This window comes from Cellulomonas xiejunii, from assembly GCF_024508315.1.
GTDB classification, from domain to species: domain Bacteria; phylum Actinomycetota; class Actinomycetes; order Actinomycetales; family Cellulomonadaceae; genus Cellulomonas; species Cellulomonas xiejunii.
This window is the reverse complement of the sequence record NZ_CP101987.1, coordinates 737,585-851,515: the sequence shown is the minus strand read 5'-3', so window position 1 is coordinate 851,515 and position 113,931 is coordinate 737,585. Positions and strand designations below refer to the sequence as shown.

At 74.2% G+C, this 113,931-nt stretch carries 110 protein-coding genes, 1 tRNA gene and 1 riboswitch (1 of these 112 running past the window's edge); of the genes, 55 read left to right on the top strand and 56 right to left on the bottom strand.

Features of this window, described 5'->3' with window-relative positions; translation table 11 throughout:
• The first annotated feature begins 278 nt into the window (after window positions 1-278).
• The 6 genes from NP048_RS04095 to NP048_RS04070 all read left to right on the top strand — a co-directional run bounded on the left by NP048_RS04095 (window position 279) and on the right by NP048_RS04070 (window position 5,500).
• A complete protein-coding gene (locus tag NP048_RS04095) occupies window positions 279-518 on the top strand; it encodes a hypothetical protein (RefSeq protein ID WP_227578208.1) in 240 nt (79 codons plus the stop codon).
• A gap of 22 nt (window positions 519-540) precedes the next feature.
• A complete protein-coding gene (locus tag NP048_RS04090; RefSeq protein WP_227578207.1) occupies window positions 541-1,371 on the top strand; it encodes a hypothetical protein in 831 nt (276 codons plus the stop codon).
• Between the two features lie 216 nt (window positions 1,372-1,587).
• Window positions 1,588-2,199: an SMI1/KNR4 family protein gene (locus NP048_RS04085; RefSeq protein WP_227578206.1), complete on the top strand. Its 612-nt coding sequence runs from the start codon at window positions 1,588-1,590 to the stop codon at window positions 2,197-2,199.
• A gap of 54 nt (window positions 2,200-2,253) precedes the next feature.
• Entirely contained in the window at window positions 2,254-2,880 is a 627-nt protein-coding gene (locus NP048_RS04080; protein WP_227578205.1) for a nucleotidyltransferase domain-containing protein, read from the top strand.
• Window positions 2,881-3,267: 387 nt separating this feature from the next.
• Window positions 3,268-3,918, top strand: a complete 651-nt coding sequence (locus NP048_RS04075) for a hypothetical protein (protein ID WP_227578204.1) — start codon at window positions 3,268-3,270, stop codon at window positions 3,916-3,918.
• A gap of 664 nt (window positions 3,919-4,582) precedes the next feature.
• Window positions 4,583-5,500: a ribonuclease Z gene (locus tag NP048_RS04070; protein WP_227578203.1), complete on the top strand. Its 918-nt coding sequence runs from the start codon at window positions 4,583-4,585 to the stop codon at window positions 5,498-5,500.
• A gap of 40 nt (window positions 5,501-5,540) precedes the next feature.
• Here the strand turns inward: NP048_RS04070 and NP048_RS04065 are convergent, their stop codons facing one another.
• From NP048_RS04065 to NP048_RS04040, 6 genes are all read right to left on the bottom strand, one after another.
• Window positions 5,541-5,756: a hypothetical protein gene (locus NP048_RS04065; RefSeq protein WP_227578202.1), complete on the bottom strand. Its 216-nt coding sequence runs from the start codon at window positions 5,754-5,756 to the stop codon at window positions 5,541-5,543.
• 81 nt (window positions 5,757-5,837) lie between these two features.
• Window positions 5,838-7,298, bottom strand: a complete 1,461-nt coding sequence (locus NP048_RS04060; RefSeq protein WP_256769443.1) for a glycosyltransferase 87 family protein — start codon at window positions 7,296-7,298, stop codon at window positions 5,838-5,840.
• Window positions 7,299-7,489: 191 nt separating this feature from the next.
• Window positions 7,490-7,912, bottom strand: coding sequence for an NINE protein (locus NP048_RS04055; protein ID WP_227578200.1), 423 nt, complete (start codon window positions 7,910-7,912; stop codon window positions 7,490-7,492).
• Between the two features lie 82 nt (window positions 7,913-7,994).
• On the bottom strand, window positions 7,995-8,228 hold the full coding sequence (locus NP048_RS04050; RefSeq protein ID WP_227578199.1) for a DUF8129 domain-containing protein: 234 nt from the start codon (window positions 8,226-8,228) through the stop codon (window positions 7,995-7,997).
• A gap of 124 nt (window positions 8,229-8,352) precedes the next feature.
• A complete protein-coding gene (locus NP048_RS04045) occupies window positions 8,353-9,024 on the bottom strand; it encodes an AIM24 family protein (protein WP_227578198.1) in 672 nt (223 codons plus the stop codon).
• Window positions 9,025-9,102: 78 nt separating this feature from the next.
• Window positions 9,103-9,513, bottom strand: coding sequence for a transferase (locus NP048_RS04040; RefSeq protein WP_227578197.1), 411 nt, complete (start codon window positions 9,511-9,513; stop codon window positions 9,103-9,105).
• A gap of 136 nt (window positions 9,514-9,649) precedes the next feature.
• Between NP048_RS04040 and NP048_RS04035 the strand changes: the two genes are divergently transcribed.
• The 4 genes from NP048_RS04035 to NP048_RS04020 are packed head-to-tail and all read left to right on the top strand — an operon-like array spanning window position 9,650 to window position 12,934.
• Window positions 9,650-10,183 (top strand): gluconokinase, encoded by a 534-nt coding sequence (locus NP048_RS04035; protein ID WP_227578196.1) that lies wholly within the window; start codon window positions 9,650-9,652, stop codon window positions 10,181-10,183.
• 40 nt (window positions 10,184-10,223) lie between these two features.
• Entirely contained in the window at window positions 10,224-11,603 is a 1,380-nt protein-coding gene (locus NP048_RS04030) for a GntP family permease (RefSeq protein WP_227578195.1), read from the top strand.
• A 49-nt stretch (window positions 11,604-11,652) separates the two neighbouring features.
• Window positions 11,653-12,183 carry an OsmC family protein gene (locus NP048_RS04025; protein ID WP_227578194.1) on the top strand — a complete coding sequence of 177 codons (531 nt, stop codon included), beginning with the start codon at window positions 11,653-11,655 and terminating at the stop codon, window positions 12,181-12,183.
• Between the two features lies 1 nt (window position 12,184).
• Entirely contained in the window at window positions 12,185-12,934 is a 750-nt protein-coding gene (locus tag NP048_RS04020; protein WP_227578193.1) for a hypothetical protein, read from the top strand.
• A 9-nt stretch (window positions 12,935-12,943) separates the two neighbouring features.
• Here NP048_RS04020 and NP048_RS04015 read toward each other — a convergent pair whose 3' ends face one another.
• A complete protein-coding gene (locus NP048_RS04015; protein WP_227578192.1) occupies window positions 12,944-13,936 on the bottom strand; it encodes an aldo/keto reductase in 993 nt (330 codons plus the stop codon).
• 33 nt (window positions 13,937-13,969) lie between these two features.
• On the opposite strand from NP048_RS04015, the gene NP048_RS04010 reads away from it, so the two are divergent.
• The 3 genes from NP048_RS04010 (at window position 13,970) to rocD (ending at window position 16,702) form a co-directional block, all read left to right on the top strand.
• Window positions 13,970-14,446 (top strand): SRPBCC family protein, encoded by a 477-nt coding sequence (locus NP048_RS04010; protein WP_227578191.1) that lies wholly within the window; start codon window positions 13,970-13,972, stop codon window positions 14,444-14,446.
• A gap of 202 nt (window positions 14,447-14,648) precedes the next feature.
• Entirely contained in the window at window positions 14,649-15,476 is an 828-nt protein-coding gene (ddaH, locus tag NP048_RS04005) for a dimethylargininase (RefSeq protein ID WP_227578190.1), read from the top strand.
• A 2-nt stretch (window positions 15,477-15,478) separates the two neighbouring features.
• Window positions 15,479-16,702, top strand: a complete 1,224-nt coding sequence (rocD, locus tag NP048_RS04000) for an ornithine--oxo-acid transaminase (RefSeq protein ID WP_227578189.1) — start codon at window positions 15,479-15,481, stop codon at window positions 16,700-16,702.
• A 353-nt stretch (window positions 16,703-17,055) separates the two neighbouring features.
• On the opposite strand, the gene NP048_RS03995 is transcribed toward rocD, so the two are convergent.
• Entirely contained in the window at window positions 17,056-18,306 is a 1,251-nt protein-coding gene (locus tag NP048_RS03995) for a hypothetical protein (RefSeq protein ID WP_227578188.1), read from the bottom strand.
• 152 nt (window positions 18,307-18,458) lie between these two features.
• Between NP048_RS03995 and NP048_RS03990 the strand changes: the two genes are divergently transcribed.
• Window positions 18,459-18,941: an Lrp/AsnC family transcriptional regulator gene (locus NP048_RS03990; protein ID WP_227578187.1), complete on the top strand. Its 483-nt coding sequence runs from the start codon at window positions 18,459-18,461 to the stop codon at window positions 18,939-18,941.
• A gap of 36 nt (window positions 18,942-18,977) precedes the next feature.
• On the opposite strand, the gene NP048_RS03985 is transcribed toward NP048_RS03990, so the two are convergent.
• From NP048_RS03985 to NP048_RS03970, 4 genes are all read right to left on the bottom strand, one after another.
• Complete coding sequence (locus NP048_RS03985) at window positions 18,978-19,910, bottom strand: universal stress protein (RefSeq protein WP_256769441.1); 933 nt, start codon at window positions 19,908-19,910, stop codon at window positions 18,978-18,980.
• Between the two features lie 160 nt (window positions 19,911-20,070).
• Window positions 20,071-20,619, bottom strand: a complete 549-nt coding sequence (locus tag NP048_RS03980; protein WP_227578185.1) for an HNH endonuclease — start codon at window positions 20,617-20,619, stop codon at window positions 20,071-20,073.
• Between the two features lie 244 nt (window positions 20,620-20,863).
• On the bottom strand, window positions 20,864-21,520 hold the full coding sequence (locus tag NP048_RS03975) for a C40 family peptidase (protein WP_372456839.1): 657 nt from the start codon (window positions 21,518-21,520) through the stop codon (window positions 20,864-20,866).
• A 123-nt stretch (window positions 21,521-21,643) separates the two neighbouring features.
• Window positions 21,644-21,871, bottom strand: a riboswitch (cyclic di-AMP (ydaO/yuaA leader).
• A gap of 224 nt (window positions 21,872-22,095) precedes the next feature.
• Entirely contained in the window at window positions 22,096-22,785 is a 690-nt protein-coding gene (locus NP048_RS03970) for an iron-dependent transcriptional repressor DtxR (RefSeq protein WP_227578183.1), read from the bottom strand.
• Window positions 22,786-22,912: 127 nt separating this feature from the next.
• On the opposite strand from NP048_RS03970, the gene serC reads away from it, so the two are divergent.
• On the top strand, window positions 22,913-24,055 hold the full coding sequence (gene serC, locus NP048_RS03965; RefSeq protein WP_227578182.1) for a phosphoserine transaminase: 1,143 nt from the start codon (window positions 22,913-22,915) through the stop codon (window positions 24,053-24,055).
• 79 nt (window positions 24,056-24,134) lie between these two features.
• Here serC and NP048_RS03960 read toward each other — a convergent pair whose 3' ends face one another.
• From NP048_RS03960 to NP048_RS03945, 4 genes are all read right to left on the bottom strand, one after another.
• Window positions 24,135-24,836, bottom strand: coding sequence for an LPXTG cell wall anchor domain-containing protein (locus tag NP048_RS03960; protein ID WP_227578181.1), 702 nt, complete (start codon window positions 24,834-24,836; stop codon window positions 24,135-24,137).
• Between the two features lie 122 nt (window positions 24,837-24,958).
• The gene (locus tag NP048_RS03955; RefSeq protein WP_227578180.1) at window positions 24,959-26,764 is read right to left on the bottom strand and encodes a DUF4012 domain-containing protein; all 1,806 of its coding nucleotides are present in this window, start codon (window positions 26,762-26,764) and stop codon (window positions 24,959-24,961) included.
• 136 nt (window positions 26,765-26,900) lie between these two features.
• Window positions 26,901-28,310 carry an MFS transporter gene (locus tag NP048_RS03950; protein ID WP_227578179.1) on the bottom strand — a complete coding sequence of 470 codons (1,410 nt, stop codon included), beginning with the start codon at window positions 28,308-28,310 and terminating at the stop codon, window positions 26,901-26,903.
• Window positions 28,307-28,777 (bottom strand): MarR family winged helix-turn-helix transcriptional regulator, encoded by a 471-nt coding sequence (locus tag NP048_RS03945; protein ID WP_227578178.1) that lies wholly within the window; start codon window positions 28,775-28,777, stop codon window positions 28,307-28,309. The genes NP048_RS03950 and NP048_RS03945 overlap by 4 nt, the downstream gene beginning before the upstream one ends.
• 131 nt (window positions 28,778-28,908) lie before the next feature.
• On the opposite strand from NP048_RS03945, the gene NP048_RS03940 reads away from it, so the two are divergent.
• On the top strand, window positions 28,909-30,207 hold the full coding sequence (locus NP048_RS03940; protein ID WP_227578177.1) for an EAL domain-containing protein: 1,299 nt from the start codon (window positions 28,909-28,911) through the stop codon (window positions 30,205-30,207).
• A 39-nt stretch (window positions 30,208-30,246) separates the two neighbouring features.
• On the opposite strand, the gene NP048_RS03935 is transcribed toward NP048_RS03940, so the two are convergent.
• Complete coding sequence (locus tag NP048_RS03935) at window positions 30,247-31,572, bottom strand: UDP-glucose dehydrogenase family protein (RefSeq protein ID WP_227578176.1); 1,326 nt, start codon at window positions 31,570-31,572, stop codon at window positions 30,247-30,249.
• 102 nt (window positions 31,573-31,674) lie between these two features.
• On the opposite strand from NP048_RS03935, the gene NP048_RS03930 reads away from it, so the two are divergent.
• Window positions 31,675-32,157 carry a VanZ family protein gene (locus NP048_RS03930; RefSeq protein WP_227578175.1) on the top strand — a complete coding sequence of 161 codons (483 nt, stop codon included), beginning with the start codon at window positions 31,675-31,677 and terminating at the stop codon, window positions 32,155-32,157.
• Here NP048_RS03930 and NP048_RS03925 read toward each other — a convergent pair.
• Window positions 32,084-33,568: an NCS2 family permease gene (locus NP048_RS03925; RefSeq protein WP_227578174.1), complete on the bottom strand. Its 1,485-nt coding sequence runs from the start codon at window positions 33,566-33,568 to the stop codon at window positions 32,084-32,086. The genes NP048_RS03930 and NP048_RS03925 overlap by 74 nt on opposite strands.
• A 73-nt stretch (window positions 33,569-33,641) precedes the next feature.
• The gene (locus NP048_RS03920) at window positions 33,642-33,809 is read right to left on the bottom strand and encodes a spore germination YkwD domain-containing protein (protein WP_227578173.1); all 168 of its coding nucleotides are present in this window, start codon (window positions 33,807-33,809) and stop codon (window positions 33,642-33,644) included.
• Window positions 33,810-33,903: 94 nt separating this feature from the next.
• Between NP048_RS03920 and NP048_RS03915 the strand changes: the two genes are divergently transcribed.
• Window positions 33,904-34,473: an arsenate reductase/protein-tyrosine-phosphatase family protein gene (locus NP048_RS03915; RefSeq protein ID WP_284439723.1), complete on the top strand. Its 570-nt coding sequence runs from the start codon at window positions 33,904-33,906 to the stop codon at window positions 34,471-34,473.
• Window positions 34,474-34,598: 125 nt separating this feature from the next.
• Window positions 34,599-34,892, top strand: a complete 294-nt coding sequence (locus NP048_RS03910) for a DUF2530 domain-containing protein (protein ID WP_227578172.1) — start codon at window positions 34,599-34,601, stop codon at window positions 34,890-34,892.
• Window positions 34,893-34,898: 6 nt separating this feature from the next.
• Here the strand turns inward: NP048_RS03910 and NP048_RS03905 are convergent, their stop codons facing one another.
• From NP048_RS03905 to NP048_RS03890, 4 genes are read right to left on the bottom strand one after another with little or no spacing between them, the layout of a single operon-like run.
• Complete coding sequence (locus NP048_RS03905) at window positions 34,899-35,681, bottom strand: CAP domain-containing protein (protein WP_227578171.1); 783 nt, start codon at window positions 35,679-35,681, stop codon at window positions 34,899-34,901.
• Window positions 35,682-35,737: 56 nt separating this feature from the next.
• A complete protein-coding gene (locus NP048_RS03900; protein WP_227578170.1) occupies window positions 35,738-38,779 on the bottom strand; it encodes a sacsin N-terminal ATP-binding-like domain-containing protein in 3,042 nt (1,013 codons plus the stop codon).
• Complete coding sequence (locus NP048_RS03895; RefSeq protein WP_227578169.1) at window positions 38,776-39,753, bottom strand: DUF3027 domain-containing protein; 978 nt, start codon at window positions 39,751-39,753, stop codon at window positions 38,776-38,778. Before NP048_RS03895 ends, NP048_RS03900 begins: the two co-directional genes overlap by 4 nt.
• Before the next feature lie 2 nt (window positions 39,754-39,755).
• Window positions 39,756-40,139, bottom strand: a complete 384-nt coding sequence (locus tag NP048_RS03890; protein WP_227578168.1) for a cold-shock protein — start codon at window positions 40,137-40,139, stop codon at window positions 39,756-39,758.
• Between the two features lie 239 nt (window positions 40,140-40,378).
• Here NP048_RS03890 and NP048_RS03885 point away from each other — a divergent pair, with 239 nt between their 5' ends.
• A complete protein-coding gene (locus NP048_RS03885) occupies window positions 40,379-40,720 on the top strand; it encodes a TraR/DksA family transcriptional regulator (protein WP_372456838.1) in 342 nt (113 codons plus the stop codon).
• 74 nt (window positions 40,721-40,794) lie between these two features.
• Here NP048_RS03885 and NP048_RS03880 read toward each other — a convergent pair whose 3' ends face one another.
• Window positions 40,795-42,111, bottom strand: coding sequence for a M20 metallopeptidase family protein (locus NP048_RS03880; RefSeq protein ID WP_227578166.1), 1,317 nt, complete (start codon window positions 42,109-42,111; stop codon window positions 40,795-40,797).
• A 71-nt stretch (window positions 42,112-42,182) separates the two neighbouring features.
• Here NP048_RS03880 and NP048_RS03875 point away from each other — a divergent pair, with 71 nt between their 5' ends.
• The 7 genes from NP048_RS03875 (at window position 42,183) to NP048_RS03840 (ending at window position 52,271) form a co-directional block, all read left to right on the top strand.
• Entirely contained in the window at window positions 42,183-43,112 is a 930-nt protein-coding gene (locus NP048_RS03875; RefSeq protein ID WP_227578262.1) for a hypothetical protein, read from the top strand.
• A gap of 81 nt (window positions 43,113-43,193) precedes the next feature.
• Window positions 43,194-45,614 carry a helicase-associated domain-containing protein gene (locus NP048_RS03870; RefSeq protein WP_227578165.1) on the top strand — a complete coding sequence of 807 codons (2,421 nt, stop codon included), beginning with the start codon at window positions 43,194-43,196 and terminating at the stop codon, window positions 45,612-45,614.
• Between the two features lie 73 nt (window positions 45,615-45,687).
• On the top strand, window positions 45,688-47,334 hold the full coding sequence (locus NP048_RS03865) for a DNA repair helicase XPB (RefSeq protein ID WP_227578259.1): 1,647 nt from the start codon (window positions 45,688-45,690) through the stop codon (window positions 47,332-47,334).
• Between the two features lie 171 nt (window positions 47,335-47,505).
• Window positions 47,506-48,546 (top strand): GNAT family N-acetyltransferase, encoded by a 1,041-nt coding sequence (locus NP048_RS03860; protein WP_227578164.1) that lies wholly within the window; start codon window positions 47,506-47,508, stop codon window positions 48,544-48,546.
• 102 nt (window positions 48,547-48,648) lie between these two features.
• Window positions 48,649-49,209, top strand: coding sequence for a DinB family protein (locus NP048_RS03855; RefSeq protein ID WP_227578163.1), 561 nt, complete (start codon window positions 48,649-48,651; stop codon window positions 49,207-49,209).
• A gap of 91 nt (window positions 49,210-49,300) precedes the next feature.
• A complete protein-coding gene (locus NP048_RS19305) occupies window positions 49,301-51,403 on the top strand; it encodes a TPM domain-containing protein (RefSeq protein WP_284439722.1) in 2,103 nt (700 codons plus the stop codon).
• Between the two features lie 88 nt (window positions 51,404-51,491).
• Window positions 51,492-52,271, top strand: coding sequence for a PspA/IM30 family protein (locus NP048_RS03840; RefSeq protein WP_227578162.1), 780 nt, complete (start codon window positions 51,492-51,494; stop codon window positions 52,269-52,271).
• 90 nt (window positions 52,272-52,361) lie between these two features.
• Here the strand turns inward: NP048_RS03840 and NP048_RS03835 are convergent, their stop codons facing one another.
• Window positions 52,362-53,138, bottom strand: coding sequence for a type 1 glutamine amidotransferase (locus NP048_RS03835; RefSeq protein ID WP_227578161.1), 777 nt, complete (start codon window positions 53,136-53,138; stop codon window positions 52,362-52,364).
• Between the two features lie 192 nt (window positions 53,139-53,330).
• Here NP048_RS03835 and NP048_RS03830 point away from each other — a divergent pair, with 192 nt between their 5' ends.
• From NP048_RS03830 to NP048_RS03820, 3 genes are read left to right on the top strand one after another with little or no spacing between them, the layout of a single operon-like run.
• Window positions 53,331-54,059, top strand: a complete 729-nt coding sequence (locus NP048_RS03830; protein ID WP_227578160.1) for a response regulator transcription factor — start codon at window positions 53,331-53,333, stop codon at window positions 54,057-54,059.
• A complete protein-coding gene (locus tag NP048_RS03825) occupies window positions 54,056-55,606 on the top strand; it encodes a sensor histidine kinase (protein ID WP_308054116.1) in 1,551 nt (516 codons plus the stop codon). The genes NP048_RS03830 and NP048_RS03825 overlap by 4 nt, the downstream gene beginning before the upstream one ends.
• Before the next feature lie 9 nt (window positions 55,607-55,615).
• A complete protein-coding gene (locus NP048_RS03820) occupies window positions 55,616-56,467 on the top strand; it encodes an HD domain-containing protein (RefSeq protein ID WP_308054115.1) in 852 nt (283 codons plus the stop codon).
• A gap of 92 nt (window positions 56,468-56,559) precedes the next feature.
• Here the strand turns inward: NP048_RS03820 and NP048_RS03815 are convergent, their stop codons facing one another.
• On the bottom strand, window positions 56,560-56,850 hold the full coding sequence (locus NP048_RS03815) for a WXG100 family type VII secretion target (RefSeq protein ID WP_227578159.1): 291 nt from the start codon (window positions 56,848-56,850) through the stop codon (window positions 56,560-56,562).
• Between the two features lie 276 nt (window positions 56,851-57,126).
• On the opposite strand from NP048_RS03815, the gene NP048_RS03810 reads away from it, so the two are divergent.
• Window positions 57,127-57,498 (top strand): DUF4031 domain-containing protein, encoded by a 372-nt coding sequence (locus NP048_RS03810; protein ID WP_308054114.1) that lies wholly within the window; start codon window positions 57,127-57,129, stop codon window positions 57,496-57,498.
• 54 nt (window positions 57,499-57,552) lie between these two features.
• Here NP048_RS03810 and NP048_RS03805 read toward each other — a convergent pair whose 3' ends face one another.
• The 3 genes from NP048_RS03805 to uca all read right to left on the bottom strand — a co-directional run bounded on the left by NP048_RS03805 (window position 57,553) and on the right by uca (window position 64,113).
• Complete coding sequence (locus NP048_RS03805) at window positions 57,553-58,527, bottom strand: energy-coupling factor ABC transporter permease (RefSeq protein ID WP_227578158.1); 975 nt, start codon at window positions 58,525-58,527, stop codon at window positions 57,553-57,555.
• A gap of 82 nt (window positions 58,528-58,609) precedes the next feature.
• Window positions 58,610-60,469: an allophanate hydrolase gene (locus NP048_RS03800; protein WP_227578157.1), complete on the bottom strand. Its 1,860-nt coding sequence runs from the start codon at window positions 60,467-60,469 to the stop codon at window positions 58,610-58,612.
• Window positions 60,466-64,113 (bottom strand): urea carboxylase, encoded by a 3,648-nt coding sequence (gene uca, locus NP048_RS03795; protein ID WP_227578156.1) that lies wholly within the window; start codon window positions 64,111-64,113, stop codon window positions 60,466-60,468. The genes NP048_RS03800 and uca overlap by 4 nt, the downstream gene beginning before the upstream one ends.
• A gap of 169 nt (window positions 64,114-64,282) precedes the next feature.
• Here uca and NP048_RS03790 point away from each other — a divergent pair, with 169 nt between their 5' ends.
• The 3 genes from NP048_RS03790 to NP048_RS03780 all read left to right on the top strand — a co-directional run bounded on the left by NP048_RS03790 (window position 64,283) and on the right by NP048_RS03780 (window position 66,616).
• The gene (locus tag NP048_RS03790; protein ID WP_227578155.1) at window positions 64,283-65,905 is read left to right on the top strand and encodes a sodium-dependent transporter; all 1,623 of its coding nucleotides are present in this window, start codon (window positions 64,283-64,285) and stop codon (window positions 65,903-65,905) included.
• Window positions 65,905-66,039 (top strand): methionine/alanine import family NSS transporter small subunit, encoded by a 135-nt coding sequence (locus tag NP048_RS03785; RefSeq protein WP_227578154.1) that lies wholly within the window; start codon window positions 65,905-65,907, stop codon window positions 66,037-66,039. The genes NP048_RS03790 and NP048_RS03785 overlap by 1 nt, the downstream gene beginning before the upstream one ends.
• A 118-nt stretch (window positions 66,040-66,157) precedes the next feature.
• Window positions 66,158-66,616, top strand: coding sequence for a hypothetical protein (locus NP048_RS03780; RefSeq protein WP_227578153.1), 459 nt, complete (start codon window positions 66,158-66,160; stop codon window positions 66,614-66,616).
• A 7-nt stretch (window positions 66,617-66,623) separates the two neighbouring features.
• Here NP048_RS03780 and NP048_RS03775 read toward each other — a convergent pair whose 3' ends face one another.
• The 6 genes from NP048_RS03775 to urtA form a co-directional block, all read right to left on the bottom strand.
• Window positions 66,624-67,304, bottom strand: coding sequence for a GntR family transcriptional regulator (locus NP048_RS03775; RefSeq protein WP_227578152.1), 681 nt, complete (start codon window positions 67,302-67,304; stop codon window positions 66,624-66,626).
• 66 nt (window positions 67,305-67,370) lie between these two features.
• Entirely contained in the window at window positions 67,371-68,063 is a 693-nt protein-coding gene (gene urtE / locus NP048_RS03770) for an urea ABC transporter ATP-binding subunit UrtE (RefSeq protein WP_227578151.1), read from the bottom strand.
• Entirely contained in the window at window positions 68,063-69,007 is a 945-nt protein-coding gene (urtD, locus tag NP048_RS03765) for an urea ABC transporter ATP-binding protein UrtD (RefSeq protein ID WP_227578150.1), read from the bottom strand. The genes urtE and urtD overlap by 1 nt, the downstream gene beginning before the upstream one ends.
• The gene (gene urtC, locus NP048_RS03760; RefSeq protein ID WP_227578149.1) at window positions 69,004-70,221 is read right to left on the bottom strand and encodes an urea ABC transporter permease subunit UrtC; all 1,218 of its coding nucleotides are present in this window, start codon (window positions 70,219-70,221) and stop codon (window positions 69,004-69,006) included. Before urtC ends, urtD begins: the two co-directional genes overlap by 4 nt.
• Entirely contained in the window at window positions 70,218-71,102 is an 885-nt protein-coding gene (urtB, locus tag NP048_RS03755) for an urea ABC transporter permease subunit UrtB (protein ID WP_227578148.1), read from the bottom strand. The genes urtC and urtB overlap by 4 nt, the downstream gene beginning before the upstream one ends.
• A gap of 107 nt (window positions 71,103-71,209) precedes the next feature.
• Window positions 71,210-72,499: an urea ABC transporter substrate-binding protein gene (urtA, locus tag NP048_RS03750; protein ID WP_227580184.1), complete on the bottom strand. Its 1,290-nt coding sequence runs from the start codon at window positions 72,497-72,499 to the stop codon at window positions 71,210-71,212.
• 267 nt (window positions 72,500-72,766) lie between these two features.
• On the opposite strand from urtA, the gene NP048_RS03745 reads away from it, so the two are divergent.
• The 8 genes from NP048_RS03745 (at window position 72,767) to NP048_RS03710 (ending at window position 79,746) form a co-directional block, all read left to right on the top strand.
• Window positions 72,767-73,069, top strand: a complete 303-nt coding sequence (locus NP048_RS03745) for an urease subunit gamma (protein WP_207340531.1) — start codon at window positions 72,767-72,769, stop codon at window positions 73,067-73,069.
• Between the two features lie 34 nt (window positions 73,070-73,103).
• Complete coding sequence (ureB, locus tag NP048_RS03740; protein ID WP_227578146.1) at window positions 73,104-73,442, top strand: urease subunit beta; 339 nt, start codon at window positions 73,104-73,106, stop codon at window positions 73,440-73,442.
• Window positions 73,443-75,146, top strand: coding sequence for an urease subunit alpha (locus tag NP048_RS03735; protein WP_227578145.1), 1,704 nt, complete (start codon window positions 73,443-73,445; stop codon window positions 75,144-75,146).
• 412 nt (window positions 75,147-75,558) lie between these two features.
• Window positions 75,559-76,104, top strand: a complete 546-nt coding sequence (locus tag NP048_RS03730; protein ID WP_227578144.1) for an urease accessory protein UreF — start codon at window positions 75,559-75,561, stop codon at window positions 76,102-76,104.
• Window positions 76,097-76,858 (top strand): urease accessory protein UreG, encoded by a 762-nt coding sequence (gene ureG, locus NP048_RS03725; RefSeq protein ID WP_227578143.1) that lies wholly within the window; start codon window positions 76,097-76,099, stop codon window positions 76,856-76,858. The genes NP048_RS03730 and ureG overlap by 8 nt, the downstream gene beginning before the upstream one ends.
• 11 nt (window positions 76,859-76,869) lie before the next feature.
• Window positions 76,870-77,769 carry an urease accessory protein UreD gene (locus NP048_RS03720; RefSeq protein ID WP_227578142.1) on the top strand — a complete coding sequence of 300 codons (900 nt, stop codon included), beginning with the start codon at window positions 76,870-76,872 and terminating at the stop codon, window positions 77,767-77,769.
• Between the two features lie 151 nt (window positions 77,770-77,920).
• Window positions 77,921-79,153, top strand: coding sequence for a pyridoxal phosphate-dependent aminotransferase (locus NP048_RS03715; RefSeq protein ID WP_284439721.1), 1,233 nt, complete (start codon window positions 77,921-77,923; stop codon window positions 79,151-79,153).
• A gap of 62 nt (window positions 79,154-79,215) precedes the next feature.
• Window positions 79,216-79,746, top strand: a complete 531-nt coding sequence (locus tag NP048_RS03710; protein ID WP_227578141.1) for a hypothetical protein — start codon at window positions 79,216-79,218, stop codon at window positions 79,744-79,746.
• 72 nt (window positions 79,747-79,818) lie between these two features.
• Here NP048_RS03710 and groL read toward each other — a convergent pair whose 3' ends face one another.
• Window positions 79,819-81,444, bottom strand: a complete 1,626-nt coding sequence (gene groL, locus NP048_RS03705) for a chaperonin GroEL (RefSeq protein WP_227578140.1) — start codon at window positions 81,442-81,444, stop codon at window positions 79,819-79,821.
• A gap of 229 nt (window positions 81,445-81,673) precedes the next feature.
• Here groL and NP048_RS03700 point away from each other — a divergent pair, with 229 nt between their 5' ends.
• Window positions 81,674-83,137, top strand: coding sequence for a glycoside hydrolase family 15 protein (locus NP048_RS03700; protein ID WP_227578139.1), 1,464 nt, complete (start codon window positions 81,674-81,676; stop codon window positions 83,135-83,137).
• A gap of 52 nt (window positions 83,138-83,189) precedes the next feature.
• Here the strand turns inward: NP048_RS03700 and NP048_RS03695 are convergent, their stop codons facing one another.
• Window positions 83,190-83,801, bottom strand: a complete 612-nt coding sequence (locus NP048_RS03695) for a LytR C-terminal domain-containing protein (protein WP_227578138.1) — start codon at window positions 83,799-83,801, stop codon at window positions 83,190-83,192.
• Window positions 83,802-83,900: 99 nt separating this feature from the next.
• Window positions 83,901-84,221: a nucleoid-associated protein NapA gene (napA, locus tag NP048_RS03690; protein WP_227578137.1), complete on the bottom strand. Its 321-nt coding sequence runs from the start codon at window positions 84,219-84,221 to the stop codon at window positions 83,901-83,903.
• A gap of 145 nt (window positions 84,222-84,366) precedes the next feature.
• On the opposite strand from napA, the gene NP048_RS03685 reads away from it, so the two are divergent.
• Both NP048_RS03685 and NP048_RS03680 read left to right on the top strand, forming a co-directional pair.
• Window positions 84,367-85,041, top strand: a complete 675-nt coding sequence (locus NP048_RS03685; protein WP_227578136.1) for a uracil-DNA glycosylase — start codon at window positions 84,367-84,369, stop codon at window positions 85,039-85,041.
• 52 nt (window positions 85,042-85,093) lie between these two features.
• A complete protein-coding gene (locus tag NP048_RS03680) occupies window positions 85,094-85,936 on the top strand; it encodes an SGNH/GDSL hydrolase family protein (RefSeq protein ID WP_227578135.1) in 843 nt (280 codons plus the stop codon).
• A 31-nt stretch (window positions 85,937-85,967) separates the two neighbouring features.
• On the opposite strand, the gene NP048_RS03675 is transcribed toward NP048_RS03680, so the two are convergent.
• Window positions 85,968-87,119 carry a sensor histidine kinase gene (locus NP048_RS03675; RefSeq protein WP_227578134.1) on the bottom strand — a complete coding sequence of 384 codons (1,152 nt, stop codon included), beginning with the start codon at window positions 87,117-87,119 and terminating at the stop codon, window positions 85,968-85,970.
• Between the two features lie 103 nt (window positions 87,120-87,222).
• Here NP048_RS03675 and NP048_RS03670 point away from each other — a divergent pair, with 103 nt between their 5' ends.
• Window positions 87,223-87,894, top strand: a complete 672-nt coding sequence (locus tag NP048_RS03670; protein WP_227578133.1) for a response regulator transcription factor — start codon at window positions 87,223-87,225, stop codon at window positions 87,892-87,894.
• A gap of 49 nt (window positions 87,895-87,943) precedes the next feature.
• On the top strand, window positions 87,944-88,705 hold the full coding sequence (locus NP048_RS03665) for a deoxyribonuclease IV (RefSeq protein ID WP_227578132.1): 762 nt from the start codon (window positions 87,944-87,946) through the stop codon (window positions 88,703-88,705).
• Window position 88,706: 1 nt separating this feature from the next.
• Here NP048_RS03665 and NP048_RS03660 read toward each other — a convergent pair.
• A tRNA-Thr gene (locus NP048_RS03660) sits at window positions 88,707-88,783 on the bottom strand.
• A gap of 363 nt (window positions 88,784-89,146) precedes the next feature.
• On the opposite strand from NP048_RS03660, the gene NP048_RS03655 reads away from it, so the two are divergent.
• The gene (locus NP048_RS03655) at window positions 89,147-89,497 is read left to right on the top strand and encodes a VOC family protein (protein ID WP_227578131.1); all 351 of its coding nucleotides are present in this window, start codon (window positions 89,147-89,149) and stop codon (window positions 89,495-89,497) included.
• Between the two features lie 115 nt (window positions 89,498-89,612).
• On the opposite strand, the gene NP048_RS03650 is transcribed toward NP048_RS03655, so the two are convergent.
• From NP048_RS03650 to NP048_RS03640, 3 genes are all read right to left on the bottom strand, one after another.
• Window positions 89,613-90,533 (bottom strand): DsbA family protein, encoded by a 921-nt coding sequence (locus NP048_RS03650; RefSeq protein WP_227578130.1) that lies wholly within the window; start codon window positions 90,531-90,533, stop codon window positions 89,613-89,615.
• Between the two features lie 79 nt (window positions 90,534-90,612).
• Window positions 90,613-91,149, bottom strand: coding sequence for a hypothetical protein (locus NP048_RS03645; protein WP_227578129.1), 537 nt, complete (start codon window positions 91,147-91,149; stop codon window positions 90,613-90,615).
• Between the two features lie 65 nt (window positions 91,150-91,214).
• Window positions 91,215-93,563 carry a serine/threonine-protein kinase gene (locus NP048_RS03640; RefSeq protein WP_227578128.1) on the bottom strand — a complete coding sequence of 783 codons (2,349 nt, stop codon included), beginning with the start codon at window positions 93,561-93,563 and terminating at the stop codon, window positions 91,215-91,217.
• Window positions 93,564-93,674: 111 nt separating this feature from the next.
• On the opposite strand from NP048_RS03640, the gene NP048_RS03635 reads away from it, so the two are divergent.
• The 4 genes from NP048_RS03635 to NP048_RS03620 all read left to right on the top strand — a co-directional run bounded on the left by NP048_RS03635 (window position 93,675) and on the right by NP048_RS03620 (window position 98,704).
• Window positions 93,675-95,114 carry an alpha,alpha-trehalose-phosphate synthase (UDP-forming) gene (locus NP048_RS03635; RefSeq protein WP_227578127.1) on the top strand — a complete coding sequence of 480 codons (1,440 nt, stop codon included), beginning with the start codon at window positions 93,675-93,677 and terminating at the stop codon, window positions 95,112-95,114.
• Window positions 95,107-95,949 (top strand): trehalose-phosphatase, encoded by an 843-nt coding sequence (gene otsB / locus NP048_RS03630; RefSeq protein ID WP_227578126.1) that lies wholly within the window; start codon window positions 95,107-95,109, stop codon window positions 95,947-95,949. Before NP048_RS03635 ends, otsB begins: the two co-directional genes overlap by 8 nt.
• 219 nt (window positions 95,950-96,168) lie before the next feature.
• Entirely contained in the window at window positions 96,169-97,293 is a 1,125-nt protein-coding gene (locus tag NP048_RS03625) for an ABC transporter ATP-binding protein (RefSeq protein ID WP_227578125.1), read from the top strand.
• A gap of 109 nt (window positions 97,294-97,402) precedes the next feature.
• Window positions 97,403-98,704, top strand: coding sequence for a DUF4032 domain-containing protein (locus NP048_RS03620; protein WP_227578124.1), 1,302 nt, complete (start codon window positions 97,403-97,405; stop codon window positions 98,702-98,704).
• A 63-nt stretch (window positions 98,705-98,767) separates the two neighbouring features.
• Here NP048_RS03620 and rlmB read toward each other — a convergent pair whose 3' ends face one another.
• Genes rlmB through NP048_RS03600 form a run of 4 tightly spaced genes read right to left on the bottom strand, consistent with a single transcriptional unit; the run spans window position 98,768 to window position 103,221 of the window.
• Window positions 98,768-99,766: a 23S rRNA (guanosine(2251)-2'-O)-methyltransferase RlmB gene (gene rlmB, locus NP048_RS03615; protein WP_227578123.1), complete on the bottom strand. Its 999-nt coding sequence runs from the start codon at window positions 99,764-99,766 to the stop codon at window positions 98,768-98,770.
• Entirely contained in the window at window positions 99,766-101,205 is a 1,440-nt protein-coding gene (cysS, locus tag NP048_RS03610) for a cysteine--tRNA ligase (protein ID WP_227578122.1), read from the bottom strand. The genes rlmB and cysS overlap by 1 nt, the downstream gene beginning before the upstream one ends.
• A gap of 56 nt (window positions 101,206-101,261) precedes the next feature.
• The gene (locus NP048_RS03605; protein ID WP_227578121.1) at window positions 101,262-102,500 is read right to left on the bottom strand and encodes an alanine racemase; all 1,239 of its coding nucleotides are present in this window, start codon (window positions 102,498-102,500) and stop codon (window positions 101,262-101,264) included.
• 13 nt (window positions 102,501-102,513) lie between these two features.
• On the bottom strand, window positions 102,514-103,221 hold the full coding sequence (locus NP048_RS03600; RefSeq protein ID WP_227578120.1) for a TetR/AcrR family transcriptional regulator: 708 nt from the start codon (window positions 103,219-103,221) through the stop codon (window positions 102,514-102,516).
• Between the two features lie 143 nt (window positions 103,222-103,364).
• Between NP048_RS03600 and NP048_RS03595 the strand changes: the two genes are divergently transcribed.
• Together NP048_RS03595 and NP048_RS03590 are read left to right on the top strand one after the other, a co-directional pair.
• Window positions 103,365-104,705, top strand: a complete 1,341-nt coding sequence (locus NP048_RS03595) for a D-arabinono-1,4-lactone oxidase (RefSeq protein ID WP_227578119.1) — start codon at window positions 103,365-103,367, stop codon at window positions 104,703-104,705.
• A gap of 78 nt (window positions 104,706-104,783) precedes the next feature.
• The gene (locus NP048_RS03590) at window positions 104,784-105,749 is read left to right on the top strand and encodes an NADP-dependent oxidoreductase (protein WP_227578118.1); all 966 of its coding nucleotides are present in this window, start codon (window positions 104,784-104,786) and stop codon (window positions 105,747-105,749) included.
• A 502-nt stretch (window positions 105,750-106,251) separates the two neighbouring features.
• On the opposite strand, the gene ispF is transcribed toward NP048_RS03590, so the two are convergent.
• The 3 genes from ispF to NP048_RS03575 all read right to left on the bottom strand — a co-directional run bounded on the left by ispF (window position 106,252) and on the right by NP048_RS03575 (window position 108,051).
• Window positions 106,252-106,740, bottom strand: coding sequence for a 2-C-methyl-D-erythritol 2,4-cyclodiphosphate synthase (gene ispF, locus NP048_RS03585; RefSeq protein WP_227578116.1), 489 nt, complete (start codon window positions 106,738-106,740; stop codon window positions 106,252-106,254).
• A complete protein-coding gene (gene ispD / locus NP048_RS03580) occupies window positions 106,737-107,480 on the bottom strand; it encodes a 2-C-methyl-D-erythritol 4-phosphate cytidylyltransferase (protein WP_227578115.1) in 744 nt (247 codons plus the stop codon). The genes ispF and ispD overlap by 4 nt, the downstream gene beginning before the upstream one ends.
• Window positions 107,481-107,568: 88 nt before the next feature.
• Window positions 107,569-108,051, bottom strand: a complete 483-nt coding sequence (locus NP048_RS03575; RefSeq protein WP_191780330.1) for a CarD family transcriptional regulator — start codon at window positions 108,049-108,051, stop codon at window positions 107,569-107,571.
• Window positions 108,052-108,315: 264 nt separating this feature from the next.
• On the opposite strand from NP048_RS03575, the gene NP048_RS03570 reads away from it, so the two are divergent.
• Window positions 108,316-108,897, top strand: coding sequence for a hypothetical protein (locus tag NP048_RS03570; protein ID WP_227578114.1), 582 nt, complete (start codon window positions 108,316-108,318; stop codon window positions 108,895-108,897).
• Between the two features lie 25 nt (window positions 108,898-108,922).
• On the opposite strand, the gene pstB is transcribed toward NP048_RS03570, so the two are convergent.
• The 6 genes from pstB to NP048_RS03540 all read right to left on the bottom strand — a co-directional run.
• Window positions 108,923-109,702, bottom strand: a complete 780-nt coding sequence (gene pstB / locus NP048_RS03565) for a phosphate ABC transporter ATP-binding protein PstB (RefSeq protein ID WP_227578113.1) — start codon at window positions 109,700-109,702, stop codon at window positions 108,923-108,925.
• 32 nt (window positions 109,703-109,734) lie between these two features.
• Complete coding sequence (gene pstA / locus NP048_RS03560; protein ID WP_227578112.1) at window positions 109,735-110,802, bottom strand: phosphate ABC transporter permease PstA; 1,068 nt, start codon at window positions 110,800-110,802, stop codon at window positions 109,735-109,737.
• Window positions 110,802-111,815 (bottom strand): phosphate ABC transporter permease subunit PstC, encoded by a 1,014-nt coding sequence (gene pstC, locus NP048_RS03555; protein ID WP_227578111.1) that lies wholly within the window; start codon window positions 111,813-111,815, stop codon window positions 110,802-110,804. The genes pstA and pstC overlap by 1 nt, the downstream gene beginning before the upstream one ends.
• 104 nt (window positions 111,816-111,919) lie before the next feature.
• On the bottom strand, window positions 111,920-113,041 hold the full coding sequence (gene pstS, locus NP048_RS03550; RefSeq protein WP_227578110.1) for a phosphate ABC transporter substrate-binding protein PstS: 1,122 nt from the start codon (window positions 113,039-113,041) through the stop codon (window positions 111,920-111,922).
• A 130-nt stretch (window positions 113,042-113,171) separates the two neighbouring features.
• On the bottom strand, window positions 113,172-113,876 hold the full coding sequence (locus NP048_RS03545) for a response regulator transcription factor (protein WP_227578109.1): 705 nt from the start codon (window positions 113,874-113,876) through the stop codon (window positions 113,172-113,174).
• Window positions 113,873-113,931: the 3' portion of a sensor histidine kinase gene (locus NP048_RS03540; RefSeq protein WP_372456837.1), read on the bottom strand. The gene runs 1,162 nt beyond the window's last position; only the last 59 of its 1,221 coding nucleotides appear in the window; the start codon falls outside the window, past its right edge — the gene reads right to left on this strand; it ends in the stop codon at window positions 113,873-113,875. Before NP048_RS03540 ends, NP048_RS03545 begins: the two co-directional genes overlap by 4 nt.

Genomic DNA, 113,931 nt, shown 5'->3' with positions numbered 1-113,931 from the left:
TCACCGACCTGCGCCGCTGCAGGTGGACACGTGGTTCACGCCGAGCACTGCGTGCGGCGGTGACGACTGCGAGCAGGTGGCCGTGATCGCTCGCCGCAGGTAGACGCGGCGAAGCGAACGCGCTGATGAGGGCAATCGCCCTTGCCTGGGCTCGGGCGCAAAGGCGTCTGGTTCATCTCGACCACTGGGCATGCGCCTCGGCGAGACGCGTGACAGCGGGGGCACCCTCGGCGTCCGTCGTGTGCCGCAACCTCTCAACGCCCGGTCTGCATTCATGAATGACGTCACTGGGCTGGGGTGCTCTCCTCGGCTCTGGCGAGGGCATCAACATCGTCGCGCTGGACGAGTTCGTCAATGGTGCAAGCGGCGACTACGGCAAGATGGCGAAGAAGATCCGTTCCATCGTCCGGGACAATCCCGGTGTGCAGGTTGACCTGGTCATCGACCTGAGACCTACCCCAACCCGTCCGTCCGGCCAGAAGTGCTCCACGTTGACGTGCTCGTCGACGGGCAACTAGCAGGGAAGGTGGAGATCGAACAATGAGCCTGCCGACAGCCGAGCAACTCCAGGTGCTCGCGACCGGACTGGCCAGCATCGCCCCGCCGGGATGGACGCAGATCCGTCACACGGTCCAGACAGTCGGCCCGACCTCGATCCCCCGGACCGTGGCGCAGACCGCCGACGGCGAGGTTGTCGTCAGTGCCTGGATTCCCCTCGACGCCGCTCAAGTCCTCCACTCGCTGCGCCGAGAGATGTACCGGCCCGGCGCCGGCACGTGGTTCACCGCCACCATCACGGTCCACGCGGACGGACGGCTCGCCACGGACTTCGACTACGACAACGAACCCGAGTACGGGTTCGCGCCCAACTCGTGGGTCGCCGACGCGCAGAAGTTCCCTCGCACCCCGCAGAACACCCCCGCGTGGCTGGCCGCGAAGGTGGACCAGCCCGACTGGATCGGGGCGCGCTGGCAGCTGGAGTTCACCGCGGACGGCGCCGTCCTGGACCGCGCACAGCCGCTGGACGGCACCACGACCGACCAAGGGCACCTCTGGTCCGCAGAGATCGCGCAGCGACTGCGCAGCCGTGGCCACGACATCGTCCAGCGCGTCGACGACGGGGAGGACGGGCAGGGCAACGCGGTCCAGTACGACGAGCTGAACGTCACCCTGGGCACGGGGTACATGTCGTTGGCGTTCTTCCGACACGAGGTCTTCTGGACGACCGAAGCCTGGCCGGACGAGGTCGAGGAGGCAACGTTCACCACCCTGGCCCGCGACGTCCTGGACGCCGTGCGCGACGTCACCGGGTACGACATCGGCGACCAGCCCGGGCCCTACGAGCGCAAGCTACTAAGCGCAGGTAACTGACAAGTCGGCGCGATAGACGTTCTGGCCGCCTCATTGGCCAGGCACGTCCAGACGCTGACTGGAGAGGAGTAGGCACGGGGCGCCGGGGGAAGAACTCCAGCGTGAACTCGACTCGATCGGCACAGCGAGGCACATACGGCTCCCGTCTGAGCCGAGCAGTCTTCCAAACGGAGACACCGGTCAGACGTACGCTCCGTGGCCATGGGAGGTGGATGGATGAGGCAGCCGGGATGGGGCGCTCTCCTCGGCGAGATGATCATTCGCCGCGGCTGCTTGACGCAGCTGAACCCAGAACTGTGGCAACCATCGATCCCCGGTGCGCGTGCGACGGATGACGACCTACGTGCGGCAGAGGTCGGGCTCGGCCGGCCACTCGATGCTCAGCACCGCGAACTCCTGCTCGAAGGCGACGGTTGGCAGGACGGCTTCGGGTGGGGCGACCTTCTCCGCGCTGACCAGATCGGGACCGGCGAGACCTGGACCCGCACACTGGAGTTCCTCGACAACCTCTACGCGGCCCCGGGCGATGACCTGCCGCATCGGAGCGGGCTCTGCCCCGTCCTCGTCGGCGACGAGGATGTCGTGGCCATCGACCTGGACGGCCCTCTCACCGAGGGAGGCCATCCTGTGTACCGATTCGACCCTGCTGGAGTCGTCGACCAGTGGCCCAACATGCGCCAGTACTGGTTGGCCCAGCTCACGACTCTGAACCGGCTCATCGAGCGCGAGGTGAGTCGCACCGTGAGGGCGAGAACAGCTACCCGTGAGGCCAGACCAGGGAGTGCCGCCTGGGCCGCGAGCCGTGAGGCTCTCCTCTGCCGCGATTGAGTAGTAGCCTACTCACATGAGTGTGATACCACTCACCGACTGCCGGAGGTGCGCATGGACGTCAGCGTCCCGCTGCGAGCGGTCATCCCCTCAGCGCACGGCCCGGTGCTCACCGTCCTCGCACGCGCCGGCACGCCCCTGACCGGACGCCAGGTCGCCGAGCTCACCTCCCCGCCAGTGTCGCAGAAGCAGGTCGCAACCATCCTCAGAGACCTCGCGGACAGCGGCCTGGTCGCAGTGACCCCCGCCGGACGTGCGAACCTCCACGAGCTGAACCGCGACCACCTCGCAGCCGAAGCCATCGACCTGCTCGTCACGATCCGCGAACGCCTGTGGGAGCGCATGGTCGCTCACGCGGCGACGTGGGCGCACAGTCCGCGTGCCCTGGTCGTGTTTGGGTCGGCGGCGCGCGGCGATGGCGCGACGAAGAGTGACATCGACGTGCTTGCCGTTCGGCCGACCGGCGTTCCTGCCGACGACGCGTCCTGGCAGGCCGATCTGACGCGGTTCGTGGACGACGTGACCTCCTGGACCGGGAACAGCGTGGACTTGCTCGACCTGGACGATGCAGATCTGCGACAAATGGCTGACGCTGGCGAGGCGCTCCTGAGTCGAGTCCGCGCCGAGGGGCGGTTCCTGATCGGTGCGCGCCACAACGCGCCTTCCCCGCGGGAGGTCTGAGTGCACGGCAACCCGTGGTCACAGAGCGACCTTGCCGAAAGCCCTAGAGTCACTCACGGCCACTGAGCTTGAGTTAATGGTGCACTGTTCCCAGATCTAGGCCATCGCCCCGGACGTGATCGAGCCCAAGGGTGCCCGGCTTCCCCGCGCCAGGCAGGATTCGGAGATCCCGAAGCTGCGGGCGACCTGGGCCCGGGACTGCTCGCCGCGACGGGGCGACAGCGATCACGTCTCGCCGGAACTCCGGCGGGTATGCGACAGGCACGATGCTGATCCTTCCAGCGAGGACCACGTCCTCGCAGGCCAGGAGTCAACCGAACCGGGGGCAGTCCCATTTGCCTAGTCGATACGCTCCGCGGCGCACCTGCGAGCCCTAGGGTGACGGTCATGGGGGATGTGCCTGCTAAGGCTCCGGAACCGTCGCCACGACGCAGGTTCAGGCTGGAGATCGTCGTCGCTCTCATCGCCTTCTTTGGCGGCCTCATCGGCGCGCTGTCTGGGACGTTGGCGACCGTTCGTGGCACTGACGTCGAGCGGGACCAAGCGCGTCGTACCGAACGGCTCGAGGCGTACGGGGACGTGCTCGCGGACACCCAGGCCTTCCTGGCGGTCGTGGACGCGCCGTGCCCTGTAGACGCCGGGCCGGACTGGTGGCCCGAGTACGCGAGCTATCGCGAGCCAGCACAGGAGCTCGCGGTCAGCATGGCGCGCGCTGAACTGGTCGGCAGCGACTACGTTCAAGGAGCGCTTCAAGCGATGGGCGCGTCAACGGCCAGCATCCTTGGCGCGGTTTGGCCAGAGAGAACCGTGAATCTCCCGCTGATTGGGGGCGACCTAACGGTGCTCGATCTCAGCCCTCGGGACGGCACGGGGACGGCGGACCCTCTAGCAACTCCACCCTCCCAGGCCACTCCACCGCCCCAGCCAATCAGGGCACCGTGCCAGCAACTCGACCGCGCGGTAGACGACCACAAGACGGCCCTGATCGATGCACTCGCGCAGTTCACTGCCGCCGCCAAGGGCGAGCTGCAAGGCTAGAGGCGCGCGGTCCTGACGCTTGCGCCCTGCTCGGCCGGCGAGTAGTACGCGACGCTCACCAGCGCCGTCATCTGGGTGGGACGGTTGGCCGAGGGCGTAAGCGAGAACAGCGGCGGTCGTGTTCTCGCTTACGGGACGCTGGGGCGGTCCGTGCTGGACGACGGCAGCCCGTTACCGGGACGAGCTGGCATCCTTCAGCGCGGGGCAGTCACCACTTGCGGGCGGGCGTGATCTCCGCGGCCAGGGCCTCGCCCAGGTCAAGGTCGGGGGTCTCGGAGACGCCGCCAACTCTCAGCGGAGCAGCATCGCTGACGTCGCGCTTGACGAGCGCGACTCAGTTCCCCGGTCACAGACTCGGGACGTTCCGACTTTCGTCGATGTCCGTTCTGTCCTCACCACGCAGCACCGGTCTGATCAGGCACTACGGGTTTCTCTACCGGTCCCCAGGCGCGTGACGCCGGGTCCCGGCGACGCCGGACCAGCCTACCGGCCGGTCAGCCCTGCCCGCGGCAGGTCCCCGACCCCACACTCCCCCGCCAGACCCAGCACAGGACGCCACCCACACGCGCCCGCCACCACGCCACAGCAGCCACCGTGAGAGCGTGAAGCGTTCTTGCCGGATTCCGGCATCAACGCTTCACACTCCGTCCGGCAAGGAGGTCCCGTGCGTGAGCTCGTCGTCCTCGGGACGTCGTCGCAGGTGCCGACGCGCACCCGCAACCACAACGGCTACCTGCTGCGCTGGGACGGCGCAGGCGTCCTTTTCGATCCGGGTGAGGGCACGCAGCGGCAGCTGATCCACGCGGGCGTCGCGGCGTCCGCGGTGACGCGCATCTGCCTGACGCACGTGCACGGCGACCACTGCTACGGGCTGCCGGGCGTGCTGTCCCGCATGGTCCTGGACGGCGTCGAGCACCCCGTGGACCTGCACCACCCGGCATCCGGCGAGGACGTGGTGCGGGCGCTGGTCGGCCTCGCGACCCCGGGCCTGGACCTGCGGCTGCACCCGCACGGCGCGTCCGGACCGGTCGCGGACGGCCTGGAGGTCGTCGCGCTGCGGCACCGCGTCGAGACGTACGGGTACCGGCTGAGCGAGCCGGGCGGGCGCACCTTCCTGCCCGAGCGGCTCGCGGCGGCGGGGATCAGCGGCCCGGACGTCGGCCGGCTCGCGCGCGACGGGCACGTCGGCCGCGTGCGGATGGAGGACGTGAGCGTGCCGCGCGCGGGGCAGCGCGTGGCCGTCGTGATGGACACCGCGGTGTGCGACGGGGCCACGGAGCTGGCCGACGGCGCCGACCTGCTGCTCACCGAGTGCACGTACGCCGACGAGGACGCCGACCTCGCCGCCGAGCACCTGCACCTGACGGCCGGGCAGGCGGGCGCGCTGGCCGCGGCAGGTGGCGCGCGCACGCTCGTCCTCGCCCACTACTCGTCGCGCTACCCGGACGTCGAGCCGCTGCGCGCGCAGGCCGAGTCGGCCGTGCGGGCCGCCAGCGCGACGACCACCGTGCACGCCGCGCTCGACGGCGACAGGTTCGCGCTCCCGGCACGTCGCGGGACGCCCGCGCCCTCGGCCGGCTGAGCCCAAACACCCCCGAGGTCGTGACGGTCTCCGACCCGGGCTACCGGGACTCTCGTCCGCCGACGCCCCGCGGCGCCCACGCCAGGAACACCACGGCGCCGAGCACCGGCAGCAGCAGGATCGCGAGCAGCCACAGCACGGGGTGGCGGCTCGGCACCGCGCGCCAGCGCAGCAGGGCGAACACCGTCAGCGGCAGGACCGCCAGGACGGCGACGGACCACAGCAGGTCGTAGGCCGGGGGCACGAGCAGCTCCATCGGCGGAGCGTATCGACCGGACACTCCCCTGTCCGTCGATTCGCCCGGACGAGCCCGCCGCGGTCGGCGGGCACCGCTGCCTCACCCGTCCGACGCCGCCCCCGGCAGCAGCACCTCCACGGCGCCCACCTGCACGACCCGCCCGTGCGACTGCAGCCGCTCGACGGTCGTCCGCGCGAACCCGTTCCCCGTCTGCCGGGCGATGACCGCAGCCGACCCGGACGTCAGGTACGCGACGGCCGCCTCCTGCCACTGGTGGTTGCGCACCCGGGGTACGGGCCGGCCGGCGCTGTCGCGGTCGCCGACGGCGTACGTCTGGCCGGAGACGTCGATGCGGGTCGCACAGCCGCGCCGCTCGTTGCGCGACAGGACGTCCAGGACGACGAGGGCACCCGGCGAGTCGGCGCGGATGCACCCCGTGGCCGGGAGCAGGTCACGCACCTGCGCGACGGGGAACGGTGCCTGCGCCGGTGCGGCTGGGACGCCCGCGACGACGCCCAGCAGGCCGCACGCCAGCACGGCACCCCCCACCCGCAGCCGGTCCGGCACCACGGAGACGCCCGCCGCCAGCACCAGCGCGACGGCCGGCGCGCTGTAGGCGGCGTAGGACGCGAAGTACGACGGCGCAGCCAGCAGCACCAGCACCTGCGCCCCGAGCACGGCGACCCACAACCGCCCGCGGTCGTGCCGCCAGGCGGCGAACGCGGCCGCGACCACGGCCAGGCCCACGGCCGCGGTGACGGCCGCACGCACCGGCTCCGACTCCCACTGCGTGGCGCTCACGCCGAGGATCCCCTCGAGCCGGGTCACCACCGTGCCGGGTGCCCGCGGGCGCCCCAGCTGGGCCAGCACGACGAGCTCCAGCATCGACCGCCCGGACGCCACCGCGAAGGGCAGCAGCACGAGCAGCGCGGCAGCAGCGCCCGCCACCGCGACACCCACCGCCTCCCGCACCCCACGCCGCAGCGCCCACCACACGACGACCACCAGCACCGGGACGACGTTCCAGATCTTGACGACGACCCCGAGCCCCAGCACCGCACCACCGACGTACCGCCACCGGCGGGCCGCCCCGGGGACGTCTCCCCGCCGCAGCAGCGTGATGCCCGCCAGCAGCGTCAGCGTGCCGAGCGGCTCCAGGAGCGTCAGCCGCTCGCTGTACGCGGCGGCGGTCGACACGGCGTAGAGGAACCCCGCGACCACGGTCGCGGCGAGCCCCCAGCGCCGGGCCAGCCGCGCGACCAGCACGGTGTTGGCCGCCCCCAGCAGCAGGAAGCCGACGCGCGCGGCCGCGAGCGCGGTGGAGTCGCTCGTCCAGTGCGTCAGCGCGGCGAACGGCGTCAGCGCCAGCATGATCCCCGGCGGGTGGACCAGCAGGAAGTCGCGGTACGGCAACCGTCCGTGCACGAACGCGACGGCCGAGGAGAAGTACACCCCGTCGTCGTAGCCGTGGTACTCGCGCAGCCCGGCCGCGCCCCCGAGCAGGTGCCAGCGCACGACGAACGCGAGCACCCCGGCGGCGAGCGCGACGGCCCACGCCACGGCCGCACCTGGACGGGCCGGGGCCGTCGTCGGACGCCGGTCGGGGGCCATCCACCCAGACTCGCAGCGCCCGGCGCGCGCCGCGCGGGAGGTGCCCGCCTCCGCCACCTCGGCGTCGACCGGCGCTGCGTCACGTCAGGGGCGTCGCCTCACCGCAGAGGTCGGGGCCTGCGCGCGCCGGGCGACCACCCTCACCGCAGCATGCGGCCGTAGGCGTCCTTCCCGCCGTTCGCGAGCAGCAGGATCCCGTCGACCACGGACCACAGCCACACGGCGGGCACGATGACGAACCCGATGAGCACGAACATCAGCAGGAGGCCGACGAAGAACCCGAGGAGCTGCGCCAGGCCGATGCCGACCTGCCCGGCGTAGAGCCGCCCGGCCCCGCAGATGCCCACCATCGGCAGCAGCAGCGACAGCAGGCCCGCGGTGGTCCGCGTCTTGTCCGACCACGGCGTCCCGGTGACGGGGTCGAACCCGTAGACGGGCGCGCCCGCCGGGGCGTACCCGCCGCCGACCGCCGGCGGCGCAGGGACGGCGTACCCGTACGGCGGCGGCACCTGCGGTCCGGGCGCGTCGTCCTGCGGGAGGTACGGGGGCTGCTGATCGGCCATGCGCCGGAGGCTAGCGCCGATCCGGCGCGTGCGAGCGGGACCTCGGTCGGCACCCGGCGCACCGCGGGCGGGCGCGGGCGCGTCAGGTGGGGGCGTTCGACGGGTCCTCGGACGGCTCGGCGCCGTCGGCGAGCTCGTGCAGCCAGTGGTCGAGGACCTGCAGCACGGGCAGCCGGCAGCCCTGCGCCTCCTCGTACTGCCGCAGCATCACGACGTCGTCGGCGTCCAGCGCACGGATGCGCTGCCCGAGCCTGCCCAGGGGCAGGTGGTCGTAGTCCGGTAGAGCCAGGCTCTCCCGGCCGACGTCGTCGGTCATGTCGTACCTCCTCGTCGCGGTCCGCTGCCCCAGCATGGACGACCGACCAGGTTTTGCACCTCGGGACGACGGGTGATCCTGTTTGTGCCTACCAGCGACACCGCGGCAGCACAGCGGCGCGCCCTCAGCTGGTCTGCACGGCCCCCGTGAAGCCCTCCGACGGCTGCACCACGACGAAGCCGGGGCCGTGGAACTTGTACTGGAACGCCTCGCCCGTGCCGCCCCGCAGCAGCGACGTCATGTTCATGCTCGACACGACGTCGGGCGTGAGGTTCGCGGACCAGCACACGGCGGCGTTGGGGTCGACGAACGTCGGCTGCTGCGAGCAGTCGAGGATGACGGGCGTGCCGTCGGACGTCAGCGCGACCGCCCCGTGCCCCTGGACGAGGGTGTTGAACAGGCCGCCAGTCATCATCCCTGCGCCGCGCGTGCGGTGCAGGTCCCACTGCAGCGCGGCGTCGAACGCGAGCAGCGACGACCCTCCGACGCTGATCGCGTCGCCCTCGAGCTCGATGAGGAACACGTTCTCCGCCATCCGCGCGAAGAACACGTCGCCCTGCCCAGACACCGTCATGAGCGCCTGGTCGTCCGACGACATGGCGCGCTTGACGAACTTCGTCAGCGAGTCGGCGCCCTTGTGCTGGAACTGCACGTTGCCCTGGTAGGCGACCATCGCGCCCTTGGCGGCGATGACGGGCTCCCCGAGGGTCACCTTGAGCATCTTGCTGTTCTGGAGGACGAACCGCTGACCGGTCTCCACCTCGAGGTTCTTCTGGTCGAAGATGTCGCTGCGCATGGGCACATCCTCCTGCGTCACCGGGGGCCGCGTCAGCGGGTTCCCGGGTGACGTCAGGCCGCGCCGCCGCGCGTCGCGTCAGGCCGCGAGGACGTGCGGCGGGAAGCCGCGTCGCTCGACGTGCGCGCCCTCGGGGATCTTCGCCTCGGGCTCGACGACGAGGCCGGCGTCGAGCCGCGCCTTCGCCCCCACGTCGACGCGCACGCCCAGGCGCGCACCGCGGCCGACGACCGCGTCGCGACCCACATGGACGTGCGAGCCGAGCCGGGCGCGTGCGTGCACGACGGCTCCAGGTTCGACCCAGCAGAACTTGCCGACGGACGCACCGGCCTCGACGACGGCGTCCGGGTCGACCCATGCGGAGTCGGCCACGTACGCGGTCGCATCGACCTGGGCGCTCTTGGCGACGAGGCCGCCGCCGTTCTCGTGTCGCTGGTAGCGGACGACCTTGCCGTCCTCGGTCTCGAGTTCTTCGTATCGTCTCTTCATCCTGACCACCAAAACGATCCGACCACGCGCGGTGTTCCCAGCCCGTGGCCTCTCACGCGACCTTCACGAGAGCCCCACGCCCTGTTCAGAGCGCTCCCCGGTGGCCGAGCAACCCCCGCTCCGCCAGAGTGGCCCCGTGGGCGACGCGACGACGCACGACCAGGCGGCAGCGGTGGAGCACCTCGTGCTCATGGGCGTGGCCGGGTCCGGCAAGACGACCCTGGCGGGCATCCTCGAGGAGCGCCTGGGACGCCCGTACGCCGAGGCCGACGACTTCCACCCGCCCGCCAACATCGAGAAGATGTCGGCCGGCACACCCCTGGACGACGACGACCGGTGGCCGTGGCTCGAGGCGATCCGCGACTGGCTCACGGAGCAGACCCGCGCGGGGAGACCGTCGGTCGTGACGTGCTCCGCGCTCAAGCGCTCGTACCGCGACGTGCTGCGCGCGGCCGAGGGGCGCGTGCGGTTCGTCCACCTGACCGCCGGCACGGACCTGCTCGAGGACCGCATGGCGCACCGCGAGGGCCACTTCATGCCCACGACGCTCCTGCCGTCCCAGCTGAGCACGCTCGAGCCGCTCGGCGACGACGAGGACGGCGTGACGGTCGTCGTCGACGTCCCGCCGCAGGACGTCGCCGACCGGGCGCTGACCGCGCTGCACACCTGATCCGACCGCCCGTTCCGCGGGCCGACGCAAGGGGGACGCCGTGCCACCGGAGGACTGGGAACAGACGCTGGGAGCCGGGCCGCTGCTCGGCATCGCGGCCGCCGCTATCGCCCTGCTGCTGTTCCTCATCATCCGGCTGCGGCTGCACGCGTTCCTCGCGCTGATCCTCGTCTCGCTGGTCACCGCGTTCGCCACCGGTGTGCCGGCGGGGTCGGTGGTCGACGTCATCACGTCGGGGTTCGGCACGACGCTCGGGTCCGTCGCGCTGCTCGTCGGCCTGGGCGCGATGCTCGGGCGGATGGTCGAGACGTCGGGTGGCGCGGCCGTCATGGCGGAGACGCTGGTGCAACGGTTCGGCGAGAAGCGCGCCCCGCTCGCGCTGGGGATCGCGTCGCTGATCTTCGGGTTCCCGATCTTCTTCGACGCGGGCCTGGTCGTCATGCTGCCGATCGTGTTCGCGGTCGCCCGACGCCTGGGCGGGTCGGTGCTGACGTTCGGGCTGCCGACGGCCGGTGCGTTCTCGGTCATGCACGTCTTCGTGCCCCCGCACCCGGGGCCCGTCGCGGCCTCCGAGCTGTTGGGCGCGGACCCCGGCATGGTGATCCTGCTGGGGCTCGTCGTCGCGCTGCCCACCTGGTACGTCAGCTCCTACCTGTACGGGCTGTGGGCCGGTCGGCGGTGGCAGCTGCCCGTGCCGGAGCTGCTCGGCACGCAGGAGGAGGAGCCCGACAACCCGCCGAGCCTCGGCACCGTCCTCAGTGTGCTGCTGCTCCCGCTGATCCTGATCTTCGTCAACACGGGTCTGGACACGCTGCGCAGCGCGGGCATCGTCGACGGCGACGCGGCCTGGGTGCAGGTGGCGCGAGCCATCGGGTCGACGCCCGTGGCGCTGCTCATCGCCGTCCTCGTCGCCGCGTGGGTCATGGGGACCCGGCGGGGGCGCGACAAGACGACGGTCGAGCGGCTGCTCGAGTCGGCGCTGGGCCCGGTGTGCTCGGTCATCCTCATCACCGGCGCGGGCGGCATGTTCGGCGCGGTGCTGCGCGCGTCCGGGATCGGCGCGGCGCTCGAGGACGCGCTGGGCGACATCGGACTGCCGGTCATCGTCGCGGGCTTCCTCATCTCGACGGTGCTGCGGATCGCGCAGGGCTCGGCGACGGTCGCCCTCATCACGACGGCTGGCCTCATCCAGCCGGCCGTGGCCAGCGGCGACTTCACTGCCGTGCAGCTCGCCGCGATCGTGCTGGCGGTGGCCGCGGGGTCCGTCATGGCGTCGCACGTCAACGACTCGGGGTTCTGGCTGGTCGGGCGGTTCTTCGGCATGGACGTGCGCACGACGCTGCGCACGTGGACCGTGATGGAGACGATCATCGGCACCATGGGCTTCGCCATCGCCTTCCTCATCTTCAGCGTCGCCTGAGCGCCGGTCGGCCGGGCGCGCGTCGGACGTGCGTGCGAGGATCGGGCGCATGACGACGGACCAGGACGCACGTGACCTCGCCGGGGACCCGGCGCCGGCCGGATTCGGCACGGCGCTGGGCGACCCGTCGGACGTCGCGGCGGTGAGCGACCCGCTGGCCAACGCGGACGACACGAAGCTGTGGCTCGAGCGCACCGGCACCCGGCAGTACGTGGGGCGCAGCTCCCGCGGCGGCGAGGTGCGGATCGGGTCGCTGGGCGACCCGGACGCCTTCACGCCGGGCGAGCTGCTGAAGATCGCCCTGGGCGCCTGCACGGGCCTGTCGTCCGACGCGGCGCTCGCACGGCGTCTGGGCGACGACGTGCCGGTGACGATCCGCGTCGGCGGGCTGTCCCACCCCACCGAGGACCGGTACCCGGCGCTCGCCGAGGTGCTCGAGGTCGACCTGTCGAGCCTGGACGACGCCGCGCGCGAGCGGCTGCTGACGGTCGTGCACCGCGCGGTCGCGGAGCACTGCACGGTCGGGCGCACGCTCGAGCACGGTGCGACGACGACGCTCACCGTCACCGGGGAGCGCTGACATGCCGCGCCTCGTGCAGGCCGCCCTCGACAAGGCGGTGACGATCCCCTCGGCGTCGATCCACGCGCACGTCGAGAGCGTCAGGCGCAGGAACCCCGGTGCGACGCCGGAGCAGATCGTCCACCTGCTGGAGAAGGAGTTCCTCCTCCTCGTCGCGGGTGCGGGCGGCGCGGTCGGTGCGGCGGCGGCCGCCCCGATCGTCGGGACCGGGCTGGCCACGGTGCTGACCGTGAGCGACGTCGCGACGTTCTTCGGTGCCTCCGCGGCGTTCTCGCTGGCGGTGGCGTCGGTGCACGGCATCGAGGTCACCGACACCGAGCGCCGCAAGGCCCTGCTGCTGACGACCCTGCTCGGCGAGTCCAGCAACAAGGTCATCGGCGACACGACCGACCTCGCGACCGTCCGCGTGGGCAAGCTGCTGCTGACGCGCATGCCCATGGGCACCGTGAAGAAGGTCAACAACCAGCTGACGCGCCGGCTCGTGCGCAAGCAGGCCGCGAAGTTCGGCGGCCTGGCCCTCGGTCGGCTCGCGCCCTACGGCATCGGCGCCGCGATCGGCGTGGCCGGGGGCCGTGCGCTGGGCCAGTCGGTGATCAAGGGTGCACGACTCGCGTTCGGGCCGGCGCCGGCGACGTTCCCCCGGCTCGTCGAGGTCGACGCGGGCAACGTCGTGCCGGCGGACCAGGTGGAGGCGACGCCGCCGGCGGGTAAGCCCGACCGCCGCCGCCGCCTCCTGGGCCGCCGCCGCTGAGTAGGGCGACTACCAGCGCGTGTGGACGTGCTGGCGGATGCTGTCGTCGTAGATGCGCTCCAGCGAGGCCAGCGTCGCGTCGTCCAGGTCGGGGAACCGGTCGGTCGCGGCGTTGGCCTGCGCCTGCGCGGGCGTGCGGGCGCCGGGGATCACGACGGACACGCCGGGCTGCTGGACGACCCACTTGAGCGCGAGCTGCGCGGTCGTCATCCCCGAGGGGGTCAGTGCCGCGACGTCCTGCGCCGCGGCCACGCCCACCTCGTAGGGGACGCCCGAGAACGTCTCGCCGACGTCGAACGCCTCGCCGTTGCGGTTGAAGGCGCGGTGGTCGTCCGGCGCGAACTGCGTGTGCTCGTCGTACTTGCCGGACAGCAGGCCCGACGCCAGCGGCACGCGCGCGATGATGCCGACGCCCGCCTCGACCGCCGCGGGGAGCACCTGCTCCAGCGGCTTGCGGCGGAACACGTTGAGGATGATCTGCACGCTCGCGACGTTCGGACGCGCGATCGCGGCGAGCGCCTCGTCGACCGTCTCCACCGAGACGCCGTACGCGGCCGTGCGGCCGTCCTCGACGAGCTGGTCGAGCGCGTCGAACACCGCGTCCGTGTGGAACACCGGCGTGGGCGGGCAGTGCAGCTGGACCAGGTCCAGGGTGTCGGTGCGCAGGTTCTCGCGGCTGCGGTCCGTCCACCGGCAGAACGTCTCGTACGTGTACGCGGCCGGCTCGTGCGGGTCCGCGCGGCGGCCCATCTTCGTCGCGACGGTGACGCGCTCGGCGACGTCGGGCCGCGACGCGAGGAACGCGCCGATGGCCCGCTCGGAGCGGCCGTCGCCGTACACGTCGGCGGTGTCGAGGAACGTGACGCCCGCATCCACCGCCGCCTCGAGGACCGTCAGCGCGGTGTCGTCCCCGACGACGCCCCAGTCCCCTCCGAGCTGCCAGCAGCCCAGCCCCACGACCCCGACCTCACGACCCGTCCGTCCCAGCACTCGCGTCTGCATGCGCCAGACGCTACCCCGCGCGAGGATCATCGGATGACGCCCGAGCCACCTGCCGGCACCGCCTCCGTCACACGCGCCTTCGCGGTCCCCGCGGACGTCGCGTGGCGTGCCCTGACCGACACGCGCCGGCACGAGGCCTGGATACCGCTGACCCGCGTGCGCACCGACGGCCCACCGCGGCTGGGGACCCGCGTGGTCGCGGTGTCCGGCCCGGGTGCGCGCCGCGGCGGGCCGGGCCTGGTCGACCGGATGGTGATCACCCGCTACACGCCGCCGGGTGACGGCCCGGGCGTCGCGGTGTTCACCAAGCGGGGTCCTGTGCTGCTGGGATCTGCGACGGTGCTCGTGCTGGCGACGTCGCCGACGACGTGCCGGGTGACGTGGTCGGAGCAGGTGCCGCTCGCCGGCCCCCTGCCCGCATCCCTGACCTCGCGGCTGACGGCGCCCTTCCTGGCGACCATGCTGCGGCTCGTCCTGCGCCGCGCGGCGGCCGATCTCACCCAGGGCTGACCGCTCCCGGCGCGACGGCCGTGCTGGCGATCGTGCATCGACGTTACCGAGGCGTTTCGGCGCAACGGATCGGGGGCGTTCGCCGGTCCGGCGCAACGGATCGCCCCTCGATGCACAACGTCACCTGTCGGGGTCGCGCGTCCGGGATCGTACGCTCGTGTCGGGCCGCACGACCCCCGCGGCCCCATCCCCGAGGAGCCCCATGACCGCGCACGCCCCCGGCGCCACCCCCCGTCACTACCTCATGTGCGAGCCCACCCACTACACGGTGTCCTACGAGATCAACCCGTGGATGGACCGCACCCGGGCCACCGACACGGCCTTGGCGGTGCGCCAGTGGCGCACGCTGCGCGACACCTACCTGGACCTCGGGCACACCGTCGACACCATCGACCCCCTCCCCGGCCTGCCCGACATGGTGTACGCGGCCAACGGCGCGACGATGGTCGGCGGCGTCGTGTACTCCGCGCGCTTCCGGTACGCGGAGCGGCAGGCCGAGGGGCCCGCCTACCAGAAGTGGTTCGCCGACCGCGGGTACGTCACGCACACCGCGGCGGCCACCAACGAGGGCGAGGGCGACATGCTCGTCGCCGGCGACCTCGTCCTGGCGGGCACCGGGTTCCGCACGGAGCGCACGGCGCACGCGGAGGCCCAGGAGCTGTTCGGCCGGCCCGTGATCTCGCTCGAGCTGGTCGACCCGCGCTACTACCACCTGGACACGGCGCTGGCCGTGCTGTCGTCGGACCCGCGCGACCCCCAGATCGCGTACTACCCGCCCGCGTTCTCCCCCGGCACCCGCGCGGTGCTGGAGCAGCTCTTCCCCGACGCCGTCCTGGCCACGGACGACGACGCGGCCGCGCTCGGCCTCAACGCGGTCTCCGACGGGCTCCACGTCGTCGTCGCCCCGCGCGCCACGCACCTCGCCGGCGCGCTGCGCGAGCGCGGCTACACCCCGCTGCCCGTCGACACCTCCGAGCTGCTCAAGGGCGGCGGCGGGGCCAAGTGCTGCACCCTCGAGATCCGGGAGTGACCATGCGTACCGTCGCCGCGACGTCCGCCCTGGCACCCAACTACCACCCGCTGCCCGTCACGCTCGCGACGGGTGAGGGGTCGTGGGTGACCGACACCGCGGGGCGGCGGTACCTGGACCTGCTCGCCGGGTATTCGGCCCTCAACTTCGGGCACCGGCACCCGGCGCTCGTCGCGGCGGCCCACGCGCAGCTGGACCGGCTGACGCTCACGTCCCGGGCGTTCGACCACGAGCTGCTCGAGCCGTTCGCGCAGGCACTCGTCGGGCTGGTCGGGCCGCTCCTGACGGGCACGTCGCACCTCGTCCTGCCGATGAACACCGGCGCCGAGGCCGTCGAGACGGCCATCAAGGCCGTGCGCAAGTGGGGCTACGAGGTGCGCGGCGTGCCCGCGGACCGCGCGACGATCGTCGTCGCGGACGGCAACTTCCACGGGCGGACGACGACGATCGTGTCGTTCTCGTCCGACCCGGACGCCCGGCGCGGCTTCGGGCCGTTCACGCCCGGCTTCGTCACCGTGCCCTACGGGGACGCGGCCGCCCTGGCCGCCGCGATCGACGAGACGACCGTCGCGGTGCTGCTCGAGCCGGTGCAGGGCGAGCAGGGCGTCGTCGTGCCGCCGTCGGACTACCTGCCGGCCGTGCGGCGGGCGTGCGACGACGCGGGCGTCCTGCTGGTCGCCGACGAGATCCAGTCGGGTCTGGGGCGGACGGGATCGACCCTCGCGTGCGAGCGGTTCGAGGTGCAGCCCGACCTCGTGACGCTCGGCAAGGCACTGGGCGGGGGCATCATGCCCGTCTCCGCGGTCGTCGGCCGGGCGGACGTGCTCGAGGTGCTGACGGCGGGGACGCACGGCTCGACGTTCGGCGGCAACCCCCTCGCCTGCGCCGTCGGGATCGCGGTGGTCGACCTGCTCACGCCCGGCACGCTGCAGGCCCGCGCCCGCACCCTCGGCGAGCTCGTCGCCGACCACCTGGCCGATCTGATGGACCGCGAGCTGCTGTCCGGCATGCGCACGATCGGCCTGTGGGCGGGCCTCGACGTAGCCCCGTCGGTGCCGGGCGGTCCGGCGTCGGGGCGCGAGCTGTGCGAGCGGCTGCTCGCCCGCGGTGTCCTGGCCAAGGACACCCACGGCGGCACGATCCGCCTCGCTCCCCCTCTGACGATCGACCCGGCGGACCTCCACGAGGCCCTGACCCACCTGACCGCCGCCCTCACCACCCCCTGACCTCCCCTCCCACCAGACGGGGCGTGAGAGTGCAATCCAGCGCACCCCCCGCCCGCCAGGTGTGGGCGTGAGAGTGCAATCCAGCGCATCCCCGCCCGCCAGGTGGGCGTGAGAGAGCAATCCAGCGCACCCCCACCCGCCAGGTGGGCGTGAGAGAGCAATCCAGCTCCCCAGCGCGTGACGGGATGGCCCCTCCGAGAACCGCTGGAGGGCGGGGGGCGACTGGATTGCACTCTCACGCCCACCGGGGGTTGCCACGAGGTGACTGGATTGCACTCTCACGCCCCCCGGGGGGTACCCGAAGGTGACTGGATTGCGCTCTCGCGCCCACCTTGGGGGTGGAGGAGTTCCGGTTAGCCGAAGGTGATGGAGGTGTAGAGCCAGCCGTCGTAGGAGACGGCGCCGATGTACGCCGTCGAGTACCCGCGGAGCATCAGCTTGTTGTGATCGACGGACGCGGCGTACGCGGCGATCATGCGCGTCGCGTTGCCGGGACTCACGCGTCCGACGATCTCGGCACCCGTCCCCGAGTGCCAGATGCTGTTCGACGCGGCCATCTGCATCGCGTGCTCGACGCGCGCTCCGGAGCGCACGATCGACAGACCGCCGAGCCCGTTGGCGGCTCGGTGGGCGTTGAGGGCCGCGCCGACGTCACCCGACGAGGCCTCGGAGCCGGCGGTGGGCAGCCCGGCAGCGGCGGGAGCCGCGACCGCGCCGGCCGACCCGCCGGTCCTCGTCCCCGCCCGGGTGGCGGTACCCGCGCTCGTCGCACGGCGGGTGGTCCCGCTCTTCGAGGACCCGCGGGCCGCGTCGCGGGCGGCTGCCGCCTGTGCGGCAGCCTGGGCCGCGGCGGCCTCGGCTGCGATGCGCGCGTCCTCGGCTGCCTGCCACGCGGCCTGCGCGTCCACGACGGCCTTCTCGGGGCCGGCGAGTGCGGCGTTCGCCGTCCGCAGCGACGTCAACGAGACGGCGGGTGCGTCGAGCGCGCCGGTCGCACCGTCGATGGCGGCCTGCAACGCCCCGCGCGGGGCATCCCCGGCCTGTGCGGACGCCGCGAGGGTCGCCGCGGCACGCCCGACCGCCGCGCGGCCGGTGGCGCTCGCGTCGGCGCGCAGGGCGGTGACGACCGCGGTCCCGGCCACGAGACCGTCGACACGACCGGTCGCAAGCTCCGGAGCCAGGGCGAGGTACGCGCCGTCGACGCGGGCCTGGGCGGCCCGGCGCGCGTCCGCGCGCTCCCCGCGCTCCTGCTGGACGGCCCACACGCCGCCGGCGCTGATGAGGACGGCAGCCGCGGTGAGCAGCGCCACGACCTGCGGTGCGCGCGCCCGCGCCGGGGCCGGCGACTCCGCGACAGGCAGCTCCGAGGCCGACGGCTCCGTGGTGGCCGCCGTGGGTGCGAGCACCACGCGCGCGGGCACGACGGGCACGGGCGCGGACACGAGGTGCCCCGCCTGCGTCGGGATGAGCGGTTTGACGGGCGGCGCCGCAGGCGCAGCCGTGTCCGCGGGGGCCGTCGTCCCGGTGGCCGGTGGTGCGCTGGTGGCCGCGACGCTGGTCCGGTCCCCCGTCCGGCGCGCGCCGGTGCCCTGCCGTCCGCTCATCGGTCCCCCCTGGGTGGTCGCCTCTTGCGACCTCATCGGCACCTGCAGCGTCCGACCTGAGGATCTGTGTCGCAATCGGGGGCACATATGGTCACTTGTCTTGCACATTGGTGCAGATCGGGCGGACGGTGGATACCGCAGGTTCCGCCACGATGGGACACGTGGACCCCGACCGGCTCGACGCCATCGACCAGGACATCCTGCGGGCGCTCGCCCGCGACGCCCGCGCGACCTTCGCGCAGATCGGGTCGTCGGTCTCGTTGTCCGCGCCGGCCGTGAAGCGACGCGTCGACCGGCTGCGGGAGCGCGGCGTCATCCGCGGGTTCACGGTGCGCCTGGACCCCGCGGCGCTCGGCTGGAACACCGAGGCGTTCGTCGAGATCTTCTGCCAGGGCTCCACGAGCCCGGCCACCATGCGCACGGCCGTCGAGCGCTACGCCGAGGTCGTGTCGGCGAGCACCGTGACGGGCGACGTCGACCTGGTCGTCCAGGTGAGGGCGCGCGACATGCGCCACCTCGAGGAGGTCGTCGAACGGCTCGCGGCCGAGCCGTTCGTGGCCCGCACCCGCTCGACCATCGTCCTGTCGGCACTCGTGCGGCGCCCTGACGCCCTCCCCGTCACCGACGCGCCCTGACCGCCCGGACCGGGAGCACCCCGGTGAGGGGCGTCGTCAGCTCTCCGTCAGGTCCTCGCCGCGCGTCGTCACGACCATCACGGGGCAGCGCGCGTGGTGCAGCACCGCCTGGCTCGTCGAGCCCAGCAGCAGACCTGCGAATCCGCCACGCCCTCGTGACCCGACGACGACGAGGTCGGTGGCCGCGGAGAACTCCGTCAGCAGCTCGGCGCCCGTGCCGTCGAGCACCCGGCGCCGCACCTCGGTGCCCGGGTGGTCGGCGAGCGCGCGGTCGACGACGACGCCCAGCCCCTCGGCCATGTCCTTGAGGACCTGCTCGTGGTCGATCGCGGACGGCAGCCAGGCGAGCGCCCCCGTCATCGAGGCGATCGGCACACCAGCGACGGCGAAGAGCTCCGCGTCCCACGCCTGCGCCTCGCGGATCGCGGCACGCAGCGCGCGCTCCGCGGGTGGCGAGCCGTCGACACCGACGACGATGCGACGCACGGGCCGCACCTGCGCCGTCTCGCCGTCGCGCAGCGGCTCGCCGTCGGCGCCCCGCAGCGGTACGACGACCGTCGGGCACCAGCCGTGGGCAGGGAGCGCCGACGAGACCGTCCCCAGCAGCCGGTCCGCGAACCCGCCCCGGCCCCGGGTGCCCACCACGGCGAGCTCGACGCTGCGTGACTCCTCGACGAGCACACCCGCCGCGTCGCCCGTGATGACCCGCCCGTGCACGGGGACCCCGGGGTCACGCAGGTGGGCGAGCGCCTCGTCGAGCACGGCCTGGGCACCGCTGCGGATGGTCTCGTCGTCGAGGGCCGCGTACCCGCCGTCCAGCGACGCCGCGGTGAACGACGGGAGCGAGTAGGCCACGACCAGCCGCAGGCCCAGGCCGCGCCTGCGGGCCTCCGCGACCGCCCAGTCCAGGGCGTGCAGACCGGCGGTCGACCCGTCGACCCCCACGAGGATCTCGTGCTCCCGCGTCATGTCGCCCTCCGTGTCGCGTCCGGCGCCACGTCGCGCCGGCCCGGTGTCCGGTCCCGGCCATCGTGGCACAGCGCGACGAGCGAGCGCCGGACGACCCGCGACGTGGTCGTTGCCGGACCGGCCCGCGGACACCCGGGAGCCCCGGGTCGAGGCGCGCGGGTCAGGCGACGAGGTACTGCGACCACGCGGGCTCGGCCCGGCCGGCAGCCCCACCGACGGTGACGGACCACCGGGGCGCCCGCGGCCGGAACGGGAGCTCCCAGCCCAGCTCGTGCAGCGTGCGGTCAGCCTTGCGGTGGTTGCACCGCACGCAGGCGGCGACGACGTTGGTCCACTCGTGCCGTCCGCCGCGGGAGCGCGGCTGCACGTGGTCGACCGTGTCCGCACCGCCGCCGCAGTACGCGCACCGGTGGTCGTCGCGCTGCAGCACCGTGCGCCGCGTCGGCGGCACGGGCCGGCGGTGCGGGACGTGGACGTAGCGCGTGAGCACCAGCACGACGGGCACGGGCATCTCCAGGTGCGCGGAGTGCAGGACCCGACCGTCGGACTCCACGACGTTGGCCTTGCCGCTCATCACGAGCACGACCGCCCGATGGAGCGTCACGATGCACAGCGGGTCACCGCTGGCATTCAGCAGCAGGGCTCGTGACGGCACCGGGGCGCGCTCGACGTCGTGGGGGGCGGCCTGGTCGGCGGCGGTCGTCAGCACGGTGCACTCCTGACCTCGGGGGTCGGACCGGCTGGCTGCCGGTCCGCGAACGAGAAGGAACAGCGTGGATGCGGGACCAGGGTACGCGCACGACCTTTGTGCACAGCGGGGGTCGGCGAGACCGGTCCAGCGCGTGGTCCGCAGGCGTGATGCGGAGCGTCCGCGCGGCTGTGCGCGGTCTCCGTAGAGACGACGAGGCCCCGACGACGTGGGCGTCGTCGGGGCCTCGCGGCACGGGTCGGTGTCAGCCGATCCGGATGAAGGTCGGGTTGCTCTGCCAGATGGCCCGGAACTGGACCGTCTTGCCCGGGCGGGGAGCGTCGATCATCTGGTTGCCACCGGCGTAGATGCCGACGTGGCCAGGGCTCCAGATGAGGTCGCCCGGCTGCGCGTCGGCGCGGGACACGACCGTGCCGGCGTTGCGCTGAGCGGACGACGTGCGCGGCAGCGTGATGCCGAGCTGCGCGTAGACGTACGACGTGAAGCCGGAGCAGTCCATGCCCTCGGGGCTGGCGCCGCCGGAGACGTACGGGACTCCGACGTAGCGGGCCGCGATCTCGAGGACGGCATTGCCGGCGACCGACTGCGGGACCGGGTTGCTCGTGGTCGCTGCGGCGGCGGTCGACGCCGTCGCGGCACGCTCGGCCGTGCGGGACGCGGCGCGCGTGGTGCGCACGGGCGGCGGCGGCGGTGCGGGCTTCTCAGCCGTGATCACCGGCGCGTCGACGGTGAACGCGGCCTCGGCCGGGGACGCCACGACGGGCGAGGTGTTGAGGACGGCGCGAGCGGAGGCCGTCAGGGCCGATGTGTCGACGGCGGCGAGCGCTGGGGCGCTGTCACGCTCGGCTGCGTAGGACGGGACGGCGATCATGGAGACCATCAGCCCGGACGAGGCCGCCACGACAGCGGAGCGTCGACCGACGGTGCCCATCTGGTCAGAGGCGGCGTGCGCGAGCTCGGTCAGCGGCGTCGAAGGACGTCGCGCGGCGCGGTGGCGCGCCCGGTGGTTGCTTTCGGACAACGAGTTGCCTCTCCGGTCGCCTACGAGGTGAGCTGTCGGGTTCGGGTGGGAGAACACCCGGCCGGTCATCCGTCACGACCTGCTGCGCACCTGCGTGCACCGCTGTCGCGCCGTCGTCCCGGCTTCACCCCAAGGGCACCGAGGTTCCGATGCCCACAATGTGGTTCCCCCGCCCCTGCCGGCGAGTCGTACGGACCTGCGAGCGGCGGCAGGGTTCGGCGTTCCGCTCGAGGGCTTCCTGGAGGAGGGTTCCGAGAAGCAGGTCGAACGTACATGACGCGCTCGTGGATTGTCACGCTCCGGTCACGAAGATCTCGAAGAAGTTATGGACGACCGTCCGACACGCCGGGCGACACGCCGACCGAACGCCCGCTGAGTCGCGCCAGCCCGTACCAGTTCGGGGTAAACCGGACTCACCCGCGCGGTGGCGGAGGTCACGAGAGTCGCGCCGTGGATCAGGCCCCGACGAAGACGTGCCGGGCGACGTCGGACGGCAGGTCCAGCACCGTGCCGGCCCCCTCGACGCCCACCGTGACGACACCGACAGCCCGCGCGACCGTCACGCGCGCGCCGGGTGTCACCCCCGCGTCCGCGAGCCGCGTCAGCAGCTCGACGTCGACCTGCAACGGCTCCGCGATGCGCGCGATCACGGCCGTGCCGTCGGCCGCCGCCCCGGGCGCCGTGAGCGGCACGACACCGTCGAGGAACCGCACGGGCGTCCGCTCCTCGCCGATCTCGTCGAGCCCGGGGATCGGGTTGCCGTACGGGTCGAAGTGCGGGTGGTCCAGCAGCGCGGCCAGGCGCTTCTCGACGCGCTCGCTCATGACGTGCTCCCACCGGCACGCCTCCTCGTGGACGTGCGGCCAGTCCAGGCCGATGACATCCGTCAGGAGGCGCTCGGCCAGCCGGTGCTTGCGCATCACGCGCACGGCCTTGGCCTGCCCGTCGCCCGTCAGCTCGAGGTGCCGGTCCCCCGTCACGACGACCAGGCCGTCGCGCTCCATGCGGGCGACCGTCTGGGACACGGTGGGGCCGGAGTGCCCGAGGCGCTCGGCGATGCGGGCACGCAGCGGCGTGATGCCTTCCTCGGTGAGCTCGTAGATCGTCTTGAGATACATCTCGGTCGTGTCGATCAGGTCGCTCACCGCTCGGCCTCCCACGTCGCGTCGAACGGCCGGGAACACCCGCGCCGCGTGCTGCGGCCCAGGGTAGTCGGCCCCACCCGCGCGGACGGGGCCGCCGACGCGCGGGCCGCGTCGATATCCTCGGCTCGTGCCCGACGCCGACGCCATCGCCCGCCTGACGATCCCTGCCGACCTGCTGCCCCGCGACGGGCGCTTCGGGTCCGGCCCGTCCAAGGTGCGCGCTGCGCAGCTCGACGCCCTGACCGCGGCGGGACGCACGCTCCTGGGCACCTCCCACCGGCAGGCGCCCGTGCGTACCCTCGTCGGCCGCGTCAAGGCGGGCCTGACCGCCCTGTTCGACGCGCCCGAGGGCTACGAGGTCGTCCTCGGCAACGGCGGGTCGACGCTCTTCTGGGACGTCGCCACGTTGTGCCTCGTGCAGGACCGGGCGGCGCACGCACGGTTCGGGGAGTTCGGGGCCAAGTTCGCCGCGGCGACGACGCGGGCGCCGTTCCTCGCCGTCCCGGAGGTCACGACCGCACCTCCCGGGCAGGTCGCGGTGCCGCCGCCGACGGACGGCGTCGACGTGTACGCGTGGCCGCACAACGAGACGTCGACGGGCGTGATCGCGCCGGTCCGCCGGGTCGCGGGCTCGCGCGAGGCGGGCGCGCTCGTGCTCGTCGACGGCACGTCCGCCGCGGGCGGCACGACGGTGGACGTCGGTGAGACGGACGTCTACTACTTCGCCCCGCAGAAGTCCTTCGCGTCGGACGGCGGGCTGTGGCTCGCTCTGGCGTCCCCGGCGGCCGTCGAGCGGGCGGCCCGCATCGAGGGTGCGGGCCGGTGGGTGCCGGAGTCGCTGTCGTTCACGGCCGCCGTGACGAACTCCCGCGCCGACCAGACCCTCAACACCCCGGCGCTCGCGACGCTGGTGCTGCTGGCCGAGCAGCTCGACTGGATCCTCGAGCAGGGCGGGCTCGCGTGGGCGGCCCAGCGCACCGCCACGTCGTCGGGGCACCTGTACGCGTGGGCGGAGAGCCGGGACTGGGCCACACCGTTCGTCGCGGACCCGGCGCTGCGCTCCCCCGTGGTGGGCACGATCGACCTGGCGCCGGAGGTCGACGCGCCCACGGTCACCGCAGTGCTGCGCCGCCACGGCATCGTCGACATCGAGCCGTACCGCAAGCTGGGCCGCAACCAGGTCCGCGTCGGGATGTACCCGGCGGTCGACCCGGACGACGTGCTCGCGCTGACGGCCTGCATCGACCACGTCGTGCAGCGCCTCGGCTGACCCGCTGCCCACGACGCGCACAGGGCCCGGCACCCCGAGGTGCCGGGCCCTGTGCGCGTCGCAGGCGCGTCGGACGACGTCAGGCGCGACGGCGCCGGGCGGCGAGCACCCCACCGACCCCCGCGAGCACGAGCCCGCTCGCGATGAGCGCGAGAGGGCCGGCGGACGAGCCCGTGGCCGAGAGCACCTCGGCCCGCTCGGCGACCGGCGCGGCCCCCGCGCCGGGGGCGTCGGGGCCGGCCACGAGGACGTCGGACCGCTCGGGCCCGGTGAGGCACACGGGGCTCGACGGCGGGTACCCGACGACGGCCGACGCGCCGGGGTTCACCTGGAACGTCACCTCGACGGACGGGCGCACCCAGTCGAACTCGTCGCCCTCGACCCATGTGCCGCCCTCGAGACGCCAGCCGGGCCAGTCGGCACCCTTGCCGTCGGCACCGACGACGGCGCCCGGCCACAGCACGGTCCCGGTCAGCGGCTGGTCGGCGTACACGACGTCGTCACCGCCCGGGTTGACGAACGCGATGGTGACGCTGGTCCTGTCGGTGCCCACCGGCGTGACGGCGTACCGCAGCTTCGGCACGTCGTTGTCGCAGACGGGTGTCAGGATGGTGACGTCGACCTCGCAGGGCAGCTCGGCCCCGTAGTCGTCGACGCCCCGCGTGCAGCCGTCGGCCGGCGGGGGCACCGGCTGCTGGGTCGCTGCGGTCGCGGCCGGGCCGAGGCCCGTGGCCGCCAGGACGAGGCCTGCGACGGCGCAGACCCTGATGAACGCGCGCATGCTGGCTCCCACGTGGAATCGGACATTTCGTGCTTCATCCTCTCCCCAGGGGTGCGCGGAATCTATCGCCATTCGGGTGAAACCGGACAGTTCGGGCGCCTTTCACCCGACCGTGCGCGCCCTCACTCGCAGCGGTAGGACGCGGCTCCCGGCGACGTCAGCGTGGGTGTGGTCCACAGCTGGGCGGCACCGTCCTGCAGCGGCACGGTGACCACGAGCTCCTGCGTCTGCCCGGGGGCGAGCCGCGAGGCGACCTCCTGCACGGTGCGCCCGGCGACCGTCGTGACCCGGCCGGTGGCCGGCCGGCCGTCGCGCGTGACGACGAGCGGCGCAGCGCCCTGGGCGGACCACACCGACACGTTGGTGAGCAGCGTGCCCAGCGCCACCTCGGGTCCCGGTGCGCCGGTGACGTACGGCCCCCACGTCTCGACGCCGTCGGGCGGGCGGAAGTCGAGGTGCAGCACGGCGTCGACCGTCGGCGACGGCCCGCTGCACCGCGCGTCACGGAACGTGACGTCCGTCGAGAGGTAGGCGCCGAGCTTGCCCTGGGTGGCGTCCGCGAGGAACACCCCCGGCTGGTCGACGAACAGGTCCTCGGACGTGAACGCGCCGCCCGCGACGGTCGCGGCGAGCCGCTCCTGCTCCTGCGGGTGCGCGGACCACACCCGCACCCGCCGCTCGTCCACCGCGCTGCGGGCGGCGAGCAGCAACGCCTGCGGGTCGCCCGTGCCGGTGCCGACGGCAGCGACGAGGTTGGCCGCGACCGCGCCGAAGTAGGCGTCGGCCGCGGCGGGGTCCGGGTGGCGCACGTAGGAGTCACGCAGCAGCGCGTCGACGAGCCCGGCCGCGTCGAGGGTGCCGCCGTCGGGGTCGGCCACCGACCCGGTGGCGCCGACGAGCCCGGCCACCGCGACGGGATCGGTCGCGACGACGCCGTCGACCGTCCCGCCCACGGAGTGCGCCCAGCGCGCCGCGACCAGCTCGGCCGTACGGGGGAAGTCGGGCGTGAGCACGGCGTTCTGGATCCACCTGCCGAGGCGGGGCCCCCAGGTGTCGAGCTCTTCCGCCGTGAGCGGCGCGACGGTGTCGGGCAGGCCGGGCAGGTCGACGGTGGAGAGGCTGTCGACGAGGGTCACCGCGCCGTCGTCGACCCGCACGGCGACGACGTTGCCGACGATCCCGCCGGCGGGGCGCAGCTCGGCGGTGTTGAGCGCGAGGACGAGGTAGGTGCGCGGGCCGTCCCCGCCGAGCATCCCCGGCAGCACCCCGGCCACCCTGCCGGCAGGCCCCACGCCGGCGTCGATCCGCGCGAGCGCGTGCTGCACCTGCCGCACCGGGTCGGCGAGCGGCCCCACGAGCGCGTCGGGGTCGAGCGCCGCGACGTCGGCGTGCGCGTCGGCCACGGTGGCGGCCGCAGTCTCGACGCGTGCGGCGACCGCGCGCAGGGCGGCGACGTCGAACCGCCCGTCGGGCAGGCGCAGGCCACCGCCCGCGAGCGCGCGCAGATCTGAGACTGCGGGCAGGGAGTCGACGACGACCGCGTCGAGCGACGTCGAGACGACCCGGACCGCCTCGAGCTGGTCACCCGCCCACGGGAGCACCTCGGCAGCACGCCACACGGGGTCGGCCGACGCGGCGGCGGCCCGGCGCGTGGACTCCTGCAGCTCGGGCAGGGAGTCGGTCACCGTGTCGACGGACGTCGCGTCGAGCTCGACGTCACCCAGCCACGCGCGCGCGTCCTGCAGCGCCGACGCCGCCTGCCAGGCGCGGACGGCGACCCACCCGACGGCGAGCAGCACCAGGACGAGCACGACGACGACGACGCGTGCCAGCACGCGCCGCCCGCGCGGCCCGGCCGTCGGCTCGGCCTGCCGCCCGACCACCTGCGCCGGGCCGTCGTGCTCGACCGGCGCTCCCGTCGTGTCCACGGGGCGATCGTGGCACGCCGGACGTTTCGGACATCACGCGAGGGCGTCCTTTCACCCGTGAGTCCGCCCGCTCGGCCCAGTGTGTCGCGCCAGCGCGTCGCGCCCTGCGGTGCGGCCGGCGGGCTCGGCGTGCGGATCAGGCAGCGTGCTGCGAGTCCGCGGCGTCCTGCGCGCGCACCCGCGCGGGCGCGTCCTGGGCGCGCCGCTCCCCTGCCGCGGTGGGCGCGTCCTGGTCACCGGCCGGAGCCGGCACCTGGTCCGCGGGCAGCTGGTCGGCGGGCACCCGGTCCGCGGGGTGGACGACCTCGATGTGCGGGCGCGACGTCACGTGGTAGCGGACGCGCACGTCCCAGTGGCCGCGGACCCACCAGGCGGCACCGACCGAGACGAGCACCGCGGACATCGAGCCGACGCCGATCGACCAGCGGGCGCCGAACGTCTCGCCGATCCATCCGACGATCGGTGAACCGACGGGCGTCGCCCCGAGGAAGACGATCATGTAGAGGGACATGACACGCCCGCGCATCTTCGGGTCCGTGGTCATCTGGATGCAGGTGTTGGCGGCGGTCATCATCGTCAGCGACGCGAACCCGACGGGGATGCAGGCGACGGCGAACGACGTGTACGTCGGCATGAGCGCCATGACGCCCGTCGTGATGCCGAACGCGAAGGCCGATCCGATGACGAGGCGGACGCGCGGCTGCTCCCGGCGGGCTGCGAGCAGGGCACCCGTGAGCGAGCCGATCGCCAGGATCGACCCGAGGATGCCGTACTCCTGCGCGCCGCGGCCGAACTCGGTGCGGGCCATGAGGGCGCTGGTGAGCTGGAAGTTGAGGCCGAAGGTCGACACGACGCCGACCACGACCATGATCACGATGATGTCGGAGCGGCCGCGGACGTAGGCGATGCCTTCGCGGATCTGCCCCTTGGCTCGCGACGCGTGCGGCATCGGGTACAGCTCGGTGCGGCGCATGAGCACGAGCGAGACGATGGTCGCGGCGAACGTGACGGCGTTGATGACGAAGACCCAGCCGCTGCCGACCGCGGCGATGAGCAGGCCCGCGAGACCGGGACCGATGAGCCGTGCGGCGTTGAACGACGCGCTGTTCAGGCCCACGGCGTTGGACAGCCGACCGGCGGGGACGAGCTCGGCGACGAACGTCTGCCGGACGGGCCCGTCGATCGCGGTGACGACGCCGAGCAGCCCGGCGAAGGCGTACACCTGCCACAGCTGGGCGTTCCCGGACAGCACGAGCAGACCCAGCCCGGCCGCGAGCACCCCCTGCCCCACCTGCGTGGCGATCAGCAGCTTGCGCCGGTCGAAGCGGTCGGCCAGGAGCCCGGCCCACGCGGAGAGGAAGAGCGTGGGGGCGAACTGCAGGGCCGTGGTGATGCCGACGGCGATCCCGGACTCGTCGGACAGCTCGGTCAGGACCAACCAGTCCTGCGCGACGCGCTGCATCCACGTGCCGACGTTGGCGACGAGCGCGCCGGCGAACCAGAGCCGGTAGTTGCGGATGGAGAGGGAGGAGAAGGTGGCACTCACGACGCGGTGATCCTCCGGAGGATCTCGGCGGCCTGCGCGAGCACGGCGCGGTCCGCGGTGTCGAGACCCGCGAGACGTGCGGAGAGCCAGGCGTCACGGCGGCGGCGGGTCTCGGCGACCTCGGCCTCGCCCTCGGGGGTGAGGCTGACGACGACCTGACGCCCGTCGGTGGGGTGCTCGTCCTTGCGGACGAGGCCACGGTCGGCGAGGCACCCGACCGTGCGGGTCATGGCGGGAGCGGCGATGCGCTCGTGCTCGGCGAGCCGCCCCGGGCTCGTCGGCCCCTCGCGCAGGAGGATCGCCAGGACGTTGAACTGGGGGTCCGAGAGCCCGGCCTCCCCGCGCTCGGCCTTGATGCGGCGGGTGGCCCGGCCCAGGGTCACCCGCAGGTCGGCGGCAAGGCTCAGGTCCGCACCTGCGGACACGGTGGCGGGCTCTGCCGGGGGGCTCGAGGAGACGGTCGACACGAGTAGTTACCCTACATCATTACTGCGGGTCAGGACCTGTGATCCTTACCACTGGTCACCATCTCACCCTTCGGGCGACTTGCGCGCCCGCTGCGTCATGCGCCAGGGTCGAGGCCCGGGGGGGAGGCTCGATGCACGGATCGAACTGGGGTGTGTCGAACGACGCGCTCGTGGTCGAGGGCCTGATGGCCTCCACCACCGATCCAGTGACGAACCGCGCCACCGCCGTCTCCCTGCACGCGGAGTGCCCGCGCATGCGCGCCGAGGACGCCGTCCTCACGGTCGTCACGCTCGCGTACGACACCGCGACCACGAACGCGCTGCCCGGACGCGCACGCGGGCTCGACGTCGCCGAGCGCGTCCTGTGCCGCGACCTGGAGCACTGGGCCGGGCAGAGCGGCAGCGTGGTGGCGATCGGCGAGGCAGCGGTGGCCTACCTCAGCATGGGGACGCACGAGGACGCCCAGCAGCTCCGCAGCCGCCTGCCGGAGCTGCGCGCCCGCGTGTCCCGTGCCGCCGGGGCCGTGCCGCGCATGTCCGCCGCCCAGGGCCCGTCACGCAAGTCGTCCGACGTGGTGGCCCGCGCTCTCGAGCGACTCGTCCTGCCCCGCGGCGTGGTCCCCGAGCAGGACCAGTGGGCCGCCGGGGCCGTGCGTGCCCGCCCCCTGTGGGACGCCGCGACCGGCAAGCAGTTCGGCACGCAGGTGCGTCTGCAGGCCTTCCGCGTCGACGACGTCGCCGCGGACCGCGCCGAGAGCCTGCTCTCGCTCACGCGGTCACCGCGGTCCGTCGACGGGGCCGCCGCAGCACACGAGGCGATGCCGCACGTGGTCGCCGCACAGCCCGGCGACGACCCGGTCCTGTGGGACGTCACCGCCGTGCTGTCAGGGACCGGCCCGGCACGCGCCACGCTCACGCAGACCCTCATCGACCGGTGCCCACCGGGGATGTGGATCGGGGTGTCCGCGTGGCTCGCCGTCCTCGACGAGGTGCAGCAGGCGCTGCGCACGCTGCGCGGCCGCGGTCACCGCATCGTGCTCACCCGCTACGGGTCGGGCCGCGAGCCGCTCGCGGCGTTCGACGAGCTGCCGATGGACGGAATCCTGCTCGACCCGCACCTCGAGGCCGGTGCGCGCGTCACGTCCGAGGACAGCGCGGTGCTCCTCGCGATCCTCGAGCACGCCACCCGCAACGGCATCGCTGTGCTCTCCACGTCGCGCAGTGCCGTCGACCCGCGCCGCCGTCCCGCGCCCGTCCTGCGTCCGCGCACCGAGGACCCGGGTGACCAGGTCCTCGAGCGGGCGCGACTCGTGGGCCTCACGCTCCGCCAGACCGCGATCCTGGTCAACGCGAGCACGGGTCAGGGGCCGATGGCCCCGCGCTGGGACCGGTACGACGTCGCGACGCACTGGGCCCACGCGCACGCGTGACGGCCCGGCCGGTCGGCGACGACCGGACGACGACGAGCCTCAGGGCCGCCCGAGCGCCCGGTAGGTCCAGCCGGCGGCGCGCCACACCTTCGGGTCCAGCACGTTGCGCCCGTCGACGATCGCGCGGTGGGCCACGACCTCGCCCAGCTCGTCCGGGACCATGTCGCGGTACTCGTCCCACTCCGTGGCGAGCACGACGACGTCGGCGCCCTGGGCAGCCTCGAGCGCCGTGGCGGCGTACTTGAGGTCCGGCCACTTGACGCGCGCGTTCTCGACGGCCTGCGGGTCGGTCACCGTGACGTGGGCGCCCTGCAGCTGCATCTGCGCGGCCACGGACAGGGCCGGCGAGTCGCGGATGTCGTCGCTGTTCGGCTTGAACGCCGCGCCGAGGACGGCGACGCGCTTGCCGACGATGGACCCGGCGCTGACCTCGCGCGCGAGGTCGACCATGCGGACGCGTCGGCGCATGTTGATCGAGTCGACCTCCCGCAGGAACGACAGCGCCTGGTCGACGCCCAGCTCGCCGGCGCGGGCCATGAAGGCGCGGATGTCCTTCGGCAGGCAGCCGCCGCCGAACCCGAGACCCGCGTTGAGGAAGCGGCGCCCGATGCGCACGTCGTAGCCGATCGCGTCGGCGAGACTCGTCACGTCGGCACCCGTGGCCTCGCACAGCTCGGCCATGGCGTTGATGAACGAGATCTTGGTGGCGAGGAACGAGTTGGCGGCGACCTTGACGAGCTGCGAGGTCGCGTAGTCGGTGACGACCAGCGGGGTGCCCTCGGCCAGGGACGCCGCGTAGACCTCGTCGAGGAGGGCGCGGGCGGCGTCACCCTCGGGCGTCGGCACGCCCTCGTCGTCGGTCGGCAGGCCGTAGACCAGCCGGTCGGGGTGCAGCGTGTCCTGGACGGCGAAGCCCTCACGCAGGAACTCGGGGTTCCACACGAGCGTCATGCCCGTGCCGGTGAGGCGCTCGGCCAGGTCCTCGGCGGTGCCGACCGGGACCGTGGACTTGCCCGCGACCACGTCGCCGGGCGCGAGGTGAGCCCGCAGGTCCTCGAATGCGGACTCGACGTACGACAGGTCGGCACGGAACTCACCGTGCTTCTGCGGCGTCCCGACGCACAGGAAGTGGACCCGGGCGCCCGCAGCCGCGGCCATGTCCGTGCTGAAGGTCAGTCGACCGGTGCGGGACACCTCGTCGAGCAGCTCGGGCAGGCCCGGCTCGTAGAACGGCGCCGTGCCGGCGGCGAGACGTGCGATCTTGTCGGGGTCGACGTCGATCCCCACGACGTCGTGGCCGAGGGACGCCATGCTTGCCGCATGCACCGCCCCGAGGTACCCGCAACCGATGACCGAGATGCGCACGTTTCGTCCCCCTCAGGAAGTCGCCAGTCCGGGCAGCGTACCGGGGTCCGTGAGGGCGCCGAGCGGTGGTCCGCCACCGGCCGCGCGCGGGTCCGGCTGCGGGTGGCGCTGGTCGTGTACCTGGGAGCCGTCGCGCTGGTCACGTTGCGCCCCGCACCGGAGGACGACGAGACCCTCGGGCTGGCGCGCAGGGTGATCGAGCAGCTCGCCGACCTGGGGCTGCCGGTGACGTTCGACGGGGTCGAGGCGGTCGCGAACGTCGTGATGTTCGTGCCGTTCGGGGTGCTCGTCGGGCTGCTGCTGCGGCGGCCCTGGTGGGTCGTCGTGCTGCTCGGGGCGGGCACGTCGACGCTGATCGAGACGGTGCAGCGGTGGCTGCCGACGCGCTACGCCACGGTGCAGGACGTCGTGATGAACACGTTGGGGGCGGCCGTCGGGGTGCTCGCGCTGGTGCTGGTGTCACGACGGGCCGGGACCGGCGTGCGGTCCCGGCCCGTCGATGGTGCAGGTGTCAGACGCCGAGCAGGTCGCGGATGGGGCCGAGCGCGAAGTACACGACGAACGCGAGCGCAGCCACCCACATGAGCGGGTGGATCGCACGCACCTTGCCGAGCGCCAGCTTCACGACGACGAACGCGATGAAGCCCGCGCCGATGCCGACGCTGATCGAGTACGTGAACGGCATGAGCGCGAGCGTCAGGAACGCGGGGATCGCGACCTCGGGCGACTTCCAGTCGAGGTCGGCGACCTGGGTGACCATGAGGAACCCGACGACGACGAGCACGGGCGCGGCCGCCTCGGACGGGACCATCGCCACCAGCGGCGACAGGAACGTCGCGAGCAGGAACGCGACGCCGGTGACGACGGACGCGAGCCCCGTGCGGGCACCGTCGGCGACGCCGGACGTGGACTCCACGTACGCCGTGTTGGACGACACCGAGCCCATGCCACCGGCGACGGCACCGAGCGAGTCGACGACCAGGATCTGCTGGCTGCGCGGCGGGTTGCCCTCCTCGTCCAGCAGCTTGGCCTCCTGGCCGACGGCGACCATCGTGCCCATGGTGTCGAAGAAGTCGGCGAGCAGGATCGAGAACACCAGGACCACGACGGCGAGGACGCCGATCTTGCCGACGGCACCGAGCAGCGAGAACTGACCGATGAGCGACAGGTCCGGCAGCTGCACCAGGGAGTCGGGCACCGCCGGGACGTTCTGGTGCCAGCCGCCGGGGTTGTCCTCGCCCGCGCCGCCGATGTTGGCGACGGCCTCGACGACCAGCGCGAGCACCGTGGTGCCGATGACGGCGATCAGCAGACCGCCGCGGACCTTGCGCACCATGAGGACGATCGCGGCGATGAGCCCGACGACGAAGACGGCGACTGGCCAGCCGGCGAGCGACCCGCCGGAGCCGAGCTCGAGCGGCGTGCCCTGCCCCTGCCGGACGAACCCGGCGTTGACGAAGCCGATGAGCGCGATGAACAGGCCGATGCCGACGCCGATCGCGATCTTCAGCTCCCGCGGGACCGCGCGGAACACCGCGCCGCGGAACCCTGTCAGCACCAGCACGAGGATCACCAGGCCCTCGAGCACCACGATGCCCATCGCGTCCGCCCACGTCATGCCCGGCAGCTGGGCGACCGTGTAGGCGACGACCGCGTTGAGGCCCAGGCCCGCGGCCAGTGCCATCGGAAAGTTGGCGACGACGCCCATGAGGATCGACAGGACGCCCGCCACCAGGGCGGTCGCCGCGGCGATCATCGCGAGGTTCGGCGCGTCGCCACCACCGAGGTACCGGCCGGTGCTGTCCGGGATGGTGCCGAGGATCAGCGGGTTGAGCACGATGATGTAGCTCATCGTGAAGAAGGTCACGAGGCCACCGCGGACCTCGGCGCCGATGGTGGAGCCACGCTCCGTGATCTTGAAGAACCGGTCGACGGCGCTGCGGGGGGCCGCGGGTGCGTCGTCGTGCGTCTCCTGGGGGGAAGGAGTTGTCGACATGGCGGAAGTGTCTCAGAGCGGAGGCCCGTCGGTGACCGTTCCCGCAGGGGCCGATACCCGGACGTGACGCACGCTACAACGCACGGCGTACGCACGGCACCCGACCGTGCGCCGGGGACGCCAGCCACGCCTCGACGACGTCCTCGGGCGGGGCGCTCGCGCGGCTGAGGTTCTCGGCCGTCCGGGGTGCGTCGCAGCCCGCGATGACGTCGTCCGACGGGGCGTGCGTGAGCTCGGGCATCTCGGGACGGACCGGACACCGCACCCCATCGTTCCGGGAGATCGCCCGCTGCGGTGGCCCGGCACACGTCCCGCGTCAGGCATCATCGGACGCCATGACGTCCCCCGAGCCCCCGGCCCGCATCCTCGCGGTCTGCACGGGCAACATCTGCCGGTCCCCCGTCGTCGAGCGGGTGCTCGCGGCCCGGCTCGCAGGCACGGACGTCCAGGTCACCTCGGCCGGGACACGTGCCGTGGTGGGGCACGCGGTCTCCGCCCCGATGGTCCCGCTGCTCACCGACGCGGGCGCCGACGCCGCCGGGTTCGCCGCGCGGCAGCTCACGGCCGACCTGATCCGCGAGGCCGACCTCGTGATCGCTCTGACGCGCGCTCACCGCTCGCAGGTCGTCGAACTGGTCCCGGGTGCGGTGCGCCGCACCTTCACCCTGCTCGAGATCGCTCGGCTGGTCGCGCACGTCGACCCGCAGGCCGTGCACGACTCGGGGCAGACGCCCGGCGCCCGGCTGCGCGCGCTGCCCGGCCTGGCCGCCGCGGTGCGGCACGTCGCCGGCTCGGGCGAGGACGACGTCGCCGACCCGATCGGCGGCTCCGAGGCCGTCTACCGGGCGTCGTACGACGCGATGGCGCCCGCACTGCGCACGCTGGCCCAGGCACTGCGGGACTGATCCGGCCGCGCCCGGCCGCGCCCGGCCGCGCCCGGCCGCGCCCGGCCGCGCCCGGCCGCGCCCGGCCGCGCCGGGCCGCGCACCGCGTCCCGCCCTGCTCGTCCGCGGCGCACTACCATCACGAGGTGCCCTCCGTCCTGTCCACCCTGATGCACCCGCAGCGCACCCCACCCCCGCCCATCGACGTCGACCTCGCGAAGGTCATGGGCGTCGGCACCGCAGTGTGGGGGGTCGCACTGCTGGTCACGGGCCTGCTGTGGCTGGTCGGCACCGTCCCCGGCACGTGGCCGTGCATGTGCGCGGCGGGCGTGGTCCTCGGGCTCGTCGGCGTGCTGTGGGCACGCAGGAACGGCCGCCTGGCGGCCGACGGCTCGGGTGCGATGGTCCGCCCCGGCGAGCAGGCCCTGAACCGGCCCTGACACGGCTCAGCCCAGGAACACCTGGGCGCACAACCACCCGCGGGCGCCCTGCGCGCAGGCCACGCCGATCTGCGTGAACGACGAGCGCAGGATGTTCTCGCGGTGCCCGGGGGACTTCATCCACCCCGTGACGGCAGCCGGCGCCGACGCGTAGCCGAGCGACAGGTTCTCCCCCACCGTCCCCGCCGCGCACGCCTCGAGGATCGGCCCCAGCGGGTCGTGCTCGAAGCGGCCCTCCGCCACCAGGAGCGTCGACCGGTCGGCCGCCTGCTGCGTGGCGCACGACGACACACCGAGGGCCGGCAGCCCGGCGGCAGCGCGCTCGGCGTTGGTCAGTGCGACGATCTCGGCGGACATCGCCGCGCCCTGGTCCGACACGCCCGTCGCACCCGACCCGTCGGGGGCTGAGCCCACGGCTGTCGGGCGGGCGGCGGCGCGGGGCTCGGGTGCCGGCACGGCGGGGGCAGCGGGCTCGTCAGCCGGGGGTGGCTCCGGGGCGGCGGTCTGCGGGACCGCCGAGCTCGTCGCCGGCAGCGGCGCGGTCGGCTCGGGGTCGGCGCTGCGCTCGCTGCTGCGGGAGACCGGGTCCTGCAGACGTCCGACCAGGTCCCCCGACGTCAGCGCGAGAGTGACCTGCCCGGTCGGGGCGTGCGCGCCGGGTGCGGCGAGCAGGATCAGCGCCACCGCGACGACGAGGATCCCCGCTGACCCGACCAACCGCACCCGACGACGTCGAAGGTCCCGACGCTCGCGCCAGCGTCGGATCTCGCGGCGTTGAGCGACGGGCACGAGGGGACGTTACCCGATTGTGACCTGTATCGGTAGTTCCTGCCGTTCTGAGCGATTCATCCCAGCACGAGCGACAGGGCGGCCTCCGCGTCGTCGGGGTCCGCGAGCAGCGCCTCGATCGCCCCGCGCGCACCCCACCGGCCGCTCGCCCACGCCAGGCCCGAGGCCAGCCCTGCGACGTGCACGGCGTGCACGTGCGCCTGCGCACCCGCGCCGACGACCCACCAGCCGACGTCGGCGCCGCCCACGTGCAGCTCGTCGTGCCGCCACCAGACCGCGGGGGCGTCGGGCAGCAGCGCGACCAGCGACTCCGGCACGTCCTCCGGCTCACCGTCGCCCGCGACGTCCCCGTCGCCCTGCGAGGACGCGAGCGGAAGGTCCAGCAGGTCGGCGACCCGAGCCGCGGCGTCGTCGTCCGCGCCCGACACCGGGACCGGCACGACCGGCACGTCGTGCGCACCCGCGCGCTGCCACCACCGCGGGTCGTCGGCCACCACCGCGTCGGGCACCACGTGGGCGACCCCCGGTGCCGTCAGGGCCACCAGCACCGCCGGCGGCTCGTCCGGCCCGGCACCCGCCGCCCACGCGCGCCACACGTGCCCCGCCACGTCGAGCGGCACGGACGCGCCGTCCGGCCCCAGACGCTCCAGCACCGCGGGCCACCGCGCCGCCGGGACCTCCGCGAGCGACCCGACCCCGCCGAGAGCGCGCAGCACGTCAGCGTCCAGGGCCGCGAGCACGTCGGGCACCGGAGGCACCAGCGCCGCCGGGAGCCCGCAGGCGCCCGGGAGCGCGAACACCTCGGGCAGCGGCAGGTCGGCGCGCGTGCGCAGCCACCACGCCGTGTACGACGGGCCGGCGGCCGTCGCGCCCTCGCCCCGCACCGGCGTCACGAGCGCCGTCCGCAGCGCCGGCGTGCCGGCCAGGTGCGCCAGCAGCTCGGGCCAGCGTGCGTCGTCGACGGCGTCCAGGTCCGCGACCGCGGGCACGTCACCGCAGTACGACCCGACGCCCAGCACCTCCGCGAGCTCGTCCACGTACTGCGCCCAGCCGTCCAGCGACGCAGCCGCCAGGGACGCCCCGTCGTCGCCCTCGTCATCGGGGACGACGCCCGCGACGACGTCCGGCACGGTCGTCACCACCAGGTCGTCCCGCACGCCGACCGCCACGAGCACGTCACGGCCCCAGCGCTCGACCGCGTCGGCTGCCACAGGAGCCAGGACCCGCTGGTCGAGCAGCCGCGCCGCAGGACCGCCCGGCAGCACCAGCCCGTGGGCCGGCGCGGGCTCCCCGTCCGCCGCGTCGAGCGTCAGCAGGCCCAGCCACCCCGCTGCGGACGCCGGCACGGTCCCCGCCGCGCGCACCACGTCCAGCACGGCGGCCGTCACGTCGTCCGCGTGCTCGAGGTCGTCGTCGTCCGCCTGCCCCAGCACGGCCGCCCGCAGTGCCGGGTGGGCCAGCAGCGCCGCAGCGTCCACGCGCTGCGCTCCCAGCCGGGCCAGCAGCGGACGGGCCGCCGCCGGGTCCGCCACCCGCAGACCCCACTCGCGCAGCGCCACCAGCGTCGCCGGCGCCAGGGCCGTCAGGTCGTCGTCGAGCAGGACCACGCCCCGCGGCCCGCGGACCACGCGGCCGTCGACGAGGGGCACGGGCAGCGAGGCCAGGCCCTCGCGCGCGGTCGCGTCCTGCGCCGCACCGTCCAGCGCGTCGTAGAGCGTCGGCCAGTCGACGTCGCCGCCCGTCGGCAGCTCGTCCACGACCTCGGCGAGCGTGCGCTCCTCGACCCCCAGCGCCCGCACCGCGGCGGCACCCGACGGCGGGACGCGCACCAGGCCCGCGACCACTGCGCCGAGCGCCGCGACCGCCGCGCGGTCCGTCAGGTCGCGCACCGTGGTCGCACGCAGGGGTGCGACGAGGTCGTCCTGAGGGGACGCGGGCACCAGCAGCGGCGTGCGGACCAGCGCGTCGAGGGCCCGCTCGCGCAGCACGGAGTCGACGGGCCCGGCCGCCAGACCCGTGGGGACCAGCGCCGTCGCGTCCTGCCCCTCGGCTGCCACCCGCCCCACGAGCGCCGCGTACGCCAGACCCGCACAGGCCAGCACCTCGTCCGTCAGCGGGCCCGGTGCCACGTGCCGACGCGACGGGTCCAGCGGCAGCGTCGCCACCAGCAGCGCGGGCAGCGAGCACGGCTCGTCCGTGGGCGTCGGCGCGTGGACCACGTGCGGCACCTGCGTCGCAGCCCCGCGCGGCAGCGCCCACGTCACGCGCCACGACCGCGCGCCGCGCTGCTCCACCGGACGGTCCGCGACCAGCGCCAGCGGCACCTCACCCTCGGCCGTCAGGACGTCCCAACGGTCATGGACGTCCGCCAGGCGGCGCGGCGCGGCGCCCTCGACGTCGACGAGCACCTCCACGAGCCCCGGCAGCGCCAGCAGCAGCACGTCGTCGACGGCTTCCAGCAGCGACCGGACCTCGTCCCGCACGACCTCGTCCCGCAGCTCCAGGACGACGGCCGTGTCGTACCCCGACGGCGACCGGGCCTCCGTCGGCCACGGCAGCCGCAGCACCGGCAGGGAGCCGTCGCGGCGGCGCACCTCGTCCGCGAGGGTCGGGCGTCCCTGCGCGGCCTCCTGCGCCGCGGTCTCCTCCAGGGTCTGGAGGGTGTCCACCAGCGAGAACCGCACCGCGCCGGTCGTCGAGGCGACCATGATCTCGTCCGACACGGCCCGCACCGCCGCGAACCCCACGCCGAACCGCCCGACCGTGCCCGTCCCGGCGTCCCGCTTGGCCGACGCGCGCAGTGACGCGAGCGACGCGACGCCCGCGGCGTCCAGGGGTGCGCCCGTGTTCGCGGCGACCAGCACGGCCGTGCCCTCGTCCGTCGTCGCCAGCCGCAGCAGCAGGCGCCCCCCGACGGCCGCGCGCGTCGCGGCGTCCGCCGCGTTCTGCGCGAGCTCGACCAGCACCCGGTCGCGGTAGTACCCGCGAGCGTGGTCCTCCTCGGTGTTCGCGTCCTCCCGCAACCGGGTCGGTGACGCCCGCCACGCCTCCAGCACCGCCCCGCGCAGCGCGGCCGTGCCGAAGACGTCCGTGGTCACGCCTCGTCGGCGGGACGCCCGTCGGCGTCCGTGGTCCCCGTGTCGGTGGCCCCGGACTCCGTCGGCGCGGTGTCCGTGGTCGCGGTGTCCATGGTCGCGGTGTCCGTGGTCGCGGTGTCCGTGGTCGCGGTGTCCGTGGTCGCGGTGTCCGTGGTCGCGGTGACGTCGACGGCGGGCTCCGCGGTCGGAGCCGTGGCCTCGGCCTCGGCACGGGTCTCGGCACCGTCCGTGCGCTCGACGACGTCGATCGCCAGCTCGTCGAAGAGCGGCTCGGGAGCGGGCCACTCGCTGGCCACGGGCTCGGAATCCGTCTCCGAGTGGGCGCCGCAGCCGTGGTCGAGGCTGACGACCTTGCCGTCGTCAGGCGACCACTCGTTGGCGCACACGGCGAACAGCTGCCCGAGCGAACCCTGCAGCGGCACGAGGAACCCGCACGACCAGCACGCGGCGGCGGACGCGACCGCACCGGGCGTCGCCGGGCCGCGCGACCCGCGGTACCACCGCTGCGCCGCCTCCGCGCGACCCTGCGGCGACAGGACGCGGACCCGCGCGAGCGCGAGCTCGTCGATCGCGACCTCGTCGATCTCGGGGTCGCCCGTCGGGGTGAAGCCCGGCTCGAGGCGCGGGTCGTCGGCGCGGAACGGCAGGACGTCGCCGGGGCCGATGTCGCCCGGCCGCAGCCGCTCCGACCACGGCACCCACGGCTTCGCGAGGACCGCGTCCTCACCCGGCAGCAGCTCTGCCTCGCAGACGGTGGCCGTCCGCCCGCGCGGCACGCGCGCGACCGTGACGGTCCACGCCCAGCCCCGGTACCCCCGGGCCGTGCACGCGAAGCGGTGGGACACGAGACGCTCCGCCTCGCGGACGGCACCGAGGTACTCGCCGACGTATTCCGGCTCCTCGGCGATCTCGAGCGCGACCTCGCGCGCGAGGTCGACGGCACGCTCCAGGACGGCGTCCTTGACGGCAGCCACGATCAGGCCTCGAGCTTGTCGGCGACGCCGCGCAGCAGCGCCGCGTACTGGGCGGAGCGCTGACCCTCGGGGTAGCGGCCCCGGCGCAGGTCGTTGCCGATCTTGTCGAGCACCTTGATGAGGTCCTCGACGACCACGGCCATCTCGTCCGCCGGGGGGCGCCGGGCCTTCACGACCGACGGCACCGGGTCCAGCACGGTGACGGACAGGGCCTGCGGTCCACGCCGGCCGTCCGCCACGCCGAACTCGACCTTGGTGCCGGGCTTGGGGTCGCTGACCCCCACGGGCAGCGCCGAGGCGTGCAGGAACACCTCACCGCCGTCGTCGCTCGCGATGAAGCCGAATCCACGCTCGGTGTCGAACCACTTGACCTTGCCGGTGGGCACTCCTGCTCCTTCAGCGCCGGACACGTCCACGAGCACTCCCGCAGATGGCCACCAGGCTACCGGGCCGCGCACGTCGATACCCTCCTGCCGCGCGCGAACCCCTCCGCGGCTCGCTCCGGGGGGCCGGACCACCCAGGCGCCAGGGCCGGGACCGGCCGTGGCGCCCGGCTCCCACCCGGGGCGCTGGGTCGACGCGTGCGCGCCGACGCCCGACCCACCACGCCGGGTGGTAGACCGGGGTGGTGGACGACGCGCGGGCACGTGAGCTGCTCCTGGCGCTGCGGGCCGACACCCTCGGGCGGCTGACCGGCCTCGGCGACGCGCGCCAGGAGGTCGTCGACGCCGCACGTGACGCCAACGTCGACGACGAGCACGACCCGGAGGGCGCGACCATCGCGTTCGAGCGCGCCCAGCTCCAGGCCCTCGGCGACGCCGCCCGCCGACGCCTGGCGGAGGTGGACGCGGCGCTCGCGCGGATGGACGCCGGGACGTACGGCAGGTGCGCCGTGGGCGGCGAGACGATCGACGACGCGCGGCTCGAGGCCCGGCCGACGGCGACCACGTGCGTCGGGCACTCCTGACCGCACACGCCCCCCGACCGCGCGCCTGACCGGAACGCACCCGGGCGGGCCGCGGCGGACCGGTCGTCGAGGGCTCAGGCGCCCTGCGCGAGCCGGTCGAGCGCAAGCCCCGCGAGCACCGCGGCGCTGGGCACCAGGGCGTCGTCGGCGAAGCGGGCGCGCGGCGAGTGGTTGTACGGCGCGTCCGCGGGGTTCTGACCCGCAGGCGTCGCCCCGACGAACACGAACGCGCCGGGCACGTGCTGCAGCACGTACGAGAAGTCCTCGGCACCCGGCACGGGGACGTCCGCGTCGAACCAGGCGGCCTCGCCGTACAGGGTCTGCGTCACGCGGCGGGCGCGCGCGACCTCGGCGGCGTCGTTCACGGTCACCGGGTAGCCGCGGGTGTACTCGACGCTCGCGGTCAGGCCGTGCGCCGCCGCGACGTGCTCGGCCAGGCGTGCGATCCGCTCCGGCACCACCGCGTGCGTCGCGGGGCTGAACGTGCGGATCGTCGCCTCGAGGTGGGCGGTGTCCGGGATGATGTTGTCCTTGGTCCCGGCCTCGACGCGGCCGACCGTGACCACGACGGGATCGAACACGTCGAACTGGCGGGTCACCATCGCCTGCAGCGCGAGCACCATCTCGGCGGCCACCGGCACGGGGTCCGCCGCGAGGTACGGCTTGGACCCGTGCCCGCCGCGCCCCTCGACCGTGACGCGCACCGTGTCGGAGGCGGCCATGAGCGTCCCGGGACGCGACGCGACGACGCCCGACGGCAGCGTCGAGGACATGACGTGCGCGCCGTACGCGGCGACGACCCGCGAGCCGGCCGCGTCGAGCACCCCCTCCTCGATCATGAGGCGCGCACCGTGGTAGCCCTCCTCACCGGGCTGGAACATCAGGACGACCGACCCCGCGATCTCCTCGCGGCGTGCCGCGAGGAGCCGCGCCGCCCCGACCAGGCCCGCCACGTGCAGGTCGTGCCCGCACGCGTGCATGACGCCCTCGTGCTGCGACGTGAAGGGCTCACCCGTCTGCTCGGTGACCGGCAACGCGTCCATGTCACCGCGCAGCAGGACCGCCGGGCCGGGGCGCGCGCCGCGCAGCACGGCCGTGACGGACGACAGCGCGCTGCCCGTCGACACCTCGAGGTCGAGGTCCGCGAGCGCCTCCAGCACGAGCCGCTGTGTGAGCGGCAGCTCCAGCCCTCGCTCGGGGACCCGGTGCAGCGCGTGGCGCAGCGCGGCTGTCTGCGGCAGGTCCGCTGCGGCGTCCTCGCGCAGGGACGTCAGCGCGGCGGCGTCCAGCGTCCTGGTCGGGTCCTGCGTCGTGCCCTCGTGGTGCCCCATGGCGCCACCTTGCCACAGCGCGACGAAGGGCGGCCGCGTGCGCCACCCGGGTGACGCCACGATCGGAGGATCCCCCGTCCGCCGAGGACGACGTCCCACGTCACGGCCGATGGCGTCCCTAGCCTGGGCCGGTGAGCACGAGCCCCGACGCCGACGCCCGCGGCGTCCCGCCGGGCCCGCCACCGCACCGTGCGCGCGTCCCCGCGTGGGCTCCCGTCCGGGTCGGCGAACCTGCCCCGCCCGTCGACGGGCCCGCCCTGCGGGGGGCACCCGCGCCGGGCACCGAGCCCTCGCCTGACGGCCGTGCGGGCACCCCGGCCCACCTCGGGCTGGACGGTCGTGCCACCCGCACGCGGTCCCGTCGTCTCCGGGTGCCGCGCGTGACCGTCGCGGCAGCGGGCGCGGCCCTCCTCGTGAGCGCGGCAGTGGCCACGGCGTCCCTCGCGGGCGACGGCCGGGCCGGCGACGGGACGGCCGCCGCGCCGACGGCGTCGCCCACGCCGTCGGCACCCGCGACCGCGTCGCTCGACCGCGAGGTGGGTCGGCTGCAGGTGGACCTCGCCGTCGCGCGCGCGACGCTCGCCGGCGCGCACGACGTGGACCCGGAGGCACGCCGGGCGCTCGAGCGGGCGGTCATCGCCGCGCAGGCGTGGCTCAAGGCGCACGTCGCACCGACGACCGCCCCCGACGCCGACCGGATGCTGCGCGAGGTCGGCTCCCACCGGGACGGCGTCGCGACCCTCGTCGCCCGGATGACCGGCAGCCGGGCCACCCCCACCGTCGAGCCGACCGTCGCCCCGGCGGCCCCCACCCCGACCCCCCGGGCCACACGCCCGGACGCCCCGGCACGCCCCCAGGGCTCCACGCCCCGCCGGACGGCGGCACCGACGCCCACCCCGGCACCGGCCGGCGATCCCACGCCGGCCCCGTCACCGGTACCGGCGACCCCCGCGCCCTCCGCCGCTCCGGCGCCCACGACGGTGCCGGGTCCGACCCCGGGCCCCACCACCCCACCCGAGCCGACCACCTCACCCGGGGACGACGAGCCCGCGGGCACCTGACACCCCGCCTGCCGGGGCACGTGAGCAAGGCGGCCACCCGTCACGAGCACGTGACCGCGGCGCGCACGTATCGTGGTGCGGATGGCCACGTTCACCGGGTACCTGCGCGCACGCAGCGACGACGAGCTCGTCGCGCTGCTCGTGCGCCGGCCCGACCTGGCCACGCCGCACCCCGCGACGCTCGCGTCCCTCGCGGCCCGGGCGACCAGCCGGTCCAGCCTCGACCGCGCACTGACCTGGGTCGACGCGCTCGTGCTGCAGGTCCTCGAGGCCGTCACCGTGCTCGCGTCGACCACGGGGCCACCCCGGCCCGAGGACGTCCGGGCGGCTGTCGGGGCGGGACCCGACGACGCGCCCGCCCTCACCCGCGCCATCGGGGACGCCGTCGCGCTCGCGCTGCTGTGGCCCGACGACGACGGTGCACTGCACCCCGCACCGGGGCTCGTCGACGCGCTGGGGACGTCGATCGCCGGCCTGGCGCCCGGCCCCGACGCGCCCGGCCCCGACGCACCCGGCGAGGGCGCACCCGGTGAGGGCGTCCCCGCCGGCGTCCCGGCCGTGTCCGCCGACGACTCACCGCTCACCGCGCTCACCGACGCCCCCGCCGGTGCGGGCCCGGTCCTCGACGCGCTCACGTGGGGGCCGCCCGTCGGGGTGATGCCGCCACCCGGGACCGCAGCGGCGCACGCCGTGGCGTGGCTGCTCGAGCACGGGCTCCTGGTCCGTGGCGACGGGCGCCACGTGCTGCTGCCCCGGTCGGTCGCGCTCGCGCTGCGCGGCGGCCGGACCCACCGTGCCCCCGCGCTCGCCCCCACGTCCGCCGACGCCCCCGTACGTGACGTGCCGGTGGTCGCCGCGGAGTCGGCGCGCGCGGCCGAGCACACGGTGCGCCTGGTGCGTCAGCTGCTGACCCGCTGGGAGCAGGCGCCGCCCGCCGTGCTGCGCGCCGGCGGCCTGGGCGCGCGCGACCTGCGCCGCACCGCGCAGGGCCTCGACGTCGACGACGCGCACGCCGCGTGGCTGATCGAGACCGCTGCGTCCGCGGGCCTGCTCGCGGACGACGGCGAGGAGAGCCCGGCGTTCGTCCCGACGCTCGAGGCCGACGTGTGGTCCGCGCAGGACCTGGCCCCGCGATGGGCCGAGCTGGCGCGCGCGTGGCTCGTGTCGACCCGCACGCCGTGGCTCGTCGGCGGGCGCGACGAGCGCGGCGCGCTGCGCGCGGCGCTGGACCCCGAGCTGACGCGGCCGTGGGTGCCGCGGCTGCGGCGCGCGGTCCTGGACGTGCTGGCGTCCGCGCCCGTCGGGGCCGCGTTGCCGGCGCAGGACGTCCACGCCGCGCTGCAGTGGCGCACGCCCCGCTCGGCCCCGCCCCTGTCCGCGATCGAGGCGGTGCTCACGGACGCGACGCGCCTGGGCGTGCTCGGCGCGGGTGCGCTGTCCGCCGCGGGACGCGCGCTGCTCGCCGGCGAGGACGTCGTGAGGGCGCTCGCCGCGGACCTGCCCGCGCCCGTCGAGGAGATCCTGCTGCAGGGGGACCTCACGGGCGTCGTCCCCGGGCGGCCCGGTGCGGACCTCGAGGACCTGCTCGACCTGGCGGCCGTCGTCGAGTCGCGTGGCGGCGCGGTGACCGTCCGGTTCACCGCCGAGTCCGTGCTGCGCGCGCTGGACGCCGGCACGACCGCGGACGACCTGCTCACCCGGCTCGGCGCGGCCGCCCGCGGGCGGGTCCCGCAGCCCTTGGAGTACCTCGTGCGTGACGTCGCGCGCCGGCACGGTCGGCTGCGGGCCGGCGCCGCGTCGTCGTACGTCCGCTCGGACGACCCCGCGCTGCTGGCCGGGCTGGCCGACGACCCGCGCCTGGCGGCCCTGGGCCTGCGACTGCTCGCCCCGACGGTGCTCGTCGCCGACGCGTCCGCCGCCGAGCTGCTCGCCGTCCTGCGCGCGCGCGGCCTGGCCCCGGTCGCGGAGGACGCGCGTGGCGTGGTGGTGCACGCGGTCGCGCCCGAGCGCCGGGTCCGTGCCCGCAGCCGTCGCACGGCACCGGTGCACGAGCGTCCGCAGCCTGACCGCGCCGCGGCCGTCGTACGCTCGCTGCGCCGCGGCAGCCCCGCGGACGACCTCGTGACGCCGGGTCCCTCGGCCGCTGCGCCCCCCGCGCCGGCGGCGACCGCGTCCTTCGCCACCACGGGGGGCCGACGTCGTCCGGGCTCTCCCGACGGTGCGCGCGCCGCCGGGACGCCCGGCCACCGCCCGGCGCGCCCGACCGGCGGAACAACGGAGCCCGGGGACCTGTTGGTGCTCCTGCGGGAAGCCGCGCAGGCGCGGGCCTCCGTGTGGGTCGAGATGGTCGGGCCCGACGGACGGGCCCAGCGTCGGCTCGTGCGGCCGCTGAAGGTGGAGGGCGGCCGGCTGCGCGCGCTGGACCCGCAGCGCGAGGCGGAGCTCACCGTCGCCGTCCACCGCATCGCGGGCGTCGAGCCCGCCACCACACCCGCCTCGTGAGACCGGGAGAACGGCGCCGTCACCGGCCCGGATCCTCGGTCCCACGAGACCGACGCAACGAGGGAGAGTGCGAGTGCCCGACGGCCCGCTGATCGTCCAGTCCGACAAGACCCTCCTCCTGGAGGTCGACCACGACCAGGCCGACGCGTGCCGACGCGCCATCGCCCCGTTCGCCGAGCTCGAGCGCGCGCCCGAGCACGTCCACACCTACCGGCTGACACCGCTGGGCCTGTGGAACGCGCGGGCGGCCGGGCACGACGCCGAGCAGGTCGTCGACACGCTGCTCGAGTACAGCCGCTACCCCGTGCCGCACGCGCTGCTCGTCGACGTCGCGGAGACCATGTCCCGCTACGGCCGGCTGCAGCTGGTGCAGGACCCGGTGCACGGGCTCGTGCTGCACGCGCTCGACGCGGCCGTCCTCGCCGAGGTCATGAAGTCGCGGCGCACCGCCGGACTGCTCGGCGAGCGGATCGACAGCACCGACGTGATCGTGCACCCGTCCGAACGGGGCAACATCAAGCAGGTGCTGGTCAAGCTCGGCTGGCCCGCGGAGGACCTCGCCGGGTACGTCAACGGCGAGGCCCACGAGATCGGGCTGCTGGAGGACGGCTGGTCGCTGCGGCCGTACCAGAAGCAGGCCGTCGACGGGTTCTTCCACGGCGGGTCCGGCGTCGTGGTGCTGCCCTGCGGTGCCGGCAAGACGCTCGTCGGCGCGGGTGCCATGGCGCGGTCGTCGACCACCACCCTGATCCTCGTGACCAACACCGTCTCCGCGCGGCAGTGGCGCGACGAGCTCGTCAAGCGCACCACGCTCACCGAGGACGAGATCGGCGAGTACTCCGGCACCCGCAAGGAGGTCCGGCCCGTCACGATCGCGACCTACCAGGTGCTGACGACCAAGCGGAAGGGCGTCTACACGCACCTCGAGCTGCTCGACGCCCGCGACTGGGGCCTGATCGTCTACGACGAGGTGCACCTGCTGCCCGCGCCGATCTTCCGCATGACCGCGAACCTGCAGGCGCGCCGCCGCCTGGGACTGACGGCGACGCTCGTGCGCGAGGACGGCCGCGAGGACGAGGTGTTCTCGCTCATCGGGCCCAAGCGGTTCGACGCCCCGTGGAAGGACATCGAGTCGCAGGGGTACATCGCCCCCGCCGAGTGCGTCGAGGTGCGGCTGACGCTGCCGGACCACGAGCGCATGACCTACGCGACCGCCGAACCGGAGGACCGGTACCGGCTCGCCGCCACGGCCGCGGGCAAGAACCGTGTGGTCGACTCGCTGGTCGCGAAGCACACCGGGGAGCAGACGCTCGTCATCGGCCAGTACCTCGACCAGCTGCACGACCTGGCGGAGCACCTGGGCGCGGACCTCATCACCGGTGAGACCACCGTCCGCGAGCGCCAGCGTCTGTTCGACGCCTTCCGCACGGGCGAGATCACGACGCTCGTGGTGTCGAAGGTCGCGAACTTCTCGATCGACCTGCCCGAGGCGTCCGTCGCCATCCAGGTGTCGGGGTCCTTCGGCTCCCGCCAGGAGGAGGCGCAGCGCCTCGGCCGGATCATGCGACCGAAGGCCGACGGCAAGACCGCGCACTTCTACACGGTCGTCGCCCGCGACACCGTCGACCAGGACTTCGCCGCCCACCGGCAGAGGTTCCTGGCGGAGCAGGGGTACGCCTACACCATCGTCGACGCGGAGGACCTGGGCGTAGCCCGGTGAACCGTGGGGGCGCGCGCAGCCGCACCCTCCCGACGACGCCGTGGAGTGGTCACACCTGTGACCACTCCACGTTCCGACCGACGCAGATGTGACCACTTGCACGCCCCGGACGCCACCCCGCACCCAGACGGGGTCGCACCGACCGTCGCACCTGCGGGAAAAGAGGGACCGATGACTTCTCTGCTGCTCAACCCTGACCTGCTCTCGACCGCTCTGCCTGCCGGGTGGCACGCCGCTGTCCCCGGACCTGATGACGTGGCGGACCTGCACGCGTTGCGCGCACGGCACGAGGTCGCCGCGCGGGGTGCGGAGTCGGCCGGTCTCGACGCGACCCGCGCGGAGCTGACGGGGAACGCCGCCGAGACCCGCGTGCACGTGATGCTGCGGGACGCCGCCGGTGCCGCCCGCGGGTGGGCGACCGCGCACGACCGCGCCGCGGGACGCGTGCTCGTGGCCGTCGTCGTCGACCCCGAGCTGGACGACGCGACGGGCGACGAGGTCGCGGCCGTGCTGTTCGCGTGGGCAGAGGGTGCCGGGGTGGCGCACGCGCGCGCCCGGGAGCTGTCCCGCACGCAGCTCGACAGCGGCGCGTTCGAGCCCGACACCCGCCACCAGCGTCGTCTCGCCGCCGCGGGGTACGAGCACGTGCGGACGTGGTGGCAGATGCGACGCCCGGTCGTCGACGAGGGCCACGGCCTGGGCCCGACCGGACCGGGAGTCGTGATCCGCCGGCTGGAACGCGAGGAGGGCGGGATGCCGGGGGCGCGGGACCTGGTCGCGGCGCACGACATCCTCGAGCAGGCGTTCACCGACCACTTCAACCACCACGAGGAGACGTTCGAGGAGTTCCTCGCGCGGCTGCGGTCCGACCCGGGTCACCGTTGGGACCACTGGTGGCTCGCCGAGCTCGTCGACGGTGACGAGCCGCAGGCGGTCGGCGTGCTCATCGCGAGCGCGTCGACCGACGCCGACGGCCGCGCCGTGGGCAGCTACGTCGAGTACCTCGGGGTGCGGCGGGTGGCCCGTGGGAGGGGCGTGGCGCGCTCGCTGCTCGACGCGGTCGTCACGGACGCCGCCGAGCGTGGTCGCCGGTACGTCGGCCTCGAGGTCGACGCCGACTCCCCCACGGGTGCGGCCGACCTCTACCTGTCGTCCGGCTTCACGACGTCCTACGTGACGCAGTCCTGGCACCGGTACGCCGACGTCCTGTGACGTCGGCGTCGGGGCTGCCCGACCCGCGCGGGCGGGCCGCGCGCCTGCGTCCGTCGGTGCCCGGTGGTAGACCGGTCACGTCGCCGACGTGAGGGGGCCACCGTGCACTGGGGCGCGCTGCTGGTCGACCAGCTCGACTTCTACTGGGCCGCGAGCCTGTGGCCACGGGTCCGGGGCCTGACGGACGACGAGTACCTCTGGGAGCCCGTCGCGGGGTGCTGGTCGGTCCGCCCGCGCGCGGACGGCACCTGGCAGGCGGACGGGCTGGGCGTCCCGGAGCCGGACCCGCCGCCCGTCACCACGATCGCCTGGCGTCTGGCGCACATCGCGGTCGACACCCTCGGGACGCGCGCGCGGGCGTTCTTCGGCGACGACGTCCCCGCGGACGCCGACATGTTCGACCCCCGGCTGCGTCCGGCGTCGCTGCCCGCCACCGCGGACGACGCGCTCGAGGTCCTCGACGCGGCGTACCGCACGTGGCGCGACGGGCTCGCCGCCCTCGACGACGAGGCGCTGGCCCACCCGATGGGCCCGCGAGGCGCCGGGTACGCGGACCAGCCGCTGGCGGCCCTCGCGCTGCACCTGCACCGCGAGGTCATGCACCACGGTGGAGAGGTCGGCGTGCTCCGCGACCTGTACCGGGCGGGGTTCCGGGCCGGCTGACGCCCGACGGGAGCACCGCCGCGGCCACGCCCGGGCCCCTCCCGCCTCCTGTCCCGTTGCCGCGGGTCACACCCTGGGAAAGGATCGACGTGTGCCCCTGGCCCGTCGCGTCCTCCGCCCGTTCTGCGCCCTTGCCGCCGGAGCGGTGCTCGTCGCCGCCGGTGCCGCGGGCGCCGCTGCCGAGGCGCCGTTCGACCTCGATGGCCGGACGGTCGTCGACCGCGCAGGGGTGCTGCAGGACCCGTCGGCGGTGCAGGCCGCCGTCGACCGCGTCGGGCGGGACACCCCGTACCGGCTGACCGTCGTCTACGTCGACTCGTTCGACGGCCTGGGTGCCGAGACGTGGGTGCAGCGCACCGCTGACGCGTCCGGGCTCGGGCAGTCGGACGCCGTGCTGGCCGTCGCCGTCGACGACGAGCAGTACACGCTGGCGCCGACGTCGCTCGGCACGATCACGCCTGCGCAGCTCGACCGGGTCGCGGACGACGTGCAGGCGGACCTGTCGGACGGCGACTGGGACGGCGCGGCCGTCGCCGCCGCGGACGGGATCATCGCGGCGGCCGACGGGCGCTCTCCGGGCGGGACGTCGTCCGGCGGCGGGTTCGCGGCCGTGCTCCTGCTCGGGCTGGCCGTCATCGCCGCGGTGCTGCTGTTCGCGTTCCTGCGGCGGCGGCGGGCTCCGCAGCCCGCGGGCGTCCTGCGCGACACGGCGGGCGCGACACGCGTGGCGGGCGCCGCCGACGAGTTCGCGTCCCTGCCGACGGCCGAGCTGGACCGTCGCTCGGCGTCCGCGCTGGTGGCGCTCGACGACGCCATGCGCTCCTCGGAGGAGGAGCTGGGCTTCGCGCAGGCGCAGTTCGGCGCCGAGCCCACGCGCGAGTTCGAGACGGTGCTGACGCAGGGCAAGCAGACGCTCACCGAGGCGTTCCGGCTGCGGCAGACCCTCGACGACGACGTCCCCGACACCGAGGAGCAGGTGCGCGCCACGGCGGCGCAGATCCTGCGGCTGTGCGGACAGGTCGAGGACGCTCTCGACGAGCAGAAGGCGGGGTTCGACCGGCTGCGCGCGATCGAGGCGCGCGTCGACGACGCGCTCGAGGCGCACCAGCGCGAGGTGCAGCGGCTGCGGGCCCGCGTCGAGCCCGCACGCGCCGCCGTCTCCGCGCTCGCGGCGCGGTACTCCCCCGACACCCTCGGGTCGGTCGCCGGCAACCCCGACCAGGCCGCCCGGCTGCTCGACGACGTCGACTCCGCGCTGGCGCAGGGCCGCGAGCGCTCGGCCGCCGGTGACAAGGGCGGGGCCGTCGGTTTCGCGCGCGCCGCGGAGGAGGCGCTCGCGCAGGTGACGACCATGCTCGACGCGGTCGACTCGGCGGACAGCGAGCTGGCGGCCGCCGGCGCGCGCCTCGACGCCGGGATCACGTCCATCACGTCCGACCTGGCCGACGCCGCCCGGCTCGCGCCCGGCGACCCCCAGGTGGCGCCGCACGCCCAGGAGGCGCGCGCCGCCGTCGAGGCCGCGACCGCCGCCCGCAACGGCACGGGCGACCCGCTCGCGGCACTCCGCCGGCTGACGGCCGCGGAGGCCGCCATCGACGCCGCGCTCGCCCCGCGCCGGGACGCCGAGGACCGCGGTCGACGCGCCCTGTCGCTGCTCGACGACACGCTCGGGCGCCTCGAGTCGGCGGTGCGGGCGACCACCGACTACGTCAGTACCCGTCGCGGTGCCGTCGGGCCCGAGGCCCGGACCCGGCTGGCCGAGGCGGACCGGCTGCGGCTGCGCGCCCTCGACCAGCGCGGGAGCGACCCACAGGCGGCGCTCGCCACGGCGCAGCGCGGGGAGCAGCTCGTCGCCGAGGCGCAGCGGCTCGCGCAGATCGACGTGGAGAACGCCCAGCGGTACGACGACGACCGTCACGGCGGGCAGGGCGGCGGCACGAACCTCGGCGGGATGGTCCTGGGCGGCATCCTCATCGACTCGATCCTGCGCGGCGGCGGACGCGGCGGCGGCGGGTGGGGCGGTGGCGGAGGCGGCTGGGGCGGCGGCGGGTTCGGTGGCGGCGGGTTCGGCGGCGGCGGGTTCGGCGGCGGCGGACGCGGCGGTGGGTTCGGCGGCGGCAGGCGCGGCGGCGGGTTCGGTGGCGGCGGACGCGGCGGCGGGTTCGGCGGAGGCGGACGCGGCGGCAGGTTCTGACGACCTCACGTGCGCGCCGACGACGACGCGCACAGCACGTGACACCGGGCGGACGGTCCGGGTCGGCACCACAGGGAGGCACGACACGATGACCGAGAAGCAGTCGATCTTCGGAAGGATCGCGCAGCTCACGCGCGCGAACATCAACGCGCTCATCGACCAGGCCGAGGACCCGCAGAAGATGCTCGACCAGCTCGTACGGGACTTCACGAGCTCCATCGCCGACGCCGAGAAGGCGATCGCGCAGTCGATCGGCAACCTGCGCCTCGCCGAGCAGGACTACAACGAGGACGTCGCCGCGGCGCGCGACTGGGGGCAGAAGGCCGTCGCGGCCTCCTCGCGTGCCGACCAGTTCCGCACCGCAGGTGACACGGCGAACGCCGACAAGTTCGACAACCTGGCGAAGATCGCGATCGGCAAGCAGCTGGCCGCCGAGCAGGAGGTCCGCGACGCGGAGCCGGTGATCGCGTCGCAGCGCGAGACGGTCGACAGGCTCAAGTCCGGCCTGGCGCAGATGAAGGACAAGCTGGGCCAGCTCAAGTCCCGGCGGGACACGCTCGTCGCCCGGCAGAAGTCCGCGCAGGCGCAGCGGCAGGTGCAGGAGGCGATCGGCTCGATCAACGTGCTCGACCCGACGAGCGAGATCGCGCGCTTCGAGGAGAAGGTGCGTCGGGAGGAGGCGTACGCGGCCGGGCAGGCCGAGCTCGCGGCGTCGTCGCTCGACGCGCAGTTCGCCGAGCTCGAGTCGGCGGGCGCCGAGATCGAGATCGAGGCCCGCCTCGCCGCCCTCAAGCAGGGCGTCGCACCGCGCGAGGTCGAGGCGACCACCGTGACGCCGCAGATCGGCACCGGCACGTCGGACGCGTGACCGACCCACAGCGGCCCGGTCCCGTGCTCGGGACCGGGCCGTCGTGGTCGGTGGCAGGCGGTCTTCGCGGCCCCGGACGGGTTGCCGTCGTCAGACGCTCACGCGGCGGGTGGCGGCGCGGTCGCGGATGAGGGTCACGAAGGCGTCGGCGAGGCCGCGCCCGCAGGCCTCCACAGCCTCGGCGCACGCCGTCATCTGGGCGACGACGTCCTCGGTGTCGACGTCGTCGTGGCCGTCCGCCCAGGCGCGCATGGTCTCGACGCCCGCCTCGGGGTGGAACTGCAGACCCCAGGCGCTCCCGATGCGGAACGCCTGGAACGGGTACGTCACGGACGACGCGAGCCACACCGCGCCCCGCGGGAGGTCGACCACGGCGTCGCCGTGCATGCTCGGCTGCGGGCTGGTGCGGGCAGCCGTGGCGGTCTCCACGACCGGGCCGACGAGCGCGTCGGACGCCGCCTCGGGACGCCAGCGCACGTCGATCACGCCGACCTCACGTCCGGGCGGGGCCGCGAGCTCGACGCGTCCGCCGCGTGCGACCGCGAGCAGCTGGGCGCCCAGGCAGATGCCGAGGGCGGGGACGTCCGTCGCGCTGACGACGGCCAGCAGGTCGCGCAGGGGGCGCAGCCACGGTGCGGTCGCGTCGTCGTACGCGGTCATCGGCCCGCCCAGGACGACGAGACCGTCGCCGACCTCGGCCGGTCCGGGGAGCGTCTCTCCGAGGTCGGGGCGCACGAGGCGCACGTCGACGCCGGTCAGCCACTCGGCGAAGCGGTCGAGGCCGGCGTCAGGTGAGTTCTGGATGACGGTCACGCGGGGCATCGCCGCGTCCGTGCCGCCGACGTGGTCGCTGAGGGAAACGGTCACGAATCCACGGTAGCGGGGCTGCGCGGGCTCCCCGAATCTCCAGGTCACATGTCCACAACGATCCCGACTTCGCCTGATGCGCCCGGCGAGGGGCACTGTGGGGCGCTCGCTCCCAGTGACTTCCCAGGAGACGACCGGTTCTCCCCACCTGTCGTCCAGGCAGTTCCCAGCATCCGGCGCGACACTGGGAGCATGACCAGCACGTCCAGCTCCCCCGAGGCCCGGCTGCTCGTCGTGGACGACGAGCCGAACATCCGCGAGCTGCTCGCGACGTCGCTGCGCTTCGCCGGGTTCGAGGTGCATGCCGCCGCCGACGGGGTCTCCGCGCTGCGGCTCGCCCGCGAGGTGGAGCCGGACCTCGTCGTGCTCGACGTCATGCTCCCCGACATGGACGGCTTCACCGTGACACGTCGGCTGCGCGAGAAGGGGCAGCACGTGCCGGTGCTCTTCCTCACGGCACGCGACGACACTGCCGACAAGGTCCAGGGGCTGACCGTCGGCGGCGACGACTACGTGACCAAGCCGTTCAGCCTGGAGGAGGTCGTGGCGCGCATCCGCGCGATCCTGCGACGCACGACCCCGGACGACGGCGTCGGCTCGTCCGTGCTGCGGTACGCGGACCTCGAGCTCGACGACGACACGTACGAGGTGCGGCGGGCCGGCCAACCGATCGAGCTGTCCCCCACCGAGTTCAAGCTGCTGCGGTACCTCATGCTCAACCCGCAGCGCGTGCTGTCGAAGTCGCAGATCCTCGACCACGTGTGGCAGTACGACTGGGGCGGTGACGCGAACATCGTCGAGTCGTACATCTCCTACCTGCGTCGCAAGATCGACCAGCTCACCGACGCCGACGGGAACCGGCTGCCGCCGCTGATCCACACCCGGCGCGGCGTGGGCTACCTGCTGCGCGAGTCGGCGTGAGCGAACCGGGGGACGACACCCGGACCGCACGGCCCGTCGCGGTGGCGCGGTCCGTGTGGCGCGGCATGTCGCTGCAGCGACGGCTGGTGACGATCACGGCGGTCCTGCTCGGCACGGGCCTCGTCGTCGCCGGCGTCACTGCCACGACCCTGCTGGAGCGCAGCCTGCTCGCACCCGTGGACGCGAAGCTCGCGAACGAGGCGGAGGTCGTCGCGGGGGACGCTCTGCGGTTCCTCACGAACCAGGCGGGGCACATCGGGCCCACGGACTACTACGTGCGCGTGCAGACGAGCGACGAGAAGGCCTCGGTCGTGAGCCCTGCCGCGGAGCAGACCTACGGCATCCCGCGCGTGGCCGACCTGACCGCCCTGGACGCCTCGAAGATCAGCGGCGAGCCGTTCACCGTGCCGTCGTCGCACGCCGGCTCGCCGTGGCGCGTGGTCGCCTACCCCTTCCACACGGACGGGATCGTGGGGTCGGTCGTCGTCGGACTGCCGCTCATGGACATCCACGGGGCCGTCGTCAGCATGTCCTGGAGCCTGGTGACCTCCGGCCTGCTCATCGTCGCCGCAGGCGTGCTCGCGGGCGGCTGGGCGGTGCGCCGGTCCCTGCGTCCGCTCGGCGAGATCGAGCGGACCGCCGCGAAGATCGCCGCAGGCGACCTCTCCCAGCGCGTGCCCGCCGCCCCCGACGGCACCGAGGTCGGTCGCCTGGGTGCCGCGCTGAACGGGATGCTCGCCCAGATCGAGGAGGCGTTCCGCGCACGCACCGTGTCGGAGGCCCGCATGCGGCGGTTCGTCGCCGACGCGTCGCACGAGCTGCGCACGCCCCTGGCCGCGATCCGCGGGTACGCCGAGCTGTACCGGATGGGCGCGACGACGACGCAGGAGCAGATCGCCGACACGATGCGGCGCATCGAGGACTCCGCGGCGCGCATGGGCTCGCTCGTCGAGGACCTGCTCGCGCTCGCACGTCTCGACGAGGGGCGGCGCGGGAACGTCGGCCCGGTCGACCTCACGGTCCTGGCCGCGGACGCCCTCAGCGACCTGCGGGCGCTGGACCCGCAGCGGCCCGTGCGGCTCGAGTCGCTGAACGGCACGACGGCCCCGCGGATCGTGGTCGGCGACGAGGCGCGCCTGCGCCAGGTGCTTGCCAACCTCGTCGGCAACACGGCCCGGCACACGCCGCCCGCGACGCCCGTCGAGATCGCCGTGGGCGCGGGTGACGACGACCGGACCGTCGTCCTCGAGGTCCGCGACCACGGGCCGGGCATCCCGCCGGAGCACGCCGAACGCGTCTTCGAACGCTTCTACCGCATCGACGAGTCCCGGACGCGCGACTCCGGGGGCTCGGGCCTCGGCATGGCGATCGTGGCCGCGATCGTGGCGTCCCACGGCGGGACCGTGGCGGTGCACCCGACACCCGGCGGGGGCACGACCGTGCGCGTCGAGCTGCCCGTGGCGGGGCCCACATCCGACCCCGGACCCGTCGACGCGCCACCGGCACCGGACGCGGCTACCATGACGGGTCCTTCGTCACCGTCGTGAGGCTGATCCATGGGCGTCCAAGACGCACCCGCCTGGCTCGTCCCGGCTTTCACCCGCAACGTCCTCGAGGCAGGGGGCACCGCACCCGCCTCGGACATCCGGCGCACCGCTGAGGACCTTCTGGAGCGGTGGACCCGCCCGGAGCGGCACTTCCACAACCTCCGGCACCTCGTCGACGTGCTCGCGCGCGTCGACGAGCTGGACGAGGAGGCCCACCACCCCGATCTCGTGCGCCTCGCCGCCTGGTACCACGGCGCGGTCTTCGACTCCGCCGAGCGCAAGGCGTACGCGAACCAGGGCGGCGAGGACGAGGCCGCCAGCGCCGTCCTCGCCCGCGAGCAGCTGACGGCCCTCGGCGTCCCCGAGGCGCAGGTACAACGCGTCGCCGCGCTCGTCTCCGCGCTCGTGCGGCACACGCCCGACCCCAGCGACAGCGACTGCGCGGTCCTGTGCGACGCCGACCTGGCCATGCTCGCGACCGAGCCGCAGCGGTACAAGTCCTACCTCCAGGACGTGCGCGCCGAGTACGCGCACCTCCCCGTGGAGGACTACGTGCGGGCGCGCGTGCGCATCCTGCACAAGCTGCTCGCGCGCCCGTCCCTGTTCATCAGCCCCCTCGCGCAGCCCTGGGAGGAACCCGCACGTCAGAACGTCTCCGCCGAGCTGCAGCGCCTCGAGAAGGAGGTCGCCAAGCTCGAGGCCGCCGCGGCGGAGCGGGACGCCGCGGAGGGCACGGAGCGCACGGAGCGCACGGAGCGCACGGAGCGCACGGAGCGCACCGAGGGCACCGGTCCCGCTGGTGTCAACGGAGCCGCCGGGGTCACGGGCGGGACGATGAACGGAAGCACCACCGGCGCCTGACCCGAGGCGCCGGGGCATCCGCCGTCAGCGCGCGACGGCCTCGGTGGGCGGGCCGAGGTCAGGACGCGACGGTGTCGGTGGGCGGCCCGCCGTCAGTGCGCGAACAGCCGGGAGGCGTGCGCCTCGGCCTCGGCGTACGTCCTGGCGGCCGCCTGCATCGCCGCCGCGATCTGCGCGAGCGACTGCTCGACGCGCGCCTGGGTCACGTTCCACTCCGCGACCACCGATCCGAACGCCCCGGCGGCGCCGCCGCGCCACGTCGCCTGCAGCTCGACGAGCTGCCGCTGCATCGCGGCGACCTCCGCCTGGATGCTCGCGGAGCGTGCCAGCACCGCCGCCGCGGACCCGTCGAGCTGTGCGCTGTCGACCTCGTACCTGCTCATGGACGTCCTCCTGCTGCCGTGGTGCCGCCGTGCGCGGCACCGACCACGGCGACGTTACGGACGCCGGACGCACCGACCGGCGGGCACCTGCACATCGGTGGACGAACCCGGTTCTCGCGGGGCCTGGGGTCGGGTCGACGGACTGCGGCGCCACCGTCGCGGCGGGCAGGACGGCGCGACGCCGCCACCGTCCGCACCCTCCGACGGCGCGACGGCACCACCGTCCGCACGGGCGCGCCGGCGACGCGCGCAGCCCCCTCTCGTAACCTCGGACCCGTGACCGTCCTCGTCGACCCCCCGCTGTGGCCCCGGCACGGGACCGTGTGGGGGCATCTCGTGAGCGACACCTCGTACGCCGAGCTGCACGTCTTCGCGGAGCGTGCCGGCATACCGCGGCGGGCGTTCGACCACGACCACTACGACGTGCCGGCGGAGCGGTGGGACGACGTCGTCGCGCTGGGCGCCGAGCCCGTGGACGCGCGTGACCTGGTCCGCCGCCTGCGCGCGTCGGGGCTGCGCGTCACGGCCCGCGACCGGCGCCCACGGGCCCCCCTGCGGGACGGTCACGACCGGGACGTCCCACCGGCTGGGACAGCGCCCTCACGAGACCGGGCCCAGCCGTCCGACGCCGCCCCGGACGACGCCTGAGGCCGGTCTCGCGCGGGCCGCGTCCCGGGATGCGGACTGCGGACGGCGGGCGCCTCAGACCTCGGCCGTCGTCCGGGATCGGGCCACCGCCGCGGCCGCCCCTGCCGCGAGCGCTGCACAGACCAGCACCCCGACCGCCCCCGCGACGGCGACGAGCACACCCGCGGCCTCGCCGTAGTCCGCCAGGGGCCACCCGGCCAGCGCGTGGTCGCGCGCCGCACCCGCGAACCCGGTGCGCGCCGCCGTCGCCTCGAGGCCGTCGGGGGCGGACGAGGCGGCCGAGGACAGCACCACCGCGGCCAGCCCTGCGAGCCCCGCGAGGACGCCGGCCGGACGCAGCGCCCCCGAGCGTGCAGGCGCGCCGTCGCGCGCGGTGAGCGCGACCGCCTGCGGCCGCACGGCGACGACCACCGCGACCACGGCTCCCGTGATCACGGCCTCGCCGATGCCGATCAGGGCGTGCACACCGAGCATCTGCGCCGCCAGCGCACCCGTCGGCACGCCGACCGTCCCGCCCACGGCGTACAGCCCGACGAACAGCGCCGCGGCCGCGACGACCCCCGCGGCACCGCCGAGGGCAGCACCCACCGCGCCCGCCGCACGTCCGTCCCCGCCTGCCGACCGGCGGCGCGCGGCGCCCACGACGCCCCGCGCGACCACCCAGCCGACGAGCGTCCCGACGACTGCCATGAGCAGCGTGTTCGTGCCCAGCGCCGTGAGGCCGCCGTCCGCGAAGACCACCGCCTGCACGACGAGCACCAGGGAGACCGAGAGCAGCCCCCACGCCGGGCCCAGCAGCGCCGCGGCCAGCGCGCCGCCCATCAGGTGCCCGCTCGTGCCGCTGCCGACGGGGTAGTTGACCATCTGCAGGCCGAACACGGCCGCCGTCGTCGCACCGATCATCGCCGGGTGCGGCGCACGCGCGGCACCGCGTCGGGCACGCAGCGCGGCGGCCACGACGACGGCGCCGGCGGCCGCCGCGGTCGTCACGGACACCGGGTCGCTCAGGTACTGGTCGGGAACGTGCATCGTCGTGCTCCTTCGGTTGCTCGGCGGCGGGCTTGCCTGGTCAGGGGTGGGTGGTGGGGGCGTGGGGCCGGGTGGTGCCGGGTCATCGGGTCCCCTGCGCCGCGAGGACCGCGGGGCGCCCGGGCCCGGCACCGCGGCCCGCGTCTGCGGGGGTGCGGGCCGTGCAGGACCAGCCGACGACCCACGAGCCGTCGGCGAGCTCGACCGGGCCGAGTGCTGCCGGCGCGGGCAGCGACGCCAGCAGCGTGCCGAGAGCCGCGGCCGACAGCCGCCAGACCTCCCCGGCGAAGGACGCGCCGGCACCGGGTGCGACGCGCGTCAGAGCGTGCCCGTGGAGGTACGGGGGCGACGTAGGCGCCTCACCCGGGGCCGGCGTCCGCTGACACCTCGCACCCGCGCTGCGCACCTCGTCCACCCCCGGCGTGCGCAGCGCGTACGCCTCCGACGTCCGCGCCCTGCGCTCGCACCGCCCGCCGAGGTCGACGAGGGCGCGTCGCACCGCCGGCTGGACCGCGGACCCGACCACCAGCAGCTCGACGGACCCCGACACCACGAGGGGCGCGGCGGTGCCCGGGCGCACCGGGGTGCCGTCGCCCGTCATCGGCTCGAGCAGCCGTGCCGCGAGGTCGAGCGCAGGCTGGTCGTCGAAGGCGCGTGCGAGGACGGTGACGCCGAACGGCCCGCCGTCGGCGGCCCCGACGGGGACCGCGACCGCGGCCAGGTCGAGCAGGTTGACGAAGTTCGTGTAGGTGCCGAGCCGCCGGTTGACCCCCACGGGGTCGGCTGCCACGTCCGCGAGGGTGGGGTGGTCGGTGGTCGTGGGCAGCAGCAGCAGGTCGCACCCGTCGAGCACGTCGAGCGCCTGGGCGCGCGCCGTGACCAGCGCGGCCCGGTCCCGCACGTAGGCGGCCGCGGGGACGCTCGCCCCGGCGAGCACGATGGCGGCGACCGTCGGGTCGGCGTCCGGCGGCGAGCCCGCCAGGAACTCCCCGACGGCGGCGTACCGCTCGGCGAGGATCGCGCCCTCGTAGAGCAGGTGCGCGGCGGCGAGCATGCCGGAGACGTCGACCTCGACCGTGCGTGCGCCCACGGCCTGCGCGTGCGCGACGGCCGCGCCGAAGGCGACGCGCCACGACGGTGCCAGGGCGTCGAGGTCCGCCGCTCGTGGGACGGCGACGACCGGGTGCTCCGGCAGCGCGAGCCGCACGTCCGTGGGCCAGCGACGACGGCCCGACCGGTCGCCCCCGGCGTCGACCATGATCCGGGTGGCACGCGCACCGGTCGCCAGGTCGCGCGTCAGCGTGGTCACGACGTCGTACGACGCGCACGCGGGCACGACGCCGTCGGTCGGGACGAGCCCCACGGTCGTCTTGATGCCCACCAGGCCGTGGAACGCGGCCGGGACGCGGCCGGACCCGGCCGTGTCGGTGCCGATGCCGATGTCCGCGACGCCCAGCGCGACGGCGACCGCCGACCCGGACGACGACCCCCCGGACACCCGGTCCGGCCGTGTCGCGTGCCGGACCGCGCCGTACGGGCTGCGCGTGCCGACCAGGCCCGTGGCGAACTGGTCGAGGTTGGTCTTGCCGAGCAGGACCGTGCCCGCTTCGAGCAGCGCCTGAACGGCCGGTGCGGTGCGCGGGGCCGGGCCGGGGCGGCCGCGGGGGTCCGTGGCGTAGGACGGGCAGCCCGCGGTCGTCGGCAGGCCCGCGACGTCGACGTTGTCCTTGACGGCCAGCGTCGTGCCCGCGAGGGGCAGGTGCTCACCCGCGGCGACCCGCTGGTCGACCCGCCGGGCCGTGGCGAGGGCGTCGGCCTCGGGGAGCAGCAACGTCCACACCTCGGGCCGGTCGACCTCCCGCAGGCGCGCGTGGGCCGCGCGCACCCGGGCCTGCGCGGTCGCGGTGCACGCGCCCGCCGCGTCGGGGCCGAGGGCCGTCACGTCGCGAGCTCCAGCACTGCGAGGGGCGTGCCGGGTGCCACGTGGTGCCCGGGCTCGACGAGCACCCGCACCACGCGACCGTCGGCAGGTGCGGCGACGGGCAGCTCGAGCTTCATGGCCTCCAGGGCGACGAGCACGTCGCCGGCGCGCACGTCGGCGCCGACCGTGGCCGCCACCCGCCACACGGCCCCCACCATGGGCGACTCGACGAGCACCTGCCCGGCGGGGAGCGCGGCCCCGTCCACGTCGCCGGCGGGAGCCCCGACCGCGCCCGAGCCGACGTGCGACGTCCGGACGTGCGACGCCTGGACGGACGCCGGCCCTTCGCCCCCGCGGACGTCGAGCTCCCCCGCGGCGGCCCAGGCGGCGCGCTCCGCCGCGAAGGCCACCGCCTGCCTCGCGCGCGTCGCCGCGATCTCCTCCGCGTGCGTCGTCAGCAGCCCTTGGTGCTCCCGCGCGGAGAACACCCCCTCCTCGACGCGCACGTCGTGACGCCCGGCGGCGAACGCGGCGCGCTGCTCCGCGAGCTCGGCGGCACTGACGGGGTGCCACACGATGCGGTCGAAGAACCGCAGCAGCCACGGCACACCGGGCGTGCCCCGCCGCCGGTGCCCCGACCAGACGGGCAGCGTCCGCCCGACCAGCTGGTAGCCGCCCGGGGAGTCCATGCCGTAGACGCACAGGTACTGCCCGCCCAGCCCGACCGTCCCCGCCGCTGTCCACGTGCGCGCCGGGTTGTACTTGGTCGTCATCAGCCGGTGCCGGGGGTCGAGCGGCACGGCCAGCGGCGCGCCCAGGTACACGTCCCCGAGTCCGAGCACGAGGTACTCGGCGGCCAGCAGGGTGTCCAGGACGTCCCGCGTGCTCGCCAGGCCGTTCATGCGGCGCACGAGCTCGACGTTCGACGGCAGCCACGGTGCGCGCTCGCGCACGCCCGCCGTGTACCGCTCGACCGCCTCCCCCACCGCCGGGTCCTCGAACGACAGCGGCAGGTGCACGCGGCGCGACGGCACGACGAGCGCGTCGGTCGCCGGCAGGTCCGCCTCCAGCGCGACGAGCACGTCGACGAGCACGCGCACGGGCAGCAGCGCCGGGTCGACGTGCACGTGCAGGGTCCGCACGCCCGGCGTGACGTCGACGACGCCGGGCAGGGCGCGAGCCCGCAGCGCCTCGGCGAGCGCGTGCACGCGCAGCCGCAGTCCCAGGTCCAGCACCGGCGGGCCGTACTCGACGAGCACGTTGTCGTCGCCGCCGCGCCGGTAGACCACGGCGGGCCGCCCGGGCGAGCCGCCGTGCGCGACCTGCGCGAGCACGCCGTCGTCGCCGTCGGGCCCGGTGCGCAGGTCTGCGGGCAGCCGCACGGCGGCCCGTCGCACCGTCGAGGTGCGCAGCGTCTCGGCGGCGGCCGCGTCGACCGGCACCAGGCGCACGGTGTCACCGGGCCGGAGCTGCCCGAGCCGCCAGCGGTGGCCCGCCACCACCGTCACCGGGCACACGAACCCGCCCAGCGACGGCCCGTCCGGGCCGAGCAGGATCGGGGTGTCACCCGACAGGTTGAGCGCACCGACGCTGTACGGGTTGTCGTGCACGTTCGACGGGTGCAGGCCGGCCTCGCCGCCGTCGGGCCGCGCCCAGCCGAGCCGCGGGCCGGTCAGGCGGACGCCGCTGCGGTCGGTGTGGGCCTGCACGTGCCACGTCGCGGCGTACAGCGTCGCCATGCCCTCGCGCGTCAGGTGGGTCGGGGCCGGCTGCGGACCCTCCTGCACCGCGAGCTCCCACGCGTGCGTGAGCAGCGGACGCGCCTCGACGGGCACCGGTGCGACCGGGCGGGCGTCGTCCGGCACGCGCGCGGGGACCAGCACGTCACCCGTCGCGAGCGCGCGCCCGGTGTACCCGCCGAACCCGCCGGGTGCGAACGTCGCGGCCGACCCGAGGTAGCGGGGGACGTCCAGTCCCCCGCGGACCAGCACGTACGTCCGCAGTCCCGGCCCGGTGGGCGCCCCGACGTCGAGCACGCCGCCCGCCGGCACGTCGACCGGCTCCCACTGCGGGACTGGCACGCCGTCGACGCTCACCGGCCCGTCCGCGCCCGTCACGCACACGACCGCCGGGTGGCTGAACCGCAGCCGAGGGCCCGCCAATGTGCACTCCAGCCCCGGCGCACCCTCGGGGTTGCCGAGCGCGACGTTGCCGAGCCGGAACGACAGGTCGTCCACCGGCCCCGACGGGCAGACGCCCACGTCCCAGTACCCGACGCGTCCGGGCCAGTCCTGCACGGTCGTCAGGACCCCGGGGCGCAGCACCTCGACCCACGGCTCGTCGTCGGTGACGCCCGCCAGGGTCGCGGTCGTGTGACGGGCCGCGCGGACGTCCGGGTCGGTCAGCGCGGCGCGCAGCAGCGGCAGGTTGGTGGCGACGCCGTGCACCGCCGTGACGGCGAGCGCGGCCCGGGCCGCGGCGAACGCGGACGCACGGTCGTCCGCGCGCACGACGACCTTGGCGAGCAGCGGGTCGTAGTGCGTCGTGACCTCCAGGCCCGGCTCCGCCCAGGTGTCCACGCGGACGCCCGCGGGCAGGTCGACGCCCGTGAGCAGACCGGCGCCCGGGCGGTGGTCGCGCCGCGGGTCCTGCGCGTACACACGCGCCTGGACCGCATGCCCGCGCACCGGCGGACCGGTCTCGGGCAGCGCCGCGAGCTCGGCGCGCAGGTCGTCGTCGCCCCGCGCGAGGCGCAGCATCCACCCGACGAGGTCGACGCCCGTGACCTCCTCGGTCACGGTGTGCTCGACCTGCAGCCGCGCGTTCACCTCGAGGAACGCGTGCTCGCCGCGCTCGACGTCGACGACGTACTCGACGGTGCCGGCGGACCGGTACCCGACCTGCGCGGTCAGTGCGCGGGCCGAGGACGCGAGGCGCTCCCGCAGGTCCGCGGGCAGCGCGGGAGCCGGCGCCTCCTCGACCACCTTCTGGTGGCGGCGCTGCAGCGAGCAGTCGCGGTCCCCCAGGCTGAGCACGCGTCCGGCGCCGTCGCCGAACACCTGCACCTCCACGTGCCGTGCGCGACGCACGAGGCGCTCGAGGAAGATTGCGTCGTGGGACGCGGCGAGACGGGGGAAAGCCGCACGCACGTCCGCCGGCCCGACGCACGCCCGCATCCCGGTGCCGCCACCGCCGTCGACCGCCTTGAGCATCACGGGGTAGCCGATGCGCTCCGCCGCAGCCAGTGCGTCGTCGACCGCCACGAGCAGGCCGCTGGCGGGCAGCAGCGGGACGCCCGCGTCCCGCGCGGCGCGGCGCGCGCGGTGCTTGTCCCCGAAGACGGCCAGCTGCGCGGGCGTCGGGCCCACGAACACCAGGCCCGCCGCCTCGACCGCGCTCGCGAACGCCGCCTCCTCCGAGAGGAACCCGTACCCGGGATGGACCGCGCCCGCACCCGTCGCGACCGCCGCGTCGAGGAGCGCGTCGGCCCGCAGGTAGGCGTCGGGCGCGCCGATCCGCACCGCGACGTCCGCGAGCCGCACGTGCGGTGCGGCGGCGTCCACGTCGGAGTACACCGCCACCGTGCGCAGGCCCACCGCTGCCGCGGTGCGCAGGACGCGCACGGCGATCTCGCCGCGGTTGGCCACGAGCAGGGTGTCGAACACGGCGTCCTTCGGGTCGGCAGCGGCGTGTATACACGCGGGTATCCGGACCGTAGGGACGAGGTGTTGCCCTGGGCGCTCGCGCAGGTTAACGGTGGGTTACGTGCGGTTCGCGTTGACCGGTTCGCCGGGATCCTGCACGCTCGGAGCATCACGACGGCGGGGGGCCGGCATGAGCGCAGCAGGGGCAGGTGCCACCGGGCAGGTCGACGAGAAGCGCAAGCGCGGAGCGTTCAGCTCCCGGCGTGTCTTCATCCTCGCCGCGATCGGCTCGGCGGTCGGGCTGGGCAACATCTGGCGTTTCCCGTACGTCACCTACGAGAACGGCGGGGGCGCGTTCGTCGTCCCCTACCTCGTCGCGCTGCTGACGGCAGGCATCCCGTTCCTGCTGCTCGACTACGCGATCGGTCACCGGCAGCGCGGCTCCGCACCGCTGTCCTTCGCGCGCCTGCGCCGCAGCGCCGAAGGCCTCGGCTGGTGGCAGGTGGCGATCTGCTTCGTCATCGCCGTGTACTACGCGGCCGTGGTCGCGTGGGCCCTGCGCTACACCTTCTTCTCCCTCGACAAGGCCTGGGGCTCCGACCCGGAGGGGTTCTTCTTCGGGGAGTTCCTCCAGGCCGGCGACGTCCGCGTCACCACCGACGTGGTGCCCGGCGTGCTCGTGCCGCTCGCGATCGTGTGGCTGAGCGTGCTGGTCATCATGGCGCTCGGTGTCCAGCGCGGGATCGGCGCGAGCTCCATGGTCTTCATCCCGGTGCTGATCCTCGCGTTCACGGCGCTCGTCGTGCGGGCGCTGCTGCTGCCGGGCGCGACCGCCGGCCTCGACGCCCTCTTCACGCCGGACTGGTCGGCGCTCACCTCGGCGTCGGTGTGGGCGGCCGCGTTCGGCCAGATCTTCTTCTCGCTGTCCATCGGCTTCGGGATCATGATCACGTACGCCTCGTACGTGGGCCGCCGCGAGGACATGGTCGGCTCGGGGCTCGTCGTGGGGTTCGCGAACTCCAGCTTCGAGCTGCTCGCCGGCATCGGCGTGTTCGCCGCCCTCGGGTTCATGGCGCAGGCCAACGGGGTCGCCGTCGCCGACGTCGCCAGCAGCGGGATCGGCCTGGCGTTCATCGCGTTCCCGACGATCATCAGCGAGGCGCCGGCGGGCGCCCTCATCGGGGTCCTGTTCTTCGCGTCCCTGGTCCTCGCCGGGATCACGTCGCTCGTCAGCGTCATCGAGGTGGTCATCTCCGCCGTCCGCGACAAGTTCGACACCCGTCGCCTCACCGCGACCCTCGCGGTCGTCGTGCCGTGCGCGCTGCTGAGCCTGGCCCTGTTCAGCACGACGAGCGGCATCTACGTCCTCGACGTCGTCGACCACTTCGTCAACCAGTACGGCATCCTCGTCGTGGCGCTGGTCAGCATGCTGGTCGTCGCCTGGGCGCTGCGCGCCCTGCCCGCCCTCGGCGCGCACCTCAACGTCCACGGCCGCCCGCGGGTCGGTCGGACCTGGCGCGTCCTGACGAGCGTCGTGGCCCCCGTGGGGCTCGTCGTCGTGCTCGTCTTCGCGCTCCGCGACGACCTCGGCGCGCCCTACGAGGACTACCCCGCCTGGCTGCTGATGGTCTTCGGCTGGCTCATGGTGGTGCTGCTGCCGGTCGTCGGGTTCCTGATCGCCCGCGTCCCCTGGCGCGCCGGGACCCACCTGGACGGGCCGCCACCCGGCTCGGACCCCACGGCGCCGCTGGACGCCACCGGGATCGGGGCGTCCGGCGCACGCCCGGTCCGTGACGACGAGGGAGACCGCTGATGAGCACGAGCGCGATCGTGATGATGGTGGTGGCGATGGTCGTCATCTGGGGCGGGCTGGCCGCGGCGATCGTCAACCTGCTGCGGCACGGCTCGGTCGAGAACCGGGCGGAGAACGTGCGCCGCGACCTGTGATCCGCCCCTCGGGCGGAGGTCGTTTCACCCGTGCGGCCATGGTGTCGCCGGCGCCCCTGGGTGTGGCCCCTGTCTATGTTGGGCGACCCCGCCGCCCGACCCGAAGGACCCGCACCCCATGGCACGACGCCCCCTCGCCACGCTCGCCGCAGCCCTCACGCTGACCCTCGTGCTCGGCGGCTGCAACGCGATGCGCGACCAGGTCAGCGGGCCACCGCTCGACGAGAACGGCGTCGCGATCACCAAGGTCGTCAAGGACGCCGTGGCCGAGGCACTGCCGGACGCCGTCGAGACGAACACCAGCACGCACCTCGACGGCTTCGCCAACACGTTGACGGTGACCGTCAGGTGGCCCGACGAGGTGCCGCTCGACGCGACCCCCCTGCAGGACGGTGCGCGCGCGATCTGCGAGAACGTCAGGGGCTACGACGTGGTCAACTTCGGGTTCTACCTGGTCGGGGCCGAGCGCCGCGCCGGCATCCTGGACGCGTGGTCGCAGGCCTTCCCCGACCTCTCCCCGGCCCGCGACACCGTGGCACGGATCTGGGAGGACGACTGTCCGGTGGTCCTCGCCTGACGCGCGGTCAGCCCGCGAGCGCCATGCGCGCCATCGCGTGCGAGGCGCGCTCCATGACGACCTCCAGGGACTCCCCCACGTGCCGGTGCAGCGCCGTGAGCGCCTCGCCGAGGCGCTCGGCGAGCACGAGCTCGAGGATCTCCAGGTGCTCGTCGATGGTCGCGGTGATGCGCTCGTCCTCGATGAAGTCGTGCATGCGCACGGCGCGGATCTTCTGGTTCACGGTGACCAGGGCGTCGGTGAGCTGCCCGTTGCCCGACGCCTGGGACAGTGCGCGGTGGAACCCCTCGTCGAGCACCACGAAGCTCGGGTCGGGGTCGGGGACGACGTCGCGCATCTCCTGCCAGCGCGCCAGCTCGGCGCCCAGGAGGGCACGGTCGTGCTGCACCTGCGGGTTCTCGATGGCCCGCGCGATGCCGCGCAGCTCGAGCGTGATGCGCAGTTCGTACAGGTCGCGCAGCGCGGCCAGGGACGGCACGACGACCGCGTAGCCGAAGTCCGTGCGCTCGACCAGCCCGTCGGACAGCAGCCGGGACAGCGCCTCGCGCACCGGCGTGCGGGACACCTCGAACGCCTTCGACAGCTTGGGCTCGGTGAGCCGCTCACGCGGCGAGACGCGTCCGTTGAGGATCTCGTCGCGCAGCTGCTGGTACACCTGCTCGCGCAACGACCCGCCGGCCATGCTCATGACAGCAGCCCTCCGCCCCCCACGTCCCCGGGGCGGACGCCCCGGGGATCGCCCGCCCGAGGACGCTCAGATCGCCATGGCGGCACGCACGTCACCCTCCTGGGCGACCCCACCGACACCCTCGGCCGTCACCCGACCCGACTCCAGGACGTAGTAGCGGGACGACGCGGCGAGCGCGAAGCCCACGTGCTGCTCGACGAGCAGCACCGACAGCCCGTCCCCCGCGAGCTGGACGATCGCGTCCTCGATCTCCGCGACGACCGACGGCTGGATGCCCTCGGTGGGCTCGTCGAGGACGATCAGGCGCGGCCCGGTGATCAGCGCCCGCGCGATCGCGAGCTGCTGGCGCTGCCCACCTGACAGCAGCCCCGCCCGGCGCCCCAGCAGCTCGCGCAGCGCGGGGAACAGGTCGAGCGCCTCGTCGAGGCGCCGGCCCCCCGCCGACCCGGCGACGTCGGCGACGAGCTGCAGGTTCTCCCGCGCAGTGAGCTGGCCGAACGACTGCTGCCCCTGCGGGACGTACGCGAGCCCGGCGCGCACCCGCTGGTGCGGGCGTCGGCGCGTCACGTCCTCGCCGCCCAGCAGGACCGTGCCGGACCGCACGGGCAGCAGCCCCACCGCGGCCCGCAGCAGCGTCGTCTTGCCCGCACCGTTGTGGCCCATGACCGCGACGACGGACCCGTCCGGCACCTCGACGTCGACGCCGTGGACGACCGCGGTGCGGCCGTACCCGACGTGTACCCCACGCAGCTCCAGCATCACTCCACCTCCGTGGTCGCGGCGGGCGCGGCGTCCGTCTGCGCCGCCGCGCCATCCGTCTGCGCCGCCGCGCCATCCGTCTGCGCCGCCGCGCCTCGTCCCCGGCCGTGCGCCCCGGACCCCAGGTACACCTCGACGACGCGCGGGTCGGCCTGCACCTGCGCGACCGTCCCCTCCGACAGCACGCGCCCCTGGTGCAGCACCGTGACCGACGACGCGAACGACCGCAGGAACTCCATGTCGTGCTCGACGACGACGACCGTGCGCTGCTCACCGATGCGCTGCAGCAGCAGGCCCGTCTCCTCGCGCTCGGCCTGGCTCATGCCCGCCACGGGTTCGTCGAGCAGCAGCAGGCGCGCGTCCTGGACCAGCAGCATCCCGATCTCCAGCCACTGCTTCTGCCCGTGCGCGAGCACCCCGGCGGGCAGGTCACGCACGTGCGTCAGGCCCACGGTCTCCAGCGCGGCCTCGACCTCGGGCGGTACGACGTTGCGGCGTCGCAGCATGGTCCACGGCCCGCGTCCGGCCCCGGCGGCGATGTCGAGGTTCTGCAGCACGGTGAGCTCGTCGAAGACGCTCGCGGTCTGGAACGTCCGTCCGACGCCCGCGCGCACGATCCGGTGCGACGGGCGCCCGAGCAGCTCGACGCCGCCGAACTGCACCGACCCGGTCGCGTGCGCCAGGCCCGTGATCGCGTCGACGATCGTCGTCTTGCCGGCGCCGTTGGGCCCGATGAGGAACCGCAGGTCCCCCTGCGTGACGGTCAGGTCCACGCCGTCGACCGCGACGAACCCGTCGAACACGACGCGCAGGTCGCGGATCTCCAGGTAGTCGTGCCGGAAGCGCGCGCCCGGTGCGGCGATGACCGCCTCCAGGGCCTCGGTGTCCAGGCCCCCCGTCGCGTCCGGCGGGACGACCGGACCGGTGTCGGTCTGCTCGCTCATGTGTGCCTCCCTGCGGTGCGGGCCGCGTCGGCGGCGTGCTGCGCGTCGTCGTCGGGTGCCGTGCCGGACCCCACGGGTGCGGCGGTCGGGGCCGGCGGGTCACCCAGGTCACCGGGCACGTCACCGGGCGTCCTGCGACGCCGCCGCCACAGGCCGCCGAGGGACGCGAACCCCTGCGGCAGGAACGCGACGACGAGGATGAACATTGCCCCCTGGAAGTAGGTCCAGAAGGACGGGAACTGCTCCGAGAGGCCCGTCTCGGCCCACGACACGGCCACCGCGCCCAGCACCGGGCCGAGCAGCGTCGCGCGGCCGCCGATCGCGACGCCCACGAGGAACCCGATGGACGGGATGACGCCCACGTCGGCGGGCGAGATGATCCCCACGACCGGGGCGAACAGCGCGCCGCCGATGCCCGCGAAGCACGCCGCGATCGCGTAGGCGACGACCTTGACGTTCGCCGGGTCGTACCCGAGGAACCGCACGCGGTTCTCCTGGTCGCGGACGGCGACGAGCAGCTCGCCGTAGCGCGAGTGCATGAGCAGCCGCACGACCACCACCATCGCGATGAGCACGCCCGCGGCGATGAAGTAGAGCATCCGCTTGTTGACGGGGTCGGCCAGGTCGTACCCGAAGAACGACCGGAACCCGTTGAGGCCGTTGGTGCCGCCCGTGACCTTCTGCTGGCCGACCAGGAGGATCGCGAACGCGGCGGCGAGCGCCTGCGAGAGGATCGCGAAGTACGCGCCGCGCACGCGGCGGCGGAACACCGCCAGCCCCAGCAGGGCGGCGATGCCGGCGGGCAGCACGAGGATCGCGAGGATCGTGACGACGGGGCTGCGCAACGGCTCCCACCAGCCCGGCACGACGCCGTCGCCGTACAGCAGCAGGAAGTCCGGCACCCCGCCGGGGCCCGCGTCGGACAGCTTCATGTGCATCGCCATCAGGTAGCCGCCGATGCCGAAGAACACGCCCTGCCCGAGGACGAGCATGCCGCCGCGCCCCCACGCCAGGCCGATCCCGACCGCGACCATCGCCAGGCACAGGAACTTGGCGAGCAGGTTCAGCCGGAAGTCGGAGAGCAGTGCGGGCGCCAGCCCGAACAGCACGACCGCAGCGACCGCGACGCCGACCCACACGCGCATCGCGGGGCGTCGCCACCAGGTCGTCGACGTGCTCGCGGGCCGGGCCACGTCGGTCGTCCCCGCGCTCATGCCAGGCTCCGCGTGCGGACCGAGACCAGGCCCTGCGGCCGCACCTGCAGGAACGCGACGATGACGACGAAGAGCAGGACCTTGGCCAGGCTCGCCGTCGTCGAGTACTCGAACGCCGCCTGCACGATCCCGAGCGAGAACGCGGCGATCACGGCGCCCTTGAGCTGGCCGATGCCACCGACGACGACCACGAGGAACGCGTCGACGATGTAGTTGGTGCCGAGCGTCGGGCCGATCGACCCGAGCAGCGTCAGCGCGACGCCGGCGACCCCGGCCACGCCGGAGCCGACGAAGAACGTGAGGCGGTCGGTGGCGCGCGTCGAGACGCCCGACGTCTCGGCGAGGTCCCGGTTCTGGACCGTCGCGCGGATCCGCCGTCCCAGCGGCGTGAGCTTGAGGACCAGGGCCAGCACGACGACGCACGCGATCGCGAGGCCGAGGATGAACAGCCGCGTCTTGGGCAGGTTCATGCCGAGGAACGGCACCGCCCCCGAGAGCCACGCCGGGGCGCGGACGTCGACGTTCGGGGCGCCGAAGACGTCGCGTGCGAGCTGCTGCAGCACCAGCGCGACGCCGAACGTGACCAGGAGCGTGTCCAGTGGTCGCCGGTACATCCGGGAGATCAGCGTGACCTCCAGCAGCAGCCCGAGAAGGCCGCCGACGACGAAGCCGACGGGCAGTGCCACGAGCAGCGAGATCCCCGCGTCGGGGATGAACGCCTGCAGGACGAACGCCGTGTAGGCGCCGGCCATCATGAACTCGCCGTGCGCCATGTTGATGACGCCCATCTGACCGAACGTCAGGGCCAGGCCGAGCGCCGCGAGCAGCAGCACCGAGCCGAGACTCAGGCCCGCGAAGAGCTGGGAGAACAGGGCGTCCATGCGGCGCCGCCTTCCGTGGGTGGTCGTGCACCGGGGCGGGTGGCCCGGTCCGTGCGTCGGACCGGGCCACCACGCTCAGGGGTGCGTCCGGGGGTGCGGGACGCGGGTCAGGACAGGCCCTCGGCCCAGTCGTAGCCCTCGAGGAACGGGTCCGGCTCGATCGGGCCGTCCGACTCCCAGACGGAGTAGATGAGGCCGTCGGGCCCGATCTCCCCGATGTACGCCGTCTTGGCGATGTGGTGGTTGTCGCCGTTGACGGTGACGGTGCCCTCCGGGGCGTCGAAGCTCACGCCGTCCGCAGCCTCCTGGATGTCCGCGACCGCGAAGGACTCGGCCTTCTCGACCATGCCCTTCCACAGGTAGAGGGACGTGTACGCGGCCTCCATCGGGTCGGACGTCGGCCGGTCGTCGCCGTACTTCGCCTTGAACGCCGCGACGAACGTCGTGTTCTCGGGCGACTCGACCGTCTGGTAGTAGTTCCACGCGGTGAGCTGGCCGACGATGTTGTCGACGCCGATGCCGCCGACCTCCTCCTCGGCGATCGACACCGAGACCACCGGGGTGGCGTCCACCGTCAGGCCGACGTTCTTGTACTCCTTGAAGAACGCGACGTTGGAGTCGCCGTTCAGGGTGTTGAACACCGCGTCGGCGCCGGACGCCTTGAGCTTGTTGACGATCGTCGCGAAGTCGGTGTGACCCAGGGGCGCGTACTCCTCGCCGACGATCTCGATGCCGTTCGCCTCGGCGTAGGCGTTGATGATCTTGTTCGCGGTGCGCGGGAAGACGTAGTCCGACCCGACGAGGAAGACCTTCTTCTTCCCCTGCTCCTTGAGGTAGTCCATGCCGGGGATGATCTGCTGGTTCGTCGTCGCGCCGGTGTAGAAGATGTTCTTCGACGCCTCGAGGCCCTCGTACTGCACGGGGTAGAACAGCAGCGAGTTCTTGGACTCGAAGACCGGCAGCATCGCCTTGCGGGACGAGGAGGTCCAGCCGCCGAAGACCGCGGCGACGCAGTCGGACGAGATGAGCTTGTCGGCCTTCTCGGCGAAGACGGTCGGCTCGGAGGCGCCGTCCTCGGCGACGATCTCCAGCTGCTTGCCGAGCACGCCGCCGGCGGCGTTGATCTCCTCGGCCGCGAGGTCGAGGGAGTCACGGACCGTCTGCTCGGAGATGGCCATGGTCCCGGACAGCGAGTTGAGGAACCCGATCTTCACGGTGTCCCCGGACGTGTCCACGCAGGAGGCTCCGCCGGACGCGGACGCCGTGCCGCCGTCCGTGCCTGCGGCGGTGCGGGCGCCACCGCAGGCCGAGAGCGTGAGTGCGGCCGCGAGCGCGGCGGCCGACAGTGCGAGCGCGCGCTTCCGGGACGTCCGCGAGGGGAGGGGGTGTGTGGTCAACGGAGTGCCTTTCGATCAGGACGAGCTGACGGGCGAAGCCGGGCTCGGGCACCGACCCACCGCGTGCCACCGCACTGTGTCCCGCGGCGTATACAGGCCGGTGCCCATGGCCGAGGACGCTAGAGAGGCCGTGTTTCTCGGATCGGGCCCGGGACGTAAACAGTTGGTTTCGCGCCGCTGGGGGCGCGAACCCGGTCCTGTAAACATCGCGTTTCGTGCGTATACGGGGGCGCATACAGGCCGGTGCACCGCCCTAGGGTGCTCGCCATGAGGCTCACCCCCGCCGACTCCGAGAAGCTGCTGCTGGCCGTCGCCGGCATGGTCGCGCGTGACCGCCTGGCGCGTGGCGTCCTGCTGAACCACCCCGAGGCCGTCGCCCTGCTCAGCACCTGGGTGATCGAGCGGGCGCGTGACGGCGTCGGGGTCCCGCAGCTCATGGCGGACGGCCGCTCGGTGCTGAGCCGCGACCAGGTGATGCCGGGGGTGCCGGAGATGCTGCGCGACGTCCAGGTCGAGGCGACGTTCCCCGACGGTCGCAAGCTCGTGACGCTGCACGACCCCATCGCCTGACCCTCACCTGCCCGCACCACACGACGGAGGACCCATGTCAGGCACGTCCGCCGACGGCCCCGGCGCCGTCCGCACGCGCGAGGGCACGGTCGTGCTCAACGGCGACCGCACCCCCGCCGAGCGGCTCACGCTCGTCGTCGAGAACACCGGCGACCGCCCGGTGCAGATCGGCTCGCACCTGCACCTGCCCGACGCCAACGCGGCGCTCGCGTTCGACCGCGCGGCCGCGCACGGGTTCCGGCTCGACGTGCCGTCGGGGACGTCGCAGCGCTTCGAGCCGGGCGCGTCGCGGTCGGTCGACGCGGTGGCGATCCGCGGTGCGCGGTGCGTGCCCGGCCTGCAGCTCGGCAAGACCGACGGGGGTGCGCTCTAGATGGTCGCGATCTCCCGCGCCCGCTACGCGGCGCTGTACGGCCCGACGACCGGTGACCAGGTCCGCCTGGGCGACACCGACCTGTGGATCGAGGTCGAGGACGACCTGACCGTCGGCGGCGAGGAGGCCGTCTTCGGGGGCGGCAAGTCGATCCGCGAGTCCATGGCCCAGGGCTCCACGACGCGCGCCGAGGGCGCGCCGGACACCGTCGTCACCAACGCGCTCGTCCTGGACTGGTGGGGCGTGGTCAAGGCCGACATCGGCATCCGCGACGGGCGCATCGTGGCCCTGGGTCGCGCGGGCAACCCGGACGTCGCCGACGGCGTGCACCCGGACCTGCGCATCGGCCCGTCGACCGACGTGATCAGCGGTGAGGGTCGCATCCTCACCGCGGGCGGCATCGACGTGCACGTGCACTTCCTGTCCCCGTCGCAGGTGCACGAGGCCCTGGCGACGGGGTTGACGACGCTCGCGGGCGGCGGCACGGGCCCGTCGGAGGGCTCGAAGGCCACCACCGTCACACCGGGCGCGTGGCACCTGCGCGCGCTGCACCGCGCGCTCGACACCGTGCCGGTCAACCTGCTGCTGCTGGGCAAGGGCAACACCGTCAGCGCGCGGGGCCTGGCCGAGCAGGCCCTGGCCGGCGCCGGCGGGTACAAGGTCCACGAGGACTGGGGGTCCACGCCCGCCGCGATCGACGCCGCGCTACGCGCCGCCGACGACTGGGGCCTGCAGGTCGCGCTGCACTCCGACTCGCTCAACGAGGCCGGGTTCGTCGAGTCGACGATCGGTGCGATCGCGGGCCGCTCGATCCACGCGTTCCACGCCGAGGGCGCGGGAGGGGGGCACGCGCCCGACATCCTCACGGTCGCCTCGCTGCCCCACGTCATCCCCGGGTCGACCAACCCGACGCTCCCCCACACCGTCAACACCGTCGCCGAGCACCTCGACATGCTCATGGTCTGCCACCACCTGAACCCGTCCGTCCCGGAGGACCTCGCGTTCGCCGAGTCCCGCATCCGCGCGACGACCATCGCGGCCGAGGACGTCCTGCACGACATGGGCGCGCTGTCCATCACGTCGTCCGACGCCCAGGCGATGGGCCGCATCGGCGAGGTGATCACGCGCACGTGGCAGGTCGCGCACGTGATGAAGCACCGCCGCGGCCCGCTGTCGTCGGCCCTGCCCGCGGACAACGAGCGCGCCCGCCGCTACGTCGCGAAGTACACGATCAACCCGGCCGTCGCGCACGGCATCGACCACGTCGTCGGGTCCGTCGAGGTCGGCAAGATGGCCGACCTCGTGCTGTGGGACCCGCGGTTCTTCGGGGTGAGGCCCGACGTCGTCGTCAAGGGCGGGTCCATCGCGTGGGCCGCGCTGGGTGACCCGAACGCGTCCATCCCGACGCCGCAGCCGGTGCTCATGCGCCCGTCCTTCGCGGACGCGACGGGTGCGGACGTGTCGGTGTCGTTCGTCGCGCCCGCCGCCCTCGACGACGGCCTGGCCGACCGCCTCGGCCTGCGACGCCGGCTCGAGGCCATCCGGCCCACGCGCGACGTCGGCAAGGCGCAGATGGTCAACAACGACGTCCTGCCTCGGATCGAGGTCGACCCGGAGACGTTCACCATCCGCGTCGACGGCGACGTCGTCGAGCCGGCGCCGGCCGACGTCCTGCCCCTGGCCCAGCTCTACTCCCTCTTCTGACGTGGACACCCCCACCCCTCCGCGAGAGGGCGATCCAGTCACCGCTCCTCCCTCGCGAGACAGCGGGCCAGCCACCGACGCGTCAGCCCTGCTCGTGCTCGCGATGCTGGCCGACGCGCGCCTCCCGACGGGCGCGCACGCCCACTCCGCGGGCCTCGAGCCGGCCGTCCAGGCGGGCCTGCTCACCCCGCCCCCGTCCCCCGACGCGCCACCCCGTCACGCCACCGTGGACTGGATTGCACTCTCACCACCAACGGGGGTGCCCAAGGGGGTGCCAACGGGGATGCCAACGGGGGTGCCCGCAGCGGTCACCTCCCACCCCACCCCGGGCGTGAGAGAGCAATCCAGTCACCGCGCCCCCGACTCGATCGCCCTCTCGCGCGGGCATGTTGGGCGGGAGGACGTCACGCGGGTGCCCGCACTGGCGGCCACGCGGCTGCGGACGGTGACCGCGACCGAGGCGGGTGCCGCCGTCGTCGCGCGGCACCGGTGGCTGGACCGGCGCGACCTCGCGCCCGTCGCGGACGCGTGGGCCGCGCGCACCCCCAGCCCCGCGGTCCGCGACGCCGCACGACGCCTCGGCCGTGGCTACCTGCGGCTCGCGCTGGCGCTGTGGCCGGGCGACCTCGCCGGAGCGTTCGCGCCCGGGTCCGCTCCCCCGCGCCCGCTGGTCGCGGGGGCGATCGGGGCGGTCGCCGGTCTCGACGCGCTCCAGGTCGCGCTGCTCGTCGGCTACGACGACGTCCAGACGATCGCGTCGGCCGCGCTCAAGCTCACCCCTCTCGACCCGGCGACGACGACGCGGTGGGTGCTCGACCTGCATCCCGCCGTCGCGCAGATGGCGGCGTCCGTCGCCCACCTGACCGACCCGGACGACATCCCGTCGGCCGGGGCACCGATGACCGACGCGTGGGCGCAGGCCCACGCCGGCACCACCCGGAGGCTGTTCCATGGCTGAGACCCCCGCCACCCCCGCCCGCGCGTTCCGGCTCGGCGTCGCCGGGCCGGTCGGCACCGGCAAGACGTCGCTGATCGGCCTGCTGTGCCGGGAGCTCGCGGACGAGATCGAGATGGGCGTCGTCACCAACGACATCTACACCGACGAGGACGCGCAGATCCTGCGGGCGGCCGGCGTGCTGGAGATCGACCGTATCCGCGCCGTCGAGACGGGCGCGTGCCCGCACACCGCGATCCGCGACGACGTCACGCCCAACCTCATCGCGGTCGAGGACCTCGAGGCCGACCACGGGCCGCTGGACCTCGTGCTCGTGGAGTCCGGCGGCGACAACCTCACGGCGACCTTCTCCCCCGCGCTCGTCGACGCGCAGATCTTCGTCCTCGACGTCGCGGGTGGCGGGGACGTGGCCCGCAAGGGCGGCCCGGGCATCGCACGCGCCGACCTGCTGGTCGTCAACAAGACGGACCTGGCGCCGTACGTCGAGGTCGACGTCGAGCGCATGCTGAGCGACGCGTCCGACGCGCGCGACGGCGGCCCCGTCATCGGCCTGTCGCGGCACGACCGCGCGTCCGTCGACGCGCTCACCGACTGGGTGCGGCGCATGACGGCGGCCGTCCGCGAGGGCCGGCACACGCCCGTCGACCCCGGTCCCATGGCCCCCCACAGTCACGCCGACGAGGACGGGAACGTGACGGTCCACACCCACGAGCACGGGCACGGCCACGACGACCTCGTGCCCGGGCGCGCGGTCTGAGACGCGGACCCGTGTACGGCACCGGGCCGACCGGCCCCGCCGACGCCGGCGGCCCGGCGCCCGTGGACGCGCCCACCCCCGCCGGGACGTCCGCGCACCCGGTGATGACGACCAGGATCGCGCTGAGCGGCCCGACGGGTGGCCGTGCGCGCCTCGACGTGGCAGGTGGCGCGCTGTCGTGCCGGCGGCTGCCGGACGAGGACGGCACGGTGCGGGTCGCGCTCGTCGCCACGCAGGCGCTTCTGCTGGCCGGTGACCACGTCCGCATCGAGCTCGACGTCGCCCCGGGGCTCGTGCTGGAGGTCGTCGAGATCACGGGCACCGTCGCGTACGACATGCAGGGCGGACGGGCCTCGTGGGACGTGGACGTGCAGGTGGGGGCGGGTGCGCTGCTGGTGTGGGACGCACTGCCGTTCGTCGTCGCGACCGGTGCCGACGTGACCCGCAGCGCCCGGGTCGAGCTGGCCGAGGGTGCGGTGGCGGTGCTGCGCGAGACGTTCGTGCTGGGCCGCACGGGCGAGGCCGGAGGACTGCTGACGACGAGCACGCACGCACGTCTTGCCGGGCGTCCGCTGCTCGTCGAGACCCTCACCGTGTCCCCGGAGAGCAGACGGGACCCGGCGCTCCTGGGGGGCGCGCGGTGCCTCGACACCGTGACCGTGCTCGGTGCACGGTACGAGGACGACGCGCCTGCGGGTGCGGACGTGCTGCAGCTGGACCGCCCCGGCACCCTCGTGCGGACGTTCGGGACCGATGCCCACCGGGGCGACCTGGCGGTGACGGTGACGCGCGCCCGTGCGGCCGTCTCCCCGTCGGTGGTCGACGTCGGCAGCGAGAGCACGGCTGTGGGCGGGCCTGCCGGGAGCGGGCGCACGCTCGACGGCGGCGGTCGCACGACCGGGACGCCGTAGGCCGGACCACACCGCCCCCAGGCGAGGCGCAGCGCGATGCAGTCCCTCGGGACCGGGCGAACCGGGACGGTCCGGGTGCACCGCGGCGACCAGGCCACCTCCTGCCGGGTGGCCACTCCGCGGCCCGGTCCGCAGCGATACCCTGCATAACATGCCGCTGCGCCCGCTCGACCAGTCCGCCAAGCTGAAGAACGTCCTGTACGAGATCCGGGGCAAGGCACTGGACGAGGCCGCACGCATGGAGGCCGAGGGACGTCGCGTCCTGAAGCTCAACACCGGCAACCCGGCGGCGTTCGGGTTCGACGCGCCCCACCAGATCGTGGCCGACGTCATCGCGGCGGTGCCCTACGCGCACGGGTACACCGAGTCGCGCGGCATCCTGCCCGCGCGCCGCGCGATCGTCACGCGCTACGAGACCGTCGAGGGCTTCCCGACGTTCGACGTGGACGACGTGTACCTCGGCAACGGCGTCTCCGAGCTCATCACGATGACGCTGCAGGCGCTGCTCGACGAGGGTGACGAGGTCCTCATCCCCTCCCCCGACTACCCGCTGTGGACGGCCATGACGAGCCTGTCCGACGGCCAGCCCGTGCACTACCGCTGCGACGAGTCGAACGGCTGGGAGCCGGACGTCGAGCACATCCGCGAGCAGATCACGCCCCGGACCAAGGCGATCGTCGTCATCAACCCCAACAACCCGACGGGCGCCGTGTACCGGCGCGAGGTGCTCGAGCAGATCGCCGACATCGCGCGCGAGCACAGCCTGCTCCTGCTGGCGGACGAGATCTACGACCGCATCCTCTACGACGGTGCGCAGCACATCCCGATGGCGAGCGTCGCGCCGGACCTGCTGTGCCTGACGTTCAACGGGCTCTCGAAGACGTACCGCGTGGCCGGGTACCGCGCCGGGTGGGTCGCGGTCACCGGTCCGCAGGGGCACGCGAAGGGCTTCCTCGAGGGGATGACCCTGCTGGCCTCCACGCGCCTGTGCCCCAACGTGCCCGCGCAGCACGCGATCCAGGCGGCGCTCGGCGGCGTGCAGTCGATCGACGCCCTCATCGCCCCCGGCGGCCGGCTGCACGAGCAGCGCCAGGTCGTCTGGGAAGGGCTGAACTCGATCCCCGGCGTCTCGTGCGTCAAGCCCGACGGCGCCCTGTACGTGTTCCCGCGTCTGGACCCCGAGCACTTCGGCATCGTCGACGACGCGCAGCTCGTGTACGACCTGCTCGTCAGCGAGCAGATCCTCGTGGTCCAGGGCACCGGGTTCAACTGGCCGACGCCCGACCACCTGCGCATCGTCACGCTCCCCGAGGCACGTGTCCTCGGGGAGGTCGTGGAGCGCATGGGCAACTTCCTCGCGTCGTACCGGCAGAAGCCCCGCTGACCACCTCGGGTCGGCGGTAGCCTGGCGCGCTCCCCACCCCCGACCCGAGGACCCCGAGACCCATGCTGAACGTCTCCTCCGGCTACGACTCCGGACCCGAAGCGGGCGCGGTCGTCGCGCTCGCGCTGATGTCGCTCCTCTACGTCGCGTTCATCGTCTTCGCGATCTACATGTACATGCGCATCGCCCGCAAGGCCGGCTGGACCCTCTGGCACGGGCTCCTGGTCCTGGTGCCCGTCGCGGGAGTGGTCTTCCTCATCATGTTCGCGTTCGTCGAGTGGCCGGTCGAGCGGCGCCTGCGGGAGGCGGAGGCCCGCCTCGCGCTGGCGAACGGCGGTACCCCGTACGGCGGCCCCGCTGACGGCGCCGGCGCGTACGGCAACGGCGTCTACGGCAGCGGCGTCTACGGCAGCGGCGTCTACGGCAGCGGCGCGTACGCGGGCTACGGCGCGCCGGGCACCCCCGGGGCTCCCGACGCCTACGGGACCCCCAGCGCCTACGGCACCCCTGCCGCCCCTCCCGCGTCGGGCACCACGTCCCCGTACGAGCTCCCGCCCACGAGCGGCCCGGTCCCGCCCGCGCCGCCGCGCTGACCAGCGAACGCCGACGGCCGGCCACCCCGGAGGGTGACCGGCCGTCGGGCCGTTCAGGTGGTGCTCAGCGACTCAGAAACCGCCGCCGAAGTCCTCGCCACCGCCGCCGCCGGCCGGGGCCGACTTCTCCGGCTTGTCGGCCACGACGGCCTCCGTGGTGAGGAACAGCGCCGCGATGGACGCGGCGTTCTGCAGCGCCGAGCGCGTGACCTTGACCGGGTCGTTGACGCCCGCGGCCAGCAGGTCCTCGTACACACCGGTCGCGGCGTTGAGGCCGTGCCCGGCCGGGAGGTTGCGGACCTTCTCCGCCACGACGCCGCCCTCGAGGCCGGCGTTGATGGCGATCTGCTTGAGCGGGGCCTCGATCGCGTACTTCACGATGTTGGCACCGGTCGCCTCGTCACCCTCGAGCTCGAGCTTCTCGAACGCGACCTTGCCGGCCTGGATGAGCGCCACGCCGCCACCGGCGACGATGCCCTCCTCGACGGCCGCCTTGGCGTTGCGCACGGCGTCCTCGATGCGGTGCTTGCGCTCCTTGAGCTCGACCTCGGTGGCCGCGCCCGCCTTGATGACGGCGACGCCACCGGCGAGCTTCGCGAGGCGCTCCTGGAGCTTCTCGCGGTCGTAGTCCGAGTCCGAGTTCTCGATCTCGGCACGGATCTGGTTGACGCGGCCCGCGATCAGGGCCGCGTCGCCGCCACCCTCGACGATCGTGGTCTCGTCCTTGGTCACGACGACCTTGCGCGCGGTGCCGAGCACCTCGAGGCCGACCTGGTCCAGCTTCAGACCGACGGTCTCGGAGACGACCTGGCCACCGGTGAGGACGGCCATGTCCTGCAGCATCGCCTTGCGGCGGTCGCCGAAGCCCGGCGCCTTGACGGCGATGGACTTGAAGATGCCGCGGATGCGGTTGACGACGAGCGTCGCCAGCGCCTCGGACTCGACGTCCTCGGCCACGATGAGCAGCGGCTTGCCGGCCTGGATGACCTTCTCCAGCAGCGGCAGCAGGTCCTTGACGTTCGAGACCTTGGACTCGACGAGCAGGACGTACGCGTCCTCCAGGACGGCCTCCTGACGCTCGGGGTCCGTCACGAAGTACGCCGACAGGAAGCCCTTGTCGAAGCGCATGCCCTCCGTGAGCTCGAGCTCGAGGCCGAGGGCGCTCGACTCCTCGACGGTGATGACGCCCTCCTTGCCCACCTTGTCGAGGGCCTCGGCGATGAGCTCGCCGATCGCGGGGTCACCGGCGGAGATGGCGGCGGTGGCCGCGATCTCCTCCTTGGTCTCGATCTCCTTGGCCTGGGCCAGGAGCTGCGCCGTGACGGCCTCGACGGCCTTCTCGATGCCCTTCTTCAGGGCGATCGGGTTGGCGCCGGCGGCCACGTTGCGCAGACCCTCGCGCACGAGCGCCTGGGCCAGGACGGTCGCGGTCGTCGTGCCGTCACCGGCGACGTCGTCCGTCTTCTTGGCGACCTCCTTGACGAGTTCGGCGCCGATGCGCTCGAACGGCTCCTCGAGCTCGATCTCCTTGGCGATGGAGACGCCGTCGTTGGTGATCGTCGGCGCGCCCCACTTCTTGTCGAGCACGACGTTGCGGCCCTTCGGGCCCAGGGTGACCTTGACGGTGTCAGCGAGGACGTTGAGCCCACGCTCCATGCTCCGTCGGGCCTCCTCGTTGAAGGCGATGATCTTGGCCATGGGGCTGTGATCCTTCTTCCAGTTCGTGGGTGGCCGGTCGGTGCCCGCGACGGACGGACCGTCGCGCGCGCTCACGTCCCGCTCGCGACGACCCTCACCTGACGGCCGGGTTGATTCTGTCACTCTCCACCGGAGAGTGCTAAGTCAATGGTTAGCACTCGACCCCTTCGAGTGCAAGCAGCGGACCCGTCTGCCCCTGCGCCGAGCGCGAACCCCTAAGGTGCTCGTTGTGCTCGACACGGTCGTCGTGAGCCGCGCCCTGCGCACCCGCGCCGGCGCGGTCACCCTGCTGGGCGGCATGCTGCTGATCACGAGCACGATGGGCGCGACCCCTGGCGTCGCGCGGGGCACGGACCTCGCGGACGTCGCCGTCGGAACCGGAGCGGCCGCGGGCGTCGGCCGGGGGGTGGGCGCCCTCGCCGACGCGCAGATCCCGCTCTACCAGCAGGCCGTGTCGGTCCTGCCGGACGGCGCGCGTGACGGCGTCCCGTCGGACGCCCTCGCGGTCTACCTGCCGGGCACGCGCGTGCCGCACCCGGCGGCCGCAGTGCTCGCGAGCGCGGTCGGCGCGACCCCGACCACGACCGTCGCCGTCGGGCCGCGCGCCGCCGCGGCCGCCGCGGACGAGCAGCTCGCGTGGATCGCCGCCGGTCGCGTCCCCGGGGCGGGCGGCCCTCACGAGGACCTCGCGCGCGCCGCCCTGCTGGACCTGCACTCGCTGACGGTCGCGGACGGTGTCGTCGTCGCCGGCTGGTCGCCGCACTGGCGCTACGTGTGGCCCCGGGACTCGGCGTTCGTCGCGGTCGCGCTGGCCCGCACGGGCCACGTCGACGACGCGCTCGCGGTGCTCGACTTCCTCGCGGACGTGCAGTCGCCCGACGGGTCGTTCCACGCGCGGTACCTGCCGGACGGCTCCGGCCCGCCGGACGACCGCGGGCTGCAGACGGACGGCACGGGGTGGGCGATGTGGGCGGCCGGCCTCGTCCTCGCCGAGGTGGACGACACCGACCGGACCACCGAGGCGCGGCGGCTGGCGCCGCTCGTGGAGCGGTCCGCCGGACGCGCCCTGCGGCTCGTCGCGGGTGGGCTGCCGCCCGCCTCGCCGGACTACTGGGAGGTCGCCGAGGGCGAGGTGACGCTCGGCACGGCCGCGCCGCTGGTCGCCGGGCTCGAGCAGGCGGCGGTCGTGCTCGACGCGGCCGGTCTGCGCGGTCCCGCGACAGCGGCCGCGGCAGGTGCTGCCCGCGCGCGCCAAGCGGTCGTCGACGCGTTCGGGCCGACGGGATACGGCCGGTACGCGACACGCACGCTGCCGGACGCGGCGAGCGCGTTCGTCCTCGCCCCGTTCTGGGCGCAGCCACCCCCCGACGCCGGCGCCGCGTGGCAGGCGTCCGTGCCGTCCATGCTGCGGCCCGCGCAGGGGCTGGCACCCGGGGGCGGCTGGCGCCGTGACGGGGTGTCGTGGACGCCGCAGACGACGCTGTACGCGTGGGTGGCCGCCGAGCAGGGCGACGCCGCGGGGGCGGGGCGCTGGCTGGGCGTCGTCGAGCGCCACCGGACGTCGTCCGGTGCGATCCCCGAGAAGCTCCTGGCGGACGGCACACCCGCCGCGGTCGCGCCGCTCGGGTGGAGCGCGGCGTGCGTGCTCCTCGCGATCGACGCCCTCGACACCGGACGCGCGTCACCGACGTGACGCCCGCCCGCTGTCACGCGGCGGGCCGAACGGGTCGTGCGGGTGCCGCCGGTCAGGCGTCGGGGTCGGTGACGAGCACGACGGTGATCCCGCCGCCGGCCTGCTGGGGTGCCACCTCGATCGCCGGGATCCCGACGGTGGAGGCGACGAGCTCGGCCGTGGGGCGCAGGTCCTCGGACGTGATGAAGACGGTCGACGCGGACGGGAGGCTGCCGCTGGCGTTGTCGGGGAACACCGCGGTGAAGCCCACGCCCTGGAGCTCCTCGGCCACGCGACCCGCGAGCCCGGAGACGCGCGCGCCGTTGAGCACGGAGACCGGTGTCGCGAGGTCCGGCTCCGGCGCCGGGGGCTCCTCCGTCGCCGGCTGCTCGGGCTCGGCGTCCGCGGGGGGCTCCTCGCCGGTCCCCTCGCCCGCGGCGGCGTCCTCCGGCGGCACGGCCGGCGCCTCCTGCTCCTGGGACGAGCCACCCGCCAGCGGCAGGTCACCGGTCCGCGACAGGTACGCGACCGCGCCGTAGGCGATCACGGGCACGACCACGAGCACGACGACGAACGGCCACCACCGGCTCCACGCGGACCGGGGCGCACGGTGGACGCCGGTCGGCGCGTCGGGCGAGATCGCGTCGAACTCGTCCTCGGGGTAGGGGTAGTCGGCCTTGCTCACGGCCGCAAGGCTAACCGCTCGCCGCGACGGGCAGGGCACGCCCCGCCGCCGGGCCGCCGACCATCCAGGAGCGACCTGGACGTACCGGGCACGCGGTCCTCAGGCCTCGGCGCCCAGGCGGCGCGCGGTGCGGGCCCGCTGGCGCGACGAGCGCATGCGGCGCAGCCGCTTGACGAGCATCGGGTCGTGCGCGAGCGCGGCGGGGTCGTCGATGAGCGCGTTGAGGAGCTGGTAGTACCGGGTGGCCGACATGTCGAAGAGCTCGCGGACGGCCTGCTCCTTGGCCCCCGCGTACTTCCACCACTGGCGCTCGAACGCGAGGACCTCACGGTCGCGCGGGCTCAAGCCGTCGCTGCCGCGCTCGTCGTCGCGCAGGTCGCCCCCGACCACGTGGGTCGCCGTGCCGGCTGTGCCGTCCATGGCTCTCCTCCTCGCGCGCCGTGCCCTCAGTGCTCCGCCCGGCATCGTACGCGGCGAACGACACGGGTGTCATTCGCACGCGCGGGTGGCACCGCGGTCCGCCGATCCGTCGCCGGCAGGCCTGCGAGCGGTAGCCTGCGTCGCCGTGAACGCACCACTGGAGGACCTGGTCGCGGCGGACTGGGCGCGCGCGCTGGCCCCCGCCGAGCCGGCACTGCGTGCTGCCGGGCAGTTCCTGCGCGACGAGGTCGCCGCCGGGCGGGAGTACCTGCCCGCGGCGGACGCCGTGCTGCGCGCGTTCCACCGCCCGCTCGCGGACGTGCGCGTACTGGTCGTGGGCCAGGACCCCTACCCCACGCCCGGGCACCCGATGGGGCTGTCGTTCTCGGTCCAGGCGAGCGTGCGCCCGCTGCCCCGGTCGCTCGACAACATCTTCCGTGAGCTCGTGGCCGACGTGGGCGTGCCGCGGCCGACGACGGGTGACCTCACGCCGTGGGCGGACCAAGGCGTCATGCTGCTCAACAGGGTGCTCACCGTGCGCCCGGGCGAGGCAGGCTCGCACCGCCGCAAGGGCTGGGAGCAGGTCACGGACCAGGCGATCGCGGCGCTGGTGGAGCGAGGTGGACCGCTGGTCGCGGTCCTGTGGGGACGCGACGCGCAGTCGCTGCGCCCGGCCCTGCGCGACGTCCCGGTCGTCGCGAGCGCGCACCCCAGCCCGCTGTCCGCGTCGCGCGGGTTTTTCGGCTCCCGCCCGTTCTCCCAGGTGGACGCGCTGCTGCGCGAGCAGGGCGCCGACCCCGTGGACTGGCGCCTGCCGTGATCCGTGGGCGGACACGGGCCCGGATGCGTCCGGTTCGTCGCATGATGGGGGGATGACGTCGCACGAGGGGTCCCGACCGACGACCGCCGGTGCTCCCCTGCCTCCCGGTCCGCCGCGCTGGACCCGCTACGTCGCGTGCGGCGACTCCTTCTCCGAGGGGCTGTGGGACGCGCCCGACGGGCCGGAGGCGCCGCTGCGCGGGTGGGCCGACCAGCTCGCGTCCCACCTGTCACGCCGCCGCACGGACGCCGGCCTCGACCCCCTGCAGTACGCGAACCTCGCGATCCGCGGCCGCCTCGTGCGCTCGATCCTCACGGACCAGGTGCCGGCAGCGCTCGAGCTCCAGCCGGACCTGATCAGCATCGTCGGCGGCGGCAACGACATCCTGCGCCCGTCGGTCGACGTGGACCGCGTGGCGGCCGACATCGAGCGTGTGGTCGCGCAGGTGCGCTCGCGCGGCGTGGACGTGCTGCTGAGCACCGGCTTCGACACGCGGGACAGCCCGCTGGTGCGGGCGACGCGCGCCCGCACCGGCGTCTTCAACGCGCACATCTGGTCGATCGCACGGCGCAACGGCGCCTACGTCCTGGACCCGTGGGGCATGCGCAGCCTGCGCGACTGGCGCATGTGGTCCGAGGACCGCATCCACCTCACCACCGACGGGCACGCACGCGTCGCGCAGGGTGCGCTGGTCGCGCTCGGCCAGGCGCCCGACCGCGCCGACTGGGACGACCCGCTCGCCCCCCTGCCCCCCGTGCCGCGGCTCGCCCGGGCCCGGCAGGACGCCCGCTGGCTGCGCGAGCACGCCTACCCGTGGGCGACGCGGCGACTGCGGCGACGGTCGTCCGGGGACCTGCTGACGGCGAAGCGGCCGCGGGCGATCCCCGTGGAGTGATCGCCCGGCGGCGCCGGTGCGGTCCGTCGCCTCAGCGGTCGTCGACGAGGACCCCGAGCCGCATGGTGGCCTCCACCCGTGCACCCGTCGGGGTGCGCGGCACGACACGCAGCGCGCCACCCACGAGCCGCAGACGCTGGTCCAGCCGGGCGGTGCCCGACGCCGGGTCGGGCTCAGCGGGCGGCACGTACGGGTCGCCGTCGTTGGACACGACGATCCGCAGCTCGTCGGCCACCAGGTCGAGCTCCGCCTCGACGAGCGCGGGCGGCCCGTTCTTGAGCGCGTTGGACACCGCCTCCTCGACCACGCGCACCGCCAGCAACCGCTCGGCGACCGTCAGACCCACCTCGGACGGGTCGTCCAGGGCGCGCAGCTCGTCACCCACCTGCAGCCGCGTCGCGATCGTCGCGGGCAGACGACCCAGCAGGGCCCGCACGGCCGGCACCAGGCCCATCTCGAGCCGTTCCGGGTAGAGCAGCCTGCTCATCTGCCGCACGTCCTGCTCGCGTGACTGCGCCAGCTCGGCGCGTGCCAGGGCGATCTCCTCGGCGACGTCCGGCAGCACACCGGCGGCTCGCGCCTCGGCCGCCGCGAGCCGGGCGTCCACCAGCAGCAGCCGCTGCTGGACCGTGCCGTGCAGACCCTCGGCGACCTGCCGGCGCACCCGGATCTCCTCCGCCTCCAGCGCCTGCAGCGCCAGCTCGACGCTCACCACCTGCCGCTCGACCGCGCGCGCCGCGACGCGCATCCGACGACGTGAGATGAGCATCCACACCCCGATACCGGCGGAGACGAACGCGATGAACGCGCCGGTGACGACCTCCGCGACCAGGGTCGGCATGTCGTCCAGCGGGTGCACACCGAGCGACACCTGCGCCGCGACCCGCAGCACGCCCATGAAGACCGCCGCCACCGCCGCGCGCCCGACGACCGCGACGACGCTGCGGGGGCGGTGGGCACGCAGCACCGCCAGCGCCGCGACGAGCCCCAGCACCGCCGTGCCGTTCGCCGCCAGCCTGCGCCACAGGTCGACCTGCGCCCACTCGGGCACGAGCTCGGAGTAGATCCACTCGCTCTGGATCGACGCACCCAGTGCAAAGCCCAGCGCGACGATGCCGGTGCCGCGCAGGAGCGTCAGACGGTCCGCCGCCAGGTCGTGCCACCGCACGGCGGCGGACGTCATGTCACGATCGCCCGCCATCGTCCCCACCCCTCGCGTCGCCGTGCGCCCAGCCGTCGGTGCACGTCGCAGGCGCAACACCCCGGTCGCGACCATACTGGTCCGGATGATCCCTCCACCGAACCGACGCCTGCGCGTCGCCCTCGTCGAGGACCAGCCCCTCTTCCGCTCGATGCTGGAGCGGACGTTCGCCGACATGCCGGACCTCGACGTCGTGGCCGCCGTCGGCACCGTCGCCGAGGCGCGCAGGATCCTGCAGCCGGGCGTCGCCGACGTCGTGGTCCTCGACATCGACCTGCCGGACGGCAACGGCATCGCGCTGGGCGTCACGCTGCGCCGCGCGCAGCCCGACCTGGGCGTGCTGCTGCTGTCCGCGCACGACGCGATGGACCTGCTGCTGGACCTGCCGCCCGACGTCGCGCACGGCTGGTGCTACCTGTCGAAGACCAGCGGGACGAGCGAGAAGGCCCTGCTGCGCGCGGTCCACGCCGCCGCCGCGGGTGAGACCGTGCTCGACCCGGCCCTGCTCGACCGGGTCGCCCCGCGCGTCGGGTCCGCGGTCTCACAGCTGACGCAGCGCCAGTACGAGGTGCTGCGGCTGCTCGCGCAGGGGTTCTCCAACGCCGGCATCGCCGCGCGGCTCGAGATCACGGAGAAGTCGGTCCAGAACCACGTGTACGCGGTCTACTCGACGCTCGGCATCGACGCCGAGCCCACGCGCAACCCGCGGGTGAGGGCCACGCTGCGGCTGCTCGAGGAGACGGGACCGTCCCTGTGATCCCGGCGCGTGCTCCGCGCGCCCGTCCGTCCGGAACGAGGAGGTCGTCGTGGTGCTGATCGGTGCGCACGTGCGTGGTACGGATCCCGTGGCCGAGGCGGCGCGCGTGGGTGCGCAGGCCGTGCAGGTCTTCCTCGCCGACCCGCAGGGCTGGAAGAAGCCGGTGCGTCGCGAGGACGCCGACGCGCTGACCGCCTCCGGGCTCGGCATCTACGCGCACGCGCCGTACCTGGTGAACGTCGCGTCCACCAACAACCGCATCCGCATCCCGAGCCGCAACATGATCGCCCAGCACGCCGCCGCCGCGGCCGACCTGGGCGCGCGCGGCCTGGTCGTGCACGGCGGGCACGTGGGCGACGGCGACGACGTCGCGGTGGGCATCGACAACTGGCGCAAGACCTTCGAGCGTGCCACGTTCCCCGTGCGCGTCCTCGTCGAGAACACCGCGGGCGGCGAGAACGCGTGCGCCCGCACGCTCGACCGGTGGGCGCAGCTGTGGGACGCGATCGGCGGGTACGACGTGGGCGTGTGCCTCGACACGTGCCACGCGTGGGCCGCGGGCGAGGACCTCGAGACGATCGTGGAGCGCCTGACCGCCATCACGGGCCGCATCGACCTGGTGCACGCCAACTCCTCGCGCGACCCGCACGGGTCCAGCCGCGACCGCCACGCGGGGTTCGCCGACGGCACGATCCCCCGCGAGCTCATCGCCCACGTCGTGCGCGAGGCCGGCTGCGACGTCGTCGTCGAGACGCCCGCCGAGTCGCAGGCCGACGACATCGCGTACCTGCGCGAGGCGCTCGGCCTCTAGGTGGAGCCCCCTGTCGGATTCGAACCGACGACCTGCTGTTTACAAGACAGCTGCTCTGGCCATCTGAGCTAAGGAGGCGGGGCGGGCACCGGAACGGCAGTCCGGCCGCACACCACGCGCCACGCTACTACGGCCCGCACCGTGCCGGACCACCGTGCGTAGCGAGCGTCCAGCGCCCGTCGGACGGGGTGGCTCACCTGGGCGACCCGAGCCATGTGAACACTGCGCGCTCGCAGTGGGACAACGCTGTCCGGTGACCATGTCGACACCCGGGACGGTGCCGTCGAAGGGCTTTTGTCGGTTACCTCCCGGCACTATCGTGGGCGGCTCCGCAGGGCTGGCACGCCGTTCTGAAGCGAGCTCGTGGGGGCACATGAGGAGTCGTCGCCCGGTAGGCACGCGTCCCCCGCCCGCGACGTCGTCACCCACGGAGAGGACCCCATGGACCTGCTGAGCTTCACCCTCGAGATCACGGTCGGCGACCTGGAGGCGTCGACCGAGTGGTACGCGCGCCTGCTCGGGCGCGAGCACGCCGAGCCCGACGACGGCATCATCGAGTTCGAGCTGTCACCCACCGCCTACCTGATGCTGAGCCCGCGCGAGGAGGGATCGACGGCCGAGCCCGGCGGCAGCGTCAACCTCCAGGTGCCGGACCTCGTGACGGCGCTCGCCGAGCTCGACACGCTCGGCATCGCGCACTCCGACGTCGAGCAGTACTCCCCGGAGATCGCCGTCGTCACCGTGCACGACCCGGACGGCCGGGACGTCTCCATCGTGCAGATCGGCGGCTGACGTGCGCGTCATGCTCAGAGCTTGAGGCCGCCGAGGAGACCGGCGGCCTGGGTACCGGCGGCACGGCCACGGGCGTCCGTCCCTCGCGAGGGACGGGCGCCCGTGGCGTGTCGGGTCAGCCCTTGGCGGCGACGGCCTCGAGGACCGCCTGGGTGAGCGGGCCGGGGGTGTACAGGTCGCCCTCCCACTTCTCGCCGTCGATCAGCACGGTCGGCGTGCTGAGGCCGCCGAGGTCCTTCCCTGCCTGCTCCGTGGTCGCCGCGACGAACGGCGCGTACCGGCGCCACGTGCCCTCGCGGGACTCCTTCTCGTCCTCGGAGGTCGCGACCTCGAACGTCCCGTCCACCGTCTCGGTGAACTGGTCGACGACGGCCTGCGGGACGCCCACCTCGAGGGCGATCTCGCCGATCTCCTTGTCCTTGAGACCCGCGGTCCCCTCGTCCGGCTGGTTCGCGAACAGCGCCGTGACGAAGTCGGTGTAGTGCTCCGGGTCCTCCGCGGCGACGGTCGCCGCCGCGTTCGCGGCCCGCGTCGAGAAGAACGTGCCCTGCGAGTTCCCGTCGAGGAACGCGATGTTCTTGTAGACGACGGTCACGCCCTCGTCGGCGGCGAGCGCCTCGAGCTCGCTCGAGTTGGCGAGGTCGAACTTCCCGCACCAGGGGCACATGAAGTCGTAGTAGACCTCGACCACGACGTCGTCCTCGCCGGCCTCACCGATACCCGCGGCGCTGATCGGGACGCCGCCGGTCTCGTCGGCGACGTCCGGGGTGTCGATGGCGTCGAACGCGGGGACGAGGGTGTTGGCGGTGCCGCCGGCGAACACGACCTCGCCGTACGCCTCCGCGTTGGCCTGACCCTGGCGGACGATCGCGAAGATCACGGCGCCGAGCACGAGGACGGCGGCGAGGAGGCCTCCGATCGCGATCATCCGGGTGCGCTTCGCCTTGCGCTCCTGCTCCTGGCGCATCGCGAGCGCCTTGGCGCGTGCGTCGTCGCGCCGCTGCGACTTGGTGGGACGGGGGTCGTTCGTGGGCATGGGTGCTCCTGGTCTCGGGTGCCGGTCAGCCGGCGGGGGGACGTGCTGGGTGCGTGCTGGGTGCTGCGCGCGGTGCGCGTCAGAGCGCCGGCGGACCGCGCCGCGGGCGCGCGGGGTCGTGCCCGCGATCACGCCGCACGCGGACGGCGACGCCCGACGCCGGCGTGCACGGACGGCCGGGCAGGTCAGGGACGCCGGCGGTCACGACCTGCGGCACGAGGCCGGACGCGAGCAGCGCGACCACGGCGGTCACAGCACGGCGGACCACCACGCCGAGGCCCAGGCCGCACGCGGTGAGCAGGACGTGCGTGGCGACCACGGGCAGCGCGACGCTCAGCAGGAGCACGGCGCCCGTCGACACCGGGCCGAGGCCCAGCGCGCCGTCGGGGCACTCGGACGCCGAGCGCAGCACCGCCATCCGCACACCGAGGGCCGCCAACGGCCCGTCGGCGCTGACGCACTGGTGCAGCAGCACACGTCCTTGCGCACCCACGACGACGGACATCACGGCGAGCACGCCGGCCAGCACCCCGAGGAGCGGGACGCGAGCGGCGACGGGCAGGCGGGCACGCCGAACGGCAGGGGCCACCGCCCGTACCGTCGACGTCGCATGCACGGGACCAGGGTAGGGCCACCCGCACCGCGGGTCACCCACCTCAGGTCCCGAATGCCCAGGCGGGGTCAGGGACGAGGGAGAGTGGGCGTCGGCGCTGGCCACCAGCTGATCGGCGGGACGTCCAGAAGGCGGTCGGCCAGCACCACCGCGGCGACGAGAGCGAGCACGACGACCACCAGGCTCCCGAGCGGGGCGGGCGCGACGGCCGCCAGGGTCCGACGGGCGCCCGTGCGCGTCATGCGCGAGAGCGGACCCCACCACAGGAAGGCGACCGCGAGGACCACGAGCGCACCCACGATCAGAAGGGCCGTCCGGCCCTGCGGCTCCGCGCCGGGGGGCGACCCGCCGATCTCCCAACGCCCCGACGCCAGCAGCCACCAACCCAGCCCGCCGACGATGAGCACCACCGCACCGCCGACGAGCACCGCCGGCAGCACACCCAGGACCGCGCGCAGCAGGTACCAGGGTGTCGAGAGCACGGCGAGGGGCGCGTCCCCCCGGCGCACGCCCCGGCGCTCGCGGCGGCCGTGCATCGCCTCGACGGTCCCCCCGACCGTGCGCACGACGACGACGAGCACCAGGACGACCGCGACGGTCACGACCGGGTAGAGCATGCCGGCGAGCACGACGACCCCCCCGAGGGCGAGCAGCGACCCCCAGCGACGGCGCGCAGGCGGGCGCTCGTACCAGGGCTCTTCCTCGTCGGCCCACCCGGCCTCGTCGACGTCCCCGTCGAGCAGGTCCACGCGGTCGGCGTCGTGATCGTCGACGTAGGCGTCATCGTCGTCGGTGTCGTCGACGTCGGTGCCGTCGTCGGAGCGCTCGTCCCCGGCGCCCGGGTCCGTGTCCGGCGGTGCGGCCGGCGGGACGGGACGCCGTACGGGGACGGCGACCGTGCGACCGTCGTGCACGGGAGCCTCGGGCGGGGCCACGACCGCCCCGGCAGCAGCTCCGGCCGACGTCCCGACCGCGACGGTCGGCAGCTCGTCCCGCGGGGAGGGGGCCCGCTGGGCGACCAGCTCGGTCGCGAGCTCGTCCTCGTCCCACACGCCGTCGTCGTCCGCGGCGAGGTCCTCGTCCGCGGCGAGATCGTCGTCCGCGTCGAGATCGTCGTCCGCGTCGAGATCGTCGTCCGCGGCGAGGTCCTCGTCCGCGTCGAGGTCCTCGTCGAGATCCTCGTCCGCGTCGAGCTCCTCGTCGAGGGCACCGCCCGGGTCGCCGTCCGTCCCCTCGCCCTCGTCAGCGTCGACCTCGTCCGAACCGACCGCGTCCGCGCCGACCTCGTCCACGTCGGCCCCGGCCGCGCCGACCTCGTCGCCGTCCGCCTCGTCGCCGTCCGCGCCGTCTCCGTCCGCCTCGTCGGCGTCGGTCTCGCTGTCCGTACCCTCCGGGACACCGTCCGCGAGCGCGTCCTCGTCCTCGTCGTCGGGGTCGGGGTCGGCCCCCGCGTCCGCGGCGGTGTCGACGCCCGCGTCGTCCCGCGCCGCGGCCGCCGCGAGAGCGGCGGCACCACCGGCGGCCGCCGCGGCCGCCCCCACCGCGGTGCCGGACGCCTCGCCGGTCGCGAGCGTGATCGTCGGCACCGCACCGGGCGGCAGCTCGCCCTGCGTCGCGACGGTCCGCAGTGCCGTGACGACGTCCTCGGGGTCGCTGCGGTCGGCGGGGGCAGGCCGCAGCGCGCCGGCGAGCGCGGCGCGCGTGAGCGGCCCCACGCCGACGAGGTCGACCTCGCCCGCGCGGGCCCGTGCGAGCACTGCCTCGACCGGCCGGGTGCCGAACGGGTCGCGCCCGGTCGCCGCGAACGCGAGCACCGCCGCCCAGCCCCACAGGTCCGTCGCCGGTCCGGGTTCCCCGCCGTCGAGCAGCTCGGGTGCGAGGTACCCCGGCGTGCCCAGCACGAAGCCGGCCGTCGTGAGGTTCGCGTCGTCGTCCACGCCCTGCGCGAGCCCGAAGTCGATGAGCACCGGACCGTCGTCGGTCAGCAGCACGTTCGAGGGCTTCATGTCGCGGTGGACCACGCCGGCCGCGTGCACGGCCGTGAGCGCGGAGCGCAGCCCCTCGGCGAGCAGGAGGAGCTCGTCGGCGTCGAGCGGGCCGCTCGCCCGCACGCGCTCGGCCAGGGTGTCCCCGGCGACCAGCTCGGTGACGAGGAACGCCTCGGTCGAGTCGGCCTCGGCGTCCAGGACCGCGGCGACCGACCCGTGGCGCAGGCGCTGCAGCGCGGCGACCTCGCGCATGAGCCGGGCGCGCACGACAGCGTCCGACGCGACGTGCGGGTGCAGCAGCTTGAGCGCGACGGGCTCGCCGCCGCCGTCGACCGCGCGGTACACCGTGCCCATGCCGCCCGAGCCGAGCGGCGCGACGATGGTGTACCCGCCGATCTGGGACCCCGGCGTCAGACCGATCCGCTCCATGACGGGAAACCTAGCCGGTCAGGCCGACGCACGGCGCGGTACGTCGCCCGAGCGTGTCACCCGTGGGACGACTAGGGTCGAAGACCGAACCACCCGCGAGGAGCTGATCCGGTGCCCATCGACGCGCCACACGACGGCCAGGACCTGGTCGTCGTCGCGAACCGCCTTCCGGTCGACGTGACCCTGGACGACGAGGGAGAGCCGAGCTGGACGCGGTCCCCCGGCGGTCTCGTGACCGCGCTCGCGCCGGTCATGGCCCAGACCAAGGGCGCGTGGGTCGGCTGGGGCGGGTCGCCGGGTCTCGAGCTCGAGCCCTTCGAGGTCGACAACACCGAGCTCGTCCCGGTGATGCTGACGGAGACCGATGTCGAGCGGTACTACGAGGGCTTCTCCAACGACACGCTGTGGCCGCTGTACCACGACGTGATCGCCCCGCCGCAGTTCCACCGGCAGTGGTGGGACGCGTACCGGCGCGTCAACGAGCGCTTCGCGCGGGCGGCCGCCGCCAACGCGGCGCACGGCGCGACGGTGTGGGTCCACGACTACCAGCTGCAGCTCGTCCCGGCGTTCCTGCGCGCGCTGCGGCCCGACCTGCGCATCGGGTACTTCCACCACATCCCCTTCCCCCCGCTGGAGATCTTCGCGCAGCTGCCGTGGCGCAAGCAGGTGGTCGAGGGCCTGCTCGGCGCGGACCTCATCGGGTTCCAGCGCGGCGGGGACGCGGCGAACTTCGTCCGGATCGTGCGGCGCCTGACGGACCTGACGACGCGCGGGCAGATGATCACGGTCGACGAGGGCACCCCGACGCAGCGACACGTCCGCGCCCAGGCGTTCCCCATCTCGATCGACTCGCACGCGTTCGACCACCTCGCACGCACCGAGGCCGTCCAGGAGCGCGCGCGGGAGATCCGCCGCGAGCTCGGCGACCCGGAGTACCTGCTGCTGGGCGTGGACCGGCTGGACTACACCAAGGGCATCCGCCACCGCATCAAGGCGTACGGCGAGCTCCTCGAGGACGGGCGGCTGTCGGCCACGCAGACCACGCTCGTGCAGGTGGCCAGCCCCAGCCGCGAGAACGTCGGCGCCTACCAGCAGCTGCGCGACGACGTCGAGCTCCTGGTCGGCCGCATCAACGGGGACCACGGGCAGGTGGGGCACGCGCCCGTGCAGTACCTGCACCAGTCGTTCCCCATGGAGGAGATGGCGGCCCTCTACCTCGCCGCCGACGTCATGCTCGTGACGGCGCTGCGCGACGGGATGAACCTCGTCGCCAAGGAGTACGTCGCGGCGCGGTCGGACGAGCGCGGCTGCCTGGTGCTCAGCGAGTTCACGGGCGCCGCGGACGAGCTGGTGGGTGCCGTCCTGGTCAACCCGCACGACATCGACGGCATGAAGGACGCGATCACGTACGCGGTGCACCTCGACCCCAAGGAGGCGCGCAAGCGGATGCGCAGGTTGCGCCGCCGCGTGCTGACCCACGACGTGGCCGCGTGGTCGGGCGAGTTCCTCGCCGCGCTGACGGCCGTGCCGGTGAGGGACGGTCATGCCTGACGCGCCGGCGCCCGACGACCTCGGGACGGACGCCGCCGGGGGCGTGCCCATCGACCTGCGTGACCGGCTGCTGGCGGTCGCCGCGGACACCGCAGCGCGGCCCCTGCTCGTCGCCCTGGACTTCGACGGCACGCTCGCCCCGCTCCAGGACGACCCGGCCGCGTCGCGCATCCTGCCCGCGGGCGTCGAGGTGCTGGCCTCGCTGGCCGGTCTGGACGGCGTCGCGCTCGCCCTGGTGTCCGGACGAGCGATGGGTGACCTGCACACGCTCGCCGAGGTCCCGCCGGGGACGTACCTCATCGGCAGCCACGGCGTGGAGCGTGCGCGCGTCACGCTGTTCGGGCTGGACCGCGACGTCGTCGAGCTGGCGCACACGGAGGCGGACCTGCTAGCCGTCCTGGGTGCGCGCGCGGCGGCGGTGGCCCGGGGCCGCGACGGGGTGTGGGTCGAGACCAAGCCGACGGCCGTGGTCGTGCACACGCGCCTCGCGGAGCCGCAGGACGCCGAGCCGGCCGAGGCCGAGGCCGTCGCGCTCGGCACCGAGCTGGGGGTCGGCACGCTGCACGGCAAGGACGTCGTGGAGCTGACGGTCCTCCGGGCGGACAAGGGGACGGCCCTGCAGGCGCTGCGTCACGAGCTGGGGGCACCCGTCGTGCTCTACGCCGGTGACGACGTCACGGACGAGCACGCCTTCGCCGCCCTCGACCCCCAGGACGTGACGGTGAAGGTCGGCGGGGGGCCGACCGTCGCGCGTCACCGCGTCGCCGACCCCGCAGCGGGAGTCGCCGCGCTGGCCGTGCTGCGCGACGCGCTCGAACGGGCGTCGCGCGCCTGACGGGACGTCACGTGCAGGGCACGCTGCATGCCCGCGGCCGGTCCGGTCCCCTGTGTCCTGTGCCATACTGTCGGCGGACGAGGGAGGCCCGTTGGACCCCCCTCGTTGCGTGTCAGCGGAGACACATGGGCTCAGCAGGCCCGCACCCGTGGACCTGCGTTGACACTCTTCACGACGGATCGTCCGGCACGTACCTGCCGGTGAAGGGAAAGTACAACCATGGCTACGGTCAGCTTCGACCACGCGACCCGCATCTACCCGGGGACCGAGCGTCCCGCGGTGGACGCCCTCAACCTCCACGTCGAGGACGGCGAGTTCCTCGTCCTCGTCGGCCCCTCCGGCTGCGGCAAGTCGACCTCCCTGCGGATGCTCGCAGGTCTCGAGGACGTCAACGCCGGGCGCATCCTCATCGGTGACCGCGACGTCACCGACGTGCAGCCCAAGGACCGGGACATCGCGATGGTGTTCCAGAACTACGCGCTGTACCCGCACATGACGGTCGCCGACAACATGGGCTTCGCGCTCAAGATCGCCGGCAAGCCGAAGACGGAGATCCGCCAGCGCGTCGAGGAGGCTGCCAAGATCCTCGACCTGCAGCAGTACCTCGACCGCAAGCCGAAGGCCCTCTCCGGTGGCCAGCGTCAGCGCGTCGCCATGGGCCGCGCCATCGTGCGTCAGCCGCAGGTGTTCCTCATGGACGAGCCGCTGTCGAACCTCGACGCCAAGCTCCGCGTCCAGACGCGTACGCAGATCGCGTCGCTGCAGCGCCGCCTCGGCGTCACGACGGTCTACGTCACGCACGACCAGACCGAGGCCCTGACCATGGGTGACCGCATCGCGGTCCTCAAGGACGGCATCCTGCAGCAGGTCGGCACGCCGCGTGACATGTACGACACCCCGGCCAACGTGTTCGTCGCCGGCTTCATCGGCTCGCCGGCCATGAACATCGGCACCTTCCCGGTGCTCGAGGGCGCCGCGTCGGTCGGCTCGTCGCGTCTGGCGCTCCCGCGCGAGGCCGTCACGACGCTCACCGACGACGACCGCGGCCACATCACGGTCGGTTTCCGTCCCGAGTCGCTGGACGTCGTGCCGCAGGGCACGCCGGACTCGTTCCCGGTCATCGTCAACATCGTCGAGGAGCTCGGCTCGGACGCGTACGTGTACGGCGCGCTGACGAACGACTTCGGCGAGGCGTCCGCGGTGCACTCCGGCGCCGGTGACGCGCAGATCATCGTGCGCGTCGACCCCCGCCAGGTCCCGCCGAAGGGCGCGACGATCTTCGTCCGCATCCGCCCGACGGAGCAGCACCTGTTCCACGCGGGCTCGGGCGAGCGCATCTCCTGACACCCAGCACCACACGCGGAGGCGGGTCCGGCGCATGCCGGGCCCGCCTCTGGCGTCTCGTGGGCCAGGGTCGGGGCACGACGTCCCCGAGACCTGAGAAGATCGGTGCATGAGCGTCACGGCACAACGCCTGCAGATCACGGCGGCGAACCCGGACCCCGCCCTCCTGGATCTGCCGTGGCACATCCCGCTGGAGGACTGGCCCGAGGAGACACTGGCGGCCCTGCCACGGGGCATCTCCCGGCACATCGTGCGGTTCGCGCGGCTCTCGGGGCGGGTCATCGCCATCAAGGAGATCGGCGAGACGGTCGCCTACCGGGAGTACGAGCTGCTGCGGCAGCTGCGCAAGCTCGACGTCCCGGGCGTGGAGCCCGTCGGGGTGATCACGGGACGTCGCTCGCCCGAGGGTGAGCCGCTCGAGGCCGTCCTCATCACGCAGCACCTGAGCTTCTCGTTGCCGTACCGCGCCCTGTTCAGCCAGTCGCTGCGGCCCGACACGGCGACCCGCCTCATCGACGCCCTCGCCGTGCTGCTCGTGCGCCTGCACCTCGCGGGCTTCTACTGGGGCGACGTGTCGCTGTCGAACACGTTGTTCCGCCGCGACGCGGAGACGTTCGCGGCGTACCTCGTCGACGCCGAGACCGGCGACCTGCACGACGTCCTGACCCCCGGGCAGCGCGGGTACGACCTGGAGGTCGCCCGGGTCAACATCATCGGTGAGCTCATGGACCTGCAGGCCGGGGAGTTCCTCGACGAGGACGAGGACGCCGTCGGGATCGGTGAGGCTCTCGTCGTGCGGTACGAGGAGCTGTGGCGTGCGCTGACGGAGACCGAGTCGTTCGGGTTCGGCGAGCGCTGGCGCGTGCAGGCCCGCATCGACCGGCTCAACGACCTCGGGTTCGACGTGGGTGAGCTCGACATCACGACGGACCTCGACGGCACGTCCGTGCGCATCCAGCCGAAGGTCGTCGACGCAGGCCACCACTCCCGTCGGCTCATGCGGCTGACCGGCCTGGACGTGCAGGAGAACCAGGCGCGGCGCCTGCTCAACGACCTCGACGAGTTCCGTGCGGCGACGGACCGGCAGGCCGACGACGAGGCGTTCGTCGCCCACGACTGGGTGACCGACGTCTTCGAGCCCGCGGTCCGCAGCGTGCCGCGCGAGCTGCGCGGCAAGCTCGAGCCGGCGCAGGTCTACCACGAGCTGCTCGACCACCGCTGGTACCTCTCGCAGCAGCAGCACCGGGACGTCCCCATGCCCGAGGTCGCGGCGAGCTACGTCGACACCATCCTGCCGACGCGCCCCGACGAGCACGCCGTCCTGGGCACCCGGGCGGAGGACCTCCGCGACGGTGAGCCCGGCGGCTCCGCCGTCGACGGCGAGTACGACCCGGATCAGGTCATCGGCTGACGCAGACCGAGGTCGAGCGAGCTCGACCTCGGCGGCGCCGTCCGGTCAGGCCACGGCGCGACCTCAGGCGCGCTGCCGAGCCACCTCGTACAGCGCGATCCCGGCCGCGACCCCCGCGTTGAGGGACTCCACGGCCGAGGCGATCGGGATCGAGACGATCGCGTCGCACTGCTCGCGCACGAGCCGCGACAGGCCCTTGCCCTCCGAGCCGACGACGAGCACCAGCGGGTCGGCCGCGAAGGGCAGGCCGCTGAGCGGCACGTCCCCACCGGCGTCGAGCCCGACGACGAACACCCCGGCACGCCGGTAGTCCTGCAGGGCGCGCGTGAGGTTCGTGGCCCGTGCCACCGGCACGCGCGCCGCGGCGCCGGCCGAGACCTTCCACGCCGACGCGGTCACGCCCGCCGCCCGGCGCTCCGGGACGAGGACGCCGTGGGCGCCGAACGCACCGGCGGACCGCAGCACGGCCCCCAGGTTGCGCGGGTCCGTGATGCCGTCGAGGGCCACGACGAGCGGGGCGGTCTGCGAGGCCTCCGCGGTGTCCAGCAGGTCGTCCGGGTCGAGGTACTCGTACGGGGGCACCTGGATCGCGACGCCCTGGTGGACGGCGCCGTCGGTGAGCCGGTCGATCTCCGCGCGGCCGACCTCGAGCAGCGGGTAGCCCGCGTCGGCGGCGATGGAGATGATCTCGCGGGTGCGGTCGTCCGCCTCGAGCCGGGCCGCCAGGTACACGGTCGCGACGGGGATGCCGGCGCGCAACGCCTCGAGGACCGAGTTGCGACCCGACACGATCTCGTGGGTCGAGCTGGTCTTGCCGCCGCGCTTGCCCTGGGCACCGCGTGCGGTGCGGACCGACGGGCGTCCTGAGCCGCCCGGCGCCTGCGCTGCCTTCTCGGCCGCGACCTTGCGCTTGTGGGCGACGTGGTAGGGGCGGTCCTCCGCCTTGGGTGTCGGGCCCCTGCCCTCGAGCGCGCGGCGGCTGTGACCGCCGGTGCCGACCTGGGCACCCTTCTTGGAACCCGTCTTGCGGGTAGCGCCGCGGCGCTGGGAGTTGCCGGCCATCAGTCCTCCGAGTTGTCGGTCGCGGACGCGGCGAGCGTCCAGCGCGCGCCCGTCGGGGAGTCCTCCACGACGACGCCTGCAGCAGTGAGCCGATCGCGGATCGCGTCGGCGGTGGTCCAGTCGCGGGCAGCGCGCGCGGCAGCGCGCGCGTCGAGCTCCGCGCGGACGAGGGAGTCGAGGGCACGGTCGGTGCGGCTGTCGCCGCCGGACGTGCGCCACTGCGGTGAGCCGGGGTCGAGCCCCAGGACGTCGAGCATGCCGCGCAGCGTCACCATCGCACGCCGCGCGACGTCGTCGTCCCCGGCCGCGAGCGCCGTGTTGCCGGCGCGCAGGGTCTCGTGGACGACCGCGAGGGCCGCGGGCACGTTGAGGTCGTCGTCGAGGGCGGCCGCGAACGGTGCCGGCAGGTCGACGGTCGCCACCTCGTCGGGCGCCGCGGCGCCCACGCGCTCGGTGGCGCGCTGCACGAACCCGGCGAGCCGCTCCCACGTCGCCTCGGCCTCGGCCAGGGTGTCGTCCGTCCACTCGAGCATCGAGCGGTACTGGACGGCCGTCAGCGCGTACCGGACGACCGCCGCGGGTGCCTTCTCCAGCACCGCGGTGACGAGCAGGCCGTTGCCGAGCGACTTGCTCATCTTGGCGCCGCCCTGCGTGACCCAGCCGTTGTGGAGCCAGTACTGCGCGAACGGGTAGCCGGCCGCGCGCGACTGCGCCTGCTCGTTCTCGTGGTGCGGGAAGCGCAGGTCGAGCCCGCCCCCGTGGATGTCGAACGCCTCGCCGAGGTACCGGTGGGCCATCGCGGAGCACTCGAGGTGCCACCCGGGACGTCCACGCCCGTACGGCGTCTCCCAGGACGCCGTGGCCGGCTCCCCCGGCTTCGACGACTTCCACAGCGCGAAGTCGTGCGGGTCGCGCTTGCCGGAGCCCGCGTCGTCGGGGACGTCGGTCATGTCGTCGATGCGCTGGTTGGTCAGCGAGCCGTACTCGGGCCATGAGCGCACGTCGAAGTACACGTCGCCGGGGGCCGCGGCGTAGGCGTGACCGCGCTCGACGAGGCGGTCCATGAGGTCGAGCATCGCCGGGACGTGCGCGGTGGCCCGCGGCTCGTAGTCGGGCGGCACCACACCGAGCGCGTCGTACGCGGCGGAGAAGGCGCGTTCGTTGGACAGGGCCCACGCCCACCACTCGACACCCGCCGCGGCGGCCTTCGCGAGGATCTTGTCGTCGATGTCGGTGACGTTGCGGATCACCGTGACACGCTGGCCGTTGCGACGCAGCCAGCGCACGAGCACGTCGAACGCGACGGCGGAGCGCACGTGACCGACGTGCGGGGGTGCCTGCACCGTGGCACCGCACAGGTACACGCCGACCTCGCCCTCGACGAGAGGGACGAAGTCACGCACCGACTGGGTGCCGCTGTCGAACAGCCGCAGGCTCACGCGCCCAGGCTACCGGCGCGCGGGCCCGCACCCGACCGGAGCGGGCGCAGGAGCGCTCAGCCGACGCAGACACCCTCGCCGCGGTACGTCGGCACGGTGGCCTCGACCCGCTCGCCGCGCACCAGGTGCACGTGCGCGAACCGCTCCATCACCTCGCCGGCCTTGGCGTGACGGAACCACACGCGGTCACCGATGCGCAGGTCCGCGCGGGCGGGCACTCGCAGCGGGGTCTGCACCTCACCCGCGCCCTCACGCGGCCCGAGGCGCAGACCCGCGGGCCACACGGGTCGCGGCAGGCGGCTCGCCGAGGCGGGACCCGACGCGACGTAACCGCCCCCGAAGACGGTCGCCCACCCGTCCCCGGGCACGCGGACGACGTCGAGACCGAAGTAGGCGGCAGGCCGCGGCGCGAAGGCGCGGTACCCGTCGAAGAGGGTCGGGACGAACAGGCCCGAACCCGCCGTCACCTCGGTGACGCCCGGTGCCGACGCACTGACCTCGAGCGACCCGGTGCCACCGGAGTTGACGAGGTCGAGGGGCCGGCCGAGCGCGGCGGCGACGGCATCGACGACGTCCCTGCGTCGGTGCGCGAGCTCGCGCACCGACGCGGCCTTCACGAGCCGGACGGCGGCCGAGCTGTCCGGCAGGCCTGCCACCTGCGCCTCGTAGAACATCACGCCACGCACCTCGAGGCATCCACGCCGCTCGACCGCGGTCGCGAGGGTCGCGACGTCGTCCGGGCTGCGCACGGGTGAGCGGCGGACACCCAGGTGGACGGTCAGAGGGCCGCGACCGAGCCGCAGCGACGCGTCCACGTCGAGGCAGACCCGCAGCCGCCGCCCGTGGCGCCGTGCTGCGGCCGCGAGCAGGTCGGCCTGGACGGTGTCGTCGACCATGAACGTCACGGCGCGCGCCGCGTCCGCGTCGGCGGCGATCGCGTCGACGGCGGTCGTGTCGACCGTCGGGTAGCCGAGCAGCACGTCGCGCACGCCGTGCCCGACCAGCCACCGCGCCTCCGCTGCGGCGTACGCCATGACTCCGGCGAAGCCGGGCCGCGCGAGCACGCCCTCGAGCACGTGGCGCACCCGCACCGACTTGCTCGCGATGCGCACGGGTGTCCCACCGGCGCGCCGCAGCACGTCGTCGGTGTTCGCGTCGAGGGCGTCGACGTCCACGACGACCAGCGGTGCGGGTAGGTGCGCCGTGGCCGCGTCGAGCCGCTGCCCGAGGGTGCGCGCAGCCACCCCGGCGGACCTGTTCGCGTCGATGCGGCGGGTCGTCGTCGCAGCGGTCATGCCCGGTGCCTCGTCATGCCAGGGCGGACACCCCGGCTGGGACGGTCGGCGCGGCGACCAACGGGTGGACGTCGGCCCCCGGCTCGTCACCGTCGTCGGTCCCGGTCCCCAGCAAGGCCGTCTCGTCGATCGGCAACGCCAGGGAGGCCAGGTGCTCGGCGAAGAGACGAAGGCCCTGGTACGCGGCGTCGTCGTCCCCGTCGACCAGCCAGGCGAGCGAGAACCCGTCGATGGTCGCGATGATCGTGCGCGCCACGGTGTGGCGGGGAACGCGCCACACGATGCCGGCCGCGCGCTCCACCTCCTCGAGGAAGCGCTCGGCAGCCGCCCAGCTGACCACGTACTGGTCGACGCCGACCTGCCGGAGCTCGGGATGACGCAGCGACGTGGTCGTCAGCTCGTAGGTCAGCAGCTGCGGGCCGCGCGTCGCCCGGATGTTCGACCAGAGCTCCTCCAGGACCCCGAGGACGAGGTCGCGTGCCGGCGCCGACTCCGGCATCTCGGCGACACCACGGCCGAGGTTGCGCTCGGTGATGGTGTGGGCCATCGCGCGCAGGAGCTCGTCCTTGTCGCGGAAGCAGTAGTGGACGACGCCCAACGACACCCCCGCCTCGGCAGCGACGGCGCGCACCGTGGCACCGTCGATGCCCTCACGACTCGCGACACTGAGTGCGGCCTCGATGAGCTGTTCGCGCCGCTCGGCAACCGGCAGACGGTTCATGGCTTCCTCCTAGCGGACGCATCGCCACACACCCCCCCGGGTGTGGTCAAACGCGTCTCCGGGATCATCTCATCGGTTGTCTTGACGATAGTCAAGCCTTTCGAGCACTTGACTTGGACGCACGCCCAGCCGATCCTGCGAAGATGGGAGCACCTCGTGCCGGGCGCCCGGCCGGCTCGTGGCAGAACTGGGCTCGGACGCAGAGCGCGGCCCCGCGCAGGGTGGCACGTCCGCGGGACGTCGGCGAGCTCGTCCAGGAGGTGGGCACCGCGGCCGCCGCAGGCGAGCGGCTGCGCGCCGTTGGTGCAGGTCACTCGTTCACCGGTGCCGCCGTGACCGACGGTGTCCAGGTGCATCTGGACGCCCTGTCGGGGTTCGAGCGGGTCGTCACCCGACCCGACGGATCCGCGCTCGTGACCGTCGGCGCCGGCATCCGGCTCGCCGCGCTCAACGCCGGTCTCGCCGCGCGCGGCCTGGCCCTGCGCAACCTCGGGGACATCGACGCCCAGTCACTGGCAGGTGCGATCAGCACGGGGACGCACGGCACCGGTGCGCGGCTCGGCGGGCTCGCGACCCAGGTCGTCGGCTGCCGTGTCGTCACCGGAACGGGTGACGTGCTCGACGTCTCGCCCGACCGTGACCGCGACGTCTTCGAGGTCGCGCGCCTCGGGCTGGGGACGGCGGGCGTCCTGGCGTCGGTCACGCTGGAGGCGGTGCCGTCCTTCCGGTTGCTGGCCCGGGAGGAGCCCTCGACGCTGCACGAGCTCCTCGAACGGATCGACGACCTCGTCGACGACAACGACCACTTCGAGTTCTTCTGGTTCCCCCACACCGACCGGGTGCTGACCAAGCGCAACAACCGCGCCACGGAGGACGAGGACCGCCCACTGTCCCCGCTGCGTCACCTCGTGGACGACGAGCTCCTGTCCAACGGGCTCTTCTCCCTGACCAACCGCCTCGCCGCCGCGCGGCCCGGCGTCGTCCCCCGCCTCAACTCCGTCGCCAGCCGCGTGCTCACCGCACGCACCTACACGGGCGCGTCGGCCGACGTGTTCGTCGCGCGGCGCCGCGTGCGGTTCCGCGAGATGGAGTACGCCGTCCCCCGCGAGCACGTGCCCGACGTCCTGCGTGAGATCGACGCGTGGCTGCGCAGCACCGGCGATCCGATCCCGTTCCCCGTGGAGGTGCGCTTCGCCGCCGCCGACGACCTGTGGCTCTCGACCGCCCACGGCCGGGCGACGGGGTACGTGGCGGTCCACCAGTACTACCGCATGCCGCACCGCCGGTACTTCGACGCCGTCGAGCGGATCGTCGCGCAGGTCGACGGCCGCCCGCACTGGGGCAAGCTGCACGGGCTGGACCACACCCGCCTGGCGGAGCTGTACCCCCGCATGCCGGACGTGCGTCGGGTCCGCGCCCGGGTGGACCCCGCCGGCACGTTCCGCAACGCCTACGTCGACCGGGTGCTCGGCCTGCCGGACTGACGGCGCCGTCGAGGTTTCAGGCGAACGGGCGACCTGCCGGACCTGGCCTGCCGGGCGATCCGGCGTCAGGCTGGGCCGATGGCGGACGAGGGACGAGCGGTCGTGGCAAGCGCGCTCGGCGGGCCGGAGGTGCTACGGGTCGTCGAGGTCCGGGCCCCGGAGCCCGGACCAGGCGAGGTCCAGGTCCGCGTCGAGGCCGCGGGCGTCAACCCGTGGGACTGGAAGTCGTACGCGCCCGGTGCCGGCGGCCGGCCGCCCGTGCGGCTGGGGCTCGAGGTCGCCGGCGTCGTGCAGGCGGTGGGGGCGGGCGTGCGCTGGTACTCGCCGGGCGACGAGGTCGTCGCCTGGCCGGTCACGGGCGGGTACGCCGACGTCGTGACAGCGCCGCAGCACGTGCTGGTGCGGCGGCCGGAACAGCTCCGGGCCGTCCAGGCGGCCGGGCTGCTCGGGGCTGGCGTCGCCGCCGCCCACGCCGTGGAGGCGACGGGCGTGGGCGCCGAGGACGTCGTCCTGGTCCACGGGGGATCGGGAGGGGTCGGACGCACGGCCGTGCAGCTCGCGGTGCTCCGCGGGGCACGCGTGATCGCGACGGCATCACCCCGGTGGCACGAGTGCCTGCGACGTCTCGGCGCGGAGCCGGTGGCCTACGGGCCAGGCCTGCTCGGCCGGATCCGTGACGTCGAGGCGACGACCGGCCGCGTCAGCGTCGCGATCGACGCGGTCGGCACACCCGAGGCGCTGGACTCGTCGGTCGCGCTGGTCGCGGACCGACGCCGCGTCGCGACGCTCGTCGCGCTCGACCGTGCGCCCGGTCTGGGGATCCTCGGCCTGGGCCACGGACCGGGTGCCGACCCGGGGGACGACATCCGGGACGCAGCACGCAGCCAGCTCACGGCCCTCGCGGCCGACGGCTCGATGGACGTGCTGGTCACCGGCACCTACCCGCTGGAGGAGGCCGCTGCGGCGCACCGGCGCAGCCGCGACGGCCACGCCGGGGGCAAGCTGGTGCTGGTCACCGACCGACGTGCGGCTGGCTCCCCGTGACGCGCGGGTGACTACCGGTCACGGGCGGCCACAGCTCGGGCGGCGGGGCGAGCGGCGCCGTGGGGCGAGCGCTCTCGTCGACCTGCTGCAGCCCGGCGAACGTGGCCTCCAGCGTCTCCAGCGCCACCCGGTTGCGAGGCCGGACGGGCAGGGTTCTCGCGCGCTGGGGCAGGCCTGACGGGCCCGTCGCAGGCGCGGCGGCGTCGCGCGTGGGAGCGCGCTCGCTGTCGGCGGGTGGTCCAGTCACGTTGAGGGACGGTACCGGCGATTCGTCCGGATCGCGACGCTCGCGAGGTCCGCGACCGTGTGACTTTCGGCAACAGTTCCGACAGTTCACCCGCCCGGGTGGCGCGCTGCCCACATCGTGACACGTGCGTCCCGGAGCGCTCGCGGCGCTCAACCGCCCCGCGAAGCGGTGGCTCGGGACCCCGGGCACCACGTCCCACGAGTCCGACGACGACACCCGCTGCGGCGCCGAGCGCCACCTGAGCCGGCGGGCGGCTCAGACGGGGTCGAGCGTGATCAGCGCGGTCGCGATGGCGGCGACGCCCTCACCGCGACCGGTCAGGCCCAGGCCGTCGGTCGTCGTCGCACTGACCGTGACGGGCGCACCGCACGCCATGGACATCACGGCCTGCGCCTCGATGCGGCGCGGGCCCAGCTTGGGGCGGTTGCCCACGACCTGCACCGCGACGTTGCCGATCGTGAAGCCCGCCGCCCGGACCCGCCGCGCGGCCTCGGCGAGCAGCGCAGCACCGGACGCACCCGCCCAGCGGGGGTCGGCGGTGCCGAACTGCTGACCCAGGTCGCCCAGGCCCGCTGCCGACAGCAGGGCGTCGGCTGCGGCGTGCGCGGCGACGTCCGCGTCGGAGTGGCCCGCCAGCGGGCGCTCCCCGGGCCACGCCAGTCCCGCCAGGTGCAGCACGGCGTCGGGCGCGGGATCGGGGTCGTAGGCGTGCACGTCGATGCCGATGCCGGTCCGCAGGTTCACGCGAGGGCTCCCGTCGTCAGGGCGTGGGCGACGAGCAGGTCGCGGGCCGTCGTCACCTTGGCCGCCCGCTCGTCGCCGGGCACCACCCAGACCGGCACTCCCGCCGCCTCGACGAGCCCGGCGTCGTCGGACGCCGCCGTCGCCTCGTGCGAGCCGAGCCCCGACCCGACCGCGTGCGCCCGCTCGAGGACGTCCCTGGCGAAGCCCTGGGGCGTCTGGACCGCGACGAGGTCGGCGCGCGGCACCGTCTCCCGGACGGGCCGTCCGGTGGCGTCCCCGTGGCCGACTCGCTTGACGGTGTCGACGACGGGGAGTCCCGGCACGACCGCGGGATGGCCCGCACGCACGGCGTCCACCACGCGCGCCACGAGCTCGGGCGGGACGAAGGGGCGTGCGGCGTCGTGCACGAGGACGACGTCGACCTCGTCGACCAGCTCGGCGAGGCCGACGGCGACGGACTCCTGGCGGGTACGTCCACCGCCGACGACGTCCAGCCGCACGTCCGACGCCGCCGCGTCGACGACGCCGCCGACGAGCGCGGCCACCTCGTCGAGGTGGGCCGCGGGCGCGGTGACGACCAGCTGGCTGACGGCCGACCCGTCGGCCGCGCGGGCAGCCAGCAGCGCGCGCGCCGCGTGCACGACCAGCGGCTCCCCCGCGACGGGCACGACCGCCTTGGGCAGGTCGAGCCCGAGGCGCGACCCGCTCCCGGCGGCGGTGAGGACTGCGGCGATCGTCATGTGCGCATCGTGCACCGTGCGACTCCCGGAAGCTCCCCCGACACAGCAGACGGTCCGGGCGCGCTGCACCCGGACCGTCGCGTGCGGATCAGGACGCGAGGACCTCGTCGAGGATGGCCTCGGCCTTGTCCTCCTCGGTCTTCTCGGCGAGCGCGAGCTCCGAGACGAGGATCTGGCGGGCCTTGGCGAGCATGCGCTTCTCGCCGGCGGACAGACCGCGGTCGGCGTCACGACGCGAGAGGTCACGCACGACCTCCGCCACCTTGATGACGTCGCCGGACTGCAGCTTCTCGAGGTTGGCCTTGTAGCGTCGCGACCAGTTGGTCGGCTCCTCCGTGTACGGGGCGCGCAGCACCTCGAACACGCGGTCGAGCCCTTCCTGGCCCACGACGTCGCGGACACCCACGAGATCGACATTCTCCGCCGGAACCTCGATCGTCAGGTCGCCGTGCGCGACCTTCAGCTTGAGGTAGAGCTTCTCCTCGCCCCGGATGGTCCGGCTCTTGATCTCTTCGATCTTGGCTGCACCGTGGTGCGGGTAGACGACGGTCTCCCCAACAGTGAAAGTCATCTGTCGGTGTCCCCTTTCGCAGACGTGTATGGTATCACGCCCGCTTCGTGCAGATTCCGGGGGTCAGACCGTGTCCGCGCTGGTCAGCGCCGGGTCGAGCCGGCTCGCCGACCCGCGGGAGCACGGTCACGCCCGCGTCGTGGGCGCCCCGGACGGTAGGGTGGTCGCGACCTGCCTGTGTCCGGAAGCCGCCGTCGGCCCGGACCCGGGAAGCCCGCCCACCCGCACCCGCCGCCTCCGCGCGCGAGACCAGCAGGAGCCCTCGTGACCCGCCTCCGCCCCCGCCCCGCCCGGGCCGCCGTCGCCGGCCTGGTCGCCGCCGCCGCCCTCGCCCTGACCGGCTGCTCGGCGACCAACCCGATCACGACGAGCTGGGACTACGAGGCCTCCGACGGCGCCGGCACCACCGTGGGCGCCGTCCGCGCCCTGAACATGCTGGTCGTCACCGCCGAGAAGGGCGCACCGGGCGTCCTCACCGGTGCGCTGGCCAACGACTCGTCCGACGACGAGGACGTGACCCTGGCCATCGGCGACGCGGAGCCCGTGCGCGTCAGCGTCGGGGCCGGCGGCACGGTGCTGCTGGGCGTCAGCGACGCCCCGCCGCGCTACACGACGCTGGACGTCCCGCTGGCCGCGGTCGACACGGCCCCCGGCGGGATGACCCGGCTCACCGTCACGACGTCCAGCGGCGGCACCGTCGAGGTCCGCATCCCCGTGCTCGACGGCGCGCTGCCGGAGTACGCGGCAGTCCTGGAGGCGATCGCGACGCCGGGCGCGACGCCGACCGACGACTCCACCCAGGACGCCTCCGAGCCGCAGCAGCAGGAGCAGGAGCAGGGCGAGTAGCACGCCCGCCCGCCGCGACGGCGCGTCAGCCGAAGCGACCCGAGATGTAGTCCTCCGTGGCCTGCTCGCGCGGCGAGGAGAACATCGTCGAGGTGTCGTCCATCTCGATGAGCCGGCCGGGCTTGCCCGTCCCCGCGATGTTGAAGAACCCGGTGCGGTCCGACACCCGCGCGGCCTGCTGCATGTTGTGCGTGACGATCACGATCGTGTACTCGCTCTTGAGCTCGGCGATGAGGTCCTCGATCGCGAGCGTCGAGATCGGGTCGAGCGCCGAGCACGGCTCGTCCATGAGCAGGACCTGCGGCTTCACCGCGATCGCGCGCGCGATGCACAGCCGCTGCTGCTGCCCGCCGGAGAGGCTCGAGCCCGGCCGCGCGAGGCGGTCCTTGACCTCGTTCCACAGGTTCGCGCCGCGCAGCGACTGCTCGACGAGGTCCTGCTGGTCGCCCTTCGACATGCGCCGGTTGTTGAGGCGCACGCCCGCGAGCACGTTGTCCGCGATCGACATCGTCGGGAAGGGGTTGGGCCGCTGGAACACCATGCCCACCAGACGCCGGACCGTCACGGGGTCGACGTCCGCGCCGTAGAGGTCCTGACCGTCCATGAGCGCCTTGCCCTGCACGCGCGCACCCGGGATGACCTCGTGCATGCGGTTGAGCGTGCGCAGGAACGTCGACTTGCCACAGCCCGAGGGGCCGATGAGCGCGGTGGCCTGCCGCGCCTCGATGGTCATGTTGACGCCCTGCACGGCGAGGAAGTCGCCGTAGTAGACGTCGAGGTCCGAGACGTCGATCCGATTGGACATGGGGGTCCTTCCTGGGGTCGGTGCGGCCCGCGTCAGCGGGCGCCCTTCGGGGCGAACCAGCGGCTGACGAGCCGGGCCACGAGGTTGAGGAGCATGACGAGCAGGATGAGCGTGAGCGCGGCGGCCCAGGCCCGGTCGATGCCGGTGCCGCCCTGCTCGTACTGGCGGTACGCGAACACGGGCAGCGTCGCCATGCGCCCGTCGAAGAGGTCGGTGTTGGTCTGCGCGACCAGGCCGACCGTGAGCAGCAGGGGCGCCGTCTCGCCGATGACGCGCGCGACCGCGAGCATGACGCCCGTGACGATGCCGGCGGCCGAGGTTCGGAGCACGACCTTGACGATCGTCAGCCACTTCGGCACACCCAGCGCGTACGACGCCTCGCGCAGCTCGTTGGGCACGAGCCGCAGCATCTCCTCGACCGACCGGATGACGACGGGCGTCATGAGCAGCGCCAGCGCGACGGCGCCCATGATCCCCGCGCGGTACGCGGGGCCCATGATCAGCGTGAACAGCGCGAACGCGAACAGGCCGGCGACGATCGACGGGATGCCGGTCATCACGTCGACGAGCAGCGTGATGCCCCGCGCCAGCGGACCGCGGCCGTACTCGACGAGGTAGATGGCCGTGAGCAGGCCGACCGGCACGGAGATGGCGGCCGCGGCGAACGTGACCAGGAGCGTCCCGACGAGCGCGTGCGCGATGCCGCCCGACGTCATCTCCCCGAAGACGCCGACCATGTTCGTCGTCAGGAAGCCCCACCCGAACGACGCCCCGCCACGCGTGACGACGAGCAGGACGAGCGACACGAGCGGCACCAGGGCCAGCAGGAACGCTCCGGTCACCAGGGTCGTCGCCAGGCGGTCGGCGGCTCGCCGCGGCCCCTCGACGACGCGCGAGGTGATGCTCGACGACAGCACGAAGAGCACGGCGCCCAGGACGACGACGCCCGCCGTCGAGGCCGCCCCGAGGGCGAGCAGCACGAGCAGCGCGGCGGCCAGGGAACCGCCCGCGAACGCCCACGGGCTCCACGACGGCAGGCGACGGTACGCGTCGGTCAGCAGCACCGCGGGCGCGGGAGCGGTGGTGGCGTCAGCGGTCATCAGTTGGCTCCCGAGAACTCGGCGCGGCGTGCGATGACCCAGCGCGCGGCGAAGTTGACCACGAACGTGATGACGAACAGCGCCAGGCCCGTGGCGATCAGCGCGCTGACGCTCAGGCCGCTCGCCTCGGGGAACTTCGAGGCGATGTTCGCCGCGATGGTCTGCTGCTGACCCGGCTTGAGCAGGAAGAAGGAGAACAGGAACCCGGGCGAGATGACCATGAGCACGGCCATCGTCTCCCCCAGCGCGCGCCCCAGGCCCAGCATCGAGGCGCTGATGACGCCCGAGCGGCCGAAGGGCAGGACGGCCTGGCGGACCATCTCCCAGCGGGTCGCGCCGAGCGCGAGCGACGCCTCCTCGTGCAGCCGCGGAGTCTGCAGGAACACCTCGCGCGAGACGGCGGTGATGATCGGCAGGATCATCACCGCCAGCACCACCGACGCCGACATGATGTTCTTGGCCGGCGCCTGGTAGTCCGCGAACAACGGGACGAAGCCGAGGTTCGACGACAGCCACGCGAAGACCGGGTCCAGCCGCCCGATGAGCCACAGCGCGCCCCACAGGCCGTACACGACCGACGGGATGGCCGCGAGCAGGTCGATGAGGTAGCCCAGGCCCTGCGCGAGACGGCGCGGCGCGTAGTGCGAGATGAACAGCGCGATGCCGATCGACACGGGCACCGCGAGCAGCAACGCGAGGACGGACGCGAGGAGCGTCCCGAAGATCAGCGGCCCGACGTACTCGGCGACCGAGCCGCCGTTGAACCACGAGATGGCCTCGAGCTCCTCGCGGGACGCGGTGAGCGCCGGCCAGGCGCGCAGCACGAGGAAGACCGCGACCGCGGCGAGCGTCACGAGGATGAGCAGGCCGGCGCCGGTCGACAGGGCACCGAACACCCGGCCGGCCAGCCGCCCGGTGGAGGCCGCGCGCGCGGCGGCGGCGGCGGTGTCGCCGGCGTCGGACGAGGGACGCGGGGCGGCGCCTCGCGGGGGTGGGGTGGTGGTGACAGCCACTGCTGCTCCGTCGGTCGGGGAGGGTGGGAGCGCCGCGCGAGCCGTCCCGGGGTGGGCGTCGTGCCCGTCCCGGGACGGCCCGGCGTGGTGCGGTCGTGAGGTCGTCAGGCCGCCGCGATCGAGTCGATCGCCGCCTGGACCTCGGTGCGCAGGGCGTCCGAGATGGGTGCCGAGCCCGCGACGCCCGGGTCGGCGGCGCGGTCCTGGCCCGCGGGGCTCGCCACGTACGTGAGGTACGCCTTGACGTTGTCCGCGTCGGCCGCGTCGGCGTACGTGGAGCACGCGATCGAGTACGAGATGAGGACCAGCGGGTACGCGCCGGCCTCGGTCGTCGTGCGGTCCAGCTCGACCACCAGGCGCTTGTCCGTCGCACCCTCGGCGCGCGGGGAGGCGTCGACGACCTTCGCGGCCGCCTCGGCCGAGAACGGCACGTACTCGTCGCCGACCTTCAGCGCGACCGTGCCCAGGTCACCGGCGCGCGACGCGTCGGCGTAGCCGATCGCGCCCTCCGCGCCCGAGACCGTGTCGATGACGCCCTGCGTGCCCTGGCCGGACTGCCCGCCGGACAGCGGCCAGTCGCCCGACGCCTCGTGCGGCCAGGCGCCGTCCGACGCCGCCGCGAGGTACTCGGTGAAGTTCTCCGTGGTGCCCGACTCGTCGGAGCGGTTCACCGGGATGATGCCCGTCGACGGCAGCGTGACGTCGGGGTTCTCGGCGGCGATCGCCGGGTCGTCCCACGTCGTGATCTCGCGGTTGAAGATCTTCGCGATGGTCGCCGCCGAGAGCTGCAGGTGCTCCGCGTCGACGTCGGGGAGGTTGTAGACGACCGCGATCGGGCTGATGTACAGCGGCAGCTCGAGCGCCTCGCCACCCTCGCAGCGCTCGACCGCGGCCTCGAGCTCGTCGTCCTTCAGCGCCGCGTCGGAACCCGCGAACTGCACGGCACCCGCGAGGAACTGCTCGCGCCCGCCGCCCGAGCCGACCGCGTCGTAGCTGACCGCCACGTCGGGGTACGTGTCGTTGAACCCGGCGATCCAGCCGGCGACGGCCTTCTCCTGGGAGGACGCACCGGCACCGGCGAGCGAGCCGCTCAGCTCGGCGGAGCCGTCACCTGCACCCGTCGCGCCCGACTCGGCCGAGGAGCCCGAGCTGCACGCGGCGAGCGTCAGCGCCAGCGCACCGGTGAGGGCGACGGCACCGAAACGGCTGTGGGGAGTGAGCTTCACTGTGTCCCGTCCTGTCAACGTCTGCGCACACCGGTCGGTGCGCGGCCGACGCCGACGCTAGGTGGGGCAGGTGACCGCTCCGACGGCTCCGGGTGAACCCCGGGTGAACGCTCGTCGACCGTCTCGCGCGCTACTGCGGCGAGACGCCGGACAGCTTGTACCCGAGCCCCCGCACCGTCGTCAGCAGCATCGGCGCGGACGGGTCCTTCTCGATCTTCGCGCGGACGCGCTTGACGTGGACGTCCAGGGTCTTGGTGTCCCCCACGTAGTCGGAGCCCCACACGCGGTCGATGAGCTGCCCGCGCGTCAGCACCCGGTCCGGGTTGCGCAGCAGCATCTCCAGCAGCTCGAACTCCTTGAGCGGGAACGGCACCAGCTCGCCGTGCACGTGCACCGTGTGCCGGTCGACGTCCATGCGGACGCCGTCGACCTCCAGGACCGTGTCCTCGTCGTCGCCCACGGCGCGGGCGCCGGTGTCGCGGCGGCGCAGGACCGCCCGGATCCGCGCCAGGAGCTCGCGCGACGAGTACGGCTTGGTCACGTAGTCGTCCGCACCGAGCTCGAGCCCCACGACCTTGTCGATCTCGTCGTCCTTGGCGGTCAGCATGATCACCGGGACGTCGGACTCCAGGCGCAGGCGCCGGCACACCTCCGTGCCGGGCAGGCCCGGCAGCATGAGGTCGAGCAGGACGAGGTCCGCGCCGTGCTCGGCGAACTGCTCCAGCGCCTCGGGCCCGGTCGCCGCGGTCACGACGTCGTAGCCCTCGCGGCCGAGCTGGTAGGACAGCGGGTCGCGGTAGGACTCCTCGTCCTCGACGAGAAGGATGCGGGTCACGTGGTACTCCTCGAGGGGGTCGTGGCGGGGCCGGGCCGGGGCGTGGACGTGGCCG

Bases quoted from the DNA above. Each gene is read 5' to 3' on its own strand.
- NP048_RS04095 (WP_227578208.1), top strand. From the start codon at position 279: ATGACGTCACTGGGCTGGGGTGCTCTCCTCGGCTCTGGCGAGGGCATC.
- NP048_RS04090 (WP_227578207.1), top strand. From the start codon at position 541: ATGAGCCTGCCGACAGCCGAGCAACTCCAGGTGCTCGCGACCGGACTG.
- NP048_RS04085 (WP_227578206.1), top strand. From the start codon at position 1,588: ATGAGGCAGCCGGGATGGGGCGCTCTCCTCGGCGAGATGATCATTCGC.
- NP048_RS04080 (WP_227578205.1), top strand. From the start codon at position 2,254: ATGGACGTCAGCGTCCCGCTGCGAGCGGTCATCCCCTCAGCGCACGGC.
- NP048_RS04075 (WP_227578204.1), top strand. From the start codon at position 3,268: ATGGGGGATGTGCCTGCTAAGGCTCCGGAACCGTCGCCACGACGCAGG.
- NP048_RS04065 (WP_227578202.1), bottom strand. From the start codon at position 5,756: ATGGAGCTGCTCGTGCCCCCGGCCTACGACCTGCTGTGGTCCGTCGCC.
- NP048_RS04055 (WP_227578200.1), bottom strand. From the start codon at position 7,912: ATGGCCGATCAGCAGCCCCCGTACCTCCCGCAGGACGACGCGCCCGGA.
- NP048_RS04050 (WP_227578199.1), bottom strand. From the start codon at position 8,228: ATGACCGACGACGTCGGCCGGGAGAGCCTGGCTCTACCGGACTACGAC.
- NP048_RS04045 (WP_227578198.1), bottom strand. From the start codon at position 9,024: ATGCGCAGCGACATCTTCGACCAGAAGAACCTCGAGGTGGAGACCGGT.
- NP048_RS04040 (WP_227578197.1), bottom strand. From the start codon at position 9,513: ATGAAGAGACGATACGAAGAACTCGAGACCGAGGACGGCAAGGTCGTC.
- NP048_RS04025 (WP_227578194.1), top strand. From the start codon at position 11,653: ATGACGACGGACCAGGACGCACGTGACCTCGCCGGGGACCCGGCGCCG.
- NP048_RS04020 (WP_227578193.1), top strand. From the start codon at position 12,185: ATGCCGCGCCTCGTGCAGGCCGCCCTCGACAAGGCGGTGACGATCCCC.
- NP048_RS04015 (WP_227578192.1), bottom strand. From the start codon at position 13,936: ATGCAGACGCGAGTGCTGGGACGGACGGGTCGTGAGGTCGGGGTCGTG.
- NP048_RS04010 (WP_227578191.1), top strand. From the start codon at position 13,970: ATGACGCCCGAGCCACCTGCCGGCACCGCCTCCGTCACACGCGCCTTC.
- ddaH (WP_227578190.1), top strand. From the start codon at position 14,649: ATGACCGCGCACGCCCCCGGCGCCACCCCCCGTCACTACCTCATGTGC.
- rocD (WP_227578189.1), top strand. From the start codon at position 15,479: ATGCGTACCGTCGCCGCGACGTCCGCCCTGGCACCCAACTACCACCCG.
- NP048_RS03995 (WP_227578188.1), bottom strand. From the start codon at position 18,306: ATGAGCGGACGGCAGGGCACCGGCGCGCGCCGGACGGGGGACCGGACC.
- NP048_RS03990 (WP_227578187.1), top strand. From the start codon at position 18,459: ATGGGACACGTGGACCCCGACCGGCTCGACGCCATCGACCAGGACATC.
- NP048_RS03985 (WP_256769441.1), bottom strand. From the start codon at position 19,910: ATGACGCGGGAGCACGAGATCCTCGTGGGGGTCGACGGGTCGACCGCC.
- NP048_RS03960 (WP_227578181.1), bottom strand. From the start codon at position 24,836: ATGCGCGCGTTCATCAGGGTCTGCGCCGTCGCAGGCCTCGTCCTGGCG.
- NP048_RS03940 (WP_227578177.1), top strand. From the start codon at position 28,909: ATGCACGGATCGAACTGGGGTGTGTCGAACGACGCGCTCGTGGTCGAG.
- NP048_RS03925 (WP_227578174.1), bottom strand. From the start codon at position 33,568: ATGTCGACAACTCCTTCCCCCCAGGAGACGCACGACGACGCACCCGCG.
- NP048_RS03920 (WP_227578173.1), bottom strand. From the start codon at position 33,809: ATGCCCGAGCTCACGCACGCCCCGTCGGACGACGTCATCGCGGGCTGC.
- NP048_RS03915 (WP_284439723.1), top strand. From the start codon at position 33,904: ATGACGTCCCCCGAGCCCCCGGCCCGCATCCTCGCGGTCTGCACGGGC.
- NP048_RS03870 (WP_227578165.1), top strand. From the start codon at position 43,194: ATGGCCACGTTCACCGGGTACCTGCGCGCACGCAGCGACGACGAGCTC.
- NP048_RS03860 (WP_227578164.1), top strand. From the start codon at position 47,506: ATGACTTCTCTGCTGCTCAACCCTGACCTGCTCTCGACCGCTCTGCCT.
- NP048_RS03840 (WP_227578162.1), top strand. From the start codon at position 51,492: ATGACCGAGAAGCAGTCGATCTTCGGAAGGATCGCGCAGCTCACGCGC.
- NP048_RS03830 (WP_227578160.1), top strand. From the start codon at position 53,331: ATGACCAGCACGTCCAGCTCCCCCGAGGCCCGGCTGCTCGTCGTGGAC.
- NP048_RS03820 (WP_308054115.1), top strand. From the start codon at position 55,616: ATGGGCGTCCAAGACGCACCCGCCTGGCTCGTCCCGGCTTTCACCCGC.
- NP048_RS03815 (WP_227578159.1), bottom strand. From the start codon at position 56,850: ATGAGCAGGTACGAGGTCGACAGCGCACAGCTCGACGGGTCCGCGGCG.
- NP048_RS03805 (WP_227578158.1), bottom strand. From the start codon at position 58,527: ATGCACGTTCCCGACCAGTACCTGAGCGACCCGGTGTCCGTGACGACC.
- NP048_RS03790 (WP_227578155.1), top strand. From the start codon at position 64,283: ATGAGCGCAGCAGGGGCAGGTGCCACCGGGCAGGTCGACGAGAAGCGC.
- NP048_RS03785 (WP_227578154.1), top strand. From the start codon at position 65,905: ATGAGCACGAGCGCGATCGTGATGATGGTGGTGGCGATGGTCGTCATC.
- NP048_RS03780 (WP_227578153.1), top strand. From the start codon at position 66,158: ATGGCACGACGCCCCCTCGCCACGCTCGCCGCAGCCCTCACGCTGACC.
- NP048_RS03775 (WP_227578152.1), bottom strand. From the start codon at position 67,304: ATGAGCATGGCCGGCGGGTCGTTGCGCGAGCAGGTGTACCAGCAGCTG.
- urtE (WP_227578151.1), bottom strand. From the start codon at position 68,063: ATGCTGGAGCTGCGTGGGGTACACGTCGGGTACGGCCGCACCGCGGTC.
- urtD (WP_227578150.1), bottom strand. From the start codon at position 69,007: ATGAGCGAGCAGACCGACACCGGTCCGGTCGTCCCGCCGGACGCGACG.
- urtC (WP_227578149.1), bottom strand. From the start codon at position 70,221: ATGAGCGCGGGGACGACCGACGTGGCCCGGCCCGCGAGCACGTCGACG.
- urtB (WP_227578148.1), bottom strand. From the start codon at position 71,102: ATGGACGCCCTGTTCTCCCAGCTCTTCGCGGGCCTGAGTCTCGGCTCG.
- NP048_RS03745 (WP_207340531.1), top strand. From the start codon at position 72,767: ATGAGGCTCACCCCCGCCGACTCCGAGAAGCTGCTGCTGGCCGTCGCC.
- ureB (WP_227578146.1), top strand. From the start codon at position 73,104: ATGTCAGGCACGTCCGCCGACGGCCCCGGCGCCGTCCGCACGCGCGAG.
- NP048_RS03735 (WP_227578145.1), top strand. From the start codon at position 73,443: ATGGTCGCGATCTCCCGCGCCCGCTACGCGGCGCTGTACGGCCCGACG.
- ureG (WP_227578143.1), top strand. From the start codon at position 76,097: ATGGCTGAGACCCCCGCCACCCCCGCCCGCGCGTTCCGGCTCGGCGTC.
- NP048_RS03715 (WP_284439721.1), top strand. From the start codon at position 77,921: ATGCCGCTGCGCCCGCTCGACCAGTCCGCCAAGCTGAAGAACGTCCTG.
- NP048_RS03710 (WP_227578141.1), top strand. From the start codon at position 79,216: ATGCTGAACGTCTCCTCCGGCTACGACTCCGGACCCGAAGCGGGCGCG.
- groL (WP_227578140.1), bottom strand. From the start codon at position 81,444: ATGGCCAAGATCATCGCCTTCAACGAGGAGGCCCGACGGAGCATGGAG.
- napA (WP_227578137.1), bottom strand. From the start codon at position 84,221: ATGGACGGCACAGCCGGCACGGCGACCCACGTGGTCGGGGGCGACCTG.
- NP048_RS03680 (WP_227578135.1), top strand. From the start codon at position 85,094: ATGACGTCGCACGAGGGGTCCCGACCGACGACCGCCGGTGCTCCCCTG.
- NP048_RS03675 (WP_227578134.1), bottom strand. From the start codon at position 87,119: ATGACGTCCGCCGCCGTGCGGTGGCACGACCTGGCGGCGGACCGTCTG.
- NP048_RS03670 (WP_227578133.1), top strand. From the start codon at position 87,223: ATGATCCCTCCACCGAACCGACGCCTGCGCGTCGCCCTCGTCGAGGAC.
- NP048_RS03655 (WP_227578131.1), top strand. From the start codon at position 89,147: ATGGACCTGCTGAGCTTCACCCTCGAGATCACGGTCGGCGACCTGGAG.
- NP048_RS03650 (WP_227578130.1), bottom strand. From the start codon at position 90,533: ATGCCCACGAACGACCCCCGTCCCACCAAGTCGCAGCGGCGCGACGAC.
- NP048_RS03640 (WP_227578128.1), bottom strand. From the start codon at position 93,563: ATGGAGCGGATCGGTCTGACGCCGGGGTCCCAGATCGGCGGGTACACC.
- otsB (WP_227578126.1), top strand. From the start codon at position 95,107: ATGCCTGACGCGCCGGCGCCCGACGACCTCGGGACGGACGCCGCCGGG.
- NP048_RS03625 (WP_227578125.1), top strand. From the start codon at position 96,169: ATGGCTACGGTCAGCTTCGACCACGCGACCCGCATCTACCCGGGGACC.
- NP048_RS03620 (WP_227578124.1), top strand. From the start codon at position 97,403: ATGAGCGTCACGGCACAACGCCTGCAGATCACGGCGGCGAACCCGGAC.
- rlmB (WP_227578123.1), bottom strand. From the start codon at position 99,766: ATGGCCGGCAACTCCCAGCGCCGCGGCGCTACCCGCAAGACGGGTTCC.
- NP048_RS03605 (WP_227578121.1), bottom strand. From the start codon at position 102,500: ATGACCGCTGCGACGACGACCCGCCGCATCGACGCGAACAGGTCCGCC.
- NP048_RS03600 (WP_227578120.1), bottom strand. From the start codon at position 103,221: ATGAACCGTCTGCCGGTTGCCGAGCGGCGCGAACAGCTCATCGAGGCC.
- NP048_RS03595 (WP_227578119.1), top strand. From the start codon at position 103,365: ATGGGAGCACCTCGTGCCGGGCGCCCGGCCGGCTCGTGGCAGAACTGG.
- NP048_RS03590 (WP_227578118.1), top strand. From the start codon at position 104,784: ATGGCGGACGAGGGACGAGCGGTCGTGGCAAGCGCGCTCGGCGGGCCG.
- ispD (WP_227578115.1), bottom strand. From the start codon at position 107,480: ATGACGATCGCCGCAGTCCTCACCGCCGCCGGGAGCGGGTCGCGCCTC.
- NP048_RS03575 (WP_191780330.1), bottom strand. From the start codon at position 108,051: ATGACTTTCACTGTTGGGGAGACCGTCGTCTACCCGCACCACGGTGCA.
- pstB (WP_227578113.1), bottom strand. From the start codon at position 109,702: ATGTCCAATCGGATCGACGTCTCGGACCTCGACGTCTACTACGGCGAC.
- pstA (WP_227578112.1), bottom strand. From the start codon at position 110,802: ATGACCGCTGACGCCACCACCGCTCCCGCGCCCGCGGTGCTGCTGACC.